Raw genomic sequence first — 115,343 nt, 5'->3', positions numbered from 1 at the left:
CTCGCTGTGGATTCACAGGACGACGCGGAACTCGGCACGGACACATCAGTCGGTCGGTGGATTCAGGTTCACGCTAACCCCGCCTGCTATCGGCACGCAGGAAGTTTGCGACCAGCTCGTTGAATTCTGCGGCTCGTTCGATCTGCGTCCAGTGCCCGCAGCGAGCGAAAATGTGCAGGTCCGCGTCCTGTAGCAGGTGCAGCATGGTCCAGGAGACCTCCGGCGGCACTACCTTGTCCTCCCTGCCGTGAATCAGCAACGAGGGCGTACGGATCGACCGTGTCTGCTCCTCGGTGATGCTCAGCTCATTACCTTTGTGCCGGGGGTCGAAGAACATCGCGCGGTAGGCGTCGAAGGTCTCCACACTCGCCGCGTAGCGGATGCGGACCAGTTCCTCCGTGATTATGGCCGGATCGACCGCAAAGTAGTCGAGCAGCAGCGCCCGCATGTTGTCGAGTGAGGGTTCGTAGGCGCGCAGTGCCTTCAGTCCGTCGGTCAGGGTCATGCCCACGCCCGGCGAGCCCATCAGGACCATGCGCGAGACCCGATCCGGATGACGGTCGGCGATGTCGAGTGAGATCCGTCCGCCCAGCGAATTGCCGACCAGCGAAACCCGGTCGAGTTCCAGCGCGTCCAGCAGGCCCAAGACATGGTCGCTCCACGTACTCAGCGAGTACACGACGTCGTCGGGACGCGACGTCTCCCCGTAGCCGACAATGTCCGGTGCAATGACCCGGAAGTGCTTGGCAAGCCCGGGAATTGTGTGCTGCCAGTTCGCGCGGCCCGAAACACCGGGACCGGACCCGTGAAGCAGTACAACGGGATCGCCGCTGCCGGCCTCGAGATAGAACGTGTCGATCGGCTCTGCGGTGAGGCCGGACACGGCCACGCGCCGGCCCTGGGCGATGTCAGTGGTTGTCATCAGAATTCCTATCTCGCCTGTTCGGCGGTCTCGCGGGTGTGGGTCCCCAAATTGCCGGAAGATTCGGCGAAGCATTTCATCGGTGTCGTCCGCGGAACTCGAGCTCAGGCCCGCAGTTCCGGGAACTGGTCGTCGCGCCACTCCTCTGCACCGGCGGTACCTGACTCCTCGCGTCCGCGCAGGTCTACGCGCCGGATCTTGCCGGAGATCGTCTTGGGCAGCTCGGCGAACTCCAGGCGGCGTAGGCGCTGGTATGGGGCGAGGTTCGCGCGGGCATGCCGGAGGATGGCGAGCGCCGTCTCGCGCGTCGGCTCGTGGCCTGGCGCGAGGCTGACATAGGCCTTGGGGACGGCCAGGCGGAGCCGGTCGGGTGCCGGCACGACCGCGGCCTCGGCGACCGCCGGATGCTCGATCAACACACTCTCGAGTTCGAACGGTGAGATCTTGTAGTCGCTGGCCTTGAACACGTCGTCGGTGCGCCCGACGTAGAAGATGTAACCGTCCGCGTCACGGCTGGCGACGTCGCCGGTGTGGTAGTAGCCACCCGCCATCGCCTCGGCGTTGCGTTCCGGATCGCCCTGGTAGCCGGTCATCAAGCTCATCGGCCGCCGTGCGAGATCGACACAGATTTCGCCCTCGCCGACGCCGTCGACCCGCGCCCCGGTCACCGGGTCGACCAGCACGATCGGCACGCCGGGCAGCGGCAGACCCATCGAGCCGGGTTTGACCGGCATCTCGGGTACATTTCCGATGGCCAGTGGTAGCTCCGTCTGGCCGAATCCGTCTCGGATCGTCAACCCCCACTGACGTCGGACCTGGTCCATCACTTCAGGATTGAGCGGTTCTCCCGCCGAGAGGAGCTCACGGAGCTCCCCGGGGCCACCGGAGAGGTCTGCTTTGATCAGCATCCGCCACACCGTCGGCGGAGCGCAGAACGTGGTCACCCCGGCCCGGCGAATCTGTGCGAGCAGCGAGGCGGGATCGAAGCGTGAGTAGTTGTAGACGAAGATCGTGGCCTCGGCGATCCACGGGGCGAAGAAGCAGCTCCAGGCGTGTTTTGCCCAGCCCGGCGAACTAATGTTCAAGTGCACGTCACCGGGTGCCGCCGCGATCCAGAACGACGTGGCGAGATGCCCGAGCGGATAGGACACTTGGGTGTGCTCGACGAGTTTCGGCCGACTGGTGGTGCCGGAAGTGAAATACAGGAGTTGCGGATCATGCGGGGCGGTGCCCGGATGTGCTGCCGGTGGCGCGTCCAGCGCGTACGCTCCCCTGAAGTTCACCCAGTCAGTGGGTACGGCAAGTTCGTCACCGACCGCGAAACGCGTGTATTCGCCCGGTATCTCGTCGAATTTGGCGGCGTCGGCGACGTTGGCGATCACGTGACGCGCACCACCGCGACCGATGCGGTCGGCGAGATCGGCGGGGCCGAGTGCGGTCGTCGTGGGCAGTATGACCGCACCCAGCTTCATGACCGCAAGCATCGCCTCCCACAGCTCGACTTGATTGTTCAGCATGAGGACGACGTGGTCCCCCTTTGCGACCCCGTTCCCGGCGAGGTGGGCGGCGACCTGGTCCGAGCGCCGTGCAAGTTCGTCGTAGGAATATTTCGCCTCGGATCCGTCTTCCTCCACGATCCACAGCGCCACCCGGGTGTTCCCTCGAGCGATTGCGTCAAACCAGTCCACGGCCCAGTTGAACCGTTCCCCGAGGTCCGGCCAGGTGAATTCGTCGACTGCCGCGCGGTAGTCGCGGCCGAGACTCAGTAACAGGTCTCGGGCAGCACGGTAGACCTCGGTCGCCCCGCGAGGGGCGGGGCGGTCGGCCGAATCGGGATTCTCGGTGACACGGGACGCGTCGTCGACGCGGGAGACGCCGGTCATGGCTTACCGTCTTTCTGGGCTCGCATCCGAAGATGTGGGAATGATAATTGTCCCCGCCGGAAGGCGAAGGGAGGCAGGGAATTTGTCAGCCATGCTGCTGCCGCCGTTCACACTGATCACGCGGCCTGTGACGAACCCGGACGCGGGGTTCAGCAGATCGGCGACGGCACCGGCGACTGGCTGGCCGGCTCGGACAGCTCACTACGAGTACACGGCAAATGCCTTGTTGGAGTTGAAAACATCGGTCACGACAAGATCCGACCACTCCCGGCGCAGGCCGAGTTCCTCGACCGCACCGAGCATGCAGAACCAGTTCAGGATCTCGTGCTGGCCTGCGTCGACGACTTCTGCGCTGGTGTAGTTGCGCATCAGCGCGAAGTCGTCTTCGAGCAGCGCCTTGTAGATGCGCATGTCGGCCTCGGTGTCCGGACGAATGTGCCACAACTTGTCCGCCAAGAATGCGTGCGACCAGCTCGAGGAGGCGACGAACGCCACCCGGAGATCGTGGTCGCGGAAATGCTGCGCGACCGCTCGACCCACTTGGAAACACCGTGCCGGTGTCGGGCCTGAGGGGTCGAGTACCTCCGACTCGATGTCGGCGAATCTCGCCAATCCGCCCTGTCGTGCGATGGCATGCTGCCCATAGCAATTGACGGTCATCGGGATGAACGGATAGGACATCTGTGCGCCGGCGTTGTCGTAGTCGAGGAACAGCTGCGTATTGAGGATGGCGTGCGGGAAATGTGCACCGGCACGCTTCTTGTACGAGTAGGCCATGTCGAATCCGCGCTCGATCAGGCCGTCGGCAAGTTGTTTCGCCCCCTTTGCGTCACCGTGCATCACGATCTCGAAGTCATCCGGTTTGCCCCAGAAGTTCGGGCTACCCCGCTCGTTCATCACCTCGAAGGCGGGTACGTCGAGATCGCCGTAGGCGAGAACACAGAACGGTGGGACCACCTCCTCGCGGAAGTTCTCGTACTGGTCGTCGCCCCACACCACGACCACGTCGGGGGCGAACTCGTCGATCGCCTGCCGGACCCGCGCCAGATCCGCGACCAGTTCCGCACGATGCGCACCGGCGGCGGCCGTGCCGCCGTCATCCGACCACTCGCGACGCATGCGGTCCGGCCAGTTGGCAGGGTCCTTCTCCTCGGCGGGGATGCCCGGGTCCGTGAGCGTCCATCGCAGGAGGCCTGCCATGTGCTCGTCGGTTCCCGCCAACAACGGGTAATGGGTGATGCCGCAGGCGAGGAACTCTCCCATGGGCCGTCCTTTCTGAGGTGACGCCTCGGGCGCCGTCACATGCGCCGGGCGGATCGCTCCCCCATCGTGTGACCCTCCGGTGCCGGACGCACAGCAAGTTCCAGTGTCCGGAACACGGAGTCAGTCGTCGAACGGAAAGAGATCTGCTCTGCCCTGGGAGAGCATCTGGGCGGTATCGCGGCTGATGCGGTGGGCGGTCAGTTTGACGGCATTGATCATCGACTCGCTTACCTGCTTCGACGTGTCGAACTGAACGGCGATCGCACCCATCGGCCTGCCCTTGATGAGGACGGGCGCGGCAATGTTGCCCAGGCCGAGGACCACGCCGTCCTTCTGGATCGCCGCCCCCGACACCCGCACGCGCTTCAATTCCTCATGGATCTGCACCGGATCCGTCACGGACCTGGGCGTCAGTCCGACGAGAGGACCCGCAAGCAGTTCGGTGAGCTCGTTCTCCGGGAGGTATGCCATCATCGCCCGGCCCATCGCGGACAGGTGTGCGGGGATTCGTGTTCCCACCTCGCCGATGGGCCGTTCGTGGTCTACGGCGAAGAGTGCCTGCAGCACGACGACCTCGTTGCCCCTGAGGACGCCGAAGTGCACCGATTCCTTCGACCACGCCTGCAACTGGGCCAGATGTGGCAACGCGACCTCGCGCATACCGTCCACCGGCATGGAGGAAACCAGCTGCAGCAGTCGGATGCCGAGGCGATACCCCGCACCGTGCTCCTCGATCACATCCAGCTCGCCCAACCGCTGCAGCAATCTGTGGACCGTCGACTTCGGTAAGCCTGTTTTGCGGCTGATCTGTGTCAGGGTCAGAACCCGATCACGTTCGTTGAACGCTCCGATGACCACGAACGCCTTCGCCAGAATGGAGGGAGGCGCGCCCTCCGCACCACCGACGTCGTGTTTGTCATCCGCCATGTGCATTATCCGGGCCTCCGCACTCTCCGCTCCACCGACCCATCGGAATCCCACTGTAACGGCGGTCACAACACGCCCGGTATTCAGGGTACGGGTTTCACCGGACGGTTCCAGCCTCTGGAACAGCCACGGCGGCGAGCGCTGTGAGGCCCCTAGCGTTCCGGAGGTCCGGCCTAACCGACGAGTGGGCACGGAGACGAATTTTCGGATGCACGCACAAGGAGGCCCTCGTGGTTCCACCCGGCACCATCGACGTGCATGCGCACCATTTCCCGCGTGACGCTCCTCCCACCGACGTCATGGCCGGGTTTCCGCGCGCACCTCGACTGGTTGTCGACTCGGCGGCGACAGGACGCCTGGTCCGCGGAACCGAGGATTTCCGCACCGTCCGGCGTGCCCTCTGGGATGTGCAGGCACGCCTGGAAGACATGGATCGTGCGGGCGTGGCGATTCAGGCAATTTCTCCCGTTCCCGTCACACTCGAATACGGAGCGCCGGCAGCACCGTTCGCCTCGTACTGCCGCTGGATCAACGAATCCGTTGCCCGCGCAGTACAAGACGGCGGCGGCAGGCTCGTCGGGGTGGGAACCGTTCCGCTCGGATCACCGCGAGAGTGCCTGTCCGAACTTCATCACCTGTCCGCCGATCTGGGATTGCGCGCCGTCGAGATCGGCACGCGAATCGATGGAATGGAATTGGACGATCCGGCATTGGAGTACTTCTTCGACGCTGCCGACAGCCTCGGACTCGCAGTGCTGGTTCATCCCGTGGACGGTGGTGGCGGCGCGGTCCGCCGTTCCGGATTCACCTACGACTTCGGACTGGGCATGACCTCGGATACCGCACTTGCCGCGACGGCTCTCGTCTTCGGCGGAGTTCTCGACCGCCATCGAGGACTCCGCGTCGCCTTGGTCCATGGCTGCGGCACTTTCCCCTGGGCGTACCCGAGACTGCGCCTCGGCGCACAGATTGCCGGTACGCACCTACCCGAGGAGTTGGACCACCTCGTATCGCGGCTCTACGCAGACACGTTGGTATTCGACCCGGCGCATCTGCCGGTACTGGTTCACCGCTTCGGTGTGGACAGGATCCTCCTCGGCAGCGACCATCCGTTCATCTCGGGCCAACCCGAAGCCGGATTGGCGGAGTTGCTCTCTGCCTCAGCTGATTTACCGCCCGGGACGGTACCGAGAATCCTCCGCGACAACGCACTCGAGTTCCTCGGACTGCCATCCGGAGAGCTCGTCACCGACCACTCGTCACCGACAAAGGAAGACCATTATGGCACTCACTGATGAAAACCTCGTCGACGTTCCCGGCATGGCCAGCCGATGGGTTCGCCTCGCGAACGGCGCCCGCGCACACTACATGACTGCCGGCACCTCGGGACCCGCAGTGGTCCTGCTCCACGGCGGCCTGCCCGGCTCCTCAGGGCTTGCGGGATGGCGTTTCCTGGCACCCTACCTCGCGGAAAACGGCTTCCGGGTGTACTGCCCCGACATGCCGGGCTTCGGTCTGTCGGACACGAGGGAGGAATACTGGCCGGACGGCATGGAAACCTTCGTCGATTTCATCGACCAGTTCGCCACCGCACTGTGCCTGGACCAGTTCCACCTCGCGGGCAACTCGATGGGTTGTATGAATACGGTCAACTACACGGTCGCCCACCCGGACAAGGTCAAGAGCTTCGTCCTCATCGCGGGAGATATCGGCGACGTGGTCCCGGAACACCTCACACCCCCGGCGGGCGAGTTCCGTCTCACGGCCTACGACGGCACCCGCGAGGGAATGCGCACGATGATGGAGGCGATCATCCATCGCGGTGAGGCGATCAGTGAAGATCTGATCGACATGCGTTACCTCTCTGCGAGGGACCGGATGGACGCGCACGCGAAGTTCTGGCCCAGTCTGTTGCAGTACCGCCGCATCACGGACTGGACGGACGAGAATCGCGCCGCCCGTCTGGTGACGAAGGGGCGTCTGGACCGGCTGACCACTCCCGGGCTCTACCTCTACGGCCGACAGGACATCCTGACGCCGGTCGAGTGGGGGTACGTCCAGGAGGATCACCTGCCCAATGTTCAGTTCTTCTACCCCGACGAGTGCGGGCACCAGGGTCAGACCGACCGTCCGGACCTGTTCAACCCGGTGTTCCTCGAGTTCTTCCGGGACGGGAAGGTCTCCGGCGACCTCGCGGACGCCGCCGGTGTCTCCGATCGCCGGCCCGAACTGCCGCTGGTCGATCGCTCCCTGGTCTCCGCCTGATTTTCCCACCGATGGCCGACTCCGGATCTCAGGATTCGGTGTCGGCCTTTCGGCGTTTCCCGCCCTCGCGAACCTAGGACGTGTTCGATGGCTCTACCGCAGACTGCTTCGACCGGCGAATCACCAAACCCCACGGCCGACACGCAGCGATCCGGTCGTCAGGACTGGACCTGGCTTGCGGTCTGCTCTGCGATGTTCGTGGTGGCGTGGGGTGGTAATCAGTTCACTCCGTTGCTGACCATGTACCGGACGGAACGCGGGTTCAGCGAACTCGCCGTGAATACCCTGCTGTTCGCGTACGTGGTCGGTTTGATTCCCTCTCTCCTGCTCTCGCATCGGCTCGCGGAGCGCTGCGGCATCCGGGGTCCCCTCGTCCTGGCCGTGCCATTGAGCGCACTGGGTTCGATTCTGGTCGCAGTCGGGTCGCACGACCCCGCGCTGATGTTCGCCGGACGAATGTCGACCGGCGTGGCGCTGGGTATCGGGATGGTGGTCGGTGGGCTGTCGCTCGACTCGCTGTCGACAGAGCCTGGCCGCGCTCCGCGAGCGTCGGCGATGAGCCTGACGAGTGGCTTCGCGATGGGTGCGGCCGCGTCGGGCGCCCTCGCCCAGTGGGCTCCCGCCCCGACCGTCGCGCCGTTCGTCCTGCACACGGCGCTCTGCGTCGTCGGCGCGGTGCTGATCGCAAGGTCCGCGCCGGGTCCAGCACGCACCCTGTCGCCACCGTCGGAGAGGATTCGAACGCCACTCCCCGTCGAATTCCACCTCCTCGTGATTCCTGCAGCCCCATGGATCTTCGGAGCACTGGGTATCGCGTACGCAATCCTCCCGTCCATCGTGGCTACGCAACTGGACGGCTTTTCCTCCGCATTCTCGGGGCTGCTGTGTCTGCTCAGCTTGGGACTGGGTTTCCTCGCGCAACGTTTCGTGGGGACCACGACTCGGCGATCGGGTTCGGCGCGGGTGATCGGCGTGGTGCTCGTCGTAGCGGGCACACTCGCGGCCGCCTGGGCAGCAGCTACCGAGTCGGTCTGGGTGGTGGTCGCCGCCGCATCCGTGCTGGGTATCGGCTACGGGCTGACGTTGGTCGGATGCTTGCGCGATTGCGAGCGATTGGCCCCGGCCGGCCGGTTGGGAACCATGACCGGCCGGGTCTACTGCCTCGGCTACCTGGGATTCGGACTGCCGACCGCGATCGCCTGGCTCCACGGTTCGTTCGCCATCGGCACGACGGCAACGTTGTTGTGTGTCGCCGCAGCGGCCCTTGCAACCAACTCGGCAGGAGCGGCCCTTCTGTCCATCACACGGCGGAGGCAGAACTAGCCTCCGACCTCGCGACGGGTGTTCCAGCGGCCGGAACCGCGCACACCCGGAAGGCGGCGGAAGATTACGTTCACCATTATGTCCATCCTGATCGTCGGCGCCTCTGTTGCAGGCACTCGAACAGCAATCGCTCTGCGACAGCGCGGTTTTACCGGGCCCATCACGCTCGTGGAGAGCGAGGAGCACTGGCCCTACGACAAACCGCCGCTGTCCAAGGACCTCCTGGCCGAGGGCCACACTCCGGACGTCCCGCGACTCCTGACACCCGAACTCGCGGCCGAACTCGACCTCGATGTCCGCCTGGGCGTGCACGTCACCGCTCTCGATGCGGCACGGCAGGTCGTGGTCACTCACACCGGCGAGGAAATCTCCTACGAGCGGTTGGTGATCGCGACCGGCGCCCGGGCCCGGACCCTGCCGGTGCCCTCGGGTCTGACCGGCGTGCACACGCTCCGAACGCTCGACGATTCGACCGCGCTGCGCGATGCACTCGCCGGCAAACCACGCGTAGCTGTGGTGGGTGCGGGTTTCATCGGTGCCGAATTCGCCTCCGCGGCGCGACTCCGCGGTCTCGACGTCACCGTCATCGAGGCGCTGGCCGTCCCGATGAGTCCGATCCTCGGTGACGACGTCGGACGCGAGGTCTCTTCGGTTCACGCGCTCAACGGCACCGAACTCGTCACCGAAGCACGTGTCGAGCGATTCCTCGGTAGCGCGCGCGTCGAAGGTGTTGCGCTCGCCGACGGAAGAGCGGTGCCCGCCGACCTCGTTGTCGTCGGGGTCGGTGCAACACCGAACACGCACTGGCTCGAGGGCAGCGGATTGCCCGTCGACCACGACGGCGTGCACTGCACCGAGCGCTACGAGATCCCCGGTTTCCCGTCGATCTTCGCCATCGGCGACCTCGCCGTTCGCCCGCATCCGCTGCTCGGCGTCCGGGCTCGGATCGAGCACTGGACCAGCGCGGGCGAGCAGGCCGATGCGGTTGCCTCGATTTTGACCGGCGCCGAACCGCCTGCACCGCAGCTTCCCTACGTGTGGTCGGACCAGTACGGCTCCCGCATCCAGATCGTCGGGAGGCCCTCGCTCGGCGAACTCGCTCATCGAGAGGGTTCGATGGCGGAGGGGCATTTCCGCGCCGTCTACGTCGACACCGACGACAACCCGATAGCCCAGGTCAGCGTCAACAACGCGAAAGCTGTCGCTGCGTTTCGCAAGATCTACCGGCGCGGTGGGAGTCTCACGGACCTCGTCGGCGAACAGACACCCGCCCGATAAGGAAGGCAACCATGCGTCACATTCAGCATTTCAAGGGTGGTCCGGACAAGATACTTCACATCGAGTCCGAGGGCTGCAAGATCAACGTGATCATCGGGACCCACGACCTGAGCAACGAGGTCTTCACGACCGTGGAAATCCTGCCTGCCGAGCCGGACGACGACGGCCGGAACTGGATGACGATCGGCCCGACTGCCGTGCTGGTGGTGCCCGCCACCGGTTCCGACCCCGACAGCTGGCTCTTCCGGGACCTGGCGACGTCCAAACCCGACGTCGCAGACCATCGCTAACTCACGCCGCCGCAGCCGCACTCATCAGAACGGATCACTCCATGACTGCAGAGCAATTCATCATCGACGACCGCGAGAGCAACCTCTTTCGGGTCAACCGTGAAGCTTTCACCTCCGAGGAGGTGTTGGACCGCGAGCGGAAGGAGATCTTCGGCAAGACGTGGCTCTATGTGGGACACGAGTCCGAGATCCCCGGCAAGAACGATTTCCAGACGCGCGACGTCGGCGGGCGTCCGGTGATCTTCAACCGCGACCGCCACGGTGACGTGCGGGTGCTGCTCAATACCTGTCTGCATCGCGGGTCCTCCGTCTGCAGGCACTCCTCGGGCAACGCCAAGATCTTCACGTGCTTCTATCACGGCTGGGCGTATCGGAACTCGGGCGAGTTGGTCAATGTTCCCGGCAACGAGGACTACAAGACCGAGCCGGCGACCGTGTACAAGGGTCTGCAGTCCCCGGCGCAGGTCGACTCCTATCGCGGGCTCTACTTCGTCAACTTCGACGCCGACGCGCCCGACCTGCTGACGTACCTCGGCGACGCCCGCTACTTCATCGACCTCGCGGCCGATCAGTCTCCCGAAGGCATCGCGATTCTGGAGGGCACCCACAAGTACTCACTGAAGGCGAACTGGAAGCTCCTCGTCGAGAACAGCATCGACGGATATCACGCGAAGTCCGTGCATCACACGTACTTCGAGATGATGATGGAACTGGGTGCCACGCCTCCGATGCTGGGCCAGGACACCGTCAACGGGGTCGGTCCCGCCGGCATGGGCACAGAGTTCCCCAACGGCCACGCCACCTTGATGTACCCGGCCAACGGCCTTCCCCTGGCCACAGACGGTGTCAAACGAACTCTCGCCGACTTGCGATCACAGGCCGAACAGAACTTCGGCGAAAACTACGCCAACGCCGCGTTCGGTCTTGCCCGGAATTCGGTGTTCTTTCCCAGCATGATCCTGATCGACCTCAGCTTCGGGTTGACGTTACGCACCTTCTACCCGGTGAGTCCCTCCGAAACCCTCGTCACCGGCTGGCAGATCATCCCCAAGGGTGTCGACGAAGAATTCGTCAAATACCGCATCAATAATGCACTCACCTTCTGGGGCCCGGCAGGACTGGCAACCCCCGACGACGTCGAGGCGCTCGAACAGGCTCAGAAGGGGTTCGGGGCACGCAACGAGATCGCCTGGTCCGACGTGTCCAAAGGTATGGGCAAGCCGGTACCGGCCGCCAACGACGAACTTCAAATGCGGTCGTGGTGGCGAGAATGGAACAGGCGCATCACCGGAGAACAACTCCCCACCGAGGGCACGCCTTTCGTTCCTTTCGACAAGCAAGGTGTCGACGCCTGACCTCGCTCGTTCACACCGAATAATCCACAATCCAGTCATCACAGAAGGACATCGGTATGACTTCCGTGTCAGCGACACCGTCCATCACCACTCGAAGCGCAGTAGAGGATTTCCTCTTCCACGAGGCCGCCCTGATCGATCGATGGCGGCTCGAGGAGTGGCTCGACCTGTTCACCCTGGACTGCACGTACGAGGTGCCGGCCACCGACCGGCCGGACGCCGATCCAGCTCTCACCTGGTCGCTCATCCATGACGGCCGCACGATGCTCGAGCAGCGCGTGATTCGCCTCAAGAAGCCGGAAGCACACGCCGAGTTTCCGCACTCACAGACCAGTCGGATCGTCGGTAACGTGCGCATTCTGAGCGAGTCCGACGAAAGCATCTCCGTCACCGCCAATTTCATCATCAACCGCGCCAAGGCCGGAAAGTTCGACACGTACGTGGGCCGCTACGACTACGACTTGGTACCGCAAGGTTCCTCCTTCCTGATCCGCCGCAAACGAGCTGTCCTGGCCCACGACATGCTCGATCCTCAAGGCAAGATCAGTTTCATCATCTGAACTGTCACCCGCACCGAATTCACGCATCACGAGAGGGCCGATCATGGCACCAGAAATATCAACCGCAGCACTGATCTTCGCGTGCAACGAGGACGATCTGGCTGACGGTGAAACCCTTCGGCTGGAGGCGGATGGCGGGATCGCCGTCTATCGCGTCGACGGCGAGTTCTACGCCACCTCCGATTCCTGCAGTCACGAGAAGTGGTCGCTGGGTGAAGAGGGCGAACTCGAGGGCCACGAGGTGCTCTGCACACTCCACATGGCCCGGTTCGACGTCCGCACCGGAGCACCCCTGTGCTTTCCCGCTGTGCTGGCGTTGAAGAAGTACCGCACGGTGGTGACCGGCGGCCGGGTGTACGTAGCACCGAACGAAGACTGAACACGATCGCGTCGAGCACCAGCGGAAGGTAGTACCACCACATGAACAGGTTCAAAGGCCGGACTGCGGTTGTCACCGGAGCCGGCAGCGGCATCGGCCGGGCCATCGCCGTCCGACTCGCAGACGAAGGAGCCGACCTCGTCCTCGGGGACCTCAGCGCGGACGCGGTCGAGGCGGTGGCAGAACATCTTCGGCCCGGTAGTGCGGCATCGGTGACCACCGTTGTCGGAGACCTGTCGCAACGCGAAGATGCCGCCGAACTCGTCCGGCGGACGGTCACCGAACGCGGCGCAATCGACGTCCTCGTGAACTGCGCGGGCGGTGGTGTCATTCTTCCCACGTTCGATCACACCGAGGAAACACTGCGGGCCACCGTCGACCGCAACCTGTGGACGACCCTGTACACCACCCTCGAAGCACTTCCCCACATGGTGGACGCCGGCTACGGCCGGATCGTCCACATCGGTGCAGAATCCGTGCGCAACGGTCTGTACCGGCACGCGATCTACAACGCTGCCAAGGGAGGAGTCCACGCCTTCGGGACCGGGCTCGCCCGCGAGTTCGCAGATTCCGGCATCACCGTCAACACTGTCGCCCCCGCCTGGGTCGAGACACCGGAGGCGGCGGCGAAGTTGGCGGCCGCAACCCCCGAAGTCAAGGAGGACATGGCGGTATTCGGGGCCCAGATGCGCAACCTCATTCCGATGAACCGCCCCGGAACTGTCGAGGAAGTCGCAGCCGCAGTCGCCTTCGTCGCTTCGGAGGAGGCGTCCTACGTCACCGGTCAGGTGATCAGCGTGAACGGTGGCAGCTCGATGCTGTAAGTTGCTGCGGATGCGTTATCGGCAGTCGTCGATGGCGGGCTCGCCGGCGAATCGTGCTGCGAGGAAGTCGATCGCACCCTGTGCACCGGAGATCAACGTGGTGTTGTGGCTCCCGCCCGGAGGTCGAACCACCTGAACGGTGCTGCCGGCAGCGCAGGCCCGGCGGACGTACTCGTCGGGGACCGCGACGGGTACCAGTTCGTCCCCGCTCGCGTGATAGCTGTAGATCGGTGCCCTCGTCCCGACTGCCGTGGGGCTGTTCTCGGCGAGGGCCTCCCGCAACGAAGGAACGTCGAAGGGCCGCGGGTCGACGGTGTAGTCGTGCAGCGACCGGAATGCGTGGTTCGCAATGAGTTCGACGGTGCAATCCGCACTACTCGCCTGCATGGCCGCCCGGCCTTCCGCGGTGAACAGCTCGCTCAGCCGATCCTCGGGATAGGCACGGTCGATTCCGATCAGGCCCCCGAAGGTGAGTCCGAACCCGTACCCGCCGTCGACGTTCCGCATGGCCGCTTCGAGGTCGGCGGGCAACCCGCCCAGAGCTATTCCGTCCATTCGCAGTTCAGGGGCATGTGCGGACTGAAGCTGAGCGGCCCACGCCGTGGCGAACGCACCGCCGGAATATCCCCACAATCCCGTGGGCGCGTCGGCGTCGAGTCCCGCCGGCGCGAAGTGCTTCGCGGCGCGGATGCCGTCGAGAACCGCATATCCCGACTGCGGACCGGCGAGGAATTCGGACTGCGGACCCTCGTAGTCGGCGGTGACGACCGCCCACCCGCGGGACAGCAGATACGCGATCATCACCGACTCGGTCGCGGCGTTCGAGGTCGCGGCGCCGAGCCCGGCGGTGAGAGCGTAGGACGGTGCGCACCGGGAGCCGAGGCTGTCCTCCGCGGTCTGATACGAGACGAGTGGACGGAGACCATTGCCTGTCCACGGAGTTCGCGGGACCAGAATCGTGGCCACGTCTGCGACCGGAGCCCGCTGGGAGTCGACGGACTTGTAGAGCACCTGCCAGGAATCGACCGGGAGCGGCACGCTCAACGCCGTCGCTGCCACCGGCCGTGACCGGAGGATCGTCCCCGCCGGCGCCGCCTCGTAGCCGGCCGGAGCTTGGTAGAACGCATCCTCGGCAGGAAGGGGAAGGTCGGCTGACGCCGTACCGGCTCCAACTACCAGGCTCGCACTCGCCGCTGTCACCACCGCAGCCAGAATCAACGACCATAGCCTCGCCCGCACAGGATGCTCCTCTCGTGTGGCAACCCATACGACCGGTATTCTGCCACTAAATACGGTCGAAGTGTAGATATTGTCCAACCAAAGCGGGATCGAGTCGACCGCACTGCAGGCCCGCACGCGCAAGCGCCACTCACCCCCTCCGAAGCGGGATCAAAACACCTCATCCGGGTGACGTACCAACCTCCACGATGCATGAGACTCGAGTCACAGCACTCGAGGACGTGGGCGCAATGCCCGGGCGTCTCGGCGCTGTTCAGCCCACACGAGAGAGAAGGTAGACCATGACGACGGTCGAATCCGCTGACACCGCAACAATTCCCGACGAAATAGCCCGGCAGATCGTTCTTCCCGAGGGACACAGCGACGACGCGAAGCTATACGAGGCCTACCGGTGGCTGCGCGAGAATCAGCCTCTCGCGCAGGCGCGAGTAGAGGGATACGACGCACTCTGGCTCGTCAGTAAGCACTCGGATCTGATGGAGATCGAACGGCAGCCGGAGATTTTCAGCGCAGGCGGCGGCGACAACAAGGGCTCGCACAACCCCATTCTCAGCAACCAGGCCGGGGACGAGTTCACCAAGAAACTCACCGGCGGAAGTCTTCGCATCCTGGACGCGTTGCCCTACCTCGACCCCCCGGAGCACACCACGATCAAGGACGTCGCCTTCGACTGGTTCCGGCCGGCCAACCTCAAGAAGTGGGAAGACCGCATCCGTGAGACCGCAAGGGAATCCGTTGCGCGCCTCGTCGCCGGAAGCCAAGATCTGGATGCCGTCCACGAGTTCGCGGTGTTCTTCCCCCTGCACGTCATCATGTCGCTTTTCGGCGTTCCCGTGGAAGACGAACCGCGCATGATGGCCCTGACCCAGGACCTCTTCGGTGTCGCTGACCCCGATGCGGCGCGCGAGGACGTCGAGGCACTGTCACCCGACGCTGCAGCACAGCAATGGGCCGCAGCGATTTCAGACTTCTACGCCTACTTCGATGTTCTCGTCGAAAGCAGGCGCGCTGAGCCGCGTGACGACCTGGCGACTCTCATCGCCGGCGCGAAGGACGCGAACGGTGAATACTTCGCGAAGACATTTGCGTACGGGTGGTTCGTCGCCATCGCCACCGCGGGGCACGACACCACGGCGAGTACGCTCGCGGGTTGCCTGCAGCAATTGGCCGCCCGCCCGGACATTCTCGATCGAGTGCGCGGCGATCTCAGCCTGGTTCCTCACCTGGTGAACGAGGCATTGCGCATCGTGTCTCCGGTCAAACAGTTCACCCGCGTCGCCCTTACCGACTACGAACTGCGTGGACGCACCATCAAGGCGGGCGACCGGCTGATGCTGCTGTTCCAGTCCGGCAACCGCGATGCCGAGGTCTTCGACAACCCCGACATCTTCGACATCGACCGCCGCCCGAACAAGCAGATCGCTTTCGGATACGGACCGCACATGTGCATCGGGCAGCATCTCGCGAAGCTCGAGATGAAGGTCATGCTCGAAGAGTTGCTCCCCAAGCTCCGACGTGTCGAGGTGACCGGTGCACCGAAGATGATCCAGACGAATTTCGTCGGCGGACTTCGACGCCTTCCCGTCCACCTCACTTTCGCCTGACCCGGTGATGCGCCGAGTCCGGAATGACGCTCGGCGCATCGCCTTCGAGCAAGAAAGCACTACGAAACCATGCCGAAAGTTACCTACCATCTGCCGGACGGCACGACCCGGCAGATCGACGTCGACCCCGGCGAAACGATCATGAATGCATCGCTTCGCAACAACCTCCCCGGCATCGTCGCCGAATGCGGCGGCAGTTGCGCCTGCGCAACCTGTCACGTCCATCTTCCGCAGGAGCACGCTCACCACTTCGCCGAGCCGACCGACGAGGAGGCGGATCTGATCGCCTATCTCGACGCAGCGGACGATGATTCCCGACTGTCCTGCCAGCTCGTCATCGGCAACAGCGACGACGAGATCCACGTCCGCGTCGCAGACAGCAGGTGAGGTTGTGTCGACGCTGCCGCGCGGGGATACCGCGATGAATGTCCGGCACTCCTTCTATCTCGTCGCCGGGACGGCGGCTCTGCTCCTGACCTGGCCGTTCGCGTTCGACTGGATGGGCGACGGGGGAAATATTCTCAACCCGGTCGAGTTCTTCGGTGACGGTATCGAGCCGGGCGGCACCGCGGCGTTCCTGAGCGTCGACATGTTGATCGCGTGGGTGGTCTTCATCGTATGGGTGCTCACGGATACTGTCCGAATCGGTATGGGGCGGAAGTGGGGCGTGGTCTTCGTGCTGCTGTCCTATATCGGCGTGTCCATGGCCTTCCCGTTCTATCTCGTGGTCCGCGAGCGATTCCTCGCGCAAGGCGATGTCAACCGACGGGAGACGGCGGCACCGGGCAGTCCGACGTCTGGTGCCGTACAAAGCTAGCTGACGAACCGAGGTCCCTACGTTGAGCAGTCGACGTAGGGACCTCGCACGTTGGTCTGCTCTACGACACCACCCTTCGCGCCTTCATCCCGTCGAATACCGGCGCGACTCGAACCACGTCACCCGTCGTAGGGGCGTGCACCATTTGACCGTTTCCGACGTAGATCGCGACGTGCCCGGGACCTGCGGGCCCCCAGTTCCCGAACAGCAGATCCCCTGGTCTGGCGTCTGCGATGGGAACCTCCACACCGACATTCCATTGCGTCTCGGAGGTCCGGGGCAGTGCCAGACCCGACGTCGCCGCATAGACGGCGTAGGACGTCAGCCCTGAGCAGTCGAACCCGCCCGCCGAGGGGCCGTTCACGTTCCCGCCGCCCCAGACGTACGGCAGACCGAGATAGCGGACAGCGGCTTCGACGATCTTGCCGCCGATTCCGTCAACCCCGCCCCCGAAGACTCCGAGAAGGGAGGCGTATCGCTGTTCGGATGCGCGGATCTTCGCGACATAGGGCTTTGTCTGATTCTCGTAATCCGGCGCACCCGAGGGCATACCGTGATTGAGTCGAACCGCGCCGGCGCCCGCGTTGTATGCGGCGATCGTGAGGTCGAGCGTGTCTCCGACCACCTCGCCCTGGGATTTCCATTGCTCGATCTGGCCGTACATGTCGCACAGCAGGTGCCCGGAGGCCATCACCGAGTCCGCGACGTCGAGGATGTCGGCCTTCCCGTCACCGTCGGCATCCTTGCCGTACCGCGCCCACGTGGCCGGCATGAACTGGCCGGGACCGCGCGCCCCGGATGGGGACGTCGGAGCGGTTGCGCCGTAGCGAAATCCGTTCTCCGCGGCGTACAGCGCAGCGAGAACGGGCGCCTTGACGCCATCGCAGATGGCGCCTGCCTTCTGGAACCACGGAACGAATACTGCGATGGAACCGATCGTCGACGACGCTGCGGCGGGATACTCGAGCACCGATGGCAACAGCCGCGGCGACGCGCCATCCGTCTCTCCCTGCATGAGTGCATCATCCGTCGTCTGCGACGACCACGGAACCGTGAAATGCGGCTCCGTCGCAACGGGGCCGGCGGACTGTGGATTCGCGGTGCCCTCAGGCCGGGGATCCCGGGGCGGCAACGGGTCCTGCGGGGATACCGGCGGGGGCACGGGCGGAAGATACGGCGCTATCACACCCTGGACGGCACCGGCGACATCGTCGACGATTCGACGAGCCGGGTCCCGGGTTTCCCGAGGCAGTCCCGCGATGGATTCGTCGATCTGCGCGCCCAGTGCGGGTGCGGCGTCCACGATCGATTGAACCTGTTGCGTTGCAATGCCTTGTGCGGGTTCCGGGAGATCGGCGGTATGCACGATGCCACCGAGTGCCGCGGCTACTCCGACGATGATCGCCGAAGGATCAACAGACATTCGTTTCCTCCTGATTGTGAGCCAGATCCATGTGACCCCAAGATGTGACTCGAGTCTCCCCCGTCCGCCTTCCCTGCCGCGTCGCACCAGAGGGTGGTTCCGATACTTCATCGGAGCTACGAACCACCCGGCAGCGAACAGGCCTCGCGCCTTCACCTCCCCCCACCGGGGGGGAGAAGGGGGAGATTGGAGCGAACTTGGCCTTCACCCCTGTCTTCCTGCCTTGTGACCTACCTAACATCACCCGTACGGAAGTGATGCCCCACAGCGGGCAAAGGCTCAAACACCCTGAATCTAGGAGCAATCGTGCAGATCAGCGCCGCCGTAGTCCACGAAGTCGCCGGCGACTTCGCCATCGAGACCGTGTCCTTGAGCGAACCCGCGGAATACGAAGTTCTCGTCGCGATCGCCGGCGTCGGTCTCTGCCACACCGACCTGGCCGTCAAGGAGGGACATCTCCCGTTCCCGCTCCCGGGTGTCTTCGGCCACGAAGGCAGCGGCACGGTCGTGAAGGTCGGATCCGGGGTCACCAAGGTCGCTGAAGGCGACAAGGTCGCGATCAGCTTCAACAGTTGCGGCCAGTGCGCCCACTGCGAGAAGGGTGAGCCTGCCTACTGCCATAACTTCATGGCCTACAACTTCGGCGGCGTGCGTCCGGACGGTAGTTCGGCGATTGCCGACGGTGACACTCAGCTCGGCAGCAACTTCTTCGGGCAGTCCTCGCTTGCGACGCACGCGATCGCCCACGAACGCAATGTCGTCAAGGTTGCGAACGATGCCCCGCTCGAACTCGTGGGCCCGCTCGGCTGTGGAATCCAGACCGGCGCCGGCGCGGTGCTGAACTCACTCGACGTCGAGCCGGGTTCGTCCTTGGTCGTCGTCGGAGCAGGCTCGGTCGGCCTGGCAGCCGTCCTTGCCGCTGTGGTACGCGAGGTCGGTGTGATCATCGTCGTCGAACCGCACGAGTCGCGCCGCGAACTCGCTCTCACACTGGGTGCGACACATGTCGTCGACCCAGCTAACGGCGCTCTTTCCGAGCAGATCCGGGCAATTGTGCCCGACGGCGTCGACTATGCCCTCGACACGACGGCCCTCCGCCCCGTGCTGGACCAGATCCTTCAGTCACTGGGTGTCCGAGGGTCCCTCGGCCTCATCGGCGTGCCCGCCGACCCGGCCGCCACACTCGAGATCGGAATGATGTCGACGCAACTGTTCGGTCTCACGATCCGCGGGATCGTCGAGGGGGATTCCGACCCCGATACGTTCATTCCGCACCTCCTCGACCTGCACCGTCAGGGCAAGTTCCCGTTCGACAAGTTGATCACGACGATGCCGTTCTCGCAGATCAATGAGGCTGTGGCCGTGCAGCATCGGGGTGAGGCGGTGAAGGTCGTCCTCGTGCACGAATGATGACCGACTCCGCTTACGTATCGGGTGCTCCGGAAGCAGCGAGAAAGGCTGTTCGATGTCAGTAGATCTGAAAACCCGCCCGCCGAGGGCGAGCGCTGTCAGGAAGGCCGTCCAGGTCGCGCCGACAGCTGTCGGTGCGTTCTACGCGACGTCGATGGAAACGTTCCGGTGCATGTTCAAGCGCCCCTTTCACGCTCGCGAGTTCGTTCAGCAGGCGTGGTTCATCGCCGGTGTCTCGATCATGCCGGCGCTGCTCATGGCGATTCCCTTCTGCATGATGTTCGTTTACCAGATCAACATCCTGCTGGCCGAGATCGGCGCTGTCGACCTCAGCGGTGCGGGCGCAGGTGTGGCAATCATCCGTGAAATCGGACCGGTGGTCACGGTTCTCGTCGTTGCAGGCGCCGGGTCTACCGCTATCTGCGCCGACCTGGGTTCCCGGACGATTCGCGAAGAGATCGACGCGATGAAGGTGCTGGGGATCGATCCGATTCAACGTCTGTGTGTGCCGAGGGTGCTGGCGTCGACACTGATCGGAATGTTTCTGAACGGTCTCGTCTCCGCCGTCGGCCTGGTGGGCGGATACGTCGCGACGGTGTACATGCAGGGTGCGTCGCCCGGCCAGTACGTCACGGCGATCTCGATCCTCACCAAACTGCCCGACTTCCTCGTCAGCGAGGTGAAAGCGGCGGTGTTCGGCATGCTCGCGGGGCTCGTCGCCTGCCATCTGGGACTCAACGCGAAGGGCGGACCCAAGGGCGTCGGAGACGCAGTGAACCAGACCGTCGTGTTCAGCTTTCTGCTTCTTTTCCTCGCCAACTCGGTTATCACGACTCTCGCGCTGCACTGACAGCGCTCCACCTCTAGCCGCGAAGACGGCTGTCAACGGGAGAATTCTGTGTCGAAAGCTACTCGGACCACCGGCGCGAGACCCAGGGTTGCAACGATCGCGCTGCGCGCGGTCGATGCACCGATCGGCCACATGGAGGAGATGGGCCGACAGCTCCACTTCTACAGTCACGCCATCACCGCGATTCCGCGCACCTTCCGGCGGTACCGGAAGGAAACGCTCCGGCTGCTGGCCGAGGTCAGCATGGGCACCGGCGCCCTCGCGGTGATCGGAGGAACGCTCGTCGTCATCTCACTGCTCACCACCGCGGTCGGCTATGAGGTCGGCCAGCAGGGTGCGACCTCGATGGGCCGCATCGGAATCGGCGCGCTGTCCGGCTTCATCTCGGCATTCTTCAATACGCGCGAGGCGATCCCCGTCATCGCCGGCATCGCGCTGACGGCGACGGTCGGCGCGGGATTCACGGCGCAACTCGGTGCGATGCGCGTGAGCGAGGAAATCGATGCCATGGAGACGATGTCGATTCCATCGCTGCCCTACCTGGTGACGACTCGCGTCACCGCCGGGGTCATCGCGGTGATTCCGCTGTACGCCGTGGCGTTGTTCGTCGGATACGTCGCCACCCAGCTGGTCACCGAGTACCTCGGAGAGGCGAGCGGAACATACCAGCACTATTTCAACGTCTTCCTCGTCCCGAGTGACGTCGCGTGGTCGATGGTGAAGGTCGTCGCGATGTCCGTGGTGGTGATGTGCGTGCACTGCTACCACGGCTACAACGCGAAGGGTGGGCCGGCAGGAGTCGGCGTCGCGGTCGGGCGTGCCGTGCGCACCTCCTTGATCGCGATCATGGTGATCGACCTTCTCGTCGGAATTGCCGTCTACGGTGGCTCCGCCGGTGCCGTGAAAGTGTCGGGCTGACATGGGTGGCCATATCGAAGAGCGGAGCCGCCTGGTCTATGTGCTCCTGGGTGTGTGCCTGGTGACGCTGATCGCGATCGCGACTGCCGTATCCGTCGGCACCTACCGCGGATCGTTCCACTCGTCCGTTCCGGTCACGCTGTACTCGGCGCGGTCGGGCCTGATGCTCGAACCCGGATCCGACGTCAAGATGCGAGATGTCGTCGTCGGCAGGGTGTCGCAGGTACGGATGGTGGACAACCAGGCCGAGATCACCATGGACATCGACGAGAGCCGGACTTCCGCGATACCCGAGAACATCACGGCCGTGATCGATCCGACCACGTTGTTCGGTCGCAAGTTCGTCACGCTCGTGCAACCGGAGCACCCCACGACGACCACCGTTTCGGCGGGATCCGTGGTTCAGGGCACCGCCGTGGCCACCGAGGTGAACGACCTCCTCGATTCGCTGGTGACGGTGCTGCGGACGGTGGAGCCGCAGAAGGTCAACGCGACGTTGAGTGCGCTGTCCACCTCGCTGCAGGGACGCGGGGACGAACTCGGTGACATGATGGTCGAACTCGACACCTACCTGTCCGAGTTCAACGGCAGCCTTCCCACGTTGCAGCGCGACCTGGTCAAGGGTGCGGAGGTCTCCGGCATCCTCGCCGATGCCGCTCCCGATCTGCTACGGACCGTCGACCACGTCAGCACCACCGGTGACACGGTGACCGAGCGGGAACAGCAGTTGAGCGCCTTCCTGCTCAGTTTCAGCGGCTTCGGCAACAGCGGGCGGAGCTTCTTCGAAGCCTCCGGTGTCCCGTTGGAAAAGTCGTTGGACGCGTTGGAACCGACGACGGCACTGCTTGCGCAGCAAGCCCCGATGTATCCGTGCTTCCTGGCGAGCCTGGATCAGACCAACAGGTACCTCGAGCGCACCGTCGGTGGTAGTGATCAGGCGGGCCTGAACATTCTCGGCACTCTGCTGATGGGTGATCCGCCGTACACGTACCCGGAGAATGCGCCGAAGAACGGTGCGGACGGCGAACCGCAGTGCTACGACCCTGCGCAGCCTCCCGGACATACCGATTTCAACGACGGCAGCAAGGCCTACCAGCCGGCGCACGGCGTCGAGGATCTGATCGGCAATCCGTTCGCGCAGTTCATGTTCGGAGGTGTTCGCTGATGACGAAGGCACCTGGCATCAAGTTGCTGATCTTCGTGCTGGTCACCTCGTTGACGGGGTTCGGTGTGGCGACGGTGGTGGGAAACATGCGCTTCGGTAGCACCCACACCTATCAAGCCGTGTTTTCGAATGCGTCCGGGCTGGGCAACGGCGAAGACGTCAAAGTCGGCGGTGTGCCGATGGGCAAGGTGCAGGGGGTGGAGCTGGCCTCGGACGGCACGGCGGTGGTGTCGTTCTCGCTCTCCACCGAACGTCCGCTGACGGCGGGGACCACGGCCCGGATCAAGTACAAGAACCTGATCGGTGACCGCTACGTCGAGCTGTCGAACGGGCCCGGAGCCATCGGAGCGCTCGACGGCCCGATCCCGCTCGAGCAGACCACGCCTGCGCTCGACCTCGACCAGGTCGTCAACGGCTTCCGACCTCTCCTGCAGGGTCTCGACCCGGATCAGACCAATCAACTGTCCGCCTCGCTGATCGAGGTACTGAACGGCCAGGAAGCGAGCATCGGGCGTCTGGTGACTCAAATCGGGACCTTGAGCAACACACTGGCGGACCGCGATCAGGCGATCGGTCAGGTGGTGAGCAATTTCGATGCGGTCGTCGGGACGGTAAACAATCGCGGTGACCAGTTCTCCGCGCTGATCGACCAATTGCAGCGGCTGGTCGCGGGACTCGACGGTGACCGTGATCTGATCACCAACTCCTTGGTGAACATCGACCGTGTCACCGACAGTCTCTCCAGTGTGCTCGACCAGAACCGGCCGGCGATCGCGCAGGACGTCGTCGCGCTGGGTGATCTCGCGAGCAACCTCAACGCGAATACCGACACGCTGAACATGGTGCTGTCCACGCTGCCCGAGAACTATCGACTCATCGGCCGCGTCGCGGGCTACGGCAGCTTCGTGAACTTCTTCGTCTGTGGTCTCGCCATCAAGTACGCGTCCGGCCCGGGTCCCGGCGGCGTCACACCGATGTTCAAGGCTCCCGCAGAAAGGTGCCAGTAATGGCTCAGAAGTCCTTCCTCGAGCGGGACTCGTTCCGCATGGGCTTGATCGGAACAGCCGTGTTGATCGGGATTCTGTTCCTCGCGCTCAACTTCAAGTCCATCCCCGGCATCAGCGGGGCAACCACGTACCATGCCGAGTTCGCCGACGCCAGCGGCCTCGCCGTGGGTGACACCACCCAGATCGCGGGCGTGAAGGTCGGTGAAGTGAAGAAGCTTTCGATCGGCGATGGACGCGTCGACGTGGAGTTCGATGTGGACAGCGGCGCGGTCGCGCTCGGTGAGGACACGACGGCCGCGATCAAGGTCGAAACCGCTCTCGGCCGGCGGTACGTGGAGATCACACCCGGACGTCACGGCGAGCTCGGTGACGACGCGACCATCCCCCTTGCCCAGACCAGCTCTGGATACGACATCACCCGCGCGCTCGAGGAAGTCACCGACAAGGTGTCGGAGACCGACACCGTCAACCTGTCCGGAGCGCTCGAGCAGGTCTCGTCGGTCGAGGACGAGCTTCCGCCGGATCTGCGGTCCTCCCTCGACGGTTTGTCCCGCCTGTCCGAGACGGTATCGAGCCGGGACGAGGAACTGCGTCGGTTGCTCGCCGGTGCGGCCGACGTGTCCAAGATCCTCGCGGATCGGGACGGCCAGGTCTCCGCGCTGTTCGGCCAGGGCCAGTCGCTCTTCGCCGCCCTGAACAACCGGGCGGACACCATCCATCGCGTCCTCGTGCAGTCCCGTCAGGTGGCCGATGCGCTCACCGGACTGTCCCGCGACAACTCGGCAACACTCGGACCCACTCTCGAACAATTGAAGACTCTGGTGGCCACATTGAACAGCAACTACGACAACATCAACGCCTCGCTGACCGGCCTCGAACGGTTCGCGACGCAGGTCGGCGAGGCGGTGGGCAGCGGACCGTTCTTCGGAGTGCTGCTCCACAACATCGTCCCGGCCAATCTCTCCGGGCAGCTTCCCGGAAGTTTCGGGGGGCCGCGCTGATGGCATCGGTACGGGAAATGGCACGGGCACTGCCGGCGAAACTGCTCGCCGTGGTGGTCGCGGTCGCCCTCGTCGGGCTGGTGACCGCCGCCTGGATCGAGAACCACTCCGTCAACCACGTCACGGCCTACTTCCGGAACACCACCGGCATGTACGTCGGAGACCGAGTGATGATTCTCGGTGTCGAGGTCGGCCGCATCACGACGATCGAACCGGACGGAGAGCGGGTCCGGGTGGAATTCGACTACGACAACGAGTACGACGTTCCCGCCGACGCGAAGGCCGCGGTCGTCGCGCCGACCTTGGTGACCGGCCGCTACATCCAGCTGGCACCGGCATACTCCGGCGGACCCACCCTGTCCGACGGTGACGAGATCCCCCTCGACCGGACCGCGGTCCCGGTCGAATTCGACGAGATCAAGAAGCAGGTGGTCAAGCTCGCCGAGGACGCCGGCCGCACCCCGGACCACCCGGACGGTTCGCTCAATCGCTTCGTGAGCAGCACCGCCCGGACCCTGGACGGGACGGGCACGGCGCTGCACGATTCCCTCACCCACCTCTCGGACGCCGCCACCACACTGAACGCGAGCGGCGAGGATCTGTTCGGCACTGTCGAAAACCTGCAGAAGTTCACGACCGCACTGGCCGCGAGCGACCAGCAGATTCGGGCGTTCAGCGGCGAACTCGCAAACGTGTCGGGGCTGCTCAACGCCAACCGCACCGAACTCGACGCGATGCTGAGCAGCATGCTGACGACCTTTCAGGAAGTCACGAAGTTCATCGAGGACAACCGTGGCGCGCTGGTCGACAATGTCGGGCAACTCAACGAGATCACACGGCTGCTCGTGGACCGCCAGGACACCCTGATGTCGATCCTGCACTCGGGGCCGACCGCGCTGTCGGACTTCTACAACATCTACGACGCCGACGCCAACTCGCTCACGGGTGCCCTCGCCGTGCCCGAGATGCCGGATCCCCGCTCGCTGATCTGCGCACTCTTGACCACGGTCGACGCGCCTGCGAATGAATGTGCGACGGCTGCAGGCGCTTTTGCCGCACCACTGGCCAATGCCGCCGTGCGACAGGCGACACCGGCAGCCGTCGTCAACCCGGCTGCGCCGGGAGGTACGCCGGGCGCGCCTGCACCGAACGATCCCGTCGCCTCCATCACCCAGAGTCTCCAGAACCTCATCCTTCCGGAGGGACCACGATGACGAACTCTATTCGGAGGTCAGCACTCACGGCGACCATGCTCGTCGGCGTCGTGGCCGCGGCGGCCGGGTGCCGATTCGACGGGATCAATTCGATCGGGCTGCCCGGCAACGCAGTCGGAGGTGACGCGCACGAGGTGACCGTCGAGTTGGCGGACATCCAGAATTTGGTGGGCAACTCACCGGTGAAGGCCGACAACGTCATCGTGGGAAACATCAGCCACATCGCGGGTGACAACTGGGGTGCGAAGTTGACGCTCGAACTCGACCCGGAGGCACAAATCCCTGCGAACGTCAGCGCCAAACTCGCCCAAACGAGTGTGCTCGGCTCCCAGTACCTCGAGCTCGCCGTGCCGCCCGGTGAGGACGCAGTGGGCAGGCTCGCCGACGGTGACGTGATTCCCCTCGATCGCACCAGTCAATATCCGTCGACCGAGGAGGTGCTCTCGGCGCTCGCCCTCGTCCTCAACGGAAGTGGGTTACAACAGATTCGCACCGTGACCTCCGAGCTCAACCGCGTTCTGGGTGGCCGGGAAGAATCGCTGCGCAGCCTGTTCGGCAACCTCGAGGAGTTCGTCGACGGAGTCGATCAGCAACGCGACGACATCGTCCGGGCGATCGACGGGCTCGATCGCCTCGGTGCGGAACTGGCCAGTCAGAATCAGACGATCGATCGAGGAATCACCTCGATCGAGCCGGCCATGCAGATCCTCGACGAACAGCAGAAGCAGCTCACCACGATGCTCGACGACGTGGGGCGTTTCGGTGAGGTCGCCACCCAGGTGCTCGAGAGCAGCCGCGACGATCTCGATGCGAATCTGCGGTCGCTGCAGCCGGTGCTCTCGCAGCTCGCTGCGGCCGGTGATCACCTACCGGAAGCGCTGAAGATCGCTGGAACCATACCGTTCCCGGTGACGACCACCCAGCGCGCCGTGCGGGGTGACTACATGAATCTCTTCCTCACCCTCGACGTCAGCGCCGAGACGGTCGGCGGCAAAGTTCTCGGCAGTATTCCACTCGACGAGCTGGCGGGACTGAACCCCGCCCGGCAAGCGGTAAATCCCCTGTTGGCACCCACTGGCGCAACAACGTCCGGCGGGCCTGCGGCGTCCGCACAGCAGAACGGAGCACCGCGCTGATGAGATCGAAACTCGTCCGCTTCCAACTCATCGTCTTCACCGTGGTGGCTGTTCTCGCCGTTGGCAACGCCGCGGTCAACTACCTCGGCCTCAAACGGGTGACCGGGATCGGGATGTACACGATCACGGCGGAGTTCGACCGCGCCGGAGGCCTCTACGTGAACTCCCTGGTGACCTATCGGGGTGTCGACGTCGGCGTCGTGAAATCGATCGACGTCGGTCCTGATCGAGCATCCGCAGAATTGCAACTCGATTCGGACTTCGCGATTCCGGCGAACAGCCGGGCCTTCGTCCGCAGCGTCTCGGCCATCGGCGAGCAATATCTGGACATGGTTCCGGCGTCGTCCGAAGGCCCCTTCCTCGCGGACGGTGACGTGATCACCAAGTCCAACACCGAAATCCCGGTGCCCGCCTCCGAGGTCGTCGACAAGGTGAACGTGCTCCTGTCCGAGTTGCCCAAGGACGACCTCCGAGTCACCGTCGACGAGGCGTACACCGCCTTCGACGGGGCGGGACCGGCCCTGTCTCGGCTCATCGACTCGTCCCGTCCCCTCATCGAACTTGCGCAGGCGAAGATCGGGACCACCCGGACCCTGCTCGACGACGCCGAACCGGTCCTCGATGCCGGTGTCGACTCTCGTGCCGACATCGCGAGTTTCTCCCGCGATCTGTCCTCGTTCTCCGAGCAGTTGGTCATGAGCGACGCGCAGGTCCGCGGTGTCCTCGACAACGGATCACAGTTCTTCGACACGGTCAGCGGCACCCTCGACGACGTCCGTCCCACCGTCCCGCTGCTGCTGGCGAACCTCCAGACCGTGGGTGAGGTCGCGCGCGTCAACCTCCCCGGTATTCGGCAGATTCTCGTGGTCTACCCGGCGGTGTCGGCGTCGATCAACTACATGCACCGAGGAGTCCAGGGTGACGACCGGGTCTACGGTCAGGGCGCGCTGGACGTCAAACTCGGCAACTCCGCGAACCCGCTCCCGTGCACCGAGGGGTACCAGGAAACGCAGCGCCGCGACCCCAGCGACCTCAGCGCGGTCCCGGCACCGGAGAATTCCTACTGCAAGCTCCCGCAGGCCGACCCCCGGGTCGCCCGAGGGGCACGAAACATCCCCTGCGCGACGAATCCCGCGGTGCGTACCGCCGAGATCGCGGACTGCCCAGGCGGCCTGCCGTCCACCTGGCCGGAAATGCTGGCCCGGCCCGGACAACCGTACTCGCCGCCGCCGTCGGACGCCGGCGCACCGAACGCGGGTCCGATCGCGAGCCAACCCGCTCACGATGTTCCCGAACCTCTGACCGTCGCACCGGCTTCGTGGTCGAACCCACAGGATCTCGCCGCCGGCGGCAACGGCACCACCAGTGTCCCGTACGACCCGGTCACCGGGAACTTTCGGGCCCCGAACGGCGATCTGTACTCGATCGCCAGCGTTTCTGCACCAAAGCTAGAGGAGGAATTGACATGGCAGGCACTACTGCTCAGGTAGAGGTTGAACCGGACCTCGATCAAACCGAGAACGATGCCGCGGCCGCGACAGCCGACTCCGAGGTGCATAAGGGTGCCCGGGGATTCATCGTGACGATGACAGCAATCGTGCTCGTAGCACTCGCCGCCCTGATCGTCGGCGGCGTCTCGTGGACGAACCTACGTGCCGAACAGAGCGCGCAGTCCCGAGACCAGCAGGTCCTCGAGACGGCCCGCCAGGTGGTGGTCAATCTGGTCACGCTGCGGCATCAGAGCGTGGACGAAGACATCCAGCGCGTCGCCGACGGCACCACCGGGCCGTTCCGGGACCAGTTCACCAGTGCATCGGGAAGTTTCGGTGACGTGCTCAACCAGGGCCAGGTGGAGTCGACCGGCGAAGTGAAGGAAGCCGGCCTCGTCGAAGCCGACGACGCGCATGCTGTCGTCCTCGCCGCCGTGACGTCCACGGTGAAGAACACCGAGGCACCCGACGGCGAGATCCGTGTCTACCGAATGAAGGTCTCTCTCGATTCGGTGGACGGCAATTGGCTCGTTTCAGATGTGGAGTTCGTAGCATGAGAAGCACACTCGCCCGGATACCCGAGGTAATCGCCTCCTGGTCCTTCGCGCGTCGGCGGGCGATTCGATACCTCGCCGTGCTCGTCGCCGGCGGGCTCGTCGCGACGGCCGTCGCCATCGCGCTCCAGGTTCACGATCACCGCCAGGTCGACACCGCGCAGGCACAGGCGCGCGACCGCGCCACCCAACTGCTCACCGACGTGTTGTCTTACGACTTCAACACCGTCGACGCGCACTTCGCGGACGTACTTCCCAGTCTCGGAGGCGATCTCCGCAGTCAGTTCGACAGTGTCGGCAAGGAGGTCATCATTCCGTCCGCGAAGCAGCGTCAGGTCGTCACCTCGGCGACCGTCGTCGATTCCTCCGTCGTCTCCGCGTCGGAAGACACGGTGACGCTGCTGTTCTTCGTCAACCAGTCGACCACCAGCACCGACAGCGCAGCACCGAAATTGGACGGAAGCCGAGTACGGGTCGCCATGACGGAACAGGAGGGTGCGTGGGTCATGACGGAGATGACCCCGGTCTGACCGCTTCCCCGAATCACAGTGATCAGTCGATGTTTTCGCAATCGTAGGAGGTAGTGGTGGGTGTCGAGGTATCCGTCGAGGGACTGACCAAGTCGTTCGGCTCGCAGAGAATCTGGCAGGACGTGTCGTTGACCCTCCCCGCCGGTGAGGTCAGTGCGTTACTCGGACCGTCCGGTACGGGTAAATCGGTGTTTCTGAAGTCGCTGATCGGACTGCTCCGTCCGGAGCAGGGCTCGATCGTGATCGACGGCACCAATATTTTGGAGTGCTCGAGCAAGGAGCTCTACGAGATCCGCAAACTGTTCGGTGTGCTGTTCCAGGACGGTGCGTTGTTCGGGTCGATGAATCTGTACGACAACGTGGCGTTCCCGCTACGCGAACACACCAAGAAATCCGAATCCGACGTCCGCAAGATCGTCATGGAGAAGATGGAACTCGTCGGTCTCCTCGGGGCCGAGGACAAACTGCCCGGAGAGATCTCCGGCGGTATGCGCAAACGTGCCGGGCTCGCCCGCGCCTTGGTGCTCGACCCGCAGATCATCCTGGTCGACGAGCCAGACTCCGGCCTCGACCCGGTTCGCACCACCTATATTTCCCAGACGCTGATCGACATCAACGCCGAAATCGACGCCACAATCCTGATCGTCTCGCACAACATCAACCTCGCACGCACGGTGCCCGACAACATCGGCATGCTCTTCCGTCGGAAACTGGTGATGTTCGGACCCCGCGAAGTGCTGCTCACCAGCGACCAGCCGGTGGTCAAACAATTCCTCAACGGCACCATGATCGGCCCGATCGGCATGTCCGAGGAAAAGGACGAAGCCACCATGGCCGCCGAGCAGGCGATGGTCGACGCCGGTCACCACGCCGGTGGTGTCGACGACGTCGAGGGCATCGTCCCGCAGATGAAGGCCACGCCCGGAATGCCGTTCCGGCAGGCCGTCGCCCGCCGCCAGGAACGCGTCCGGCACATCATGCACACCCTCCCCGAGAGCGCCCAGATCGCGATCCAGGAAAGCCTCGACGAGAGCCTCGGCTCCTACGACGACACCGAGGAATTCTCGCTCTACGAGGAGCCGCTCGAATCCGTGTGAGCCACCGTCGGAGTCCCCGACTCGGCAACAGAAGCACTGCAACCCAGATCTACGAGAGGAACCCGTCATGACGACGAACAACAACGCCTTCTTCATCGGAGGCGAATGGCATGCACCCACCTCGAGTGCCGTGATCACGGTGGTATCACCCAACGACGAACAGGTGGTAGGCCACACTCCCGACGGCACAGAAGCCGACATGGACGCCGCCGTCGATGCGGCGCGCCGGGCATTCGACGATCCGACCGGGTGGTCGCAGTGGGAGCCGGCGCGGCGAGCGCACGCCCTGAATCGCCTGGCGGATGCGCTCGACAAACGGGCATCCGAAATGGTCCAGGCGGTGAGCTCGCAGAACGGCATGCCCGTCGCCGTCGCCGAAAAGCTGGAATCGGTCTTTCCGCAGATTCTCCTCCGCTATTACGCCGGCCTGATCGAGAAGGACACCTTCGAGGAGACGCGGCCGGGTCTGCTCGGCGGATCGACTCTCGTGACCAAGACTCCGATCGGAGTCGTCGGCGCGATCGTCCCGTGGAACTTCCCGCAGGCGCTCGCCGCGTTCAAGTACGCACCGGCTCTCGCTGCCGGGTGCACGATCGTGCTCAAGCCGTCCCCCGAAACTGTCCTCGACAGTTACGTTCTCGCTGAGGCGATCGAGGAGGCAGACCTGCCGGCGGGTGTGATCAACATCGTGCCCGGCGGCCGCGAACTGGGTGCGTATCTGGTTTCGCATCCCCAGATCGACAAGGTGGCGTTCACCGGGTCGTCGGCTGCCGGCCGGAACATCGCCGAAGCCTGCGGCCGGCTCCTCCGGCCGGTCACACTGGAACTGGGCGGAAAATCGGCGGCGATCATTCTCGACGACGCGAATCTGGACCTCGCCACCGTCGGTGAACAACTGTTCGGCGCCACCATGCTGAACAACGGGCAGGTCTGCTACCTCGGCACCCGCATTCTGGCGCCGCAGTCGCGTTACCAGGAAGTGGTCGACACGTTCAGCGCTCTGGCAGGGTCGTTGACCGTGGGAAGCTCCCTCGACCCCGCCACGATGGTCGGACCGATGGCGAGCGCTCGTCAGCGCGAGCGGGTGGAGTCCTACATCGCGAAGGGCAAGGGTGACGGCGCCCGTATCACGGTCGGCGGTGGCCGCCCCGCGGACCTCGACAAGGGATGGTTCGTCGAACCGACGATCTTCGCGGACGTGGACAACAACTTCACCATCGCTCAGGAGGAGATCTTCGGCCCGGTACTCTCGATCATCTCGTACCGCGACGACGAGGACGCCGTCCGCATCGCGAACGACAGCGACTTCGGCCTCGGTGGCACCGTCTTCACATCTGATCACGATCACGGTGTAGCGGTGGCCCGGCGTATCCAGACCGGAACGATCGGTATCAACGGCTACCTTCCCGATCCGACGGCACCCTTCGGTGGTGTGAAAGCCAGTGGCCTCGGACGGGAACTGGGCCCGGAAGCCCTCTCCGCTTACCTCGCACCGAAGTCGATCTACTTGTGACGCTCGGGTGCGGGCGCGGCACAGTCGCCGCGCCCGCATCCTCCGCCGCCCACTCATCCCAACGGGATATTTACCTCACCCCGAGGAGTGAGAAGGCGTCCGTTTCATACCTTTTATTCCCTCCCGGTCGGCATCATGGTTTGACCGTTCACTCTGGCCTGCCTCCTGTCGAGGAGAGGCACCTGAAAGCAAGGATCCACGCATGGATGTCATGGAGCACGCGGGAGCCATCCTCCCCGAGGACCGCTACAGTGCGCGCACCCTCGAGGCGTTCCGATCGAACGGGTACTGGCGCGACGAGAGCCTTGCCCAACACGTGGACCACTGGGCGGCGCTCGATCCCGACTTCGTCGCTGTCACCGACGGCTACGGATCACTCACACGGGGCGAGTTGCGTTCGCAGGCGTACCGCCTCGCAGCCTCACTCAGAAGGCTCGGAGTCGAGCGCGGTGACCGCGTCCAGGTCCAGTTGCCGAACTGGAACGAATTCGTCGTCATCTATGTGGCAGTCGCCCGGATCGGTGCCGTGCTCGTCCCCACGATGCCGGTCTACCGGCACGACGAGGTCCGGTACGTTCTCGAGCATTCCGGTGCCAAGATCTCCTTCGTCACAGAGGAGTTTCGAAAGTTTCGGTACACCGACATGCTGGCCGAAGTCCGTCCGGAGGTTCCCGGACTCGAACACGTCGTCGTCGTGCGCGGGAAGGCGGGGGCCGATGAGATCGCGTTCGATTCACTGACTGCAGGCGAACTCGTCCCCGGTGACGACGAACTCGGTCCACCTCCGACGGCTGATGCCCCCCACGCCATCATCTATACCTCGGGGACCGAGTCGCGACCGAAAGGCTGCCAGCACACCTTCAACACGCTCTCGTTCACCGCCTACGGACTGGGCGGTCAGGTGATGGGACTGAGCCCTGACGACGTGGTGTTCATGCCCTCGCCCATCACCCATGCAACAGGCCTGGCTGTGGGCGTGGCGACACCGTTGATCCTCGGCAGCGGGATCCATCTTCTCGACGTGTGGGAGCCGAACGAGGGCCTTCGGCGTATCGCGGAGTTCAAGACCACGGTCAGCATGGCCGCGACGCCGTTCCTCCAGATGGCACTCGGGGCCATCGATGCCGGTGCCGACTACGACATCAGCTCGATGCGGCTCTGGGTCAGTGCCGGCGCACCGATTCCCGAAATTCTCCTGAGGGAATGGAAGGCGGCGCTGCCCGGCTGCACGTTGCTCCCGGTCTACGGCAGCAGCGAAGGGCTACTGGTGACGGCGGTGCGTGTCGACGACCCCGTCGAGAAGGTGCTCGCCTCCGACGGGCGCGCCTTCGACGGTGTCGATCTCGAGATTCGTGACGAGGAAGGCTCCATCGTCACGGCCGGCGAGGAAGGCCAGATCTTCTACGGAGGACCGGGGATCTTCCTCGGATACTGGCGCGACCCCGAGCGCACGGCTGCATCGGTCGACGATCGAGGGTTCCTCGCCTCAGGTGATCTGGGGCGCGTCGACGCAGACGGGTACCTGCGGGTCACCGGTCGGATCAAGGACCTGATCATCCGTGGTGGAATGAACATCTCGGCACGTGAGGTAGAAGAACACCTACTGTCGCATCCGCAGATAACGGGAGCGGCCGCAGTGTCCATGCCCGATCCGCGCCTCGGCGAAAAGGTGTGCGCCTTCATCGTCGTCGACGGCCCCGCTCCGACACTCGACGACCTGGCCGACTTCCTCCGGAACGAACGCAAAGCAATGATGCAGAAGATCCCCGAGAAGGTGGTCGTCGTCGACCAGCTTCCCACCACCGCCACCGGGAAGATCCAGAAGTTTGTACTCCGTCAGCAGGCCGCGACACTGGGCGACGAGTAGGACCACCCGGCACTGCTCAGTGCTCTCGACAGCGACCGGGGGCTGCGCAGCGACAGTGCGCAGCCCCTGCCGCTGGGTCCGGTCCTGCTGCTACTTCGTCACAACCTCCCTCCAAGGGCGTAAGTAAATCTCCCGTCGAGGTGACGTTTCGCGGGCCGGCAGAGGCGAGACTTGAATCACAGAGGCTCCCCTCCGATTGAGAACCCACTGACCTCGAAGGATGACGGAATGAGCAAGATTACCTACGTGCTGCCGGATGGAACCGAATCGACGATCGACGTCCCGCCGGGCCAGAGCATCATGGACGGATCGGTCCGCAACAATCTTCCCGGAATCGTCGCGGAGTGCGGGGGAAGCTGCTCGTGCGCAACGTGTCATGTCATTCTCGACGAGGACACCGTAAACCTCTTCGACGATGCCACCGACGAAGAGCGCGATCTACTCGAGTATCTCGAAGGGGTACAACCCCACTCACGTCTCTCGTGCCAGTTGATCGTCAACGGTCAGTGCGACGGTGTCCGGGTCGTCGTCCCGGACACCAATGGCTGATTCACGTCGTGCGGCGGGACGATGCATCGGAGTCCGTCATCTCGAGGTACCGGTAGATCGCCTCGGATCGGTTCATCGCTCCCAGCTTCCGCAGGATTTTCTTGACGTGCGATTTCACCGTGAAAACGCTGATTACCAGTACGTCCGCGATTTCCGTGTTGGACTTGCCGGCCGCCAGAAGATGGAATACTTCACGCTCCCGCCGGGTGAGTTCCTCCAGGCCAGGTGTGTTGTATTTCGGAAACAGGGGCGCGGGTGAGAGGGACGTCGCCCCCTCGCCGCGTGGCGTTCCGAAAGTGACGTCTGCAGTCGAGAGTCCTTCCGCATCGCGACTTTCCTGCTGCAGGTGCTCGACGATCAGCCGCTTCTGCTCTGTCAATCGTTCGGACACCAGCGCTCGTTCGAAGAGAGTTCCGAAACTGACGGCGAAAGCATCGAGTAGGTCTCGCTCGGCGGTGCTCAGCTTTCGGTCGTCGGTGCGGCCGGCGTGAATCAGGCCGATTACCCCGGTGGAGACGGCGATCGGGGCCACGGCATACCCCCCACTGCCGAAGAACGAAGCACCTGCAATGGCTGTGGAGTTCCCCGTCGAGGACTGCGGATTCGGCACCACAAGCACAGCGGCGCGCGTCTGAACCGCTTGTTCCTCCGGCGATCCGGGCGCGATCTCCGTGGTCGCGATTGAACCGACGTCAGGTTCATCACCCTTGTCGAACAGCGTGTCCATCACGGTCCAACCGTCACCGTGCACCTCGGAGAGCACTATCCGGGGAAGACCGGTCATCGCGGCCGCCTCGGCACACACCCTCCTGGTCAACCCGGCCACTGATTCGGCACCGCGAAGCCGACGAATGGCAGCCGCGAACTCCGCGGTAGTGACGACCGGCGACGAGGACCGTGCTCCGCGAAGACGGTGGCGGGCATCGCGGAGCTCGACGAGAAGCCTCCCGAAGGACACCCTACGGTCCACCGCGATCGCCGACAGTCCACGGAGTGCGGCTTCTGTGGCGTCGCCGAGCAGGGCGAGCACGAGACCCGGTGACAACTTGCGCGTCTCGATCGGAGCCTCCGGCCCGAGACCGAACTCGTCATGCAAACGAGCGAGGAGCGAGACGGCCGCCTTCATCGCTTCGACGTCGCCTCGCGACCCTGCCGAGCCCTGCGTCGGGGTCATCGCCGGTTCTGGTGCGAATAGAGCACGGCCGCCGCCGCTCGCGTCGGCACACGCAGCTTCTTGAGAATGTGTTTGACGTGCGACTTCACGGTGCCCTCGGAGATGACGAGTGTCTGCGCGATCTGGCTGTTGGTGGCGCCTGTCGCGATATGGGACAGGATTTCGCGCTCACGGAAAGTCAATGCCGCGTTGACCTCCACGGCGGATATCTCGGCGCCGGGGCTCCGAGAACTGTGCAACTGCTCGCTTGGTTGGGGTCTCAGGCCCAGCTCCGCCCTGTGCATGCGGTCGAGCACCGTGTCGGTGGCATCGAACGAAGCTGCGAGCCTGGATCTCTGCGCGCTGATCCGCTCCCGTAGCACCGCCTGCTCGTACACGAGCGCGAAGAACGTCGCGAACGCGTCCAGGCGATCTCGGTCGTCCGGATCGAGCGGGTCCCGCACGCCGGGACGATCGGCGTGAACGAGGCCGATCACCCTGCCTCTGGAGATGATGGGTGCGGCGACGTAGCTCGAGGAGCGTGATGCGAGAACGATCTCCTTCAACGTCCGCTCGTCGTGGGCGGGCGCCGGGACGAGTGCGGGCACTCGCCGGCGAACGAGTTCCGTCTCCAGCCGCGCATCGGACAACGGAAACTCTGCACGTTCTACATAGTCCGAGAAATCCAGCGGCGACCCGTCGAATTCCGGCTCGACGTGCAGTCGCTGCGGTTGCCACAGCGATCCGCTGATCGCGGAAATCATGGCACGCGCGAACGGGAGCGCAGAGCAGATCGCCGCCGGGGCCGACTGGATGATGTCGTCGGATGCGAGACCGCGCAGTCCGGCAGCAGCGTCGTGAACCGACCGCAATTCGGCGGCACGGCGGATCGCCGCGGTCTCGGCGTACTGCTCCTGGAGTTCCTCGATCCGGACCAGGAGGAAGCATGCCTCCTCGATGTCGGACTCGGGCAACAGCCCTTCGGTCAGCGCGTGCCCGAGTTGATCTCGCGTGGCGGCGAACGCTCCGAACACAGCATCCGGGCACGGTGCGCGGAAATCCGAACCGAGGATTTTCGCGGTGGCACGCATACACTCGAGCGCACTCTGCTCGAGCCCCTCGTCCCGCACTTCGACTGACTGTTCTGTCCGACTCATTGCGCTCCGTAGTTCGGTCGCGTGCGTCGCGCTGGACGCCGCACGGCAGACATTCCCACCGACTCCATCGTATGTGACTGGCATCACTAAACACGAGTCGCGCACCGGAGGCAAGCCGCGTAGAGTGCCCCCGCCCGCGGTGATACGAGGCCAACAATATTGGCGGAGTAAGAGTTCCGAGTTTCGATCGAGCTCACGCGCGAACGGTCGCCGCCCAGTCGCCCGACAACAGATCGATGTTATCATTTAAAAGGTACGACCGAAAGGATTTCGATGGACGCCGTGGTTTTGCGAGAGTTCGGGGAGCCGGATGTCTTGAGATTGGAGTCGGTCGCCGATCCCGTACCCGACCCGGGCTGGGTCACCGTCCGAGTGAAAGCCGCCGCGCTCAACTGGCACGACATCCTCGTCCGCCAGGGCAAGTACTCGTCACCACTTCCCCACGTGCTCGGGGCCGACGGCGCGGGAATCCGCACGGACACCGGCGAGGAAGTCCTCGTCCTCCCGTCGCTGTGGTGGGGCGATCGCGAAGCCGCCCCGAGCGCACGCTGGGAAATCCTCGGCGATCACCAACGAGGTACATACGCCGAACTGGTCCGGGTCCCGGAAGACTGCGTCGCCCCGAAGCCCCGCGGGCTCAGCTGGGAGCAGGCCGCCGCGCTCCCCCTCGTCGGACTCACGACGTATCGCGCCCTCTTCACCCGCGGCCGCCTCCGCGCCGGCGAGAATCTCCTCGTCCTGGGTGCAGGTGGCGGCGTCGCGACCATGGCTGTCATGCTGGCGTCCGCGGTGGGCGCGAATGTGACGGTCACGTCCTCGTCGGCAGCCAAGATCACACAGGCCCAGGAACTCGGCGCGGCCGACGGCGTGCTCTACACCGACCCCGAGTGGCCGCAAGCCGCACGCGGGCTGTCACCGGACGGACAGGGTTTCGATCTCGTCCTGGACTCCGTGGGGACGTGGGAACAGTCCATCGCGGCACTGCGACCGGGCGGCCGGTTGGTCGTGCTGGGTGCGTCGCGCAGCGAACTCGCCTCCCTCGACGTCCGGCCGTTCTATTTCGGCCAGTACGAACTGATCGGAACCACGATGGGCAGCCCGCAGGATTTCGCCGGCCTCCTCACCCTGCTGGACACCGAAACCGTTCCCCCGATGCCGATCAGCGCGGTGTTCCCGCTCGCCGAGGCGGCGGCCGCACACAAGCACCTCGAACAAGGCACCGGGTTCGGGAAGATCGTTCTCTCGCACGACTGACAGCGGTTCTCACGCACGGAGCGGGTGCGCGTGCGGTCTATCATCTACCGCGACGCCGTTCGGTGACGACGAGAGGACTCGCAGTGGCAAGTGAATTCCCGATGTCTGCCGACGACGATCAACCCGACGTGATCGACTGGATGCGCGCCGAATGGACGGAGCGGCGCGATTCTGCCGAACTGGAGTTCGTCACCACGATGGCGTTGCTGCGCACCCACCAATGGGTGGTCCGCGCCATGGATCAGGAGTTGCGTTCACTTCGGCTGTCGCGCAACGCGTATCTGATCCTGACCTCGCTACAACTCTCGGAGGGCCGAACTCGCCCGCTCGGTAAGTTGAGCAAGTACCTCATGGTCCATCCCACCACGGTCTCGATGGCGGTCGATCAACTCGTGAAGGCAGGCCTCGTCGAACGGCGCGCGCACACGACGGATCGCCGCACGGTTCTCGCCACGCTCACACCGGCCGGTTTGGACTTGGTCGAGGACGCCAACAACCGACTCGCAGGAGTCCGCTTCGGCCTGGCCTCGGTCGACACCGAGACACTCGAATCCCTTGTCGAACAACTGCAACTCGTGCGTCGTGCCGTCGGCGACGTCGAGACCGGGCACTGACACCCGCTTCCTCCATTCCCGGCCTGCTACGACGACCCGGTGCACACCTCTTGCCTCAGGTGCTTTGGCGACCTACTATTCAAACCTAGAATACTTCTGACGGGCCGCGGTACCGAGCGTCCTGCCACTCACGGCGCGCCGCGCGCCCATTCCGTCATTCCCCGCCGAGCAACGCACAGGAGCACACTCCATGGTTTCATTTGCATTCACCGACGAGCAGGAAGAGTTTCGGAAGACACTCGAAGCGTTCAGTGATCGAGTTCTCCTCCCGGGTTACCGCGACCGCGCGGCATCAACCGCATTCCCCTTCGACATCCTGAAGAGGATCGGCGACCTGGGTCTGTTGGGCATCGGCCTGCCCGAGCAATACGGCGGAACCGGCACCGAAGATCCGGTTCTGCTCGGAATCGCCACCGAGACCTTGGCATACGGCGACGTGAACATGGCATCGGCGCCCGTCCAGATCGGGCTTGTCGCCTCGCAACTGGTGCTGTGCCGGGACGAGATTCAAGAGCGCTACCTTCCTCCCCTCATCAGCGGTGAGCAGACCATCGCCATTGCCCTGACCGAACCCGGGTCGGGGTCCGACGCGAGTGCACTGACCACCACGGCAACGGCTGTCGAGGGCGGCTGGCGTCTCAACGGCGAGAAGACTGCGATTTCCTGGGCGATGAACGCCACCGCGGCACTCGTCTACGCACGCGAACCCGGATCGAGCCGCGCACGGGGTGTCAGTTGTTTCGTCGTTCCACTCGACGCGGAAGGCGTCAGCGTCAGCCACATGCCGGGCATGGGCTGCCTGCCCTTGGGCTGGGGCAGCATCCACCTGTCCGACGTCTTCATCCCCGAATCACATCTCGTCGGCGAACTCGGCAAGGGATTCCATTCGGTCATGGACCACTTCGACTTCAGCCGAGCCGCTCTCGGGCTGATGTGCCTGGGCGCCGCAAAGCAGAGCCTGGAGGAAGCCGCCGCGTACGCCCAGCAGCGGGAGACGTTCGGACAGCCACTCTCCGAGCACCAGGGGCTCGCGTTCCAGTTCGCCGAACACGCAACCTATCTGGAAGGTGCACGCTGGATCTGCTATCGGGCGTTGTGGTTGCGTGAGACGTCCCAGCCGCACACCGCCCTCGCCTCGATGAGCAAGTGGTGGCCGCCCGTGGTTGCGAAGAACGCCATCGAGTTCGCGATGCGCGTGCACGGAAATCTCGGGTACTCCACGGAATCACCTCTGCAGCAGCGTTACCGCGATGTCACCGCCTATCTCGTGGCGGACGGGACAGCCGAGATCCAGAAGCGCATCATCGCCAAGGACATCTTCGCCCGCGGCACCGTGTCACTCTGACCCACACCACCCGAAACGGAGTTCACCCATGGGAACCCATGAAATTGCGCCACCGAAGGATCTGGCGGACAGCGGCGCGCTCGTCGTCGGGGGTACGGCTGGGATCGGTCTCGCGACCGCAGTCGGCCTCGCCCACGCCGGCACGCCGCGCATCATGGTCGTCGGACGCAGCACAGAGCGCGGACACGCTGCTGCCGAGCGCATCTCGTCCGTCAATTCCGATTGCGAGGTGACCTTCCTGCCGGCCGACGCGACCACCGTCGACGGTGCCGCACACATCGCGTCCGAAGCCGAGCGAATTCTGGGCGGCGTGGACATCCTGGTCTCCACGACGGCCGCCGACACAAGGCCGGAACTCTTCGCGAACATTCCCACCGGCGACATCGCGCGCATCTTCGACCAGCTCGCACTGCCGTGTATGTACCTCGCGAGCGAGATCGTCCCGCACATGACGGCACGGAAGGGCGGCGTGATCATCAACGTCGCCTCAGATGCCGCCAAGACCGCCACACCGGGCGAGTCCGTGATCGGTGCCGCGAAGGCGGCCATCGTCATGTTCACCCGAACCCTGGCGATCGAAGCCAAACGCAGCGGAATCCGGGTGAACGTCCTGACGCCGTCACTCGTCAACGGAACAGGGTCGACCGAACGCATCACCGCCGACGGATTCAGCGCCAAACTGTTCGCCAAGGCCGCATCACAGGCACACCTCGGCGTTCCCGAATCCGAAGACCTCGCCGCGCTGGCGGTCTTCCTCGCCTCCCCGGCCGCGCGCCGGCTCACCGGACAGGCCATCAGTGTCAACGGCGGGATCTCCGCAGCCTGAGTCGGACCTGCCTCGGCGAGGCCCGGGCGCCACGAAAGGCGTGAACGGCGGCAGTCCGATGCTGTGACCACGGCACGCCACCGTCCGGCCTTGCCATCCGCGGGGTGAGAAGTTTATGGTCAGTCCATTCGCACGAGAGGAGATCAGGGTGTCGATCAGAGTGGGACTATCGGTCACAGATGCGCTCCTCGTCCCGAAACCTGCTGATCGGCGACTGCTCCTCGATTCCGCCGCGGAGGCTGGTCTCGACCACATCACGGTCGGCGATCACATCAGCTTCCACGGCGGAACCGGGTTCGACGGCATGGTGTCGGCGACGTCGGTGCTGTCGACCCACGACACGTTGTCGGTGGTCATCGGCGTGTACCTGCTCGGACTGCGGCACCCGATGCTCGCCGCCCGTCAGATCGCGACGCTGTCGCAGATCGCGCCCGGCCGATTGGTCCTCGGCGCCGGTGTCGGTGGTGAGGACCGCTCCGAGATCTCGAACAGCGGGGTCGACCCCAGCACCCGCGGCCGTCGCCTCGACGAGACCCTCGAGGTGCTGCGCGCCGTTCTCACCGGCGAGGAAGTAACCCATCACGGTGAGTTCTTCGCCCTGGACCGGGCCCGCATCCTGCCTGCGCCGCAGCCTGCGGTGCCCATCCTCATCGGCGGGCGGGGCGAATCCGCCATCCGCCGCACCGCCCGCTACGGCGACGGCTGGCTCGGCATCTTCTGCACTCCGCGCCGGTTCGCCGAGACCCGTACCGCCATTCTCGATGCGGCAGCGAAGGAAGACCGGGCACCCGACTCGTTCGGCGTCAACGTCTGGTGCGGGCTCGACAAGGACGCCGCGGTCGCGGACCGGCTCGTCGGCGAGAAGATGCAGGCGTTGTATCAGTTGCCGCGCGACAAGTTCCGTCATCTTGCCCCCGCCGGAACACCCGAGCAGGTGGCCGAGTGGCTGAACTCGTTCGTCGAGGCAGGTGCGGACAACATCACGCTGGTACCGGCAACCGCGTCGATGGAGGCGGCCATCGAGCACGCGGCGTCCGTCCGCACACTTCTGCTCGCCCATCACGGCTGACCATGGCCCGGTAGAGACGGAAGCGAGGACCACGATGTCCACCTCCGACGCCGATACCGGCCGTAAGCAGCTGCCGCTCAGCGTGTTCGACGAACTTCTCGACGATGCCGCGGTCGCGGTCGACTGCCTGTCCGCGATCGTCCGGGTCTGCTCGGAGGCCACCGGCAAGGCGGTGACCCTGTTCGATCGCCAGGGACACGTCGTCGCGTCCACCCGCCCGGAGGCCGGCAGGCAGACCACCTTCCCGCCGTTACGCGACATCGTGCGCGGGCACACCACGACCACCCCGCCCAGTGCGGACCCGGTGCTGCTGCCCGCCGAACTCGGCACCGGGTTGTCGCGCCGGAAGATCCTCAGCGCCGTCGTCGAACGCGGAGAGCACCTCGGGTGGCTCGTCGTGGACGAACAGCCGACGCCGTTCCATCCCACGGACGAGTACGTGACGTTGCGCTGCGCCCGCCGCATCGGAGCGCAATTCCTCACCCAGCGCCGCATTACCCGAGTCGCGTGGAACGCGAGGTCGAACCTCGCCCGGCAACTCGTCCGGGGTTCCGGCGCCTGGAAAGATCTCGCGGCCGGCGCCGAGTACCTCGGTGTGAACGTCTACGCACGCCGCGCTCTGGTGTACGTGCGCGATTCCGAGGGTGCACCCGAGGATCTCGACCGTTCCCTCGCCGAGTACACCGAACGCGCACTCGGCCTGGAGGTGCTGTCGACCCGGGGTTCCGAGGGGATCCTCCTGCTGATCGAGGCGCCCGCGGGGGCGGCGTCCCCCGCCGTCGTCGGGCGCATCACGTCGACCCTCGAGGCCGCGGCCGCCGAATTGAGCCCGGCGAGCGGCCTGATCGCCGGGGTGTCGTCGGTGTACGAACCCGATTCGTTCGCCCGGGCGTACCGGGAGGCGCGGGAGGTCGTGCGCTGCATCGACCGCTTCACTCACGGAACGCGGCACCGCGTCCTCGCCGTCGACGACCTGGGACCGGCCCGGCTCTTCCTCGCGAACGGCGAGGTCTCGGCGATCCGGCACTTCATCGACGACATGCTCGGCCCGCTCCTCGACGACGACGCGGCAGCCGCGACCGAACTGATTCGCACGCTGGCCGTCTGGTTCGAGCAGAATCGCGGAATGCGCCGCACCGCCGCCCGGTTGGGTGTGCACGAGAACACCGTCCGCCTCCGGCTGTCGCGGGTTCACACCCTCACGGGACTCGACGTCACCGGAGACGCGTCCCATCAACTGAGCATCCAGACCGCACTTCTCGTCCTCCGGTTGCGCGACCACCCGGCCTTCCACCTCGAAAGCCGTTGCGCCGAAGCGCGGGACGACAACACCGTGCGCGCAGACGCGCTCCCGGACGAACGGAGATCCGCATGACCGACCCGCGCCGCCGCAAGGCACTCGTGACGGGCGCCGCACGCGACGGCAGTATCGGCAAGGCCATCGTGGCCCGGCTCGAGGCCGACGGGATGGACGTCGTCACCCTCGACCGTGCACCCGGGTGCACCTACCAGGCCGACATCGCCTCCGACGAGTTGCCGGACCTCGACGACATCGACGTCTACGTGGCCAACGCCGGGCTGACGACGATGTTCGGCGCCGCACACAGCATGTCGATCGACAAGTGGCGGAAGGATCTCGACGTCAATCTCACCGGGACGTTCCGGGTGCTTCAGCAGTGCCTGCCGGGGATGCGCGAACGACGGTACGGGCGTGTCGTCGTCATCTCCAGCACCGCAGGCACGCAGGGCATGCCGGCGCAGGTCTCCTACAGCACCACGAAGGCCGGCCTGCTCGGTCTGGTCAAGACAGTCGCGGCCGAGAACGTCTCCCTCGGCATCACCGCCAACGCGGTCCTGCCCGGGATGACCGCGAGTTCCGGGATTCTGTCGATGCCACAGGACATCCAGGACGCGTGGCTCGCGTCGATGCCCAACGGATTCGTCGACCCGGCCGACATCGCGGACGCCGTCGCGTTCTTCGCCTCCCCCACCGCGCGCAGTGTCACCGGCCAGTTCCTCACCGTCGACGGCGGCGACGGCCTCAACACCCGCTCGGTCACCTCCTCGATGGTACAGCGCTGATCGCGGCGTTCAGTTCACCAGCACGCCGCCGTCGACAGGAAGGCTCACCCCGGTCAGATATGCGGATGCGTCGCTCGCCAGGAACACCACCACCGCCGCGATGTCCTCGGGATCGCCGATCCGGCCGAGCGGTATCCGCGCGTCGATGATCTTTCGCTTGTAGTTCTCGCTGTAGTGCGCTGTCGCCTCGGACGGAAACACCCCCGGCAGAATGGCATTGACACGGATACCGCTCGGCCCGAGTTGAGCGGCGAGGTCGCGGGTCAATCCGAGAACGGCAGCCTTGCTCGCGCTGTACGCGGCGGCGGGCATCTTCGCCGTCGTGAGAGCCATGACGCTGGAGACATTCACGATCGAACTTCCCCGGCCCATCACCCGCGCGCACGCCTGGATCATCCAGTAGGAGCCGTGCAGGTTGACGTCGACGACGGACCGGAAGTGGTCGGGCGGGTCCTGCGTCACGTGATGGTATTCGCCGCCGGTGCCCGCGTTGTTGACGAGGACATCCACCCTCCCGAACGCCTCGACGGCGGCCTCGACCAGGCGATTACATTGGTCCGCCTCTGTCACGTCGGTATGCGCCGCGACCACGCGGGGGTTGTACTTTCGCACCTGTTCCGCGGTCGCCGCGAGTTTGTCGCCGCGCCGGGCGCCGAGGACGACGTTCGCGCCCGCCTGAGCCAGCGCGAGCGCGTACGCCACTCCGAGTCCGGACGACGCCCCGGTCACGATCGCCACCTTGCCGTGCAAGGAGAATCGCTCCAGCATGTTTCGGTGGTGAGAGGTATTCGACATAGGCAAGCTCTACCACGCACTCCGTGGGAGCCGAAGCATGCACCGGGGAGCCGCTGTGGGTTTCTTCAGCGGCGATCGCGCCCGTGCTTGCGGCACCGGCGGACCGGACCGATCGTGGATTCGTGACGGAATTCGACGTGAGCACTCTGACCGCCCGCGCGACCGAGGCGGCCGGTCGCCGATGGCCGGGATCTGCGATATCGGCGCCCTCGGCACTGCCGGGTGGCGTGTCGAGCCTGACCTACCGAGCGGTTCTCAGCCGCCCCGGCCTGCCCGACGCGGGCATCGTCCTCAAGATGGCACCCCCCGGACTGGAACCGGTCCGCAACCGCGACGTCCTCCGGCAGGCGCGGATCATCCGTCTCCTCGGCGCGGCGCCCGGCGTCCGGGTGCCGGCGATCCTCTTCGAGGAGAACGGAACACCAGAACGGCCACCGTTCTTCGGCATGACCCTCGTCGACGGACAGTCCTACGAACCGCTCCTCGACGAAGCCGACTCTCCTCCTTCCCCCGACACGGTTGCCGTCCGCGCCCTCCGAGCCGCCGGGATGCTCGCGCGGATGCAGAACCTCGACCCCGGCGCGCTGGGAGTCGGGGACGAACCGGTCGTCACCGTCGCGGAGGAACTTGCGCGCTGGCAGCGCTTGCTCGACACCGTCGACGACGACATCGCGCCTCGTCACGCCGAACTGCACGCCGCGCTGGCGGACCGCATCCCGGCGCCGGTCGCTCCCGCACTGCTCCACGGTGACTACCGACTCGCGAACATGCTGTTCGCCGGCGAAAACCTCGCCGCGATCATCGACTGGGAGATCTGGTCCGTCGGCGACCCCCGCACCGACCTGGCGTGGTTGCTGATGCACACCGACCCGGTCCACCGGTTCCGGCGCTCGCGGTCGGCGGCCGACGTTGCGGCGGGCACCGGGATGCCGTCGCGCGGCGAACTCCTGGCGGCCTATAGCGCCGAGCGTGACGGTCCGATTCCCGACCTGGACTGGTTCCTGGCCTACTGCCACTACAAGACGGCGTCGACGATCTCGGTATTCGTCAAACGCAACCGGCGGCGCGCCGACCCCGACGCCTCCCTGATCGTCGCAGCCGACAGCCTCGCCGAGGTGGTCGAGCGGGGCCTCACCGTCCTCGGAGCACCGGTGGCACCTCAGGCGTGACACCGTCAGGTACTACCTCCGTGACACCGCTCGGTACCACCTCCGTGACACCGCTCGGTACCACCTCGACCACGACCTTCCCGATCGCGGCGCGGTCGTCGAGCGTACGCAGTGCGGTCGCCGCCTGGTCGAGCGGGAACGTGGCCCCGACGTGCGGCCGTATCCGTCCTTCGGCGGCCAGCGTCTCGACGGCGTCCCGGACCATCCGCAGCGTGCCGGGGTACTCGGTTTCCATGTTGTCCATGGTGATTCCCGTGACGGTGAGATTGCGGTGGAGCAGGCGGTTGACCTTGACGGTGGGAATCGAGCCGCCGGTGAATCCGACGACGACGAGTCGCCCGCCCTGACGCAGCGCACGGAGCGAGTCGGTGAACCGGTCGCCGCCCACCGGGTCGATCACCACGTGCACGCCGCGCCCGTCGGTGAGGTCGCGCACCTCGTCGAGCCACGGCCCGTCCGACCGCACTACCGCGTGCGCGCCGTGCCGGCGCGCGACCTCTTCCTTGCGGTCGCTGGACACGACCGCGATCGCCTTCACCCCGAACGTGTCCGCGAGGTCGAGCGCCGCGGTGCCCACCCCACCCGCCGCGCCGTGGACGAGCACGTACTCGCCCGGCCGGGCCTGCGCCCGGTGCAGCGCGTACCAGGACGTCGCGTAGTTCATGTAGAGCGCCGCGCCTTCGACGAACGACATCGACGGCGGGATCTTCACCGTGTAGTCGGGTAGCGCCAGGGCTCGCTCGGCGAGCGCACCGTGCCACACGATTCCGCCGACCCGGTCACCCGGCCGGAAGTCGGTGCCGGCCGGCGCCTCGACCACGACACCCGCGAACTCGCTGCCACATACGTAAGGTGTGGGCACGCCGTTCTGGTATTTCCCCCAGGTCTGCAGGGGGTCGATGAACGACAGGCCGGCGGCGTGCACGTCGACGAGTAGTCGCTGACCGTCCGCCCGGGGGTGGGCGCCCTGCGGTTCTGGCACCTCTGCCAACGTCACGCCCTCCGGGCCGGTCAGTTCCTCGACGACGACTGCACGCATGAACGTCACTCTCCTCGTGTTCAGTGGAAGTAGGCCACGACCGCGTCTGCGACGCAGGCGGGTTTGTCGTGTCCCTCGATCTGGAAGGTCTGCCGGATCGTGAACCGGTATCCGCCGTCGATCGGCCGCGCATCCTGCAGTCGCGCCGTCATGCGGATCCGCGAACCGACCCGGACGGGGTTCAGGAACCGCACCGTGTCGAACCCGTAGTTGAGCCCCAGCGAATGCCCGTTCATCTCGAAGATCTCGTAGAGAAACCTCGGCCCGAGCGAGAGTGTGTACATTCCGTGGGCGATCGTGCCGCCGAATCCGGCCTCCCGTCCCCGCTCGGGGTCGACGTGGATCCGCTCGAAGTCCTCGGTGTCGTGCGCGAACGCGGTGATGCGGTCCTGGGTCACGGCGTACCAGGCCGTCGTCCCGAGGTCGGTGCCGATCCGCCCGACCAACTCGTCGATCCCGTTCAGCTTCAGCATGGCCGCATGCAACCACGCCGACCACGCGCACCCCAGGAACCGTCGATCCGGCACTGGAGAAATCAACAGTGCGGCGCGGCAGCCTCGTGGCCGTGGGTGCCGCCGCTCCCTACCGTCCGATACATCAGGAAACCGAAGCGGAGGACGCCCCATGGACTGGACCATTCCCGACGATGTGCAGCAGTTCGTCACCGACCTCGACGCGTTCATCGATCGCGAGATCACCCCGCTCGAGGCCAAGCACCCGCAGTTCTTCGACCACCGCCGGGAGTACGCCCGCACGGACTGGGAACGGGACGGGTTCCCCAAGCAGGATTGGCGTGAGTTGCTGCTCGAGGCGCGGCGCCGATCCGACGCCGCCGGGTTCTTCCGGTTCCCGTTGCCCCGGGCGCTCGGCGGCAACGACGGGAGCAACCTCGCGATGGCCGTCGTGCGCGAGCACCTCCTCACCCGGGGCTCGGGTCTGCACTTCCCGCACGCCGACGAGGCCTCGGTGGTCGCGAACCTCCCCCTCGCGCTCGTGTTGCACGAATACGGCACCGCTGAGCAGCGGGAGCGGTACCTCGAACCGCTGATCCGCGGCGACATCGAGATCGCGTTCGGTCTCACCGAGCCTGGGCACGGCAGCGACGCGACGTACCTGGAGACGACGGCCCGCCGCGACGGTGACGACTGGATCATCAACGGGGCGAAGCGCTTCAACAGTCTCGTCGACTGCTCCGAGGTCGACCTCGTGTTCGCGCGCACGTCGGGGCAGGCCGGTAAGGCGGACGGGATCACCGCGTTCCTGGTGCCGACGGATGCGCCCGGGTTCTCCGTGCCGTTCAACCACTGGACGTTCAACATGCCCAGCGACCATTCGGAAGTCCATCTCGACGACGTGCGGGTCCCGGCGGGCGCAGTGGTCGGCGAGGTCGGCCGCGGTCTCGACTGCGCGCAGCTGTTCGTCCACGAGAATCGCATCCGGCAGGCGGCGTCGTCGCTCGGCGCCGCGCAGTACTGCATCGACGAGAGTGTCCGGTACGCGCAGGAGCGGGTCGTCTTCGGTAAGCCGCTGCACGAACACCAGGGCATCCAGTGGCAGCTGGTGGAACTGCAGACCGACGCCGAGCTGATCCGCAACACCATCTACAAGACCGCGGCCATGATGGACGAACTCGGGAAGACGGCCGTCTCCGACAAGGTCGCGATGGTGAACCTGCGCAGCAATCAGCTCGCGTGCCGCGCGGCCGACCGTGCGATCCAGATCCACGGCGGCGTCGGTTACACCCGCCACAAGCAGTTCGAGCACATCTACCGCCACCATCGGCGGTACCGCATCACCGAGGGCACCGACGAGCTCCAGCTGCGTCGCATCGCGAGCAGGATGTTCGATTTCGGATCAACGAGAGGACCGGCTGGGGGAACCACATAGCGGTTTTTGGTCTGTCCTTTGCATTTGGACTGTCCATATGCTTCCATGCTGTGACGAGCGCCACTCACGTGGCTCGCCCGCACCCCACGTCCACTGTTCGACCATCGACATCGATCGACAGGAGCTCCCATGAGCACAGCGTCCACGCGGCACCTGAACCGCTGGTGGTACGTCGTCACAGGCTTTTTGACTCTGCTGTTCGGCACGACGGCGGTCAACGTTCTGTTCAACATCCTGGGCAAGCCCATGACCCAGGAGTTCGGCTGGGAACGAAGCGTCATCAGCAACGGTCTGTCCATCGAAACGGTGCTGGTGGGCATCAGCATCGTCATCCTGGGCTTCCTCATCGACCGGTACGGGCCCAAGATCCCCTCGGTTCCGATGTCGCTGGCGTTCGGAATCGGCCTGATGCTGATGTCCGTACTCCCGAACAATCAACTCGCCTTCTACCTGCTCTGTGTGGTGATCGGCGCCGGAGCGGGCGCCGTGAACCCGGTCGCGCACTCGACCGTGGTGAGTGCGTGGTTCCAGGACCGTCGCGGCATGGCGCTGGGCATCCTCATGGCGGGCCTCGGCTCGTGCGGTGTGCTGATGCCGTATCTGGCCAACTGGATGCTCGGCATCGGCGGATGGCGCCTGGCTTTCCTGGTCATCGGCGCCCTGTGCACGGTCATCCCGGCCGCCGTCTACGCCTTCGTCACCCGCATGCCTGCCGAACACGAGGCCGAGCGCATAGCCGCGCGTCAGCAGGGCCGGATGGCCGGGGAATCGCTGCTCACCGTGGCGAGAAAGTACCGGCAGTTCTGGCTGCTCTCCATCGCCATCTTCTTCGTCTCGTCGGCCACGTTCGGGCTGATGTCGCAGATCGTCCCCATGACCACCGACAAGGGCATCAGCCAGGGCACCGCCGTCTCGATCCTGTCCGTCCTCAGCCTGGCGTCGGTTTCCGCCCGTCTGCTGGTCGGCTACCTGTTGGACCGGTTCTACGCGCCCGCCATCGGCTCGATCATCTTCGCGTTGTGCGCGGTCGGCGTCTTCCTGATGATCACGTCGACGCAGGTAGGAATGCTGTTCCTCGGCGCCGTCCTGATCGGCCTCGGCCTGGGGTCGGAAGGCGATCTCGCCGCATACATGGTGAGCCGGTACTTCCCCAAGCACTCCTACGGTCGGGTGCTGGGATTCATCTACTTCCTGTACGCGCAGGGGTCGGCGTTCGGCATCTTCCTGCTCGGGCAGGTCTACGGCGCCACCGGTTCCTACAGTGCCGGCGCGCTTCCGATCATCGTCCTGGTCGCCATCGCCATCGCGTGCCTGCTGATGATGGGTTCCTACCGCTTCACGCTGGACCACCGCGAAATCGGCGCCGACAATGAGACCGTAGAACAGAAGGAGCACGTATGACCGACGGATTCCACGACGCCCTGGTAACCGGGGCCGCCGCTGACATGCCGGAGAGATTCTTCGACCGGTTCATGTTCAACCTTCATCCGGACGGCAATACCGCGCCGTCGGTGATCCTCGGCGCCGGGGTCTATCCACCGCGGAACGTCGTGGACGGTTTCGTCGTCCTCACCACGGAGACCGAGCAGCGCAACCTGCGCTTCTCCACCGAGCACGACGCGACCGACGCCGCCTCCGTCGGGCCGCTGAAGTGGGAGACGCTCGAGGACAACACGGCCTGGCGAATCCAGCTGGGTGAGAACAAAACCGGACTCGAACTGGACCTGGTCTGGCGCGCCCGGGCCCCGTATTGGCTCGGATCGGTGGATGTGGAGAACACCGACGGAAACGTCACGTCGTTCGACCATCTCTTCCAGCCCGGCCGCTACGAAGGCACTCTCACCCTCGACGGGACCACCACCGACGTCGGCGGGTGGTACGGCCTGCGGGACCGCTCCCGCGGGGTACGCACCATGTCCGGTGGACAGGGCCTGCACATCTGGTACCAGGCGCAGTTCCCCGACCGCACGTTCGGATTCCTTCTCGTCGAGGACCGTCGAGGTGGCCGAATTCTGCTGGAAGGCGCCGTCATGCACGACGACGGCCGACTCGACGACATCACCGACGTCCGGCACGACCTGGCGTTCGCCGCGGGCAACGACCTCACCGGCGGGACGGTCGAGGTCGTGACGGCCGGCGGCGAGACCTACCGCATCGGTGCGGACGCCTCCGCCGGCGGTGGTTACATGGCGGGCGGTGGCTACGGCGGACACCACGGCAAGGTCCGTGGCCGCGATTTCGAAGAGTTCGACGTCTATCCGCTCGACGGATCCGTGGGGCCGACGACCCTCGACTCGGCCCTGACCGACCGGTGCTGCACGTTCGAGTGGAACGGGCAGACCGGCTACGGAATCTTCGAGTTCGCCCTGTCGCGGTCGTCGTCCTACACGTACCGCTCCAGCATCGCGACCTAGCCCGAAGCCGACTCTGCCCCTGCATCTACCGATAGATGCAGGGGCAGAGTGCTATTCGCAGTGCGCTATTGCCGGAAAGCGTCCAGTCCCTCGCTGGCCATCCGCACCATGTGGTCGGCCAGCCCGGCGGTGCGGGTCACCTTGGCGGGCCAGTACGCGATCGAGAAGATCATGCCCAGGCAGGACTGGGTTGCCACCGAAACCTCCGCCGGTGACGCGGCGGGAATCGACCGCGCCACCGCGGCCTCCCACCCCTGGACGTACTGCTTGCGCCTGCGGTTGATCGCCTTCCGCCACGGATCGACCAGCGACCGGTCTTCACGCTGGCTGACGTTCACGAGATGGCGGTGCCGGGCAGCATAGAGCGCGTGGTGGCGGATCATCCGCTGGAGATCGAGCTCCGCGTCCTCGTGCACCGGTTCGGTGGCGCCGATCAACTCGTCCATCGCCTCGTCGAACAGGGTGGCCAAAATCTCGTCCTTGCCCGAGAAATGACGATAGATGGCAGGACCGCTCAGACCGGCACGGGAGCCCAGTTCATCGACACTCGTCCCGTGAAAGCCTTTTTCGTAGAACAGCTCTGCGGCGGTGTCGAGGATCTTCCTGTTCCGGTCCACACCTGCATCCTAGCACTCGTTGTTAACGATCGTTATTATGAGCCGATGACGTCACCAGCCGGAATCCCCTCATACCTCCAGGTGGTTGCACTGCCCCGCGAATGCGGGCCCGTGCTCATTCCGTCCGCCTACGAGGACGAGAACGGCCATATGAACATCCGCCACTACTTCGACCTCGAGGCGCAGGCGATCGCGGAAGTGTTCGACCGGATGGGCATCACCGACGACTACCGCAGCACCCGCGGCCAGGGGTTCTTCACCGCGGAGCATCACATCCGCTACTACGCCGAAGTCCACGTCGGCGACCGCGTGTCGGTGCACGCGCAGATCGTCGAACGCTCGGACAAGGTAGTCCACGCGATGGCGTTTCTCGTCGACGACACGACCGAACGCCTCGCGAGCACCCTCGAGGTCACCGCGACCCACGTCGACCTCACCAGCCGCCGAGTGGTCCCGTTCGCGGCCGACGTCGCGGACGCCGTCGACCGGGAACTGGCCGGCATCGACGTCGACTGGCCGGCCCCGGTGTGCGGCGCGATGGGCGTCCGCGCCAGGGCCGCGCGGTGACGGCGTCGGACCGAGCTCCGATCATCCATTGACGCGCACCTTCTCGGTTCTCGCACTCGCTACGGGTGCCGACAGGGGGTGCGTGAGCACAGAAGCAGCGCGTCTGTGACCATCGTGCACCCAATTATGTTCGTGACCAATCGAATTCAGCAGGTAAGCACGTCCTGAAGCCCGGGAGCCCACTGCGGCTCGTCCCACGGGCTCCGTGCGAGTCAATTTTCGCCGATTCCCACTTTTTGCAGAGACACGCGAATCCATCACCGCAGGTACAGGCGTTTTTCGCCCCCGCTCTTGAAAACGCTCGTTATCAGCGCTACCTTTGTCATAAGGTAAGACCAAAAGAACTTCGCGGGCGGCTCACGCTCCGCGGGCGACACGAAAGGACCAACAGGTCGATGAGTGACTTCACGAGTGACTTCACGGATGTGACGTACGAGGTCGAGAACGGACTCGCCTGGATCACGATCAACCGGCCCGAGCGGTACAACGCGTTCCGTGCGCGGACGGTCGACGAGTTGGTGAAGTCGTTCAAGAAGGCATGGGGCAGCTCCGAGGTCGGGGCGATCGCGCTCACCGGCGCCGGGGAGAAGGCGTTCTGCTCGGGTGGCGACCAGAAGCAGCGGATGGAGACCGGCGACTACGGCCCGTCCGACAGTGGTCTGTTCGAGGTCGAGGCTCTGCACCGCGTGCTCCGCGACGTGCCCAAGCCCGTGATCGCCGCGGTCAACGGTGTCGCGGTCGGTGGCGGCCACGTGCTGCACCTGCTGTGCGATCTGTCCATCGCCGTCGACCACGCGATCTTCGGGCAGAACGGGCCGCGTGTGGGATCGTTCGACGCCGGCCTCGGCACCGGCTACCTGGCACGGGCCATCGGCGAGAAGCGCGCACGTGAGATCTGGTTCCTGTGCCGCCGCTACAGCGCTGAGCAGGCCCTCGACTGGGGTCTGGTCAACAAGGTGGTGCCCGGTGACCAGTTGCGGGCAGAGGTCCGGGCATGGGCCGACGAGATCCTGCAGCTCTCGCCGACGGCGCTGAAGGTACTCAAGCAGTCGCTCAACGCCGACACCGAGCACTTCATCGCACAGGGCAACATGGCCTACTCGACGCTCAAGCTGTTCGGTGAGTCCGCCGAGGCCATCGAGGGAATCAGCGCGTTCAACGAGAAGCGCAAGCCCGACTTCTCCAAGTTCCGCGGGGCCTGACCGTCCGGGGAGGCGGGGCGTACGCGCCTCGCCTCCCGCCGGCCGCGCCGATCGAAACCCTCCCCCTCACGCGAGAGAGCAGCCGCAGCTATGCGTTTCACCCGAGAGCAACAGGAGTTCGCGGTTGCCGTCCGCGAGTTCTGCGCCGCCGAATGCAAGACCCTCCAGCAACGGGACGCGCTGACCGAGGGCGGCACACTGGCGAACAGCCCCCTCATCCTCGAGAAGTTCGCGGGTCTCGGCTGGCTCGCCGTCTCGCCGCCGGAGGAGTTCGGCGGGGGCGGGGCCGGAATGGTCGAGGAATGCATCTTCCTGGAGGAATCCGCCCGCGGCCTCGCACCCATCACCGCCTACTCCACCGGTCTCACCGCCGCGCAGACCTATCTTCGCTACGGCACCGACGAGCAGAAGCGCACCATCGTCGGCAACATGGCCGCCGGCAAACTCGAGGCGATCGCCCTCAGCGAGCCTGGCGCGGGCTCTGATCTCGGTGGCGTCCGGATCAAGGCGGAACTGGTCGACGACCACTACGTCATCAACGGGCAGAAGACGTGGATCTCCGCGGCCCACGTCGCCGAGCACATCCTGCTCCTGGCCCGGACCGACTCCTCCGGCAACAAGCACCAGGGCCTGACCCTGTTCATGGTGCCTGCCGACGCCCCGGGCCTCGAGATCCACGAAATCCAGACCATGGAAGCCCGGACCTGCAACGACCTGTACTTCACCGACGTCGCGGTCCCGGCGAGCGCAGTCGTCGGCACACCGAACCAGGCGTGGCGCCACCTCATGCGCGGACTGAGCGTCGAACGCCTCATCATCGCGACGATGGCACTGGGCGGCGCCCAGCGTTCGCTCGACGACCTGATCGCGTTCGTCACCGAGCGTGAACAGTTCGGCCAGAAGATCAGCAGCTTCCAGGCCATCCGGCACCGGATCGCGGACCTCGCCACGGACATCGCCTTCGCGAAGTCCTTCGTGTACGAGGTCGCCGAGCGGATCGACGCGGGCGAGGAAGACAACCTCAACCGCGAGGGCTCGATGGCCAAGCTGAGATGTACCGAGATCGCGAAGAAGACCGCACTCGAGGCGATGCAGATGATGGGCGGCTACGGCTACACCCGCGAGTACGGCATGGAGGAGCAGGTTCGCCGTTCTCTGGCACCACCGATCTACGGCGGTACCAACGAGATTCAGCGTGAGATCATCAGCAAGAGCCTGGGCCTGTAGCCCTCGTTCCCCATCGTAAGGACCATCGCATGACCACCACTCCCTTCACCTCCGACGCCCTCGCGGGCAAGCGCGTCCTCATCACCGGCGGGGGCACCGGACTCGGCCGCGGTGTCGCGCGCCACCTCGTCGACCACGGCGCCGAAGTCCACCTGTGGGGCCGCCGTCCCGCCGTACTCGAGGAAGCCGCGGCGGAGGCGTCCGTCTCCCGGCCGGGTTCGGTCCACTGGCAGACCGTCGATGTGCGCAAGGCAGATCTCGTGTCGGCCGCAATGGACGAGATCTGGACGCTCCACGGTCCGCTCACCGGCGTGATCAACAACGCTGCCGCGAACTTCATCGCCCCCACCGAATCACTCAGCCCGCGTGCCTTCGAAGCCGTCACCTCCACGGTGATGAACGGGTCGTTCAATACCACTCACGCCGCGGGCCGCCGCTGGATCGAAGGCGGGACCAAGGGCGTCGTTCTGTCGACGCTCACCACCTGGGTCTGGAGCGGATCCGCGTTCGTCGTCCCGTCCGCGATGGCGAAGGCCGCCGTGCACTCGATGACGATGTCGCTCGCCGTCGAATGGGCGCGCTACGGGATCCGCCTCAACGCCCTGGCCCCGGGACCCATCCCGACGGACTACGCGTGGGAGATGCTCAACCCGACCGAAAAGAGTGCCGTCGGCGCGACCCAGGCCGACCAGGTGCCGATGGGCCGGATGGGCACGATGGAGGAACTGGCCAACCTCACCATCTTCCTGCTGTCGGATGCCTGCGATTACCTCACCGGCCAGACCATCGCCATGGACGGCGGCCAGATGCTCGCCGGCCCCGGCACTTTCGCCGGCCTGACATCGATGAGCAACGAGGACTGGGCCACCGCCCGGGAAAAGAGCAAGGCCGCCAGCGAAGCCGCCAAGTCGCAGCGCGGAGTCTGACCCCCTCACAGACCGGGCCTGCCAGTCGGTGACGACAAGTCCCGGCCGGCAGGCCTTTCTCATGCGCGCTCGTAGTCCGCGCCGTATCCGCCGGAAGAGACATGACAACCGATAATCTCCAGGCACTTCCGTTCATCTCGGCGGGTGCCGAAGCACTGTTCCGTGTGGCTCCCGTCATCGGCGACGCCACTCACGGCAAGTCTCGGATGCAGACCGGACGGTGGATGTCCGACGAACGCGGCCTGCCGTGCCGTGGCGCTCTCGGCGTCCTGATGGACGACGTCACGGGATACCCGATCGCCGCCCGCATCCCGGCCGGACATTGGGCCGTCACGACGGAACTTCACCTCGACTTCGCACGCAGCCCGGCGGTCGACGGTTCGATCCTCCATGCGGAGAGCAGCGTCGTCTCATCCGACGCGGATGGCGGCCTGGCAACCGGCCGGGTCGTCGACGAGTCCGGGCGGGTGGTGGCCATCGCCAGCGCTCGGCTCCGGTTCGTCGCCGCGGAGATAACGACCGGAATTGCGGACGACTACGTGCCACCCATCGTACCGAGCGCGTCCTCGATCATCGAACTGCTCGGTGCCCACCACCGGCGGGACAATGCCGCCGCAGGGCTGGAACTGGAAGCCGCCGAATCGCACTGCAATCCGCTCGGCAACGTTCACGGCGGTATCCTCCTGTGCGCCTCCGAGATCGCCGGTCTCTCCGCGGTGACACCGGAGCCCGAGTTCCAGACGACCTCGATCGCCATGGCGTTCGTGCGCCCATGCCCGGGGACCGAGCCGCTCACCTTCGCTCCCCGGGTCATTTACCGTGGCCGCAGCTTCGCCGTCGTCCAGGTCGCCGCGCGCAATCGAGCCGGAAAGACCTGCACCACAGCGACGGTCACGTGCCATCGTGTCTAGTTTGCGCACGAAACAAGAGCGGTGCAGAGCCGACGTGTCCTGACTCAACGACACCATCTGCCATCCGATCCGAGACATTGCCAGAGCGTCTGACGCCAGTGCAGGGCTTCTTCCGTCAACTCGAGGCGGGGCGTGTTCGAGGATTCCGATATTTCAGTGAGAGCGGTCACCGTCATTGCGTGAGAAACCGCAGTTCAGCGCATCCGCCAGCTGACACGTCGGGCGGGCGCCGTCGACGACGGTGAGTGCCGATAGCCGGGCAGGGTCGTGTTCTGCCAGAATGTATTGGATGTGCGCTTCTCGTCCGTCCGTGTCTGTCGTCCCCGAAGCGGTCGAGATGCAGCACGGGAGTGCTCGGATCGTCCTCCTGCGCATCCTCGGTGACCTCGTACACCCGACGAGCAAACCAGTGCCGACTACGGCGTTGCTGACGGTTCTTTCAGATGCGGGCTTCGGCACACACGCAGCGCGTCAAGCTATCTCACGGTGCGCGCGGATGGGCGTGCTGACCGGAGAAAAGGACGGACGGAGTACCCGATGGTTGCTGACTCAGGCGGGCAAAGACCTCGTCATCGACGGTAATGATCGAGCCCGGCAGCTCGGTACGCAGCCGGGACAGTGGAATGGTCGCTGGCTCATGTTGGCCGTTTCCGTGCCGCATGAACGCAGAGTGATACGGCAGAAGCTGTACCGGACTTTGAGCTGGGTGGGGTGTGGTACGCCGGTGCCGGGAATATGGATCACAGCTCACTCGGACAGGCGAGGGCGAATCTCTACAGCGCTTCAACGATTCGGGCTCGATCAGACAGCGGTGTCGTTCATTGGCGAGGCGAGCGGAATCGGATTGTCGGACGCCCAGCTTGTAAGCCAAGCCTGGGATCTCGACGCGGTGAGTAGAAGCTACAGGGCGGCAACAAGCCTCTTCGATGCCGCTCCTGAACCCGTATCCGGCGCCGATGCGGTCCGGTTGCTCTTGCACGTTGACGAGGTCTTGCAGAAGCTGGTTGCCGAGGATCCATGGCTTCCCTCTGAGCTGTGCCCGGACTGGACAGGGCGACAAGACGCGACACGACTGCTTTCATATCGTGACTCATTGCTCGTGCCTGCGCGCACGTACTGGGACACCTTGCTCCGCCGCTAACCCGACATTTGACTTCGACGGCGACCCCTCAGAGCCGCAATCGTCGCCGCCCTGATCGAGTACTTCCATGAACTACGGGCGGACCCCGCGTTGCTCTCCCGGCTCGAGGACGAGGACTGTTCGGAAGCTGGAGCCCTGGACGCACGCTGGCCGAGGTCAAGAATTGCGGTACCCAGATCGGCAGCATCGGCGGGGACATGACTTCGCCGGCGCTCGTAGCCGCACCCCTCGACAGGCGCCGTACTCAACGCAGCGGTTGCGCCGATGCGGGCCTGACTCCTCTCCGAACTCCGAGTACCCGCCGACAAGCATCCCACTATTGAGCCGGTCGTTCACCCGGCGGTCCACCTGGAGCGCCGGCCCGAGGAACCGCACCGCCCGGGCCGTCAGGGTATTGACAGACCATCCTCGGTATCTATTATTAGACCAAAATCACGTTCAAAACACTTTCAGTGTCTGAGATCCACCGAAGCCAGTCGCCGGGCCACCACGCGCCAACTCGCCAGCGATCACCATTTCTGAGCTACAAGAAACTCCCACGGAAGCGGCAAATAGGACTCTGTGAACCTGCCGATGCGTTGAAGCCGAATCTCGCGCTTCGTCCTTCGGCGCATCACCCAATTCGCCTCGCGACCTCGAGTAAGGACATCAAGCAATGGATTTTGCACTTTCGGAAGCACAGCAGGCACTTGTAGACGCCGCAAAGAGGTTCTCTCGCACCGAACTGGCACCCTTCTACCGCCGCCGCGAACAGGATGGCCGACTTGACCGGGATGTTCTGCAGCGAATGGGTGAACTCGGCTTCTTCGGGGTCGAACTCGCCGAGGAATATGGTGGGCTCGAACTCGACGCTGTCACGGCTGGACTCGTTCTCGAAGCGCTGTGTGCGGACGACATGAACTTCGGATACGTGGCGGTCACGGTGTCGCTCCTCGGCCAGATTCTGCAGAAGCACGGAATACCCGACGCGGTGCGGCCGTGGATCACAGGCATGGTGTCCGGCAGGTTGTTACCGGCCATCGCACTCACAGAGCCGCGAGGCGGCTCGGACGCAGCGCATCTCACTCTCAGCGCTCGACGCGACGGTGACCACTATGTCCTGAACGGCGAGAAGACATCTATCAGCATGGCGACGCAGGCCGACTTTTGCGTCCTGTTCGCTCGCACCGGCACGAAGGAAGCCGCCGCGAAGGGCATCAGCGCTTTCCTCGTCCCCTTGGATAACTCCAACATCAAGAAGACAGGATTCGACGACCACGGCACCATCAGCGTGGGGCGCGGATCATTGTTCTTCGACGACGTGCTGGTACCCGCCGAATACCTCCTCGGCGAGGCGAACAAGGGGTTCGTCCAAGTCATGCAAGGTTTCGACTACAGTCGCGCCCTACTCGGAATCCTATGCCTCGCCGTCGCCCGCCGCTCGCTCGACGACGCCTGGGAGCATGCCCGCACCAGGGAAGCGTTCGGCAAACCGCTTGCGTCGTTCCAAGGCGTGACGTTCCCGCTCGCCGAGGCCGAAACCCATCTTCTCGGTGCCCGTCTGGTGTGCCTCTACACCCTGTGGTTGAAGGATCAGGCACTGCCGCACACCGCGGAGGCGGCAATGTGCAAATGGTGGGGGCCCAAGCTGGCCTACGACATCGTCAACACCTGCCTCCTGACGCACGGTCATGGCGGCTACTCGAAGGAACTGCCCCTTGAACAGCGGATGCGCGATCTGCTGGGACTCCAGATCGGTGACGGCACAGCACAAATCATGAAGATTCTCATCGCTCGATCACACGTCGGCCATCTGGCCGCGTGATGCTCACCTACCATTCACCGAGAAGGACACGACACATGCTCGATACCGAATCCTGCTCCGTCGAGATCATCGACGGCATCGGCCACATCACATTGAACCAGCCGGCACGCGGTAACCCCTTCGACCTATGCTTCAACACCGAACTCAGCCTTATCGCCACCGAGATGGACGAGAACCCCGAGGTCCGGTGTGTACTACTCGATGCCAATGGAAAGTACTTCAGCGTGGGCGCCGACCTGAAGACGATGACTCGCGATCAAGCAGAACTCCCTCGCTTCATCAAGAACGCGACAGCGGGCCTACACATGGCCCTGTCTCGGTTCGCGCGAATGGACGCACCGCTGGTCGTAGCGGTACACGCCCTGGCCGTCGGCGGGTCCGTGGCGCTGTCGGCGGCCGCTGATTTTTGCATTGCGGCTCGATCGGCGAAATTCTATGCCGCCTACACCGGTATCGGACTGGTACCGGACGGCGGCGGAACAACCTTCATTCCGCATCGCGTCGGAGTTCGACGAGCGATGGAACTCCTGATGAGAAATGAAACATGGACCTCCGAACAGGCCTGCGAATACGGATTGATCAACTATGTCGTCGACGACGACCGATTGACCGATGAGGCATGGGCGCTTGCCCGGGAGCTCGCTTGCGGTCCCACACTGGCGTTCGGTGAGATCAAGAACCTACTCCAGTCCACTTGGGAGCAGCCGATCGAGGCGCAGATGGAACGAGAAGCACGCGCGATGGTACGCGTGACGAAATCTGAAGACGGGTGGAACGCCGTGCAGTCCGTGCTGTCGAAGCAGAAGCCGGCCTTCCACGGACGCTGACCAATTCGTCCCGTCGAGCCAGTTCCTTCCAACGGCAGGACCGTACGGACCATCTCATGTCGGGAAGGAGCTAAACGTAGTGAGATCCGCCTGATCACCACATGAATCTCTCCAATCAGGCTGCAGCTGTGCCCCCAACTGACCCATTTCATAACGAGAGGCTCTCAGATGAAAGCTGAATCTATGGACTCGAGGCCGATCGACCCAGTATTGCGGGATGCCGATCACGAACAGCGTGACCGCGCCAAGAAAGCCGCTATTGCCGGCGGTGTTGGAACACTGATCGAGTACTACGACTTCAGCCTGTACGGCTACTTGGCTATCATCATGGCGCCGTTGTTCTTCCACGCGGAAAGCGCGGCAACTTCGCTCCTGTCCGCGCTGGCAGTCTTCGGGACCGCGTATCTCATGCGACCACTCGGTGGACTCGCTTTCGGCTACATCGGCGACAAGTTCGGCCGACGGCGTGCGCTGCTCGGAACGTTGATGTGCATGGGCATCGGCAGCGTTGCGATGGGACTGCTGCCGACATACGAGCAGGCCGGGGTCTGGGCGGTGGTCCTTCTCGTTACCATCCGCCTGCTCCAGGGCTTCTCGGCGGGTGGTGAGGTCGGTGGATCAGCGACTCTTATATCTGAGTCCGCCCCGAGCCACCTCAAGGCCACGTACGCGGCCTTCACACCCCTCGGCTCGACGCTGGGTTTCGGCCTTGCCGCGGCCTCCGCAGGTGCAGTGTCTCTGATCGCCACGGACGAGCAAATGAACTCGTGGGGATGGCGCCTCCCGTTTCTGCTGGCCCTGCCGCTGATGCTGGTATGCCTGTGGGCGCGGCGGCGGGTGGATGAGACCTACCTACCCGATGAAACGGCGGTGCGCGACAGGCCGTTGCTGACACTGTTCCGCACGCACAGCCGCGCAGTGACCCAGGCCGTCGGGTTGTCCTTGGCGATCAACGGAACTGCGTACATCTGTCTGACATATATGAGTATCCACTTGACCAAGACGCTCGGTTACGACCGCACCGCCGTCTACTGGATTTCCTGCCTCGTACTGGTTATCAGCGCCCTCGGGATGCTCGTCGGCGGGCGTCTCGGAGACCGATTCGGTCGAGTACGAATTACTGCTGTCAGTCTTGTGTTCATCTCAGCTATCGCCTATCCGGCAATGGCAGCGATGAATCTGAACTTACTGACTGCAGCGATCCTCTATCTGCTGATGATGCTCAGCACCGTGGGTATCCAGGTGGGTGTCCTGACCCTGATGCCGTTGCTGTTCGATCAGAATGTTCGGTTCACCGGCGTCGCCACGTCCTACAACGTCGGCGTCATCATCGCCGGAGGAAGCGCGCCGCTCATCGCGGTGTCGCTGGTGGAGTGGACCGGCGACGATCGGGCGCCGGCCTACTTCGTGATAGTCACAGCAGCGATCGGCTTGCTGTCCCTTTTCTCCGTAACCAGAAAATCCGCTGTCAGCGACCGGCATTCGGCGACCTGAAGAACGTCCGGCGGGAACCGATGACGAGCATGTCAACTGCGATGACGGTCGAGCGCTCCATAACCGTTCCATCAGCCCCTTCTTCGCGAACAGAGAGGTAAGTAGATGTCCCCAACAATGGCTGGCGACGATCATGGGACCGTCGAGGCCCGATATGGCGCGGAAGCAGCGACGCACTTCCGGAATCAGGGATTTTGGGCCGATGACTCGTTGAGCTCGTGGGTTGATCGATGGGCGCGCGAACGGCCGGGATCACGGGCTGTCTCCGACGGTGTCCGTGAGTTGACTTTCGCTCAGCTGAGCAACCAATCTGCACGACTGGCGATCCGCCTGCTCGAACTCGGCATCCACGCCGGCGACCGAGTCGCCATACAGCTGCCCAACTGGGTGGAGTTTGTCATGGCCTACGCGGCGATCAACCGCGTCGGCGCAATCCTCGTTCCGATCATGCCGGTCTATCGCCACACCGAAGTGCTACACATCCTACAATCGGCGGAACCGAAAGTGGTTTTGACCACCGGAAACTTCCGCGGATTTGATCATGCGGCAATGTTTCGCGAACTGCGTGGCGAAGCACCCAGCGTATCCCGGTTGATAATCGCACGATCCAAAGTCGTCGACTCCTCCTTCGAAGAGAGAATCGACGACACGGTGGCAGAGGGTCAATCCGCAACAGCCTTGGCAGCGCAACTGGGGCCATATCCACATTCCGATCAAGGTCATGCGATCATCTACAGTTCCGGCACCGAATCGACCGCCAAAGGGTGCTTACACACCTGGAACACGGCCGCGTTTACTGCAAGATTCCTCGCTCGTGATGTCTTCCGACTCACCGCGGTTGACACAATGTTCATGCCTTCGCCTCTTGCGCACACAACGGGCATCGAGATCGGAATCCTGGCTCCTTTGATTGCGGGTGCACAGATCCACCTTCTCGATGTCTGGGATCCTGAAATCGCACTTGCCAGGATTCAGCAGTTCGCGTGCACTGCCGCCGCGTCAGCGACGCCTTTCGTGCGAATGGTCCTCGATACACCGTCTTCCCGTCGGCATGACCTGTCCACGATGCGGGTTTGGCTATGTGCCGGGGCTCCGATCCCGACCACTCTCGCCATGGAGTTTGCGGAGGTCTTCAATCAGGGCACGCTGCTGCCGTTGTACGGGTGTACCGAGGTCGGTGTGGCGACGGTGTGCCATCCGGACGATGACCTCGAGACCATCTCGACTTCTGATGGAAGAGTCTTGGCCCGGGGTGTCGATATCAAACTCATCGATCACGTCGGTGAGCGAGTCGGTGCAGGTCAAGAAGGTGAAATTTGCTACCGAGGGCCGGGAGCAATGTTGAGCTACTGGCGCGACCATGAAAACACCCGCGCTGCTATCGACGACGAAGGTTGGCACCACTGTGGGGATCTCGGGCGAGTGGACGCAGACGGCTACCTGCGAGTCACCGGTCGTCTGAAAGACATAATCATCCGGGGAGGCCAGAACCTCAGTGCCCGAGAGATCGAAGAGCACCTCCTCACGCATCCCGCAATCAAGGACGTCGCCGTGGTCCCGTACCCCGACGAGCGCCTCGGAGAGAAAGTGTGCGCGTTCATAACCGTTCAGGATGGGACACCGCTGTCAGTCTCGGATATTCGTTCGTTTCTGACGAATAAGAGAAAGGTCGCGATACAGAAAGTCCCAGAGAAAGTACTTACGATCGACGAGCTACCTCGGACTGCCAGCGGCAAAGTGCAGAAATTCGTTCTGCGCAAACAAGCTACTTCAACTGTCCGATGAGGTTGGAACAATCGACAACGTACAAGCATGGGGTGATACCCACCAAGGACGCAGCCACGGTCATGCTGGTACGCGAGCGCAGTTCGAGCGTTGAAGTGTTCTTGCTGCGACGGGTGAAAGGCATGCCTTTCGCCGGAGGAGCAACAGTGTTTCCCGGCGGTGGCGTCGACCCTACGGACGCACATTCCCGGGGCACCTGGGCCGGCCCGTCAGACACATGGTGGGCCGATCGGCTCCGAACGACCCCGACTACGGCCAGGGTACTCGTGATGGCGGCCGTCCGAGAGACATTCGAGGAGTGCGGTGTCCTGCTCGCCGGTCCGACTCCGGACACCCTCGTCGACAACACTTCTCAATATTCACACATGCGAAAGGCGCTCGAGAGTAAGCAATTGACCTTCGGTGACTTTCTCGAACGCGAGAGCTTGGTCGTCCGGACGGATCTCCTGCGACCCTGGTCGCATTGGATAACGCCGATCGGAGAGAAGCGCCGATACGACACCCGATTCTTTGTCGCAGCGGTACCGGAGGGGCAAGTTGCAGACGGCGCGACAACTGAGGCGGAGGCGGTGCTCTGGCAGACCCCGAAAGACGCCATCAATCAATGGTGCGCCGGCGGAAGCATGCTGATGCCGCCGACGTGGAGTCAGCTGACCACCCTGAGCGAATACCGAACTGTTGCCGAGATCCTTGAAGTCACGCCGGAAATTCCGGCGATTCTGCCTCAGATAATCGTGGACGGCGTGCGGATGCGCGTCGAGTTTCCCGGGCAGGAAGGCTATTTCGGAAGCGGCGGGCCACTACCGTGGTAGCACGCCACACGACTCGCACAGTTGGCGATGGACAGCGAATAGTGCGCCGCGACTCGTGCAATGAGTCCCGATCATGTTTACAGGTTTCAGCATGAGTGGATAGTGGCTGCAGCCTCCAACATGCCGTCGATCTCAACGATCTTGGCCCTTGGGCGTCCCTCGCTCTGCCCTATGGTCTGTTCGAACTTGTCTATTCTCTGCCAACCTGCGTAGTCGATCGCATCCGGCTTTCGTTCTTGCACGAGATCGAAGATTGAGCGACTGCTGCGTGTTGGAGGCGTCAGCCGTCCGTTAGTGTGGTCGTCGAGTAGACACGTGACCGTTTCGATCGAGCAGTGCTTGTTCGTACCGATGACGCCGGAAGGACCACGTTTGATCCACCCGGTCACGTACACACCCACCTGAGTTTCTCCCGTACCCGGATCCACAACCTGCCCTTTGTGGTTCGGGATGATTCCGCGTTCGACGTCGAAGGGAAGGCCGGGCATCGGGCGGCCTCGATAGCCGACCGATCGTACAACGAGTCCGCATTCGAGTACCTCTGTGATCTTCGTCGGACCGATGGCAGATTGACCGTTGTCATCAGCCAGCATCTCATTGCGCCGCAATCGTATACCTCGAACGCGATCGTCACCGAGGATCTCCTCTGGGGAGGCCAGGTATCGCAGCACTATCCGACGTGTGGCACCGCCTGCGGGTCGTAACGCGAGTTCTTCGGCAACTTGCGTCTTCAGGGTTGTCGGCGAACAAGCTGTCTGATCGATCTCGTTCTGGAGGAATTCGGCTTCTACCGCGGGACAATCGAGGGCTAGCTCGACCTCGGTTCTCAACCCGGCCAGTCCTAACAACTCGGGTGTCGTGTAAGCGGCGTGCGCCGGATCACGGCGGCCTACCACGACGACCTCTCGAATGCCGCTGCCTGCCAGCGCTGACAAGGCGTGTCCAGCGATATCCGTACGGGCCAATTCCCGTACATCGCGTGTGAGGATCCGCGCGATATCCAGCGCCACATTACCGTTTCCAAGTATCACCGCCCGCTCGGTGGACAGGTCGAAGGTATGGCCGGCGTGATCGGGATGGCCGTTGTACCACCCGACCAGATCGGTTGCCGACACGCTTCCCGGCAGGTCCGCCCCAGGAATGCCCAGTCGCTTGTCTGCGGGCGCACCTACCGCGTAGATGACCGCATGATGGTGGGCTAGCAGTTCGTCGTGCGTAAGGTGCGTCCCGATCTCTACGCCGAGGTGGAAGAACACCCCCGGTCGACTAGCCATTCGCTCGAATGTCTTTGTCGCAGACTTGGTGTGCTGATGGTCCGGCGCAACTCCATAGCGAACCAGGCCCCACGGCGTGGGCAGACGGTCGAAGATGTGGACCTCGACGTCGAGACCCGGTGTCGTCGTCAACTCGTCGGCTGCATAGCAGGCGCTCGGCCCGGACCCCACAATGGCCACTCTCAGCGGGCCTACCGATGACACGTTGTGGTCGGATCGCTCGCGCGCGACTCTTTCGCGCCTGTATTGCGTTCGTGTCGAGTCATCGAAGTAGCGCGCGTTGAGTTCCGCGTACCTGGCGGTCGCGGGGGTCAGGACCGAATCCGGGACGATCGCGTCCACCGGGCAGACGTCGACATCCGTGCATGCCCCGCAGTCGATACAGGTGGCAGGATCGATGTAGAGCATTTCTGCGCGGGCATAATCAGGCTCGTCAGGGGTTGGGTGGATGCAGTTGACTGGGCAGACGCTCACACAGGTCGCATCGTTACAACACTGCTGGGTGATCACGTGCGGCATTGAGCATCGATCCCTTCGATCGAGACGGGAATGTTCGTCATTCGTGGCTGCCCGGTGTATCGATCGAACTTGTCGGAGGTGGACACGAGGCGGCTGGGGCTGCTGCCGACTGCCCACACTTCCTCGTCGCCATCAGTGGGTCCGTAACCGAATGCCATCGACACCAACCCGGTTCGTAATGCCGGATCCTTCATTGCTACAGCGGTGATGGATGACAGATCCGAGCTGATTCGAACGAGCGTGCCGTCGGACAAACCCAGCTCGGTCATATCGTCGGGGTGCATGAACGCCGGGTTGTAGGGGACGCCACGGTGGGTTCGATCGATGTTGCAGGAGGAGTTGTAGACGTGAAGGTGTCGTCGGCACAGGAGTCGGTAGGGACGGTCCGGCCGAAGCGGCTCGACTACGCGGGTATGTTCTGTCAGCTGGGCGAGCATCAGGCCGTTGCCGATGTCGAGGCGATCGAGCACTTCGGGGTCGCCTGCCTGCACCGTTAGGAGATCGGTCGTTCGTGTCATTCCGTCAGGATGCGATTTGACTTTCGATAGGGGGATTGCGGAACCCTCGGACAGGATTTCGAGAAGTTCGTCGGTCGTCAGGTCGTCGTCGATCGGCCGGGACGGGGACGAAGGGCATCCGAATGGGTTTACCTCGACCGGATACCCGAGTCGTTTCATGAGCCCGTGGAAGAACCGCCACTCTTCGATGACATCGGACCCTTCGGGGCGCTCGACAACGGCAGACGAATACTGTGCGTACGCTTGCCCGATCCCGTAGCCCGTTCCCCTCGCCGCCAGCGCATCGAGAAACACGGTCGACGAGGGCGCCTCTAGCGGCATCGTCGGTGCGATCACGTAATCGGCCAAACGGGCCGACGCGGAATACCACGGGTCGATCTGCACGAACAGTTCCAGGGATTCGAGCGCCTCGACTGTCCGCCGCTGATCTGGGAACGCTACGGCCGGATTGCCTCCCCAGCTGATCAGTGCACGCACCTGTCCCTCCCCCGGGGTGAGAATCTCCTCCGGCAGCGTTGCAGTCGGCATCCCTGCCCGGGTCTTACGCAATCCGCGGACCCGCACTTCACCCTGCAATGCCCAATCGCGATCCGGAGATTTGGCCTCGGCTACGGGCACGTAGGAGGGGAGCAACGTGGGTGAGGCGGAAACGGTCTCGCCCGCGCGCAGCCAGCGTCCGCACAGGGTCTCGAGAACTAGCACCAGGTACTCGACCAGAGTGCCCTCGCCCGCCATATTCGGCCCGGTTCCCGCCATGGTGTACCCACGCTTCGCAGTGGCGTAGCAGCGAGTGGCGGCGACGAGGTCCGCACCGGCTATCCCCGCCCGCTGCGCCACCTCGTAGGGGTCGAACCCGTGCACCGCGGCGGCCAACTCCGAAAGTCCGTGCACGTGTCTTGCCACGAAGTCCCGATCGAACAAACCCTCGTCGATGACGATCCTGATCATGGCCGCCAGAATCGCAACGTCGTGCCCAGGAGCCGCCTGCAGGTACCAATCGGCGTGCTGTGCCACATCGGTCCGGCGTGGATCGACGACGATGAGTTTGCAACCCCTGGCAAGTGTGTCCAGGAGCCATCGTTTGGGCGAGCCCGCCGGAAAGCCCGTGCAGGTAACCATCGGGTTGATCCCGATCAGCAGTATGGCCTCCGGTGCGTCGAAACCTTGGGACGGAGCGGACCAATACCCGAGGAGGGACTGCGCGACCTGCTTTCCGCCCTTGTCGATAGTGTTCGGGTCGAACCTCATATCGGAGCCGAGGGCATCGAACAGGGCGTTGTGCAGTGGCGCCGCCGTCGGCGCGGTCGTGATATGCGCCATCGTCCCTGCATAACTGGCGATTGCCCGCGGCCCGTACCGGTCGCGGATGTCCGCAAGTTTGGCGGCGATCTCGTCCATTGCCTGCTCGACGGGGAGACGAGCATGGCCGGCAGGTGTCCGCACCAGCGAATGCACGAGACGATCGGCGTGGCGGAGGTATTCGTGCTGCGACCGTCCTTTGACACAGGTGTATCCGCCGTACACCTGATTGCGACTGTTCCCGTGGATCGCGGTCGCGACTCCGTCCTCGACGTCGACAAGTATCGAACAGTGATTGATGCAGATCCTGCAGAAAGAGTTTCGCGTGTGCTTCACGGGTCTCCGTTCATGGACGGTCGATGCGGCAGCGGCGGACCATCGCCGGTTTGCTCGCCTCGAGTGGATCAGTGCCGAGTACGGATGTCCGAGTCGAACTCGTAGTTCGCCAACCGCTCCCGCAGCACCCGGGCGCCTTCCAGTACTTCGCCGGCCTCGTCGGCGAGATCGACGACGACGAGCGGGCGCAGGCCGGTGTTGTCGACCCGGACTTCGTAGGCAACGCTGTCCGGGAGGACGGCCCTGACTTGGGCGTGTACTTCGCGTTCGGTGGCAAGCATCCGAAGTACTGGTTTGGCGAGCTTCCCGACCGGAGTCAGCGGAAGTTGATCGAGCACGATCACCTCGACCGGTGTCGCTGCTCGTTCCTGGACGTGTTCTCGGCAGAAGGCCAGCAGTTCACCCGGCTCCACTGTGGCGCCCTCTTCGAGTTGGACGAACGCCACCGGAAGCTCACCTTTGGCCGCATCCGGCCGGCCGACCGCGGCGACGAGGTGGACCGCGGGATGGCGGTCGAGTGCGTACTCGATCTCGCTGGGGTCGATGTTGTGGCCGCCCCGGATGATGAGGTCCTTCGCACGCCCGGACACCCAGACGTACCCGTCTTCGTCGACGGCGCCGAGATCGCCCGTGTTCGCCCATGCCTGACCGTCCGGCATTCCCACCACGAAGAAGTCCTTGTTCAGTTCTTCGTTGAGATACCCCTGGCTGACGATCGGGCCGCCGATCACGAGCGTCCCGCGCTCGCCCGGCGGGCACTGACGAACGAACCGCCCATCGTCGTCGAGTTCGATCGCGCGGACCTGGCAGAACGGAAGCGGTGTGCCTGCCGAGCCGATCCGAGGTGCCGATCCGTCGTTCAGGTGCCCGGTCACCGTTCCGTGCACCTCGGTCATTCCCCAGTTCTCGCGCAGCCAGATGCCGAACCGCTCGTGGAAGGCGCGGACGAGTTCGGTCGGCACGGCGCTGCCGCCGACGTGGAAGTCCTCGATGCAATGATCCTTCCGTGAACCGCCGGGCAGGCTGAGCAACGCCTGGGCGGTCGTCGGCGTGGCGAGTAGGGACGTGACCCGATAGTGGCGAGCGATGTCCCAGAACTTCTCGACCACCGCGCGGTTTCGGTATCCCTCCGACGTCATTGTCAGCAGGGTCTGTCCGTACAGCAGCGACCGCAAACCGAGCGAGACACTGCCCCCGCAGTGGAAGTTCGGCATGCCGTGGGCCACCACGCCGTCCGGCCGCGGTCCCATCAGAGCACCGACGTTCCAGGTGACGGTCAATTGACCGAATTGGGACATGCGAACCAGCTTCGGCGTTCCGGTGGTGCCACCGGTCGGCATCAGGACAGCGTCGCGATGCGGATCGAGGTCGCGATCGAAAGTCAGCCCGGACCCTGCGTAGCTATCCATGGCGGTGAGCAGATCGTGCGGACCGTCCGGGGCGTCGACGAAGAAGACCGACTGCAGGGTGGGCACGGCTTCGAGGATCGCGTCGACGTCCCCACCACATTTCTCGTCGACTGTCCCGCGCACGGTGACCAGGGTGGTACAGCGGGCGTCGTTCATGATGCGCACGAGCGAGGAGAGCTCGAGGAAGGGGTTGAGTGGAACCGCGATCCCGGACGTCGCCGCTCCCCAGATCGCGACCAGGCCCTCCGGCAGCATCGGCAGCATCACCGCGACCACGCTGGGCGAGTCGCCGGCGCGGTCGTGGAAAAGACTGGCCGCGCGTTCGATCGATCCGATCAGTTCGCGGTAGGTGACGACACGCGCCGGGACGAGGAAGTCGGGCGGTTCGATCGTCACGATCGCGTTCTTGTCCGGATGCTCGGCCGCAGCCGCGGCGAGCGCGTCGTAGAACGTCGCGCCGGTACGCAAGTCATCGGGCGAGAACGTCGTCTCGATGGACGTGATGTCGTCCCGGTTTGCGATTCTCCGCCGCAGTATTCGTGGCGGCGTGGGGTCGACGCGAGACTGCGGATGCGCTGGGGCGGGCGAGTGCACCATCCGTGCGGGCCTTTCTCGAGGGTTCTGACAGGGAGATCGATGCGCCGACACCGTCACGCGACCGAGATGCCGCCGTTCACGCTGACCACCTGTCCGGTGATGTTGGCGGCGAGGGGTGAGGCGAGGAAGAGGATCGTGTTCGCGAGATCCTCGGGTTCGGTGAGCCCGAGATGCGCCTGATTCTTGATCTTCTCGAAGATCTTCTGACTGAACTCGATGTTCATCGCCCTGTCGTATGATCCCGTGTTCGCGATGAGGGACGGCGTGATCGTGTTCACCCGGACGCCGTAGCGCTTGGCCTCGACCGCCAGGGTGCGGGAGAAGGTCACGATGGCGGCCATGGCGGCTCCGATGACACATTCACCGGGCGTCGGGACCTTCGCGGCGTCGGATGCGATGTTGATGATCACACCGTGCCCGCTCTCCCGCATGAGTGTGACGGCAGCGCGGCTGGTGAGGATCGGTCCGAGTGCCTGCTGCACCAGCATCGTCGAGATCTCTGCGATGTCCGTGTCGTGAAACAGTGTCGGCTGGTAGACAGCGACCGTCGAGTTCACGAGCACGTCCAGTCCGCCCATGGTCCGCGCAGCTTCGCGGACGACCTCGTCGGCGGCTCGGGGGTCGTTGGCATCGGCCGGCAGGAAGTGAACGTCGGACTCCGGGCACAGCGCGCGGACCCGGTCGATCGCCTCTTTCCCTCTCGTCTCGTTGCGGCCGACGAGGGTGATGTGCCGGGCGCCGCATTGCGCGAATGAGATGGCGGTGGTGAGGCCGACACCCGAGGTGCCCCCGACCACCAGGATCTTCGATGTACTGAAGTCGAATCCGTCGGCCGGATTCGGTCGGCCGGCTGCGCCGGAGTTGGCAGTGCTGCTCATGTGGTGCTCCGTTTCTCGTACGGGACGAAATCGGTTCCGTACTTTTCTCGCATGATGATGATCTTCTGGATTTGGGCTGTGCCGTCGGCGATCTCGACGGACATGACGTCTCGGAGGCGTTGCTCGAAGGGCAGTTCCTGTGAGTAGCCGTAGTTGCCGTGCAGGAGCAGGCATTCCTTGACCGCTGCACTCGCGACCAGGGGTCCGTACCACTTGGCCATCGCGGCCTCTGCGGTGTGCGGCAGGTTCAGGGTGCGCTTCTCGAGGGCCGAATAGCAGATCAGCCGGGCCGCCTCGAGCTTCGTGAGATGTTCGGCCATCGGAAAGGACACGCCTTCGAACTTGGCCAGCTTTGCACCGAAGGCTGTGCGCTGTCGCACGTACTCGGCCGTCTCGTCCAGCGACACCTGCGCTGCACCGATTCCCGTGAGAGCGAGGAGCGGCCGTGTGAAGTCGAATCCGTTGAGGACGCGAGAGAATGCACGACCCTCGACCCCGATCAGATTGTCGGCCGGAATCTCCACCCCGTCCAGATGCAGGACTCCACGACCGAGAATGCCCCAGCCGGTGTCTGGAACAACCGATTTGGCGATGCCGGCACTGTCGAGCGGAACCAGGAAGGCCGATACGCCGACATCGTCGCCGTCACGGATGGTGCGTGCCGCGACGATGATCGCCTCGGCGTTGCTCAGCATGGTCACCGACGTCTTCTCTCCGGAGATGACATACCCGTCGTCGGTGGCACGCGCGGTGGTGGTGATGTTCGCCGCGTCGGACCCCGTTTCGGGCTCGGTCAGTCCGAAAGCCACGAACGTCTCGCCGGCGACCAGGCGCGGGAGCCACTCCTTCACCAGCGTCTCGGACCCGTGATGGCGGATCAGTGTGCCCATCAGCATCACCGGGATCGCGATGTTGGCGACATTGAAGTCCGCGTAGGCGAGTTCCTCCACCGCGAGACCGGCGGCGACGAAATCCTCCCGGTCGAGCGGGTTGTACTCGTCGCCCGCGAGCAGACCGTAGATTCCGAGGTCCGCGATCTCGCGATGCAGGTCCCAGGGAAAGGTCGAGGACTTCGCACGGGCAAGGTACCCGGGTGCGACTCGCTTGGCCGCGAAGGCGCTCACCGCGTCGCGGATTTTCGAGCGGTCGGGATCGACGACTGGGGTCATGAGATGGCCTTGTCATCCGAGTCGACGAGACGAGATGCGGGTGCAGGTTCGACGTGCGGCAGTGCGGTCGCCGACCGGGACCCGCGGACCAGCGTGTACGCGCTGACCGCGCCGACCAGGCAGATCACCATGCAGATGCCGGGGATGGACCACACGCCCCAACTCGACCCCTGGAGCGCGACCGCGACCAGGGGTGCGAACCCGCCGAGCACGCCGGCGAGCTGGATCCCGAAGGATCCTGCGGTGTAACGGACCTCCGCCGGAAGGCTTTCGGCGACAAATGCCGGGAAGACACCGTTGATCATGGCGTGGCCGCAGCCCGTGGTGACGATCATGGTGACGAATATGAGCGCGAGGTTACCCGTCGTCAATGCTCCGAAATAGACGATCAGCGTCACTCCCTCGATCACCAACCCGCCGGCGACGAGCTTGGTGCGCCCGATGCGGTCGGACAGCGCACCCCACACGGGGTTCATGACGACGACCAGGAGTGTGGCGGCGGTGATGAGCCAGAGCATCGTCGTACGGTCGATGCCGACCGTCTTGACCGCGTAGCTCAGGCTGTAGACGGTCAGGATGTACCAGCAGGCGAACACTCCGCCCATGACGAGGGTGATTCCGAGAATTGTCTTGGGGTACCGGACCAGAGCCTGCCGCACAGGGTTACGAGTTTTCGCACTGTCCGCGACGTGCTTGAAGTCGGGGGTTTCCTCGATTCCGTTCCGGATGATCAGCCCGACGACGACGATGGCCGCACTGAGCAGGAACGGCACTCGCCAGCCCCAGGTCATGAGCGCATCTTCAGGCATCAGGGTCACCAGCGCGAATACGGCGGTAGCGAGGACGGTTCCGCCTTGGGCGCCCGCCGTCGAGAAGCTTCCGTAGAACCCCCGCTTGTTCGGCGGGGCGTGTTCGACGGCGATCAGCACGGCGCCTCCCTGCTCGCCCCCGATGGCAATGCCCTGGACCAGCCTCAGGACGAGAAGCATGATCGGCGCCAGCGCACCGACAGTTGCGTACGTCGGCAACACGCCGATCAGCACTGTCGCGCCACCCATCATGGCGATGGTGATCATGAGTGCGGATCGGCGACCGAAGCTGTCGCCGATGTAGCCGAATATCAAACCGCCGATCGGGCGCACCAGATAGCCGGTGGCGAACGTCGCGAACGACATAATCAACGCGACTTGTGCACTGACGTCGCGGAAGAAGACGTCACCGAAGACCAGTGCCGCCGCCGTCCCGTAGATCACCAGGTCGTAGAACTCGATGACGGTGCCGAGAAATGCGGCCAGTGCAGCACGTCGAGACGTTCTTCGCGACGACGCCGATTCGACGCGGGGAGGGTCGGCGATGGGTGATTCCATGTCTGCTCCTGATTGAGAGGATCGGATGGTCGCCGACGCGAAAGCCGCAGGAAGAGGTACACCCAACCGCTTTCGGTCTAATGGAATGACCATAAATTTGGAGACAAGTGGCCCGGGCACGATTTTTACTCTCGTCTCACGTAGGACGTGCTGTGACCCGTCCCACAAGGGCATCATGCCGACAATTTATACAAAAATCAACACCCTGATGCAGATTCTGTACAAACCCACGTCGTTCCGAATTCCGGCCCGGGGATTAAGGCGCGGCCACCGGTCAATCCGGCGCGCACTCCTGCACGATCTTCGCCCACCGTGCATGGGCGATCGGCGCCCACTGCTCACGGCGCCGGCGGATCGTTTCCGCGCCTTCGCGACCGATCCACTCCGGCAGCAACAGCTCGGGAAGAAACGGATCCCGCCGCATCAGGCGCTGCTGAACGTTGAGCAGCCGGAGGTATGTCAGCAATACGTCGTCCTCATCCGACGGATCTGCCAGGTCCACGAGCTGGGCAAGCAGCAACTCGTACGATTCGGCGATACCGGTGAGGTCCCAGGCATTGCGGACGATCTCTCGGTCGGTCATGCCCGTAGCCTGCACCGGACCGATCACGGCGAGCGACGACGCTTCGAGCCCCAGCGACTTCACCAGCTCGCTCAGGTCATCTTTCCGGTCCGCATGGGGCGTCGCCCACACACTCGACAGCGGATTGCCCATTCCCAGCCAGGACAGACCACCGTATAGCCGCTTTCGCGTCGTGCGGAGCTGGTTGGGCACCGTGACGAACAACAGCAGCCACCGGCCGTCCCACGACGGCGGACCCGCGAGGTAGGCGTTCGATCGCCGAATACCGTTGGACACGAGATCCAGCCCCCTGCCCGCGAGGCGCCAGTGCACCGCCCGTCCGCGCCGTTCGCGCTCGAGCCATTCGGCCGCAGCGGCACGCGCGAGCAATTGACGACCGGCGTGCTCCTCGATCCCGAGGCCGCCGAGCACTCGGAGCAGTGCCGTCGTCCACGCCTCCTCCGTCGACGGATGCATGAGCTCACCGACGACCGTGAGGAGGAGGGATCGAGCACTCGGCGGGGGAAGGTTGACGTCGAACACACCTCGAATTGTCGCAGGCTCGGCAGGCGCTGCTCCGCGGCACTCGCCGCCGGTCCCAAAGTTATACATTTCTGACCACATGGAGTTGATTATTGTCTAATTTGGGTCTACAAAGAAGAGACCGGTCCGCCACGTGGCCGATTCACATCCCCAATCACCCTGGGCTGGCCCCACCACCCCTGGGTTTGGGCGCGAAGGAGGCAGGTGCCGTGCCGGAGACATTGACGACCGCACTGACCAGACTCGGCGACATTGCTGCCGACCCGGAGACCTACGTCGTTCAGTGGAAAGAGCGGACCGGCGGCAAAGTCGTCGGAGCATTCCCCATGAACTTTCCGGCCGAGATCGCCCACGCCGCCGGCGCGTTGCCGGTGATCATCCAGGAGAACCGCGAACCCGACAGCATGGGGCGAAACCTGTTGGCCGAGTTCTATTGCGGTTACACCAGGAACATCGCGGACCAGGCAGCCAAGGGCAGGCTCGACATCTACGACAGCTTCTTCCTGTCCGACCACTGCATCCAGCTGCTGGGAGCGGTGGATGTGGTGCGCGACGAATACGCCGACACACCGCTGCACTTCGAACAATTCGCCAGCTCGCTCGGTGACGCCTGGGCCCCGGACGTCGTCGACACGAAGATTCGCGCCTTCATCGACGAGATGGCGACCTTCACCGGTGAACCCTTTTCCGCACAGTCACTCTCGTGCAGCATCACGCTGTTCAACGAGAACCGCCGGCTTCTCCGTCACATCTTTGCAGCACGCAGATCCGGCAGCGCGCAGTTCACCTCGACCGAAATGCAGGCACTGGTGAAGTCGAGCATGGTGATGGACAAGGCCGAGCACACCGCGCTGCTTCGGCAGATCGTCGAAGGACTCGAGGCGGTTCCCCGCGACCATCGGATTCGGCTGCACCTGTCCGGGCATTTCTGCCACGCCCCGAATCCTCAACTGCTGAGCGCCGTGGAGGAATGCGGGGCGGTGGTGGTCGACGACGACCTCTACCACGGCGCCCGCTACATCTCGACCGACGTCGACGAAGACATCGACCCGGTCGCCGCACTCGGCCGCTGGTACCTGCAGCGCGACGTCAATCTCCCCTGCCCCACCCGTGTCAAACACGACACGGATTGGGAGGACACACTGATCCGCTCCGTCCAGACGAGTGGCGCTCACGGGGTCATCGTGCTGATGGCCAAGTTCTGCGAGCCTCACATGCTCTACTACCCGCAACTCCGAAAACGGCTCACGGAGCAGAGCATCCCTCATCTACTCCTCGAAACCGAACACGACGGGGTTCCGGTGGAATCGGTCCGAACCCGTGTCGAGGCGCTGCTCGAACGCATCCGGCGCACCCAGCTCGTCACGTCGTGAAATCCGAACCCTCGACCCACCAGGAAGTGATCAGATGAGCACTGCCGTCACCGACAACACCAACCGACTGAGCATCACCAAGACCGGCGGCAAGATGGTCGCCGACTACTGGGACAACATCTTCACCGCCCGCGAACGTGGCCAAAAAGTCGTCTGGTACAACGGTTCTGCCGTCAACCCCTTCTTTCAGGCCGCGGGTCTCGCCTGGTGCCACGGTGAGGCCTTCTCCGCCCGGCTCGCCGCCCAGCACCTCGAGCGCCCCGCCCAGCTGGCCGCCGAAGAGGCGGGCTACATCGGAGAACTCTGCTCGTATTCGCGTACCCATCTCGGATGCGCCGTTCTCACCAGAGAAAGCGGCCACGCCAACGGCACCGGTGTCGTCGGCCTGCCCGCGCAGCAGGAGTTGGCCAGCCGGTTGCCGGCACCCGATTTCTTCGTCAATGCCTATGCCGGCTGCAGTACCGGACAGCAATGGGACGACATCTCCTTCCGGGTCTTCGGCAAGGAAGTGCCGATCTTCAACGTATCGCTGCCCTATCTGGCGGCCGGCAAGCCCGGCGCGGGTTACCTGGTGGGCGAGGAATGGGAGCAGGCGTCGCGCTATGTGTCCGACCAACTGCTCGAACTCGTGTCATTCATCGAGTCCATGACCGGACAACCGTTCGACTGGGACGCCCTCCAGCAGAACATGGCGTACATCAAGCGCGCATCCGAACTCCGCCGCGAAGCCATGGCACTGTGTGCGCAAGCGCCCACCCCGGCGACGTTCTTCGACTGGATCGCGAGCATCGCACACATCAACTTCCTTCCGGCCAGCCAGGAACTGGTGGACTACTTCGCGGCGGTCAAGGCCGAGATCGAACAACGAATCGCCGAAGGCGTTCCCGCAGTGCGCAATGAGCGCTACCGCGTCTACTTCGACGGATTCATGAACTGGAACAAGCTGGGCTTCCTTGCCCGCAAGTTCGCCGATCACGACGTGGCGGTCATTGCCGGCCGGTACACCCATCAGGCGTTCTGGCAGGAACCCCATCTGATCGACCCGGAGAATCCGCTGCTCGGCATGGCGCAGCACTACCTGCTGTGCCCGACGAACCACGGAACGAAGACCATCAAACAACTGGTGCTGCGGGACTGCGAACAATACGGAGTGGACGGCATCGTGTTCCACTCCACCCGAACCTGCCGGGCGTTCACCAATCCTCAACAGCTGGTCGCCAAGGCGGCGCAGCGTGAGCTCGGCATCCCCTCGATCTTCTTCGAAGGCGATGTCGCCGATGCCTCCTTCTACAAGGACGAGATCCTCGAAAGTCGGCTGGTTGCAATGCTCGAGGGTATCGATGTCCGCCGCAGCCGTACCGGCAACACGTCAGTCTGACACGGACACAACCAGAACGGAGTCGCGCAGGTGACCGCTTTCTACATGGGTGTCGATCTCGGGTCGACCACGGCCAAGACGGTGATCGTCGACCGACACGGATCGATCCTGGCGTCGGATGTGGTCCAGATGGGCGCGGTCAGCCGCGCCGGGCTGTCCCGATCGATGGCCGGTGCTCTGACGGCAGCGTGCCTGGACGAATCCGCCATCACCGCGACCATCGCGACCGGATACGGTCGACGCATGGTCCCCGGAGTCGGACGGACCTTCACCGAAATCACCTGTCACGCGCGCGGTGTTGCCGCACTGTGCCCCGGCACCCGCCTGGTCGTCGACATCGGCGGGCAGGACAGCAAGGCGATCGTCATCGACGACGAGGGCCTCGTCGAGAACTTCTCGATGAACGATCGCTGCGCCAGCGGCACCGGACGCTTCTTCGAGGTGCTCGCCAGAGCGATCGAGTGCGAGATCGCCGAGCTGGCCGATCTCGCACTCGCCGGCGACAAGGACCTCGAGGTCAGCAGCATGTGCGCCACCTTCGCCGAAACCGAGATCATCTCCCTCCTTGCCCGTGGCGAGCGGCGCGAGGACATCGCCGCGTCAGTACACCGCGCAGTGTCGGCCCGAACACTGGGGCTGGTCTCCCACGTCGGCAAGCACACTCCCGTCGTGATGACCGGCGGTGTAGCACGGAACGCCGCAGCCGTGCACTTCCTCGAAGTCACACTGGGCGCACCTGTCACGGTTCCCGCTACACCGCAGATCACCGGCGCGTACGGCGCCGCACTGATCGCGCGTGACAGCGTCGAGAGCAGTCCGCAACTGCAGAACAGCACTGACGACGACCTGCCGACGGCCAGACGACCCGGATCAACTCCAGACTGCACAACCTGCGGGTCAGCGCACGATGCCGTCGCCGGCGCACCGAACGGTCGAACGACGATTCCGCTTCTCCCGCGCTGATCTTCTGATCAGGCGCCGGTGCCGCTCATCGCACGCAACTCGTGCTTGAGCACCTTTCCGGTCGTGTTCCGCGGGAGAACGTCGATGATGCGTAATTCGAGAGGAAGCTTGTACCGGGCCAATTCGCCGCCGGCGAAGTCCCGGAGTTCCTCCAGGTCGAGATCCGCCCCCTGTGCGAGCACCACCACCGCCACCACACGTTCTCCCCAGCGATCGTCGGGGGCACCGACCACTGCAACCTCGGCGATAGCCGGGTGGCCGTACAGCACGCTCTCGACTTCCGCGGGGTACACGTTCTCGCCACCGCTGATGATCATGTCCTTCAGCCGGTCCGCGATGTAGTAGTAGCCGTCCTCATCCTGATAGGCCACGTCGCCGGTGCGGAACCAACCATCAGCACCCAGCGCCGCGGCCGTCGCCTCGGGCAGGTTCCAGTACCCCGGGGACACTGTGCCGCCGCGCACGCACAGTTCGCCGTGCACACCAGGCGTGGTGAGAGTGTTCCCCTCGAAGTCGATCAACCGCACCTCGTTGAGCATGCCGGCGGTGCCACAGGAGCCGAGTTTCTCCAGGGCACGGTCTGTCCCCAGGAACGTCGCCCCTGTGGCGGCCTCGGTCAGACCCCAGCACTGGCTCACGGGAATCCCGCGTGCCCCATACAACCGCAGCATCGGTTCCGGGACGGGCGCCGCGCCCGCGACGATGATGCGGACGCTGGACAAGTCCGCGGTGTCGAAACGCTCGTGCTTGCTCGCGAACAACATCATGGCCGGGACCATGAACAGCGAGGTCACCCGGTAGCGCTCGATGTCGTCGAGTAGCGACCCGGCGTCGAAATGTTCGTGGACGACGACGTGGCCCCCTGCCATGAGTGTCGGAAGAGTCATGACGCACATGCCGCCGGAATGGAAGAGCGGCGCCGACGTGAGTGCGACGTGATCGGCGTTGTAGTTCACCGCCAGCATCCAGTTGACGTTGCTGGTCCACACATTTCGGTGTGTGAGTATGGCACCCTTCGGTCGCCCCGTCGTTCCCGACGTGTACAGAATCAGGGCCGGCGAATCCACATCGACGGCGGCCTCCTCGACATGGGCGTGATGAAGTGCCAGAAGGTCGTCGACGCCGTCCCAACCGTCAGCACCTTCGCCGATTCGTAGATAGCGCCGCACGCCGAGATCGCCGCGAACCTCGTCGACGGGGGCGGTATGCGCGTCGTCGGCGATCAGCAGGCAAGCGTCGCTGTCATGAATGTTCTGCGCAAGTTCACTTCCCGTGAACCGGAAGTTGAGAGGCACGAAGATCGCGCCCAGCCGTGCCGTCGCGAAGAGCGCCACGAGGAAGCGGGTGTGGTTGAAGCCCACGTAGGCGACACGGTCACCGGAGCGGATCTCACACCCGTACAGCACATCCGCGAAGGATTCGACCTCTCGCTGCAGCGTCGCGAACGACAGGGTCTCACCGGCGAACGTCAACGCCGATCGATCTCCGTCGCGCTCGGCGCGCCGACGCAGCCACGTGGCCAGTCCCATCGGGTTCATCAATACTCCATTCGACATCGAAGACCGGATGCGATTCCCGCCGGTTGGTGGACGAGGTTGCCCGCGGCTCAGGCGGAGACGGTTTTCAATCCCGCCGTCCGGTGTGCGGCGTCGAGGAAGGAGCGCACCAATGCCTCGTCGCGGTAGTACTGGTCGCCGACTCCGGCGACGGCGCGGCGCCGCCCGTATTCGTACAGCACCGCCAGCTTCCACAGGGCCAGCGCCGTGTACCAGTTCAGGTTCGACAGGTCGGCGCCGGTGGCCGCCGCGTACCGCTGAGCCAGTTCGTCCCGGGTCGGGTATCCCTCCTCGAGCACGGCGGTACCGAGGTCCTCGGTCGGTGTGCGCTCCTCCCCCTCGACGGGATACGACGCGAGGAAGTAACCGAGATCGAACAACGGGTCACCGATCGTCGCGAGCTCCCAGTCCAGCACTGCGGCAATACGTCCCGGCGAGTCGGGAGCGAGGATGACGTTGCCGATGCGGTAGTCGTTGTGGATGATCGCCGCACCCGATTCGGCGGGCACATTGGCCCCGAGCCACGCGTCGATGTCCGCGAACTCCGGCGGCGGTGTCCCGTCCTCGGCCGCGACCAGCCTGCCCATGCGGCGCAGGTGGCGTTCGTTGAATCCTTCCGGTCGGCCCAGGTCGCCCAGGCCGGCGGCCTGCCAGTCCACCGCGTGCAGTGCGGCGAGCGTGTCGATCAACGCCTCCCCGATCCGGCGTCGGTCCGCCGGCGAACTCAGCGCAGGCGGGGTCTCGGTAGTGACCACCGGCCCGGCGACGTAGTCCATCACGTAGAACGGGACATCGAGCACGTCGCCGGTCTGACCGACGGCGAGGACGTCCGCCACCGGCACGCCGCTCCCGGCGAGGCCGCCGACGAGACGGGCCTCCCGCAGCATGTCGTGGGCGCCCGGTGGAATCGGCGGAGGAGGCGGGCGGCGGACGATCACCTGACGGACCCCGTCGGACACGAGGAAAGTCAGGTTGGAATGTCCGTCGCCGATCCCCGCGGTCGTGAGCGGACCCTCGGTGATCCCGCGATCGCGCAGGAACGACTCCAGCGCACCGAGCGTGTCGGGCGTCCATTCCCAGGTCATGCGCTCGCCTCCATCCATGTCGTCATCATTCGATCCTTACTGGCCGGTAAAGCGCGGCGCCCGCTTCTCCTTGAACGCCGACAGCGCCTCAGGCATGTCGGCGCACCGGGTGAGCAGCGCCTGCCCCCGGTTCTCCAACTCCAGTGCCGCCGCATACGACGTCACTTCCTGGTTCCGCTGCAGCGCACGCTTCGACATCCGGACGCCGCCCGGCGAATTCGATGCGATCGCCTCGGCCACCGCGACAGCCTCGTCGAACAGGTCCTCGCTCGGCACCACCCGGTTCGCCAATCCGATCCGGGCGGCCTCCTCGGCGCCGACGAAACGCGCCGTGTAGGCGATCTCCGCGGCCCGGCCGGGTCCGACCAGCCTGGTGAGCTGCCACGACGTGCCGAGCTCGCCTACGGACAGTCCGACCTTGACGAACGCCGCATTGAACTTCGCGGTGGGCGCCACGAGCCGGATGTCGCAGGCGAGCGCCAGCGACAGACCGCCACCGGACGCGGCACCGTGAATTGCGGCGATCACCGGGAACGGCAGGTGGTGCAGCGCCGCCAGGCCACCGGTCGCGGTCTCCTGGAACCTGAGGAACTCACGCACACCCATTTCGGTGATCACGCGGATTTCGTCCAGGTCGAACCCCGCGCAGAACACGCGATCGCCCGCACCGCGGATGATCAGCGCCCGCGCGTCCGTGTCGCGCAACGCGTATGCGACGGTGTTGAACTCCTCGAACATCTTCACGACCATCGAGTTCATCCGCTCGGGCCGATTGATCGTGAGGACGACGATCTTGCCCTCCAGCACCTCGAGGGTGAGGGTCTCCAGCTGTGGCGGCGCGTAATTGTTCAGCACCGCCGTATTCTCCCGCGTATCCGTCTGCGTCATCTGGATCACCGTCCCGTGAACTGGGGGCTGCGCTTTTCCTTGAACGCGGCCAGGGCTTCGGGCATGTCGTCGCCGCGAGTGAGCAGAGCCTGCCCGCGATTCTCGAGCTCGAGCGCGGCGGCGTACGACGACACTTCCATGTTCGCATGGAGCGCACGCTTCGACATCTGCACACCGGCAGGCGAATTCGCACTGATGAGGCGCGCCATCGCCAAAGCCTCGTCGAGCAGCGACTCGGCCGGAACGACCGCGTTCAGCAATCCGAGGGACTCGGCCTCCACGGCCTCGATGAAGCGACCGGTGTAGGCGAATTCGGCTGCGCGTGCCGGACCGATGAGGCGGGGCAGGTGCCACGACGCACCCAGGTCGCCTGCGGACAGGCCGATCCGCACGAACGCCGCGTTGAACCGTGCCGTCGGCGAACCGATCCGGATGTCGGCGGCGAGGGACAGGGACAGTCCGCCGCCCGCGGCCGCACCGTTGACCGCCGCGATCACGGGAACGCGAATGCTGCGGATCGTCGAGAGGGCGCGCGCAGCCAGTTCCTGCTGGTCCAGCATGCCCATCGGCGTCATCGACGACAAACCTTCGGCGTCGTCGAGGTCGAATCCGCCGCAGAACGCCTTGCCTGCGCCGGTGAGGATCACGACGCGGAGGTCGTGTTCGTGATCCAGTTGCAGCGCAACCTTCTCCAGTTCGATGAACATGGTGTTCGTCATCGAGTTCATTCGTTCGGGGCGATTCAACGTCACGACGGCGATGCCGGGTTCCGGCCGGTCGAGCGTGAACGTTTCCCATGTCGTGGGCTCGGTCACGAGGTCACTCCTTCTCATTTCGGCGATCCCAGGTGGTCGCCGCAAGTTTTTTCGTGGTGGTCAGGTCTCCGCGACGGCCTCGCGTATGGCCCCCGAGGCCAGCCAGTCGGCGGCGCGGCCGGGGTCGATCTCCCAGTCGGTCAGGATCTCGGTGGTGTGTTCGCCCGGCAGCGGCGGACGGCGATCTACTGCGGCCGCGGTGCGGCTGAATCGCGGCGCCGGCGCGGGTTGGAAGAGACCGTCGACGTCGACGAATGCCTTTCGTGCGACGTGGTGCGGGTGTGCCGGCGCCTCGTCGACGTCGAGGACGGGCGATATGCAGGGCGTGAGTCCCTCTCCCGCCGCGAGCCAGTCTGCGAGCGTGCGGCCGCGAACGGCGTCCGCGAAGATCTTCTTCATCTGCGGCCATTGCGAGCGGTCGTTCTGCTCCGGGAGGTCGTCCGGGAGATCGAGCAGCGCAACGAGGTCGGCGTAGAAGTGCGGTTCCATCGCTCCGACGGCCAGCCACTTTCCGTCTGCGGTCTCGTAGGCGTCGTAGTACGGCGCGCCGCTGTCGACGATGTTGGTGCCGCGCTCCGGGTTCCACGTCCCGGTCTGTGCGAACCCGAAGAAGGGTGTCGCGAGGAGTGCGGCCCCCTCGACCATCGAGGCGTCGACCACCTGCCCGAGTCCCGACCGCTGCCGTTCGAACAGCGCCGACAGCAACCCGAACGCGAGGAGCATTCCCCCGCCACCGAAGTCGCCGACCAGGCTGAGCGGCGGCGTTGGCGGCTGGCCCTGCCGTCCGATCAATGACAGGGCGCCGCTGAGCGCGACGTAGTTGATGTCGTGGCCGACGTGCTGAGCGAGCGGTCCGTCCTGACCGAAACCGGTCATGCGTCCGTAGATCAGCCCGGGATTACGTGCGGCGCAGTCGTCCGGCCCGATGCCGAGTCGCTCGGCTACTCCGGGCCGGAATCCCTCGATCAAGATGTCGGCGTCCGCCGCGAGCGAGAGCACCACCGCGGCGCCGTCCGGATGTTTGAGGTCGACTGCGAGTGAGCGGCGACCGCGATGCAGCAATTCGGTGCGGAAGTCGGCGTTCGGACCGACCAGCCCCGGATCGGCGGCGCGGTCCAGGCGAATCACGTCGGCGCCGAGGTCGGCGAGGAGCATGGCACAGAACGGGCCGGGCCCGATCGAGCCGATCTCGACCACCTTCAGGCCCGACAACGGCCCGGTGAACGAGCGTGTCGCGGTGTCCGGCACCATCTACTCGCCTCCCGTCCGTTTTTGGTCTGATAATAATACCTTGAAATCGTTCGGTGTGGAATCCCTCCGCCGTCGCGGCCCGGCTTGCGCACTGACGACCAGTACGACAGAGAGCAGCACGACCGCTCCCCCGATGACGAGAACCGGTGTGACGGGCTCGGACAGGACGACCGATCCGAGTGCCACGGCCACCACCGGATTCACATACGTATGGGTGGCCACCAGCGGCAACGGTGCGTGATGCAGCAGCCACGCGTATGCGGTGAATCCGACGATCGAGCCGACGACCACGAGGTACCCGAACGCGCCCCACGCGCGGAGTCCGATCTCGCCGCGTAACCGCTCCCCTGTCGCAACCGACGCGAGCGTCATGGCGGCACCGGCAGCCAGAAGCTGATACGTCGCACTGACATACACGTCGCGGGGCAGCCAGATTCGGGGCTTGATCCACGACCCGAACGACCACGACACACTGGACAACACGACGACCGCCACGCCGACGAGAGGGAGTCCCGAGTGCTCACCACCGTGCGGCAGCACCAGGACCGCGAGGCCGATCAGCCCCACACCGACGCCGGCCAATTCGAGGACCCGTGGACGGTCGCCGGACAGCGTGCGGTAGATGCAGATCCACAGCGGCACCATGGCCACGAGGAGCGCCGTCACCCCGGAGGGCACGCCGTGCAGCTGGCCGACCGAGGTCAGGCCGTTTCCGCAGGCGAGCAGCAGCACACCCAGGAACGAAGCGCCTGCCATTTCCCGCCCAGTGAGGTGCAGCCGCCGCCAGCCACCGCGAAAGGCCAGGAAGGCGGCCATCAACAGTGCGGCAAGGAGGAAACGTGCAGCCATCGAGCCGAGAGGAGGGGCCTCGTCGATCACCAGACGGATCGCGAGATAGATCGATCCCCAGATCACATAGACGAGGAAGAGGGCCAGCGTGATCGCACCCCTCCCGGCACGCCCCGACGTCATGGCGCTCAGGAGAATCGCGGAGCGCGCTTCTCGAGGAAGGCGGTGATGCCCTCCTTTGCCTCTCCGTTCTCGAACAGGTCCTGCTCCTGGGCGACCTCGAACCGGAAGCCCTCCTCGAGCGGGGTGTCGAACGACGCGTCGACCGTGCGGATGACGGCGCGCTGCGCGGGCAGCGACATCGTGCACAGCTCGGCCGCGAGCGCCTGCGCTGTGTCCGTGGCGGTGCCCGCGTCGACAAGCCGGTCGATCAGGCCGATCGCATGCGCCTCGGCCGCGAGGACCTGACGGGCACTCAGCATGATGTCCAGGGCGCGGCCACGGCCCACGAGACGCGGAAGGCGCTGCGTGCCACCGGCTCCGGGGATGAGGCCGAGCTTGACCTCGGGCAGCCCGAACTTCGCGTCCGCCCCGCCGACCCGCAGGGTGCAGGCCATTGCCAGTTCGAGGCCGCCGCCGAGCGCGAGGCCGTCCACCGCGGCGATCGAGATGCGGTCCGCGGACGCGAGTCGGTCGAGCGCCCCACGGAGTCGATCCCCGTACGCGGTGAACGACTCCGCGTCCACGGACGACATGTGCTTGATGTCCGCGCCGGCCGCGAAGAAGCCCGGAATGTCGGAGCGGACGACGATCACCTTCACCGATCCGTCGGCGTCGGCTGCGTCGAGTGCCGCATTCAGGCCGTCGATGATCGGCAGCCCGAGCGCGTTCGCCGGCCTGCGTTGCAGCGCGATCGTCATGACGCCGGCGTCGACGTCGCTCCACGCGACTGCGGGCGTTGCGGTTTCCGACATGCACACCATCCTTCTCGGTCCAGTCCCACGTGAGTGGCAATGTGCACGCGGGCACACCGCGCCACTCACCTGAGGTATTGCGCCAATCATACTAATTGTTGGACCGAAATGGAAGATCAGGGCCGACGCGGGAACTTCTCGAACTCGGGGCGCCGCTTCGCCTTGTACGCCTCGCGCCCCTCCTTCGCCTCCTCCGTCGAGTAGAACAGCAGATTCGCGTCGTGGGCGAGCTGCTGGATGCCGGCCATCCCGTCCTCCGCGGCGTTGAAGCTCGCCTTCATGAGCCGCAGCGCGAACGGCGACAGCTGGAGCATCTCGCGGCACCACTGCACGGTTTCCCGTTCCAGATCGGCGAGCGGGACGACGGTGTTGACCAGCCCCATCTCCCGCGCCTGCTCTGCGTCGTACTGACGGCACAGGAACCAGATCTCCTTGGCCTTCTTCACCCCGACGAGTTCGGCGAGCAATCCCGCACCGTAGCCACCGTCGAACGACCCGACCTTCGGGCCGACCTGGCCGAACCGGGCGTTGTCCGCGGCGATGGACAGGTCGCAGACCAGGTGCAGAATGTGGCCGCCACCGATCGCGTAGCCGGCGACCATGGCCACGACCGGCTTCGGCAGCCGCCGGATCTGGATCTGCAGGTCGGTGACATGGAAACGGCCGACACTGCCCGACTTCCCCGGTTCGGTGAGGTAGCCGGTATCCCCGCGCACCCGCTGATCGCCACCCGAACAGAACGCGTCGGGACCCTCACCCGTCAGCACGATGACGCCGACCGAGGAGTCCTCGCGAGCATCGACCAGGGCCTCGGAGATTTCCATCAGCGTCTGCGGACGGAACGCGTTGCGCACCTCCGGCCGGCAGATCGTGATCTTCGCGATCCCGTCGCCGCTGTGCTCGTATCGGATGTCCTCGAACTCACCTACTGTCGTCCAGGACACGAAATCCGTTGTATCACCGTTGTTCGTCATGAAGCGATCATAGGCACACCTGCAAACGATCGTTATCGGCCGAGCCCGCAAACGACGAAGGTGCGGCCCGGAGAACGGGCCGCACCTTCGGAATCGCCGTGGATCAGGACATCGTCAGGCCACCGCTGACGGACAGGGTCTGTCCGGTGACGAATTCTGCTGCATCGGAGGCGAAGTACGCCACCGCCGCACCGATGTCGGTTGCCTGGCCGAGCCGCTTCATCGGCACGGCGCGGGTCATGCCGCCGATCACCTTGTCGGCGTCCTGGCCGGAGCTGTCCGCGAACTTACGCAGTGCCGGAGTGTCGGTCGGTCCGGGGCACACGGTGTTCGCGGTGACACCCTTGGTCGCGATTTCACGGGCGAGGGTCTTGGTGAAGGCGATGATGCCGCCCTTGGCACCCGAGTAGACGGCCTCGAGCGACGATCCGACGCGCCCGGCGTCCGAACCGATGTTGATGACCCGGCCGAAGCCGCGCTCGACCATGCCCGGGACGGTCGCCTGGATGACCCGCAGCTGGCCCTTGAAGTTGATGTCGAGGATCCGGTCCCAGAACGCCTCGTCGGTCTTCAGGAACGGCATGAAGTCGTCCCAGCCGGCGTTGTTGACGACGATCTCGACGGGGCCGAACTGCTCGGCGACCTGCTTCACCGCGGCCTGCACGGACGCGGTGTCGGTGACGTCGACGGGCACGGCGATCGCCTGGCCGCCGGCGTCGCGGATACCGGCGGCGGTCTCCTCGGCGACCTCCAGGTTGAGGTCGGCCACCGCGACGCGGAAGCCCGCTGCCCCGAGGGCGTCGGAAATGCCCTTGCCGATGCCCTGTGCACCGCCGGTTACGAATGCGACTCGATTACTCATGTTCTTCTCCGTGTTGTGGTGTTCGTGGTGGAAAGCGGTCAGCGCGGGCTCGCGGCCCATTCGATGGGGCCCGCGACGATCGAGTGACTGGTGAGCTTGCGGCCGAGCACCGTCTGGGCTTCGCGCGCGGCCTCGATGACCCGCGGAAGATCGAGACCGGTCTCGACGCCCATCTCGTGGAACATACTCACCAGATCCTCGGTGGCGATATTGCCCGTCGAGCCCGCCGGAACGGGGCAGCCGCCCAGCTCCCCGAAGCTCGATTCGAAGCTCGCGCAACCTGCTTCGAGTGCAGCGTACGCGTTGGCCAGGCCCTGACCACGCGTGTTGTGGAAGTGTGCGGTCACTTCGACGCCGGGCAGCCGGTCGAGCGCCGCGGCGAAGAATTCCGACGCGTACGCCGGGTTGCACATGCCCGTGGTGTCGCCGAATCCGATCTCGGTGGCGCCGGCCTCGGCGAACCGTTCGGCCAGGTCGAGCACGCGTCCCAGGTCGACCTTGCCCTCGAACGGGCAGCCGAACGACGTCGCGATCACCGCGGCGCAGTCGAGGCCCTCGGCGACGATCCGCTTGGCCATGACGTCGTTGTCGGCCATCGTCTCGTCGACCGTGCGGTTGACGTTCTTCTTGTTGTGGGTCTCCGACGCGCTCACGAAGATCGCGACCTCGTGGAACTTGTCGCGCACCTTCAGTGCGTTGTCCAGCCCCTTGCTGTTGGGGACGAGCACCATCAGCTTGGTGTCGTCGGGCACCTCGATGCGATCGAGTACCTCCACCCCGTCCGCCAGTTGGGGGATCACGTCCGGCCGCACGAAGCTGGCGACCTCGATCCGGGTGAACCCCGCCCGTCCCAGAGCGTTGATCAACCGCACCTTGTCGTCGGTCGGGATGTGCTCCGGTTCGTTCTGGAAGCCGTCACGCGGTCCGACCTCCCGGATCTGGACCCGCTGCGGACGTGCCATGGCGTTGACTCCTTTCCCCTCACTCCGTTGCGGACGCAAGGTCGTACTCCTCGAGATCGAATTCCAGCCTTTCGCGGTGCTCGGGTGCCGCCACGGCGATCATGCGCCGCGCACGCTCCCCGAGGGAACATCCGCGCAGTGCCGCGGCACCGTGTTCGGTGACCACGAAATCCACGTCGGCGCGGGCGGTGGTGACCGCGCCGTATTCCAAAGCAGTCTTGATCGTCGACTCCCCACGCGAATCCGCGCGCATCGCGATGATCGAGCGGCCCCCGGTCATCGCCGCGGCCCGGGAGAAATCCACCTGGCCCCCCACGGCACCGGCGTACGTCGTGTTGCGCAGTTCCGCGCCGACCTGCCCGGTCAGGTCCACCTCGATCGCCGAGTTGATCGACACGAACGATCGCAGCTGCGAGAGAACCTGCGGCGCATGGGTGTAGCTCGCCGGGCGGAAGGCCACCGGAAGGCCCGGCAGCCGGTCGTACAGTGCCGCCGTTCCGAGCGCGGCGCCCGTCACGTGCAACCCCGGGTCGATCTCCTTGCGTGCCCCGGTCAGGACGCCCCGGTCGATCAGGCGGAGCGCCGCGTCGGAGATCATGCCGGAATGCATCCCGAGGTCCTTGTGACCCTCGAGGGCGGTGAGGACGGCGGACGGCAGCGTCCCGACGCCGATCTGGATCGTGTCTCCGTCCGCCACGAGATCCGCGACGTTCCGCGCGATCGCCAGTTCCACCGCGGCGGGCTCACGGTCCGGCGCCTCGAGCAACGGGCGGTCGGTTTCCATCACCGCGGCGAACCGCGACAACGGAATTCGTGGTGCACCCAGTGTGACGGGCATGCGCCGGTTGATCTCCGCGATGAGAACCGGTGTGTGGTCGAGGGCGTCCGCGATGTAGTCGACACCGACCCCGAGCGAGCAGTTCCCGGCCGAGTCGGGCGGTGACACCTGCACGAACCCGACGTCACACGGCAGCCGCCGTTCGGCGAACAGCCGCGGCAGCGCCCCGTAGTGGCAGGGCACGACCTCGAGGCGCGCGAGGCGGCGGAGTTCGCCGAGGCCACCGTAGGAGACGACGGAGAGTTCGTCGGGCAACTCGCTCGTCAACCGCCGATTCCAGGTCAGTCCCACGAACGCCCGGACCGGACCGATCGACGAAACCTGGTCGAGCAGGGCGTGGACGAGCGGGGTGGGTTCCGCGCTCGTCTGGCTCCACCAGATTCCGTCGCCGGGCCGGATGTGGGGCGTGAGGTCGATCATCAGCCGATCCGCTGGATCAGGGTCGCCGTTCCCAGGCCGCCGCCGCAGCACATGGTCACCAGACCGATTTCGGCGTCACGCCGCTCGAGTTCCGCGACGATGGTGGCGATGAGACGGGCACCGGTCGCGCCGACGGGGTGACCGAGCGCGATCGCACCGCCGTTGACGTTGACCCGGTCCATGTCGGGCTTCAGTTCCCGCTCCCAGGCCAGGACGACCGAGCTGAATGCCTCGTTGACCTCGAAGAGATCGATGTCGTTCATGCTCATTCCGTTGCGGTCGAGCAACTTCCGGGTGGCCGGGATCGGACCGGTCAGCATGATGATCGGGTCCACCCCGACGGTGGTCTGATCGAGGATCCGCGCCCGGGCCCGCAGTCCGTGCGCGTCGACGGCCTCGCGGGAGGCGAGCAGCACACCGGCCGCCCCGTCCGAGATCGGCGACGAACTGCCCGCCGTGATCCGGCCGTTCTCCCGGAATGCCGTCTTCAGCCCGGCCAGGCTGTCGAGGCTCGTTCCGGGGCGGATGGTCTGGTCGGTGGACCGGGTCTCACCGGCGAGGTCGAGGGGGATCATCTCGGCGTCGAAACGACCCGCCTCGATGGCCTCGGTCGCCAGACGATGGGAGCGGACGGCGAACTCGTCCATCTCCTGCCGGGTGATCTCCCACCGGTCCGCGATGAGTTCGGCGCTCTCGCCCTGGTTCACGAAGTCGTACCGGTCGCGCAGCGCTTCCGGCCACGGGTCGCCGTACAGTTCGGAGATCTTGGCCGGTGAGTTCATCGGCACGTGGCCCATGTGTTCGACACCGCCTGCCACGACGACGTCGTGGGTGCCGGAGCCGACCAGGGCGGCGCCCATCTCGACAGCCGTCTGGGCGGACCCGCAGCGGCGGTCCAGGACGACGGCCGGGACCTCCGGCGGGTAGCCGGCCTGCAACCAGGCGTTGCGGCCGATGTTGCGGGACTGCTCGCCGAACGGTGCCGTGCACCCGATCACGAGGTCCTCGACCGTCGCCGGAGCGAGCCCGCTGCGGCGGATCAGGTCCGTGTAGACCGCGCCGAGCATGTCGTTGGGATGGGTGTCGCGGAACCAGCCGCGGTCGGGGTGCGACTTGCCCATGGGGGTACGCGCTGCTTCCGCGATGATCACCTCGCGGGCGGAACGCTGGAAGGGGTTGCGCTTCTCGGCCATCAGATCACCGTCCCGCCGTCGACGGGCAGCACCTGGCCCGTGATGTACGCCGCGCCGTCGGACGCGAAGAACACGAAGCTGGACGAAATCTCGTCCGGTTCCGCCCAGCGGCCCAACGGGATCCGTGCGAGCGTCTTGGCGGCGAGCTTTTCGTTGCTCCGGATGTTCTCCGTCATCTTGGTGGCGGCGAGCGGCGCGAGCGCGTTGACCGTCACCTGCTTCTTCGCGAGTTCACGCGCCAGCGACTTCGTCAGACCGATGATGCCCGCCTTCGCGGCACCGTAGTTGGCCTGCCCGATGGTGCCCACCAGGCCGGCCGCGGACGTCACGTTGATGATCCGCCCACTGCCGTCGGTGGGCAGGTACGGGAGGACGGCCTTGCTGCAGACGAAACTGCCGACGAGGTGAATGTCGACGATGCGGCGGAAGTCCTCTTCTTCGAGGTTCGGGAACATTGCGGGCGCGATGGCGCCGGCGTTGTTGACCAGGATGTTGAGCGTGCCGCCGTTCAGGGCGGCAGCCTGTTCCGCCGCCGCGGCGGCCGCCTCGCCGTCGCGGACGTCGAGGGCCGCGGACTTCGCCGAACCGCCGGCCGCGGTGATCTCCGCGGCCACGGCCGCAGCGGCGTCGCCGTCGACGTCGGTGACGAGCACGGCAGCGCCTGCTCGCGCGTAGGCCTGGGCGACCGAGGCACCGATGCCGCTGCCGGCACCGGTCACGAGGGCGGATTTTCCGGTGAGTTCGAACATCAGTAGCTCCTGGGAAGGCCGAGGACGTGCTCGCCGAGGTAGTTGAGAACCATCTCCTGGCTGAGCGGGGCGATCTTGGTCAGGCGGGCTTCGCGGAAGTACCGGGCCACGTGGTACTCCTCCGAGTAGCCCATGCCGCCGTGGGTCTGCAGGGCGCGGTCCGCGGCCTGGAAACCGGCGTCGGCGCAGAGGTATTTGGCCATGTTCGCCTCGCGGGCGCAGGGCTTCCCGTTGTCGTAGAGCCACGTCGCCTTGCGGAGGACGAGTTCCGCGGCGTCGAGTCGGGCGAGCGAATCGGCGAGCGGGAACTGCAGTCCCTGGTTCATGCCGATGGGACGGCCGAACACTTCACGTTCGTTGGCGTACTGGACGCCGCGGCGCAGGGCGGCCCGGCCGATGCCGAGGGCCTCCGAGGCGACGAGCATCCGCTCCGGGTTGAGGCCGTCGAGGATGTACCTGAAGCCCTTGCCTTCTTCGCCGACGCGGTCCTCGACGGGAATCTCGAGGTTGTCGATGAACAATTCGTTCGACGTGACCGCGTTGCGCCCCATCTTCTTGATCGGGCGGATGTCGACCTTCGAGCGGTCCAGGTCGGTGAGGAAGAGTGTCAGACCGTCCGTCTTCTTCTTCGCGTCCTCGAACTTCGTGGTGCGAGTGAGAAGGAGAATCTTCTCCGACTCCATCGCCTTCGAGATCCAGACCTTGCGGCCGTTGACGATGTACTTGTCACCCTCGCGTCGCGCGAACGTGGTGATCTTGGTGGTGTCGAGGCCGGCACCGGGCTCGGTGACACCGAAGCAGACGTGCAGGTCGCCGTCGACGATCCGCGGGAGCGTGCGCTGCTTGAGTTCCTCGGAGCCGTGCACGATCACCGGGTGCATCCCGAAGATCGACAGGTGCATCGAACTCGCACCGTTCATGCCGGCGCCGGACGCGGCGACCTCCTCCAGCAGGATCGAGGCCTCGGTGATGCCCATACCGTGCCCGCCGTAGGCCTCCGGCGTGGTGATGCCCAGCCAGCCGCCCTTGGCGAACGCGTCGTAGAACTCGGTGGGGAATTCGTGCGCGCCGTCCTTCTCCACCCAGTACTGCTCGTCGAACTTGCCCGCGAGCTCTCGCACCGCATCTCGGATCGTCGCCTGATCCTCGGTCAGATCAAAGTCCACAGCACGTCCCGTCGTCGTTGGTTCCGTTTGGACTTAAATTACTAAAGGACAGACCAAAAAGTCAACGGTCGATCATCCAGCGGCAGGGAGCAGGGGAAGATCGCGCGCCAGGCGCTCGTTCCACACGCCCGGTCCGCCGAACAGCTTCTCGTCGAGCTTGGCGCGCTTGTAGTACAGGTGCAGGTCGTGTTCCCACGTGTAGCCGATCGCACCGTGCATCACGAGAGCGCTGTCGGCTGCCTGCACCGCATTGCGCGGCACCTGCGCCTTGGCGACCGCGGCATGGATCGCACGGTCGTCGAGGCCGAGATCGACCGACGCCGCGGCGTAGTAGGCAATGGAACGCCCCGCCTCGACGGAGACGAGAATGCCTGCCGCAGCGTGCTTCACGGCCTGGAACGACCCGATCGGGACACCGAACTGCTGACGCTGCTTGCTGTAATCCACCGCGAGCCGCAGCATGCGATCCATCGCCCCGAGCGAGTCGGCGGCCACGAGCACGGCCGCCCGCAGCCCCGCATCCTCGAGCGCGGTGGCCGCGTCGACGTCGAGGCGCTGTCCCGTAGCGCTGTCGAACCGGACGTCAGCGGCCGCGCGGGAGGGGTCGAGGAGGCGCCGCGGTTCGACCGCGACGCCGGGGTCGTCGACGCGGACAAGGTACAGAGCGGCGGTACCGTCGGCGCCCACGGCCGGGACGACCAGCAGTTTCGCCCGTTCGGCGCCGAGCACCGTCGCGACACGTCCGGTCAGTGCGCCGGCCTCGTCGACCCGCACCGAGTCGGCGAGACCGAACGGACGGGTCGCGTCGACGGCAACCGCGGCGAACCCGCCCCCGGCCAGCACGTCGGTGGCGACGTCCTCGGGCAGCATGGGTGCCGCGAGAACCGACGCGGTCCAGGCACTCGACGGAGCGGCGTACCGGCCCAGCGCCTCGGCAGTCAATGCCAGTTCGAGCAGACCACCGCCCTGACCACCGATCTTCTCGTCGAGACCGGCGGAAAACCAGCCCTCCTCGACGAACTTCTGCTCGAATTCGGCAGGATCTCCCGATTCACCCCACTTGCGGACGTTCGCCGGAGCGGCGAACCGTCCGAGCCAGCCGTCGAGGGCTTCGGTGAACATTTCCTGCTCTTCTGACAGTTCCCAGCGCATACAACTGGTCCTCTCGATGAGACGAAGAATAGGCTGCAAGACGAGTGCAGCGAGAACCTAATGGTATATTAGGTCTGACCGTTAGACCAGAGAGGGCGGGGAGTCATGCCACCAGCCGTGCCGAACACCACCCGGAACGGACGTTCCTCCATTCAGTTGGCACCGATGGAGGTACCGAAGGCGTCGGACGTCCTTGCCAACGAACTGCGCGAACGCATTCTCAGCGGGGACTACGTCGAGGGCACACCGCTGCCACCGGAGCGTGAACTCGTCGTCCAGACGAAGATGAGCCGCACCACGGTGCGCGAGGCCCTCCGCATCCTCGAGGTGCAGGGCCTCGTCCGCATCAAGGCGGGCCGGGCCGGTGGCGCCTTCGTTCAACGTCCGGGTGAGCAGTCGATGGCAGACACGGTGGCACTGCTCATCCGTGGCCGTCAGATCCGCCTCGCCGCACTGCTCGAGACCCGCGAGGCGATCGAACCGTTCTGCGCACAACTCGCCGCCCGCCATCGCACCGACGAGGATCTCGCCCGCCTGGACGCCGCCAACGACGACATTGCCGGAGCAGGCGACAATCTCGACGACTTCCTTCAGGCGAACATCGACTGGCACGTCGCCGTCGCGAGCGCCAGCCACAACGAACTGTTGTCGGGTCTCATGATCTCGCTCTCGCGGGCCATCTACGCCGCAACCGAGAACGAGGGCTTCATCGACGACAAGGTCCGTGAGATCACCGTCAAGGCGCACCGCTCGGTGACCAGGGCAATTCGCGAGAAGGACTCCGAAGCCGCGGTACGACGCATGAGCAGGCACGTCCACTCGTACGCCGAGTCGATCAAGGACTTCGAGAAGCGCACCGACATTCCCCTCGACGAATAGCTTCTCCGTTTCCGGCTCGACGACGAAGGCCCCACACCGCGCGGTGTGGGGCCTTCGTCGTACTCACGATGCCGCGTTGCCTGCCCCCGCCACGACTGCGCGGATCTCGTCGACGGCCTCCGGGTTCTCGGCACCCGACAGGTCCCCGGGATCGATGTCGAGCGCGGCGGCCCGCACCGCTCGGCGCAGGATCTTCGCCGACCGGGTCTTCGGCAGTCGCGACACCCGGTGAACAGCGCTCGGCGCGAACGGTTTCCCGAGTTCCGCGGCAACGCTGGCGACGAGTTCGGCCGAGATGTCCGTCGTGTCGGCGTCTGCGCGGGGAACCCAGAACGCCCAGACCGCCTCGCCCTTCTTCGGGTCGGGGACACCGACCGCCGCCGCCTCGGACACTGCCGGGTGCGCGGTCAGTACGGCCTCGACCTCCGCCGGGGCGAGACGCTTTCCCGCCACGTTCATGACGTCGTCCGATCGGCCGCGGATGTACCACTGACCGTCGTCGTCGACGAGGGCGTAGTCGCCGTGCCGCCACATGCCGGGGAACGTGGACCAATACGCCTCCAGGTAGCGTTCCTCGTCCTTCCACACCCCGCGCGTCATCGACGGCCACGGCTGCCTGCACACGAGTTCGCCCTGTTCGCCGCGCAGGGAGCGTCCCGCGTCGTCGACGACGTCGACGTCCATACCCAGGGACGGACCGCCCAGCGAGCAGCTGCGGATCGGCTCCACCGGATACGGGGCGAGGAACGAGCCGCCGACCTCGGTGCCGCCGGAGAAGTTGATGATCGGCACCCGGCCGCCGAACACGTCCCGTGCGAGCCACTCGTACGAGTCCGGGTCCCACGGCTCGCCGGTGGACCCGATCGTGTGCACCGAGGACAGGTCGTACCGTGCCGCGACGTCCGTGTCCCGTCCGCGCAGGGTACGGATCAGCGTCGGTGAGACACCGAGCATCGTCACCCGGTGACGCTGCGCGAGCTGCCACAACCTGTCGGTGTCCGGCACGTCGGGCGAACCTTCGTACAGCACCAGGGTTCCGCCGTTGGCGTGGGTACCGATGATCGACAGCGGGCCCATGATCCAGCCCATGTCGGTGATCCAGCAGAACACGCCGCCGGGCTTCAGGTCGAACGAGTACGCGACCTCGCTGGCCGTCTTCACGAGGAAACCGGCGTGCGTGTGGACCGCGCCCTTCGGCTTGCCGGTCGTACCGGACGTGTATGCCAGCGCGAACGGCTCACCCGCATCCATCGCCTCCACCGGGCCCGGATCACCGGCGTTGCCGAGGAGCTTGCCCCAGGAGATGTCGCGGTCGGTGGAATCGACCGGGACTCCGATGTTCTCGACCACGACGACCGACTGCACCGTCGGGCACGAGGCCAGCGCGTCGTCGAGGGCCGGTTTCATCGTGACGGACTTGCGTCGGCGGACCGTTCCGTCCGCAACGATCACCACCTTGGCGTCCGCGTCCTGGATGCGGGACGCGATCGCGCTCGGAGCGAACCCGGAGAACAACGGAACCAGCACCGCACCGAGCCGCGCAACGGCATATACCGACACGACCGCCTCGGGGATCATCGGCAGGTACAGGGCGACGGCGTCGCCCTTGCCGACGCCGAGTTCCCGCAGTCCGGCCGCAGCCCGCTCGACGTCCGCCGCAAGTTCGCGATACGAGAGGCTGCGGACCGTGCCGTCCTCGGCCTCGTGCGCGACGGCCGTCCGGTCCGCGACCGCGGGATCGGCGAGCCACCGCTCCAGGCACGCGTCGACGACGTTGGACGTGCCTCCGACGAACCACTCCGGGTACTCGATTCCGCGTGAGGTGTCGAGCACCTCGCGGTACGGCGACCGGAACGGCAGCTCGAGGTCGCGGACCACGGCGTCCCAGTACCACCGCACGTCGGCGACGGAGCGGGTGCGGAGTTCACCCAGGCCCGAGAGACCGTGGGCGCGGGCGAGCCGGGTGACGTTGGCGTTCTCGACGTACTCGTCGGTGGGGCGCCAGGTGTAGTCGGACACGGTCAGCTCCTCGGCATTTCGAGCATGCGCTCGGCGACGATGTTGCGCTGGATGAAGGTGGAACCGCCGGCGATGGCGGTGCCGCGGGCCTGATATGCGAGCCGTTGCCACCGCGCAGTCTTCTGCTGCTCGTCGTCGAGGGCGAATTGCCCGCCCACCGGTTCGAGGGACAGCCGGAAGTCGGCGAGTTCCTCGACGAGGGGGCAGAAGAACAGCTTGCCGATGGACGTGACCGGCCCCGGCGGGCCGTCGTTGGCCGCGAGGGTGATGACGCGCTGGCCGATGAGGTAGTGCACGAGGGCCCGCCCGTAGAGATCGGCGACCTTCTGCCGGATCACCGGGTCCTCGCCGAGGGGGCGACCCGCGTCGTCGGTCATTCCGGCGATGTCGGAGACGATGTCGTCGACGGCACGCTTGGTGTTGACGCGGCCCGTCGCGATCGCCACCCGCTCGTAGGCGAGCGTGCCCATCGCGACCTTCCAGCCGCCGTCGACCTCGCCGACGACGAGGTCGTCGGGGATGAACACGTCGTCGAGGAACACCTCGTTGAACTCCGCCTCGCCGAGCATGTGCGCGAGCGGTCGCACGGTGATTCCCTCACTGTCCATCGGGACGAGGAAGTACGTGATGCCCTTGTGTCGCGGACCACCACCGGTGCGGGCGAGCAGGATGGCGTGGGCGGCGATGTGCGCGCGGCTGGTCCAGATCTTCTGCCCGTTGACCTTCCAGCCCCCGTCCACCTTGGTGGCCTTGGTGCGGAGGGAGGCGAGGTCGGACCCGGCATCCGGCTCCGAGAACAGCTGGCACCAGATCTCTTCACCGGTCAGGATCGGGCGAAGGAACCGTTCCTTCTGCGCGGGTGTCCCGAAGTCGATGATTGTGGGGCCGGCGAAATCCTCACCGATGGTGTTGAGGCGCTCAGGTGCGCCCACCCGGTCCATCTCTTCAGTGAAGATGGCCTTGCGGATCGGGTCGGCCGCCTGGCCGCCGTACTCCTTCGGCCACGACATCCCGCCGTAGCCGGCGTCGAAGAGCAGCCGCTGCCACTGCTGCCAGAACGGCACCTTGTCGACCAGATCGACCGGTTCCGGCCACGGCAGCGTCGGGACCGCTTTTTCGGCCCACTCCCGGACTTCTGCGCGGAATGTGGCCTCGTCTGGGGAATCAGCGAGCTCCATTGCACCCTCCTCACGAATTTAGGCTCAATGATACTATAGGTCAGTCCAAAAAGGAGGCCTGGATGTCCGACCTACTCCCCGCCGGCGTCGTCGATCGCGTCGAATACGACGTCGAACGCGGCAAGATCCGCGAATTCACGCGCGCCACATTCACCACCGATCCCGTCCACACGGATCCGGCCGCCGCGCGCGACGCCGGCTTCCCCGATGCGCCGGCCACTCTCACGCACACGGTCGTGGCCGGACACCAGCGCGACCAGCGCGCATTCGTCGACTCGTTGGGCCTGGCCCTCGCGCGGGTGGTGGTCGGTTCGGTCACGTGGACGTACCTGCGACCGCTCACCGCCGGCGACCACGTGGTGGGCACCCGCCGCGTCGTGGCCGACGAGCAGCGAGAGGGCAAGCGCGGCGGGACGATGCGTGTCGTGACCCTCGAGACCGAGTACGTCGATGCCGACGGTGAAGCCGTGGTCCGGCTCGAGGAAGTCCTGATCGAACGAGGAGAGCAGCGATGAGAACACCGGCCAAGGTACGCGTCGGCGATTCCCCGGACCCCCGGGTGGTCGGCCCGGTCACCCAGACCGACATCGTGCGGTTCGCCGGGGCGGGAGGCGATTTCAACCCGCTGCACCACGACCCCGCATTCGTGGCCACGTCTGGTTTTCCGGGCGTCATCGCGATGGGCCAGATGCAGGCCGGAATCTTGGCCGGCTGGCTGTCCGACACGTTCGGTGTCGAGCATGTGCGCTCCTTCGGCGTCCGGTTCGTCGCTCCGGTCTTCCTCGGCGACACGCTGACCCTGGGCGGCACGGTGGTGTCGATCGACGAGACCGATGGCGAGTCGCTCGCAACGCTCGATCTCGTCGCCTCCGGAGACAAGGGCCCGGTGGTCACCGGATCGGCGACGGTCGTGGTGGCCTCGACCTGATCACCCTTCTCGAACAATACGAAAGGGGGCGAAGCCGATCGGCTTCGCCCCCTTTCCCGTTCGATCAGCTCACGGCCTGCGCCCGTTCCCGGTCGGCCTCGATCTTCGCCGCGATCTGGGCACGCAGCACGTTCTTCTGGATCTTGCCCGTGGCTGTCGTCGGCAGCGCTTCGACGATCTCCAGCCGCTCCGGAACCTTCTGAATCGCCACACCCTGCTCGAGCAGGTAGGTCTTGATCTTCTCGAGCGTGATGTCGCCGTACCCGGGCGAGGCGACGAGGTACAGGCACACCGCCTCTCCGAGTCGCTCGTCCGGCATCGCGACCGCCGCGACAGCGCGGACCGCGGGGTGCGCTGCGAGGAGGTCTTCGACCTGACGCACACTGATGTTCATGCCGCCGCGGATCACGATGTCCTTGGTGCGGCCGGTGACGCGCACGTAGCCGTCCTCGTCCATCCGGCCGAGATCCCCGGAGAGGGAGTATCCGTCGGGAGTGAACAGCTTGGCCGTCTCCTCGGGGTTGTGGAGATATCCGAGCATGTGCATGGCGCCCTTGTACGCGATGTCACCTTCCTCACCACGCGGAACCTCGTTACCGAGTTCGTCGACGATCTTCACCGACTGCATCGGCAGCGGACGACCGTCCGAGGTGAGCGACCGCTCGGGCTCGTCGTCGACCGTGCACATGGCGGTCGTGACATTCTCCGAGCGGCCGTACAGGCTGAGTACCTGCAGGCCGGGGAACAGGTCGGCCGCCTTTGTGACGATGCTGGCGGGGATCGGGGCGCCGGCCGCCACCCACAACCGCATGCTGCCGATGTCGTGCACGGCGGGGTCGTAGGCGTCCATCAGCATCTGCAGGAACGTCGTGGCACTCACCGCGATCGTGCAGCCGCGTTCCTTGATCTGTTCCATGCCGCGGGCCGGTTCCCACACCTCGATCAGATGCGACCCGGCCCCGTGCATGAGCGGCAGGATGATGCTGGTGACCAGGCCGGTGGTGTGCGTGATCGGCGAGGGTCCGAATTGCACGTCGTCGGGGGTGTAGGCGAACCCCTTGGCCAGCAGGCGAGATCCGCAGGCCATCGTGTTGAACGTGTGAATGCAGCCCTTGGGACGGGACGTGGTGCCGCTGCTGTAGACGATGACGAACGGCTCGTCCGGACCGACGCCGGGCCCGAGTTCGGCGATCGCCTCGTCGGGGCCGATGTCCGCGAACAGCGACTCGAACGAGACCGACCGGTTCGGGAGTTCGCCACTGCCGCGGACGACGACGACATCCTCGAGCGACTCGACGGCGCCGAGGATGCTCGTGTACATCTCGGCGTAATCGAACTTCTTGAAGTTCTGCGGCGTAATCGCCAGCCGCACACCGGCGTTACCGAGGATGTACTCGACGTCGTCGCGGCGGTAGATCGGCATGATCGGCACCAGGACGGCACCCAGTCGCGACAACGCGACGGAAATGACCGCGAATTCGATCCAGTTCGGAACCTGCACCGACACGCGGTCGCCGGCGGCGATGCCGTGACGCCGAAGGCCCACCGCAAGACTCAGCGCCTTGTCACGCAACTGCCGGAAGGTGATGTCACCGCTGGTGTCGTCGGTCAGGAAGACACGGTCGCCCCGCTCGGCGACCTGAACCTCGAGCAAGTCGAAGAAGGTGTCGCGGTGCCACTGCCCGGTGGCATAGAACTCTCGGATCTGTTCGTCCGAATAGCGATCGGTGACCGATGCGAACGCCATGGGAAGCCTTCCTCTGTGCGCAGATGTGGAGAGGGAAATAGAAACTCCGTGTTGGCCCTCACAATATAATGGTTAGACCGAAACTGCAACGAGTTCCCCGAACGGCGATCACCGCATGCTCCATACGGGAGAACGCTTTTCGCGAAACGCGGTGACGCCCTCGACGATATCCTCGGTCGTGAACGCGAGAGCGAGCTGGGACTGCAGTGCCGTGAGTGCATCCGGCAGCGACATGTCCCGGGTGTTGTTGATCGCCTCCTTGCCCAGACGCATGAGCAGCGGCGATTTGCCGGCGAGCCGCCGCGCCCACGCCCGGACCTCCGCCTCGAAGTCGTCGTCCGGGATCACCCGGTTCACGAGTCCCAGTTCGAGCGCCTCCGCGGCCGTGATGAGCTCGCCGTACATCATCAGCTCGTTGGCCTTCAGTCGCCCGACGTTCCGATAGATGAGGGCAGAGATCATGAACGGGAAGACACCGACGTTGATCTCCGGGCACCCGAACCGGACCGACTCCTTGGCGAGTACGAAATCGCACGCCAGCGCGAGACCGAACGCACCGGCCAGCACGTCGCCTCCTGCCGCACAGATCACCGGCTTCCCGAGACCGCCGATGAGCTGATACAGCCGCGGGAAGCGATCCAGACCGGCATATTTGACGATCGTGGGCGTCTCGCTCGCGAACGCCTTGAGGTCGCCGCCCGCCGAGAAGATCTTCTCGTGCGAGGACGCGAGCACGACGACCCGCACGTCGTCGTCTCCACGCGCACGTTCGAGTGCGGCGAGCAGCTCGTCGAGTACGTCGTCGGACAGCGCGTTGCGGGTTTCGGGGCGATCGAGAGTGAGGACGGCGATGTGCTCGTCGACGTCGTATCGCACAGGGTGCGCCATAATGCCGATCCTTTCAATTTTGGTCTTACCATTCGACCCTAGTACGACGACGGCATCCAGGACAAGAACCCGTTCGCATCTCTTTTCGCGGACTGCGTGACGTAATTGGACTGACCATATACATTAGAGTGAGGCCGCTGACGGTGCGCGAAAACGTCCCGAGCGACACCTCCTATACTGTGCGTTACGTCACAGGAATAGGCGACGGTGTCGTTGTCATCCGTGCGGCGGCCGCGGCGCGAGGAGTGGTGAGTGGTCATTTCGACGAGTTCGTTCGAGCTTGCCGAGCAGGCAGTCGCAGAGTTGCAGGAGCTTCTCGGAAGCGAACCGAACCTGATCCGGCTGGCAGACGGCGAGCCCGACCTGACGGTGATCCGTGCGTTCGCGGCCCGGAAGCTGCGTGAAGGTGTCGCCTCCCCCGAGCACACCCTGCGTCTCGCCGAACTCGTGACGCGACTCGACGCCGCGAGCCGCGACGACATCGCCCGCCGACTGCGCGTGCACAGTGCCCAGTTCGAGGCATTGCAGCGGGTCGTACGTGCGCTCGACACCGGCTCGGACCGCATCGCCGAACTCGTGACACAGGAACTCTGCACGAGCCTGGGGTACGGCAAGGCAATGTTCTCCGTGGTCCGCGGTTCCACCTGGTCTCCCGTAGCGCTGGCGGTCAACCCCGAACTGACGGGGGACTTCCACGAACTAGCCACGGCCATCGACGGACGCGAGATCTCGCTGCGCGACGCCCCCCGCGAGGCCGAACTCGTCCGGCGCCGCCGGCCCTACGCTGTGGACGCCGCCGACACCTACCGGCACACATACCGCCCACTCATCGATCTGTCGCGGCCCGCCGGATACATCGCGGTTCCCATCGTCGTCGACGCCCGCGCGGTGGCGATGATCCACGTCGACCGTCAGAGCGACAGCCTGTCCGACACCGACGTCCACATCGTCGGAGTGCTGGCGGGCGCGTGCGCCTCGTCGAAAGAACGCGCCGACCTGCGTCGGCAGATCCATACTCGCAACGAGCAGGTCGACGCCGAGATCCAGCGGCTCACGCAGGCACTGCGACACCTCGAGCAGCCCCTGACGATGCCGGAACTCGCCACGTTCGACCTCCCCCACGCCGGCGCGCAGAGTGGGGAGGACACGTCGCAGGCACCCGTCGTGCCGCGCGCGCACACCTTGACCGCTCGCGAGCGCGAGGTGCTCACGCTGATGGCAACGGGGGCGACCAACGCGGCCATCTCCCGTCGCCTGTGCATTTCCGACGGCACCGTCAAGTCCCATGTCCAGCGGATCTTCAAGAAACTCGGCGTCTCGACGCGGGCCGAGGTGGCGGCGCTGTGCGCCAACGCCAAGACGGTGTCCGGTGGCTGACGCGCCACACCCCGACGAGATCACCACGGACACCGAACTCGATCGCGCCATCGCTGAAGTCCTGACCGAGATGAGGGTGGCCGACCCGGCACGATCGACCGAACTCGGGAGACGCCTCGTCGACCTCCTCGACCGCAGAAACGCCGCCGACGCGAATCGGACTGCCGACATCGGCACGGTCGCGGCGGGCATCGATCGCGCGGTCCGCGCATTGGACGACGCCTCCTCGAGCGCGGAACTGATGCGCCGCGCGTGCGAACGCGTCGCGGAATTGTGCTCTGCGAAAAGGGTTGTCCTGTCCCGCCTCGACGGAGACCGGATCATTCCCGTGACCTGGTTCAGCGCAGACCCCGGCACGATGCCGTCACCGCCGGCCGAATTCGACATCGTGGACGGTTCACCGGAGGCCGAGGCGCTCGCGACGAATACGGTCAGCGTCGGCCCCGACGTCCCCGTCGCACTGCAGGAACTGCTTGGCCTAAACGGTTTCACCACCGCTCCGGTCGTGGTCGGCGGCGCCGCCGCCGCGCTCGTGCACGTCAGCTCCCCCTTGGACGACACTCGCCGTCGCGCACTGGGGGTATTCGTCGAAGTTCTCGGCGGGTGCTTCGAGCGAGTCGGCCTGGAATCGCGACGTGAACGTCAGAACGCGCTTCTGCACGACAGCGCCCGGCGATGGGCCGGCGACACCGAAGTCGACACGGCGCCTCCCCGCGGCGTGTCCGAACTTGCCCCGGCGCAGACCGACCCCGACGCCGCCGAGCAGCCCCTGCTCGACCCCCTGACCGACCGTGAAGCCGACGTCGCTCGATTGGTTCTCACCGGGGCGTCGAACTCGGCTATCGCCGAGGAACTGGTCATCACCGTAGACACGGTGAAATCCCACGTGAAACGCATCCTCCGGAAAACCGGCGCCACCAACCGCGCCGAACTGATCGCGAGGTATCAGTCCGGCACCCGGTGACGCGCGGGTGGAAACCCCCTCAGGCGTCCGTGGACGGCACGGTCACGGTGACGGTACCCACGTCAGGCGTGAGCACGAGCTGGCAGGCGAGACGCGAGCACGGCTGGACACCGTCGATGAACTCGAGGAGGTCCTGTTCCTCCAGCGTCGGCTCCCCGAACGCACCACTGGAATCGTCGTCCAGGTACACGTGGCAGGTGGCGCAGGAGCAGCTACCGCCGCATTCGGCGACGATGCCGGGGAGGTTGTTGCGAACCGACCCGTCCATCACGCTCTGGCCGGCGGGAACATCGACGGACGACGTCGAGCCGTCCGGGAGCTGGTACACGACGGTGGGCATGGCGATCTCCTTCTGGTTGACCGGTGAACATCTGCGCGGCCGTCATGCCGAAGCGAAAGGGTCCGGCCGCGTTCTCGGTACCGAAAATTGTGTCGCCGGTCACTGGCCGGGCACATCACCACTTCGGGTGATTACCCCCCTCCCGTGGGGTGAATCTTGCCCCGCCGACCGCGACATGCGCCGGGGTGACCCGCCACACATCCCCCGTTAGGTGGACAACTTTCGATCAATGGTGTGATGCCCCTCACTCCTGCGGCTGACAGGCTGGAGTCACTCCAGTCGGCGAGGGCGCCGCGACGTTCGGCGCCGCACCTCACTGAACCACGAAGGGGAATTTGATGAGCACCACAGAGCAGGTCACGGAACTGATTCCGGACGCCGTCGCCCGACAGATCGTTCTGCCCGAGGGACACCGGGACAACGACGCACTGTTCGACGCCTACCGCTGGCTGCGCGAGAACAATCCCCTCGGCCGTGCCGTGGTGGAGGGGTACGACCCCATCTGGCTGGTGAGCAAGCACGCCGACATCATGGAGATCGAGCGTCAGCCCGACATCTTCACCAGTGCGGGCGCCGAGGACAAGGGATCCGTCAACCCGATCCTGGCGAACCAGGCCGGCGACGCGTTCACCAAGAGCATCAACAACGGCAGCCTCCGCATTCTCGAGACTCTCACCTACCTCGACCCGCCGGAGCACACCGCGATCAAGGACATCGCGCTGGACTGGTTCCGGCCCACCAACCTCGCCCAGTGGGAGGCGACCATCCGCGACCTCGCGAAGGCCTCCGTCGCCCGGCTACTGAAGACGGACGGCCGGATCGACTTCGTGAAGGACTTCGCCCTCAACTACCCCCTGCACGTCATCATGAGCCTGTTCGGGGTGCCGGAATCGGACGAGCCCCGCATGATGTCTCTGACTCAGGAGTTCTTCGGCACGGCCGACCCCGATGCCGCGCGCGACGACGTCGAACCCCTCACCCCGGACGCCGCCGCGAAGCAGTGGGTGGCCACGATTCAGGACTTCTACGCCTACTTCGAACGGCTACTGCAGGACCGGCGGGCCAACCCCCGCGACGATCTCGCGACGATCATCTCGGTGGCACGCGACGAGAGCGGCGAGTACTACCCGAACGAAGTGGCCTACGGCTACTTCATCGCCATCGCCACCGCGGGTCACGACACCACCTCCAGCACCCTCGCCGGCGGCATGCTCGAACTCGGCCGCAACCCGGAACTCCTCGCGAAGGCCAAGGCTGATTTGGCGCTCGCCCCCCACATCGTCAACGAATCGCTGCGCTGGGCCTCCCCGGTGAAGCACTTCATGCGTCAGGCGACGCAGGACTACACGCTGCGCGGCCGCGACATCAAGAAGGGCGACCGCTTCATGCTGCTGTACCAGTCGGGCAACCGCGACGCGGACGTCATCCCGGACCCCGACACCTTCGACATCACCCGCAGGCCCAACAAGCACATCGCCTTCGGCTATGGCCCGCACATGTGCATCGGCCAGCACCTGGCGAAGCTCGAACTGCGGATCATGTTCGAGGAACTGCTCCCCCACATCGAGTCGCTCGAACTCGTCGACGACACGAAGATGATCCAGACCAATTTCGTCGGCGGGCTCAAGAACATGCCCGTCCAGATCGAGTTCACCCGGTAACACCATGGTCACGTCACATGCGTCACCCACCGTGGTGATCGTCGGGGCCGGGCATGCCGGCGGCACTCTCGCCGGCATGCTGCGGCAGCAGAAGTTCGACGGTCGCATCGTCCTGTGCGGGGACGAAACCCATCCGCCCTATCACCGCCCGCCGTTGTCGAAGAAGTACGCCGACGACGAGTTCGTACAGTGGCTCAAGCCGGAATCGTTCTACGCCGACAACCAGATCGACACGCTGCTCGGTGATCCGGTCACCCGCATCGACCGGGACGCGCGTACCGCGACGACGGCGTCCGGAACGGTGCTGGAGTACACGACACTCGTGCTCGCGACGGGTGCCGCTCCACGGACGCTCTCCCTCCCGGGAAGCGAGCTCGAGGGTGTGCTCAGCCTGCGCACCCTCGCCGACGCCACGACGCTCCGTGAGGCCGTGCACACCGGATCGGCGCTGGCGATCATCGGCGGTGGGTACGTGGGACTCGAGGTCGCGGCCTCGGCCCGCGCCCGCGGATGCGACGTCACGGTGATCGAACGGGAGGACCGGGTGCTGGCCCGGGTGGCGAGCCGGGAACTCTCGGCGGCGCTGACCGAATTCCACCGGAACCGCGGAACTCGCATCCTCACCGGGGCCGAGGTCCGCGGAATCACCGGCGCCGACGGCCGCGTGGCCGCGGTAGAACTCGGTGACGGAACCGAGATCGCCTGCGACCTCGTCCTGGTCGGGGTCGGTGCCATCCCCAACGACGCGCTGGCGCGCGAGTCCGGCCTCGAGTGCCTCGCCGGAATCGTGGTCGACGGGTCTGCCCACACGAGCGATCCGCATGTTCTCGCGATCGGGGACGTGACCTATCGACTGCACGACACGCTCGGGAAGATGGTGCGGCTGGAAAGCATTCCGAGTGCGGTCGAGCAGGCGAAGCAGGCGGCGGCGGTCATCATGGGAGCCCCCCTCCCACCGCACGAGGTGCCGTGGTTCTGGTCGGATCAGTTCGACCTGAAGATGAAGATGGCGGGGATGATCGGGCCGGACACGCAGGCGATCCTGCGCGGCGACGCCTCCGACACCTCGTTCGCACTGTTCCACCTCGACAGCGACGGGATACCGGTGGCCGTCGAGACCGTGAATGCCGCAGGCGAATTCATGGCCGGCAAGAAGTTCATCGGGAATCGCACCAAAGTCGACCGCACTGCCCTCGCCGATCCCGCGACGCCGTTGCGGGAAGCCGCTCTCTGAGCATTCGATCCACGCCGGTCCTTCCCGGACCGGCCCCCACAGACATGGAGTCATTGACGATGGAAGCACTCGCAGCAGTCGCGAGAGAACCCCACACCGAGTTCTCGCTCGAAACGATCACCATCGACGGACCGAAGGCCGGCGAGGTACTCGTCGAAATCGAAGCGGTCGGCATCTGCCACACCGACCTCGCCGCACGCGACGGCGCCCTCCCGACCGCGCTGCCCGCCGTCCTCGGCCACGAAGGCTGCGGCTTCGTCCGCGCAGTCGGCGACGGCGTCACGAAGGTCGCCGCCGGCGACCGCGTCGCCATCACGTTCAACAGTTGCGGAACCTGCCCCTCCTGCACCACCGGGGCACCGTCCTACTGTCACCAGTTCATGCACCTCGCCTACGACGGAGTCCGCGAAGACGGCACCGGTCCGCTGTCGACCACGGACGGCGAATCCCTGACCGGCCTGTTCTTCGGACAGTCCTCGTTCGCCACCTACAGCCTCGCGTTCGAACGCAACGTCGTGAAGGTTCCCGCCGACGTTCCCGCAGAACTCCTCGCACCGCTCGGCTGCGGCATCCAGACCGGCGCAGGCGCCGTCATGCGCTCCCTCGACTGCCGACCCGGATCCGCGATCCTCGTCGCCGGTGCCGGATCCGTCGGGCTGGCCGCCGTCATGGGCGCCGTCGTCCAGGGCTGCACCACGATCATCGCCGTCGAACCGCACCAGTCGCGGCGCGACCTCGCCCTCGAACTCGGCGCCACCCATGTCATCGACCCCGGGGCCGGGCCGCTCGCCGAGCAGGTCCGCGCGATCATCCCCGCCGGCGTCGACTACGCGATCGACACCTCCGGCATCCCGGCCGTCATCGAATCGCTCGTCGGCTCCATGACCTTCCACGGCAAGATCGGCCTCATCGGCGTGCCCGCCGACCCCGCAGCCTCGGTGCCGCTCAACATCATCAACTCCCTCGCCATGGGGCTGACGATCACCGGAATCATCGAGGGCGACAGCGTCCCCGACGAGTTCATCCCCGAACTCGTCGAGCTGTACAAGGCCGGGAAGTTCCCGCTCGACAAGCTCGTCACCACCTTCCCCTTCGCGAAGATCAACGACGCGATCGACGCCCAGCACCGCGGCGAAGTCCTCAAACCCGTGCTCCTGCACGACTGACGACCCCATTTTCCGAACCTTTCCGATAAGGACACCCCGATGACGATCGACTACCCCGATCTCTACATCCGCGGCGGATGGACCCGGCCCGCCGGCGACTCGACGATCCCGGTCATCTCCCCCACCACCGAGCAGCGCATCGGCTCCGTGCCGGAGGGCACCGAAACCGACATCGACGACGCCGTCGACGCCGCCCGCGCCGCACTCACCCAGTGGGGGTCGTGGACTGCGGCTCAGCGCGCCGAGGTACTGAACCGGTTCGCCGACGAACTCGAGTCCCGCGCCGAGGACACCTCCACCCGGGTCAGCAGCCAGAACGGCATGCCCATCACCCTCGCCCGGCAGTTCGAGGGCGGGTTCCCACCGGTCCTGCTGCGCTACTACGCCGACATGGCGGCGAACCAGGAAGACGAGATCCGGCCCGGCATGCTCGGCGGATCCACACTCGTCACCCGCTCCCCGATCGGCGTCGTCGGCGCCATCGTCCCGTGGAATGTGCCGCAGGCCATCACATTCCTCAAACTCGCCCCCGCCCTCGCCGCCGGTTGCACCGTCGTCCTCAAACCGTCCCCCGAAACCGTTCTCGACGCGTTCCTGATGGCCGAAGCCGCCATCGCCGCCGGACTCCCCGCCGGCGTGGTCAACATCGTCCCCGGTGGACGCGACCTCGGCGCGTATCTCGTGGCCCACCCCGGAATCGACAAGGTCTCCTTCACCGGCTCCACCGGTGCCGGACGCGCCATCGGCCGCACCTGCGGCGAACTGCTGCGCCCCGTCACCCTCGAACTCGGAGGAAAGTCCGCCGCCGTCGTCCTCGACGACGCCGACCTCGCCGCAAACATCGAGTCGTTCTACGCCGCCACCCTGCTCAACAACGGGCAGATCTGCTGGCTCGGCACCCGCGTCCTCGCGCCCCGCTCACGCTACGACGAGATCGTCGACACCATCACCGACCTCGCCAAGGGCCTGTCGGTCGGTGACCCGCTGTCCGACACCACCCAGATGGGACCGCTCGTCTCGTCCCGGCAACGCGACCGCGTGGAGGGATACATCGAGAAGGGCCGCTCGGACGGCGGACGCGTCACCACGGGCGGCCGCAGGCCCGCCGACGCCGAACACGGATGGTTCGTCGAACCCACCATCTTCGCCGACGTCGAGACCGGCCACACGATCGCACAGGAAGAAATCTTCGGACCCGTCCTGTCGGTCATCCCCTACACCGACGAGGCCGAAGCCATCACGATCGCCAACCACTCCGACTACGGACTCGGCGGCTCCATCTGGACCGCGGACCCCGAACGCGGCGCACAATTCGCCCGCAACGTCGCCAGCGGAACGGTCGGGATCAACGGCTACTCGAACGACCCCACGGCCCCCTTCGGCGGCATCAAGAACAGCGGCCTCGGCCGCGAGCTCGGACCCGAGGGCCTCGCGAGCTACCAGCAGCTCAAGAGCATCTACCTCGACGTTCGATGACCCCCTGGGTGCGGCCGTGCGACACCACGCACGGCCGCACCCACACCCAAACGAAAGAACGGAAGACGCCGGTGACCAACGAAGAACTCGCCATGCTCGAATTCGCGGTCAAATGGGCACCCTTCGGCGGCGGCGACGAACACATCCTGCCCGAATTCGGCGTGTTTCCGAACGTGTTCTACCGCCGCCTGCAACGTCTCCTCCGCCACCACCCCACCGTCAACGACAGCGTCCGGCTACGGCTCGACGAACTGTGCACGACGAAACTCACGCCCGCACGCCCCGGCAGGCGCAAGTCGCACGCGCGTGCGCGTGCGGTGCACTAGCGACATCACCCTCGACCGTCACCGCTCTGTGGGTTGAGCCGGCGCACTGGACATCGACCACCACGGTCACAGACCGAGGAGTGTGATGCTCTCCTCGCGCATGTCGACCTTGCGGATCTTGCCGGTGAAATCTTGTAGTGAGCGAGTTTGCCGGTCGCGAACCCGCGGACGGTGTCGGCGTCGAGCGGGGTGCGCCCGGGTTTCATCCGGATCCATGCGCAGAGCTCTTCGCCGTAGCGGTCATCGGGCATCACCCACCGTGCCAAGACCGCGCAGGGGAATTTCTATCGGCACTTCACCGACCTGGACGACGTGTTCCTCGCCGCCATGCACACCGGGCTGCAGGAGTTGTCGGAGGCCACCAGCCGCAAGACGCCCACCAGCGGGGAACTCGAAGCTCTGCCGGAAGTCGACGCTGGGATCGACGCCCCCTACTCCTGCCGCGAAGGCGAATGCGGATCCTGCGCCTGCACCCTCCTGGAGGGGACGGTCGATCCCGGAGTCATCGACGCCCTCGATCCCGACGACTACATCCTCGGCTGCCCGGCGAAGCCGACCAGCCCGACACTGAGGGTCGAATTCTGACCCTCCGATCGCCGCGGAACGAACCTCTACCAGAACACTTCGATATCTCGGCGTGCCCTGATGTGCTCGCGTTCGGTACGCGCCCGAGTGCTGCGCCGACTGCCCGTAGGAGGCAACTATGCCCACGCTCATGCTCCACGCCGTCATCGCATTGCTCCGCCTCCTTCACGGAGGCAGGTTGACGATCAGCTTCCGCGAGATGGTCCAGGAGATCGCGTACGTCCGGGCCCAGATGCGTTGGCTCCAGATGTGCACCTTCGAGTCGGCGCAACCGGGCCACACTGTGCCCTCGTCGCATCCGCCAACGGTGCCTGACCGAAGTGACGAGGAAGAGCGTGCGGGAGCAGCCTTTTAGAGCCGGGACTGCTCGTGGCGAGAGGCATGGTCGGTGCCGTCGTAAGCGATCTCGACGTTGTTCCCTCCGCCCAGTCGGCGACTCGGCAAACTTACGCGCGGTCAGGTGCGGCGAGTAGTTGTCGCACACGATCGCCGGCTGAACGTCCGTCGGGTACAGGCTCCTGGCGCACCATGCGCGGAAGCGGCGCCCAATCGGAGGCGAAGGCGCGGCGGGTGCCCGCCGAGTGTGACGCCTCGAGCGCCCCGGCGATGTGGGCCACCGTCTGTTCCGACAACTCGGGGCCGCGCCCCACCCACGGTCGGGACTCACTCCTGCCGGTACGCCGGCGGTCGGTCACCGACATCACCGGTGCCACGCCGGTGTCAGTGGCGAGAGCGGGACTGTTCGTCGGTGTGCATCGCCAGGACGGCAGCGAACGCGGTGATCAGCAAACCCAGTAGGAGCAGCACATTCATCGTGTTCCCTCTCGTGACGTCAGCGCGCACCCGTCCGGCTGACTGGTCGACGGTCGTCGGCGAACATGGCCTCGATCCTCGCTTTGATCTCCGCGGTGCTCATCGCGCCGCTGCGCCGCACCGGCGGCCGCGAGGTGATCGAAGACGCCGGAATCATCGAGGCGGTGGTCATGCGCGCCCTACCTTTCATCGTGTCCGCGGACCCGGCACACCAGGTTGGTGTGCACCACCGTCACAGTGATGTGATCCGCTTCACATTTTCTGCCTCCAATGTTGTACATCACTCACACCGTTGACGCCAACTCTTCCCTGCCGCAGCACGGTTGACGCTCTCCGCGACTCCGGGCCGCGGCGTGGTCGCGGGCGGCACGGCCGCACAACCATGGCAACTTGTCGGTTATCGCGATGCGCTAGTAAATAGGGCGTGACTACTGATCAGGTGTTCGGTGGGGAACCGCAGCGGGTGGGCAGCTTCCGGTTCCTCCTCGACGGGCAGCGGTGGGAATGGTCCGATGCCGTCGCCCGGATGCACGGCTACCAACCCGGCGAAATCGTCCCCACCACCGCTTTGCTGCTCTCCCACAAGCATCCCGAGGACCACCCGCACGTCGCGCGGGTTCTGGACCGGATGATCAACGCGGCCGAGCCGTTCAGCAGCAAACACCGCATCGTCGACACCGCCGGCCAGGTCCACCAGGTCGTCGTCGTGGGTGACCGACTGTGCGACGACACCGGGGCCGTGATCGGGACGACCGGGTTCTACATCGACCTCACCGACTCCAACCGCGACGAGGTGAAGGAGTCCGTCGACGAGGCGGTCGCCGAACTCGCGCAGTCCCGGGCGATCATCGAGCAGGCCAAGGGTGCGCTGATGCTGGTCTACGGCATCCCGCCGACCGGGCATTCGACATCCTCATCTGGCGCTCCCAAGAGACCAACACCCGGCTCCGCATCCTCGCGGAACTGCTCGTCGCCGGATTCGGCCAGTGCGACACCGGCGCGAGTCTGCGCACCCAGTTCGATCACCTGCTGCTCACCGCCCACGAGGGCGCCCGGCATCCGGCGTAGGTCCTAGTCCGGGGGCGGTCAGTCCCGAGGACCGAAACGCCGGGTCGAGCACACGTGCATCAGGCACCCTGTCGTGTCAGCCGCCATCCACGATGGGCGTCTGTGTAACCGGCGGCCGCACCGAGTACAGCACTTCGCGAACGGCCGCCGTGCTGTGACCGGGCAATAGGTGAACACACCCGACCCCATCCACGACTCCATGGCCATCCATCCAGAGCCGTGCGTCGGCGCGTGTTGCCTCAGTTTGTCGGTGAACCATTCGCCGATAATTGCGTGCTTTTCGGCGGTGTGATTATAGATGCAGTGGTCCCCGTCAGACCATTCGCGCCAGGTCTTGTCCACGCTGGCCGCAGCGTCATAGAGGGCCCAAGCGTTTTCGACCAGGAAGACCTGATCGGGTGTGCCGTGGAGTACGAGCAGCGGACAACGAAGCCGCTCGAGTTCGGTGGGGCCGATCGTTGCATCTTCCATCGCTCGCATCGCCTCACCCGGATCATCGATCCCATAGACGGCTTGAAGTTTGGTTTCGAAGCGTGGGTACCGCTCGGGAAGCTCCACCGGCCGGACGGTGCCGCCGTTGACGCAGCACGCCCATATTCAGGGATCCGCCGCAGCGGTGGCCGCAGCAAGAGAACCACCCATGCTGTTGCCCCACACCCGATTTGATTAGACACGCGAGGATCAGCCAGCAGATAGTCCACGACAACCGAGAACGCTTCGGCCGGATTCGAGCCCATGTGCAGTCCTCCGAAGATCCGGGTTTCGCCCTGTCCGGGACCGTCGACGAGCAGGCAGGAAAGTCCACGGACCAGCAGTTGTTCGGCTCCTTTGGCATATTCCTCGCGCCAGCCATCGAAGCCACCGGTCACGATGACCACTGGCGGAGGCTCGATGACGTTGGACGGCATGAGTAGCCAGCCGCTCAATGCGGAACCTTCGAACGGGATCTGGACGTGCTCCCACCTCGGAGTCGCGAGGCGGCCGGCGGCGCCGAAGGTGTCGATCAGCTTCCGATACATTCGGCGCTTCTGTGTGTCCGTGTCGGCGAGCGGGACCTGCCCGGCTCGATAACACGCCGACGCGAACAGGTACCACTGGTGCGCGGTGTGGGTATGCCCGTCGGCTAGTGCCCGCTTCGCGCGGTCGCGGTCCTCCGGGGTACATCGGGCTCGTATCGCGCCGGGACAGGCACAATTCACTCGTATCTACCTTCGAACGCCTCGTGATCGAGGTCGCCAACGAAGTCCGCTCACATCGAGTTGTGTAACTCAGGAAGTGAGACAGGCGAAGAAGTCGACAGCGAGACCGTGAACTCGTCGACCCGGGACGATAACGAAGCCAGCGGTGGATCGCTCGACAGACGGGTACCGTCGGGTCCCCCCGAGCCGGCCGAGTACGTCATTCTCGCCCCGACCAACCTCGAAGACAACCGGTTCGCCGCTGACCAACAGGTCGGCCTCCAAGACGCGAAAGGTCAACGACTTTGTGACGCGCTCCCAGCGCTGAGAGAGTTGTCACTTGCGGGGCACTTCCGGTCCGATCGAGAATCCCGCAACATTGGCACACCGCGGACGTGTACGCATGCGGTCCAACCTCGATGCTCGATCACCTCGAGGCGGTGGCCGCCAACCAAACAATCGTGGAAGCACTCGACGAAGCCGGCGTTGCGACTGCGACGTCTTGCCTCGAAGGCACATGTGGAACATGCGAAACCCGAGTACTCGAAGGGTGCCCCTCTCACCGCGACGCGGTGTTATCAGCCGTCGAGCGCCAAGAGACCGCTCATCAACTTCGCATTTGTGCTATCCGACTTCACACTCAGTCGATGACAGTGACCTGACCCACTGAATAGTCTCGTCAGTGACGCCAGTCGCCCAGGCACTCGCGGTCCGGCTGCCCCCACCAAAGGTGAGCGCAGACGCTCAACGCGATACACCAGCCCGGGACAACTGCCACCGATCGAAAAACCAGCCCCCATCCGGGTACCCACCCCGAGGAGAACACCATGGCCTACGTCGAAGGTTCCCACCACGTCACCCTCTCCGTCGGATCGGCGCAAGAAGAC

The 115,343-nt window shown here is 65.2% G+C and carries 104 protein-coding genes and 3 pseudogenes; 66 read left to right on the top strand and 41 right to left on the bottom strand.

The window, feature by feature from the left end:
• Positions 1-73: 73 nt before the first annotated feature.
• From CA951_RS32695 to CA951_RS32680, 4 genes are all read right to left on the bottom strand, one after another.
• Positions 74-922 carry an alpha/beta fold hydrolase gene (locus CA951_RS32695; RefSeq protein WP_087560819.1) on the bottom strand — a complete coding sequence of 283 codons (849 nt, stop codon included), beginning with the start codon at positions 920-922 and terminating at the stop codon, positions 74-76.
• Between the two features lie 104 nt (positions 923-1,026).
• Positions 1,027-2,805, bottom strand: a complete 1,779-nt coding sequence (locus tag CA951_RS32690; RefSeq protein WP_087560818.1) for an AMP-binding protein — start codon at positions 2,803-2,805, stop codon at positions 1,027-1,029.
• 201 nt (positions 2,806-3,006) lie between these two features.
• The gene (locus CA951_RS32685) at positions 3,007-4,068 is read right to left on the bottom strand and encodes an extradiol ring-cleavage dioxygenase (RefSeq protein ID WP_087560817.1); all 1,062 of its coding nucleotides are present in this window, start codon (positions 4,066-4,068) and stop codon (positions 3,007-3,009) included.
• Between the two features lie 120 nt (positions 4,069-4,188).
• Positions 4,189-4,995 carry an IclR family transcriptional regulator gene (locus CA951_RS32680; RefSeq protein WP_236581436.1) on the bottom strand — a complete coding sequence of 269 codons (807 nt, stop codon included), beginning with the start codon at positions 4,993-4,995 and terminating at the stop codon, positions 4,189-4,191.
• A gap of 230 nt (positions 4,996-5,225) precedes the next feature.
• Between CA951_RS32680 and CA951_RS32675 the strand changes: the two genes are divergently transcribed.
• The 9 genes from CA951_RS32675 (at position 5,226) to CA951_RS32635 (ending at position 13,269) form a co-directional block, all read left to right on the top strand.
• Positions 5,226-6,290, top strand: coding sequence for an amidohydrolase family protein (locus tag CA951_RS32675; protein WP_087560816.1), 1,065 nt, complete (start codon positions 5,226-5,228; stop codon positions 6,288-6,290).
• Positions 6,277-7,260 (top strand): alpha/beta fold hydrolase, encoded by a 984-nt coding sequence (locus CA951_RS32670; RefSeq protein WP_087560815.1) that lies wholly within the window; start codon positions 6,277-6,279, stop codon positions 7,258-7,260. The genes CA951_RS32675 and CA951_RS32670 overlap by 14 nt, the downstream gene beginning before the upstream one ends.
• 87 nt (positions 7,261-7,347) lie before the next feature.
• Complete coding sequence (locus CA951_RS32665) at positions 7,348-8,583, top strand: MFS transporter (protein ID WP_087560814.1); 1,236 nt, start codon at positions 7,348-7,350, stop codon at positions 8,581-8,583.
• A 78-nt stretch (positions 8,584-8,661) separates the two neighbouring features.
• On the top strand, positions 8,662-9,861 hold the full coding sequence (locus CA951_RS32660; protein ID WP_087560813.1) for an NAD(P)/FAD-dependent oxidoreductase: 1,200 nt from the start codon (positions 8,662-8,664) through the stop codon (positions 9,859-9,861).
• An 11-nt stretch (positions 9,862-9,872) separates the two neighbouring features.
• Positions 9,873-10,151: a hypothetical protein gene (locus tag CA951_RS32655; protein ID WP_087560812.1), complete on the top strand. Its 279-nt coding sequence runs from the start codon at positions 9,873-9,875 to the stop codon at positions 10,149-10,151.
• Positions 10,152-10,192: 41 nt separating this feature from the next.
• A complete protein-coding gene (locus tag CA951_RS32650; RefSeq protein WP_087560811.1) occupies positions 10,193-11,506 on the top strand; it encodes a Rieske 2Fe-2S domain-containing protein in 1,314 nt (437 codons plus the stop codon).
• A gap of 56 nt (positions 11,507-11,562) precedes the next feature.
• A complete protein-coding gene (locus CA951_RS32645) occupies positions 11,563-12,066 on the top strand; it encodes an aromatic-ring-hydroxylating dioxygenase subunit beta (RefSeq protein WP_087560810.1) in 504 nt (167 codons plus the stop codon).
• A 43-nt stretch (positions 12,067-12,109) separates the two neighbouring features.
• Positions 12,110-12,445 (top strand): non-heme iron oxygenase ferredoxin subunit, encoded by a 336-nt coding sequence (locus CA951_RS32640; protein WP_087560809.1) that lies wholly within the window; start codon positions 12,110-12,112, stop codon positions 12,443-12,445.
• A gap of 41 nt (positions 12,446-12,486) precedes the next feature.
• On the top strand, positions 12,487-13,269 hold the full coding sequence (locus CA951_RS32635; protein ID WP_087560808.1) for an SDR family NAD(P)-dependent oxidoreductase: 783 nt from the start codon (positions 12,487-12,489) through the stop codon (positions 13,267-13,269).
• 15 nt (positions 13,270-13,284) lie between these two features.
• Here the strand turns inward: CA951_RS32635 and CA951_RS32630 are convergent, their stop codons facing one another.
• On the bottom strand, positions 13,285-14,508 hold the full coding sequence (locus CA951_RS32630; protein ID WP_087560807.1) for a lipase family protein: 1,224 nt from the start codon (positions 14,506-14,508) through the stop codon (positions 13,285-13,287).
• A 281-nt stretch (positions 14,509-14,789) separates the two neighbouring features.
• On the opposite strand from CA951_RS32630, the gene CA951_RS32625 reads away from it, so the two are divergent.
• The 3 genes from CA951_RS32625 (at position 14,790) to CA951_RS32615 (ending at position 16,929) form a co-directional block, all read left to right on the top strand.
• Complete coding sequence (locus CA951_RS32625; protein ID WP_087560806.1) at positions 14,790-16,112, top strand: cytochrome P450; 1,323 nt, start codon at positions 14,790-14,792, stop codon at positions 16,110-16,112.
• Between the two features lie 69 nt (positions 16,113-16,181).
• Positions 16,182-16,499, top strand: coding sequence for a 2Fe-2S iron-sulfur cluster-binding protein (locus tag CA951_RS32620; protein ID WP_087560805.1), 318 nt, complete (start codon positions 16,182-16,184; stop codon positions 16,497-16,499).
• Between the two features lie 4 nt (positions 16,500-16,503).
• Complete coding sequence (locus CA951_RS32615; RefSeq protein WP_256974187.1) at positions 16,504-16,929, top strand: DUF2834 domain-containing protein; 426 nt, start codon at positions 16,504-16,506, stop codon at positions 16,927-16,929.
• 61 nt (positions 16,930-16,990) lie between these two features.
• Here CA951_RS32615 and CA951_RS32610 read toward each other — a convergent pair whose 3' ends face one another.
• Complete coding sequence (locus CA951_RS32610; protein WP_087560804.1) at positions 16,991-18,352, bottom strand: bifunctional lytic transglycosylase/C40 family peptidase; 1,362 nt, start codon at positions 18,350-18,352, stop codon at positions 16,991-16,993.
• A gap of 306 nt (positions 18,353-18,658) precedes the next feature.
• On the opposite strand from CA951_RS32610, the gene CA951_RS32605 reads away from it, so the two are divergent.
• The 15 genes from CA951_RS32605 to CA951_RS32535 all read left to right on the top strand — a co-directional run bounded on the left by CA951_RS32605 (position 18,659) and on the right by CA951_RS32535 (position 34,653).
• The gene (locus CA951_RS32605; protein ID WP_087560803.1) at positions 18,659-19,762 is read left to right on the top strand and encodes an NAD(P)-dependent alcohol dehydrogenase; all 1,104 of its coding nucleotides are present in this window, start codon (positions 18,659-18,661) and stop codon (positions 19,760-19,762) included.
• Positions 19,763-19,817: 55 nt separating this feature from the next.
• Positions 19,818-20,612, top strand: coding sequence for an ABC transporter permease (locus CA951_RS32600; RefSeq protein WP_087560802.1), 795 nt, complete (start codon positions 19,818-19,820; stop codon positions 20,610-20,612).
• 132 nt (positions 20,613-20,744) lie between these two features.
• Positions 20,745-21,530, top strand: coding sequence for an ABC transporter permease (locus CA951_RS32595; RefSeq protein WP_236581460.1), 786 nt, complete (start codon positions 20,745-20,747; stop codon positions 21,528-21,530).
• Between the two features lies 1 nt (position 21,531).
• The gene (locus CA951_RS32590; RefSeq protein WP_087560800.1) at positions 21,532-22,695 is read left to right on the top strand and encodes an MCE family protein; all 1,164 of its coding nucleotides are present in this window, start codon (positions 21,532-21,534) and stop codon (positions 22,693-22,695) included.
• On the top strand, positions 22,695-23,702 hold the full coding sequence (locus CA951_RS32585; RefSeq protein ID WP_087560799.1) for an MCE family protein: 1,008 nt from the start codon (positions 22,695-22,697) through the stop codon (positions 23,700-23,702). Before CA951_RS32590 ends, CA951_RS32585 begins: the two co-directional genes overlap by 1 nt.
• Positions 23,702-24,703 carry an MCE family protein gene (locus CA951_RS32580; RefSeq protein WP_087560798.1) on the top strand — a complete coding sequence of 334 codons (1,002 nt, stop codon included), beginning with the start codon at positions 23,702-23,704 and terminating at the stop codon, positions 24,701-24,703. Before CA951_RS32585 ends, CA951_RS32580 begins: the two co-directional genes overlap by 1 nt.
• A 17-nt stretch (positions 24,704-24,720) precedes the next feature.
• Positions 24,721-25,917, top strand: a complete 1,197-nt coding sequence (locus tag CA951_RS32575; protein WP_256974186.1) for an MCE family protein — start codon at positions 24,721-24,723, stop codon at positions 25,915-25,917.
• Positions 25,914-27,053 (top strand): MCE family protein, encoded by a 1,140-nt coding sequence (locus tag CA951_RS32570; protein ID WP_087560796.1) that lies wholly within the window; start codon positions 25,914-25,916, stop codon positions 27,051-27,053. The genes CA951_RS32575 and CA951_RS32570 overlap by 4 nt, the downstream gene beginning before the upstream one ends.
• Positions 27,053-28,543, top strand: a complete 1,491-nt coding sequence (locus CA951_RS32565; protein WP_087560795.1) for an MCE family protein — start codon at positions 27,053-27,055, stop codon at positions 28,541-28,543. The genes CA951_RS32570 and CA951_RS32565 overlap by 1 nt, the downstream gene beginning before the upstream one ends.
• Positions 28,519-29,100: a hypothetical protein gene (locus tag CA951_RS32560; RefSeq protein ID WP_087560794.1), complete on the top strand. Its 582-nt coding sequence runs from the start codon at positions 28,519-28,521 to the stop codon at positions 29,098-29,100. Before CA951_RS32565 ends, CA951_RS32560 begins: the two co-directional genes overlap by 25 nt.
• Complete coding sequence (locus CA951_RS32555) at positions 29,097-29,627, top strand: hypothetical protein (RefSeq protein WP_087560793.1); 531 nt, start codon at positions 29,097-29,099, stop codon at positions 29,625-29,627. The genes CA951_RS32560 and CA951_RS32555 overlap by 4 nt, the downstream gene beginning before the upstream one ends.
• Before the next feature lie 56 nt (positions 29,628-29,683).
• Positions 29,684-30,724 carry an ABC transporter ATP-binding protein gene (locus CA951_RS32550; protein ID WP_179220393.1) on the top strand — a complete coding sequence of 347 codons (1,041 nt, stop codon included), beginning with the start codon at positions 29,684-29,686 and terminating at the stop codon, positions 30,722-30,724.
• Positions 30,725-30,791: 67 nt separating this feature from the next.
• The gene (locus CA951_RS32545; RefSeq protein ID WP_087560791.1) at positions 30,792-32,237 is read left to right on the top strand and encodes an aldehyde dehydrogenase; all 1,446 of its coding nucleotides are present in this window, start codon (positions 30,792-30,794) and stop codon (positions 32,235-32,237) included.
• Positions 32,238-32,439: 202 nt separating this feature from the next.
• Positions 32,440-34,104: an AMP-binding protein gene (locus CA951_RS32540; RefSeq protein ID WP_087560790.1), complete on the top strand. Its 1,665-nt coding sequence runs from the start codon at positions 32,440-32,442 to the stop codon at positions 34,102-34,104.
• Positions 34,105-34,332: 228 nt separating this feature from the next.
• Entirely contained in the window at positions 34,333-34,653 is a 321-nt protein-coding gene (locus CA951_RS32535) for a 2Fe-2S iron-sulfur cluster-binding protein (RefSeq protein WP_087560789.1), read from the top strand.
• Between the two features lies 1 nt (position 34,654).
• On the opposite strand, the gene CA951_RS44970 is transcribed toward CA951_RS32535, so the two are convergent.
• Positions 34,655-35,437, bottom strand: a complete 783-nt coding sequence (locus CA951_RS44970) for a LuxR C-terminal-related transcriptional regulator (protein WP_306300870.1) — start codon at positions 35,435-35,437, stop codon at positions 34,655-34,657.
• A 386-nt stretch (positions 35,438-35,823) separates the two neighbouring features.
• The gene (locus CA951_RS32525) at positions 35,824-36,963 is read right to left on the bottom strand and encodes a LuxR C-terminal-related transcriptional regulator (protein WP_087560787.1); all 1,140 of its coding nucleotides are present in this window, start codon (positions 36,961-36,963) and stop codon (positions 35,824-35,826) included.
• Between the two features lie 273 nt (positions 36,964-37,236).
• Here CA951_RS32525 and CA951_RS32520 point away from each other — a divergent pair, with 273 nt between their 5' ends.
• From CA951_RS32520 to CA951_RS32490, 7 genes are all read left to right on the top strand, one after another.
• Positions 37,237-38,217, top strand: a complete 981-nt coding sequence (locus tag CA951_RS32520) for a zinc-binding dehydrogenase (RefSeq protein ID WP_087560786.1) — start codon at positions 37,237-37,239, stop codon at positions 38,215-38,217.
• A gap of 83 nt (positions 38,218-38,300) precedes the next feature.
• Positions 38,301-38,831: a MarR family winged helix-turn-helix transcriptional regulator gene (locus CA951_RS32515; protein ID WP_087560785.1), complete on the top strand. Its 531-nt coding sequence runs from the start codon at positions 38,301-38,303 to the stop codon at positions 38,829-38,831.
• Positions 38,832-39,021: 190 nt separating this feature from the next.
• Positions 39,022-40,176: an acyl-CoA dehydrogenase family protein gene (locus tag CA951_RS32510; protein WP_087560784.1), complete on the top strand. Its 1,155-nt coding sequence runs from the start codon at positions 39,022-39,024 to the stop codon at positions 40,174-40,176.
• Between the two features lie 28 nt (positions 40,177-40,204).
• Positions 40,205-41,002 (top strand): SDR family NAD(P)-dependent oxidoreductase, encoded by a 798-nt coding sequence (locus CA951_RS32505; protein WP_087560783.1) that lies wholly within the window; start codon positions 40,205-40,207, stop codon positions 41,000-41,002.
• Positions 41,003-41,150: 148 nt separating this feature from the next.
• Complete coding sequence (locus tag CA951_RS32500; RefSeq protein WP_087560782.1) at positions 41,151-42,071, top strand: LLM class flavin-dependent oxidoreductase; 921 nt, start codon at positions 41,151-41,153, stop codon at positions 42,069-42,071.
• A gap of 34 nt (positions 42,072-42,105) precedes the next feature.
• Entirely contained in the window at positions 42,106-43,446 is a 1,341-nt protein-coding gene (locus CA951_RS32495) for a CdaR family transcriptional regulator (protein WP_087560781.1), read from the top strand.
• On the top strand, positions 43,443-44,153 hold the full coding sequence (locus tag CA951_RS32490; RefSeq protein ID WP_087560780.1) for an SDR family NAD(P)-dependent oxidoreductase: 711 nt from the start codon (positions 43,443-43,445) through the stop codon (positions 44,151-44,153). Before CA951_RS32495 ends, CA951_RS32490 begins: the two co-directional genes overlap by 4 nt.
• A gap of 9 nt (positions 44,154-44,162) precedes the next feature.
• Here the strand turns inward: CA951_RS32490 and CA951_RS32485 are convergent, their stop codons facing one another.
• Entirely contained in the window at positions 44,163-44,948 is a 786-nt protein-coding gene (locus tag CA951_RS32485) for an SDR family NAD(P)-dependent oxidoreductase (protein ID WP_087560779.1), read from the bottom strand.
• A gap of 122 nt (positions 44,949-45,070) precedes the next feature.
• Here CA951_RS32485 and CA951_RS32480 point away from each other — a divergent pair, with 122 nt between their 5' ends.
• Complete coding sequence (locus CA951_RS32480; protein WP_087560827.1) at positions 45,071-46,117, top strand: phosphotransferase family protein; 1,047 nt, start codon at positions 45,071-45,073, stop codon at positions 46,115-46,117.
• Here the strand turns inward: CA951_RS32480 and CA951_RS32475 are convergent.
• Positions 46,080-47,156 carry an NADPH:quinone oxidoreductase family protein gene (locus CA951_RS32475; protein WP_087560826.1) on the bottom strand — a complete coding sequence of 359 codons (1,077 nt, stop codon included), beginning with the start codon at positions 47,154-47,156 and terminating at the stop codon, positions 46,080-46,082. The two genes, CA951_RS32480 and CA951_RS32475, sit on opposite strands and share 38 nt — an antisense overlap.
• A gap of 20 nt (positions 47,157-47,176) precedes the next feature.
• The gene (locus CA951_RS32470) at positions 47,177-47,629 is read right to left on the bottom strand and encodes a MaoC family dehydratase (RefSeq protein ID WP_087560825.1); all 453 of its coding nucleotides are present in this window, start codon (positions 47,627-47,629) and stop codon (positions 47,177-47,179) included.
• Positions 47,630-47,780: 151 nt separating this feature from the next.
• Here CA951_RS32470 and CA951_RS32465 point away from each other — a divergent pair, with 151 nt between their 5' ends.
• From CA951_RS32465 to CA951_RS32455, 3 genes are all read left to right on the top strand, one after another.
• Positions 47,781-49,043 (top strand): acyl-CoA dehydrogenase family protein, encoded by a 1,263-nt coding sequence (locus CA951_RS32465; RefSeq protein ID WP_087560778.1) that lies wholly within the window; start codon positions 47,781-47,783, stop codon positions 49,041-49,043.
• 129 nt (positions 49,044-49,172) lie between these two features.
• Positions 49,173-50,444 (top strand): MFS transporter, encoded by a 1,272-nt coding sequence (locus CA951_RS32460; protein ID WP_087560777.1) that lies wholly within the window; start codon positions 49,173-49,175, stop codon positions 50,442-50,444.
• Positions 50,441-51,457, top strand: a complete 1,017-nt coding sequence (locus CA951_RS32455) for a hypothetical protein (RefSeq protein WP_087560776.1) — start codon at positions 50,441-50,443, stop codon at positions 51,455-51,457. The genes CA951_RS32460 and CA951_RS32455 overlap by 4 nt, the downstream gene beginning before the upstream one ends.
• Before the next feature lie 65 nt (positions 51,458-51,522).
• On the opposite strand, the gene CA951_RS32450 is transcribed toward CA951_RS32455, so the two are convergent.
• The gene (locus CA951_RS32450) at positions 51,523-52,074 is read right to left on the bottom strand and encodes a TetR/AcrR family transcriptional regulator (RefSeq protein ID WP_087560775.1); all 552 of its coding nucleotides are present in this window, start codon (positions 52,072-52,074) and stop codon (positions 51,523-51,525) included.
• 45 nt (positions 52,075-52,119) lie between these two features.
• Between CA951_RS32450 and CA951_RS32445 the strand changes: the two genes are divergently transcribed.
• The 11 genes from CA951_RS32445 to CA951_RS32395 all read left to right on the top strand — a co-directional run bounded on the left by CA951_RS32445 (position 52,120) and on the right by CA951_RS32395 (position 64,770).
• Positions 52,120-52,641, top strand: coding sequence for a thioesterase family protein (locus CA951_RS32445; protein WP_087560774.1), 522 nt, complete (start codon positions 52,120-52,122; stop codon positions 52,639-52,641).
• Between the two features lie 395 nt (positions 52,642-53,036).
• Positions 53,037-53,843, top strand: a complete 807-nt coding sequence (locus tag CA951_RS32440; protein ID WP_087560773.1) for an enoyl-CoA hydratase-related protein — start codon at positions 53,037-53,039, stop codon at positions 53,841-53,843.
• A 90-nt stretch (positions 53,844-53,933) separates the two neighbouring features.
• Entirely contained in the window at positions 53,934-55,070 is a 1,137-nt protein-coding gene (locus CA951_RS32435; RefSeq protein WP_087560772.1) for an acyl-CoA dehydrogenase family protein, read from the top strand.
• Positions 55,071-55,099: 29 nt separating this feature from the next.
• Entirely contained in the window at positions 55,100-55,996 is an 897-nt protein-coding gene (locus CA951_RS32430) for an SDR family oxidoreductase (protein WP_087560771.1), read from the top strand.
• Between the two features lie 101 nt (positions 55,997-56,097).
• A complete protein-coding gene (locus tag CA951_RS32425; RefSeq protein WP_087560770.1) occupies positions 56,098-56,907 on the top strand; it encodes a PaaI family thioesterase in 810 nt (269 codons plus the stop codon).
• 310 nt (positions 56,908-57,217) lie between these two features.
• Positions 57,218-58,048, top strand: a complete 831-nt coding sequence (locus tag CA951_RS32420; RefSeq protein WP_179220392.1) for a PaaX family transcriptional regulator C-terminal domain-containing protein — start codon at positions 57,218-57,220, stop codon at positions 58,046-58,048.
• Between the two features lie 655 nt (positions 58,049-58,703).
• Positions 58,704-59,852 carry an acyl-CoA dehydrogenase family protein gene (locus CA951_RS32415; RefSeq protein WP_087560768.1) on the top strand — a complete coding sequence of 383 codons (1,149 nt, stop codon included), beginning with the start codon at positions 58,704-58,706 and terminating at the stop codon, positions 59,850-59,852.
• A 35-nt stretch (positions 59,853-59,887) separates the two neighbouring features.
• Entirely contained in the window at positions 59,888-60,679 is a 792-nt protein-coding gene (locus CA951_RS32410; protein ID WP_087560767.1) for an enoyl-CoA hydratase/isomerase family protein, read from the top strand.
• Between the two features lie 168 nt (positions 60,680-60,847).
• Positions 60,848-62,173, top strand: coding sequence for an MFS transporter (locus CA951_RS32405; protein ID WP_256974184.1), 1,326 nt, complete (start codon positions 60,848-60,850; stop codon positions 62,171-62,173).
• Between the two features lie 105 nt (positions 62,174-62,278).
• Complete coding sequence (locus tag CA951_RS32400) at positions 62,279-63,958, top strand: AMP-binding protein (protein WP_218780545.1); 1,680 nt, start codon at positions 62,279-62,281, stop codon at positions 63,956-63,958.
• Positions 63,955-64,770, top strand: coding sequence for an NUDIX domain-containing protein (locus tag CA951_RS32395; RefSeq protein WP_087560764.1), 816 nt, complete (start codon positions 63,955-63,957; stop codon positions 64,768-64,770). Before CA951_RS32400 ends, CA951_RS32395 begins: the two co-directional genes overlap by 4 nt.
• Before the next feature lie 86 nt (positions 64,771-64,856).
• Here CA951_RS32395 and CA951_RS32390 read toward each other — a convergent pair whose 3' ends face one another.
• The 7 genes from CA951_RS32390 to CA951_RS32360 all read right to left on the bottom strand — a co-directional run bounded on the left by CA951_RS32390 (position 64,857) and on the right by CA951_RS32360 (position 75,241).
• On the bottom strand, positions 64,857-66,563 hold the full coding sequence (locus CA951_RS32390; RefSeq protein WP_087560763.1) for a ferredoxin: 1,707 nt from the start codon (positions 66,561-66,563) through the stop codon (positions 64,857-64,859).
• Positions 66,551-68,716, bottom strand: coding sequence for a molybdopterin-dependent oxidoreductase (locus tag CA951_RS32385; RefSeq protein ID WP_087560762.1), 2,166 nt, complete (start codon positions 68,714-68,716; stop codon positions 66,551-66,553). Before CA951_RS32385 ends, CA951_RS32390 begins: the two co-directional genes overlap by 13 nt.
• A gap of 68 nt (positions 68,717-68,784) precedes the next feature.
• Entirely contained in the window at positions 68,785-70,722 is a 1,938-nt protein-coding gene (locus CA951_RS32380) for an AMP-binding protein (RefSeq protein WP_087560761.1), read from the bottom strand.
• Between the two features lie 53 nt (positions 70,723-70,775).
• Positions 70,776-71,600 (bottom strand): SDR family NAD(P)-dependent oxidoreductase, encoded by an 825-nt coding sequence (locus tag CA951_RS32375; RefSeq protein ID WP_087560760.1) that lies wholly within the window; start codon positions 71,598-71,600, stop codon positions 70,776-70,778.
• Positions 71,597-72,769, bottom strand: coding sequence for an acyl-CoA dehydrogenase family protein (locus tag CA951_RS32370; protein ID WP_087560759.1), 1,173 nt, complete (start codon positions 72,767-72,769; stop codon positions 71,597-71,599). The genes CA951_RS32375 and CA951_RS32370 overlap by 4 nt, the downstream gene beginning before the upstream one ends.
• Entirely contained in the window at positions 72,766-74,136 is a 1,371-nt protein-coding gene (locus CA951_RS32365; protein WP_087560758.1) for an MFS transporter, read from the bottom strand. Before CA951_RS32365 ends, CA951_RS32370 begins: the two co-directional genes overlap by 4 nt.
• Before the next feature lie 274 nt (positions 74,137-74,410).
• Positions 74,411-75,241, bottom strand: coding sequence for a PaaX family transcriptional regulator C-terminal domain-containing protein (locus CA951_RS32360; RefSeq protein ID WP_256974183.1), 831 nt, complete (start codon positions 75,239-75,241; stop codon positions 74,411-74,413).
• Between the two features lie 209 nt (positions 75,242-75,450).
• Between CA951_RS32360 and CA951_RS32355 the strand changes: the two genes are divergently transcribed.
• The 3 genes from CA951_RS32355 to CA951_RS32345 are packed head-to-tail and all read left to right on the top strand — an operon-like array spanning position 75,451 to position 78,955.
• Positions 75,451-76,614, top strand: a complete 1,164-nt coding sequence (locus CA951_RS32355) for a 2-hydroxyacyl-CoA dehydratase subunit D (RefSeq protein ID WP_256974182.1) — start codon at positions 75,451-75,453, stop codon at positions 76,612-76,614.
• 34 nt (positions 76,615-76,648) lie between these two features.
• Positions 76,649-77,992, top strand: a complete 1,344-nt coding sequence (locus tag CA951_RS32350) for a 2-hydroxyacyl-CoA dehydratase subunit D (protein ID WP_087560756.1) — start codon at positions 76,649-76,651, stop codon at positions 77,990-77,992.
• A gap of 30 nt (positions 77,993-78,022) precedes the next feature.
• Complete coding sequence (locus CA951_RS32345) at positions 78,023-78,955, top strand: acyl-CoA dehydratase activase (protein ID WP_087560755.1); 933 nt, start codon at positions 78,023-78,025, stop codon at positions 78,953-78,955.
• A gap of 8 nt (positions 78,956-78,963) precedes the next feature.
• On the opposite strand, the gene CA951_RS32340 is transcribed toward CA951_RS32345, so the two are convergent.
• The 15 genes from CA951_RS32340 to CA951_RS32270 form a co-directional block, all read right to left on the bottom strand.
• Positions 78,964-80,493, bottom strand: coding sequence for a long-chain fatty acid--CoA ligase (locus tag CA951_RS32340; RefSeq protein ID WP_087560754.1), 1,530 nt, complete (start codon positions 80,491-80,493; stop codon positions 78,964-78,966).
• 68 nt (positions 80,494-80,561) lie between these two features.
• Entirely contained in the window at positions 80,562-81,596 is a 1,035-nt protein-coding gene (locus CA951_RS32335; protein ID WP_087560753.1) for a phosphotransferase family protein, read from the bottom strand.
• Between the two features lie 36 nt (positions 81,597-81,632).
• A complete protein-coding gene (locus CA951_RS32330; RefSeq protein ID WP_087560823.1) occupies positions 81,633-82,484 on the bottom strand; it encodes an enoyl-CoA hydratase/isomerase family protein in 852 nt (283 codons plus the stop codon).
• Between the two features lie 5 nt (positions 82,485-82,489).
• On the bottom strand, positions 82,490-83,299 hold the full coding sequence (locus tag CA951_RS32325; RefSeq protein WP_087560752.1) for an enoyl-CoA hydratase/isomerase family protein: 810 nt from the start codon (positions 83,297-83,299) through the stop codon (positions 82,490-82,492).
• Positions 83,300-83,359: 60 nt separating this feature from the next.
• Positions 83,360-84,550 (bottom strand): CaiB/BaiF CoA-transferase family protein, encoded by a 1,191-nt coding sequence (locus CA951_RS32320; protein ID WP_087560751.1) that lies wholly within the window; start codon positions 84,548-84,550, stop codon positions 83,360-83,362.
• Complete coding sequence (locus CA951_RS32315; protein WP_087560750.1) at positions 84,551-85,522, bottom strand: EamA family transporter; 972 nt, start codon at positions 85,520-85,522, stop codon at positions 84,551-84,553.
• Between the two features lie 5 nt (positions 85,523-85,527).
• Entirely contained in the window at positions 85,528-86,313 is a 786-nt protein-coding gene (locus CA951_RS32310) for an enoyl-CoA hydratase-related protein (RefSeq protein WP_087560822.1), read from the bottom strand.
• Positions 86,314-86,429: 116 nt separating this feature from the next.
• A complete protein-coding gene (menB, locus tag CA951_RS32305) occupies positions 86,430-87,287 on the bottom strand; it encodes a 1,4-dihydroxy-2-naphthoyl-CoA synthase (RefSeq protein ID WP_087560749.1) in 858 nt (285 codons plus the stop codon).
• Between the two features lie 103 nt (positions 87,288-87,390).
• Entirely contained in the window at positions 87,391-88,149 is a 759-nt protein-coding gene (locus CA951_RS32300) for an SDR family NAD(P)-dependent oxidoreductase (protein WP_087560821.1), read from the bottom strand.
• 38 nt (positions 88,150-88,187) lie between these two features.
• Entirely contained in the window at positions 88,188-89,111 is a 924-nt protein-coding gene (locus CA951_RS32295; RefSeq protein WP_087560748.1) for a hydroxymethylglutaryl-CoA lyase, read from the bottom strand.
• Between the two features lie 19 nt (positions 89,112-89,130).
• On the bottom strand, positions 89,131-90,369 hold the full coding sequence (locus tag CA951_RS32290; protein WP_087560747.1) for an acetyl-CoA hydrolase/transferase family protein: 1,239 nt from the start codon (positions 90,367-90,369) through the stop codon (positions 89,131-89,133).
• Positions 90,369-91,562, bottom strand: coding sequence for a thiolase family protein (locus CA951_RS32285; RefSeq protein ID WP_087560746.1), 1,194 nt, complete (start codon positions 91,560-91,562; stop codon positions 90,369-90,371). Before CA951_RS32285 ends, CA951_RS32290 begins: the two co-directional genes overlap by 1 nt.
• Positions 91,562-92,311, bottom strand: coding sequence for an SDR family NAD(P)-dependent oxidoreductase (locus CA951_RS32280; RefSeq protein WP_087560745.1), 750 nt, complete (start codon positions 92,309-92,311; stop codon positions 91,562-91,564). The genes CA951_RS32285 and CA951_RS32280 overlap by 1 nt, the downstream gene beginning before the upstream one ends.
• Complete coding sequence (locus CA951_RS32275; RefSeq protein WP_087560744.1) at positions 92,311-93,477, bottom strand: acyl-CoA dehydrogenase family protein; 1,167 nt, start codon at positions 93,475-93,477, stop codon at positions 92,311-92,313. The genes CA951_RS32280 and CA951_RS32275 overlap by 1 nt, the downstream gene beginning before the upstream one ends.
• 72 nt (positions 93,478-93,549) lie before the next feature.
• Complete coding sequence (locus tag CA951_RS32270; RefSeq protein ID WP_087560743.1) at positions 93,550-94,629, bottom strand: acyl-CoA dehydrogenase family protein; 1,080 nt, start codon at positions 94,627-94,629, stop codon at positions 93,550-93,552.
• Positions 94,630-94,746: 117 nt separating this feature from the next.
• On the opposite strand from CA951_RS32270, the gene CA951_RS32265 reads away from it, so the two are divergent.
• A complete protein-coding gene (locus tag CA951_RS32265; protein WP_179220395.1) occupies positions 94,747-95,508 on the top strand; it encodes a FadR/GntR family transcriptional regulator in 762 nt (253 codons plus the stop codon).
• A 63-nt stretch (positions 95,509-95,571) separates the two neighbouring features.
• Here CA951_RS32265 and CA951_RS32260 read toward each other — a convergent pair whose 3' ends face one another.
• Positions 95,572-97,527, bottom strand: a complete 1,956-nt coding sequence (locus CA951_RS32260; protein WP_087560741.1) for an AMP-binding protein — start codon at positions 97,525-97,527, stop codon at positions 95,572-95,574.
• A 2-nt stretch (positions 97,528-97,529) separates the two neighbouring features.
• Positions 97,530-98,705, bottom strand: coding sequence for an acyl-CoA dehydrogenase family protein (locus CA951_RS32255; RefSeq protein WP_087560740.1), 1,176 nt, complete (start codon positions 98,703-98,705; stop codon positions 97,530-97,532).
• A gap of 62 nt (positions 98,706-98,767) precedes the next feature.
• Here CA951_RS32255 and CA951_RS32250 point away from each other — a divergent pair, with 62 nt between their 5' ends.
• Together CA951_RS32250 and CA951_RS32245 are read left to right on the top strand one after the other, a co-directional pair.
• Entirely contained in the window at positions 98,768-99,220 is a 453-nt protein-coding gene (locus CA951_RS32250) for a MaoC family dehydratase N-terminal domain-containing protein (RefSeq protein WP_087560739.1), read from the top strand.
• Positions 99,217-99,633, top strand: a complete 417-nt coding sequence (locus CA951_RS32245; RefSeq protein ID WP_087560738.1) for a MaoC/PaaZ C-terminal domain-containing protein — start codon at positions 99,217-99,219, stop codon at positions 99,631-99,633. Before CA951_RS32250 ends, CA951_RS32245 begins: the two co-directional genes overlap by 4 nt.
• A gap of 64 nt (positions 99,634-99,697) precedes the next feature.
• On the opposite strand, the gene CA951_RS32240 is transcribed toward CA951_RS32245, so the two are convergent.
• On the bottom strand, positions 99,698-101,380 hold the full coding sequence (locus tag CA951_RS32240) for an AMP-binding protein (RefSeq protein WP_087560737.1): 1,683 nt from the start codon (positions 101,378-101,380) through the stop codon (positions 99,698-99,700).
• Between the two features lie 108 nt (positions 101,381-101,488).
• Complete coding sequence (locus tag CA951_RS32235) at positions 101,489-102,268, bottom strand: enoyl-CoA hydratase/isomerase family protein (protein ID WP_087560736.1); 780 nt, start codon at positions 102,266-102,268, stop codon at positions 101,489-101,491.
• A gap of 252 nt (positions 102,269-102,520) precedes the next feature.
• On the opposite strand from CA951_RS32235, the gene CA951_RS32230 reads away from it, so the two are divergent.
• Together CA951_RS32230 and CA951_RS32225 are read left to right on the top strand one after the other, a co-directional pair.
• Entirely contained in the window at positions 102,521-103,645 is a 1,125-nt protein-coding gene (locus tag CA951_RS32230; RefSeq protein WP_087560735.1) for a helix-turn-helix transcriptional regulator, read from the top strand.
• Entirely contained in the window at positions 103,638-104,609 is a 972-nt protein-coding gene (locus CA951_RS32225) for a LuxR family transcriptional regulator (RefSeq protein WP_256974181.1), read from the top strand. The genes CA951_RS32230 and CA951_RS32225 overlap by 8 nt, the downstream gene beginning before the upstream one ends.
• Positions 104,610-104,628: 19 nt before the next feature.
• Here the strand turns inward: CA951_RS32225 and CA951_RS32220 are convergent, their stop codons facing one another.
• Positions 104,629-104,949, bottom strand: a complete 321-nt coding sequence (locus tag CA951_RS32220; RefSeq protein WP_087560733.1) for a 2Fe-2S iron-sulfur cluster-binding protein — start codon at positions 104,947-104,949, stop codon at positions 104,629-104,631.
• Positions 104,950-105,287: 338 nt separating this feature from the next.
• Here CA951_RS32220 and CA951_RS32215 point away from each other — a divergent pair, with 338 nt between their 5' ends.
• From CA951_RS32215 to CA951_RS32195, 5 genes are all read left to right on the top strand, one after another.
• Complete coding sequence (locus CA951_RS32215; RefSeq protein ID WP_087560732.1) at positions 105,288-106,610, top strand: cytochrome P450; 1,323 nt, start codon at positions 105,288-105,290, stop codon at positions 106,608-106,610.
• Positions 106,611-106,614: 4 nt separating this feature from the next.
• Positions 106,615-107,844, top strand: a complete 1,230-nt coding sequence (locus tag CA951_RS32210; protein ID WP_087560731.1) for an NAD(P)/FAD-dependent oxidoreductase — start codon at positions 106,615-106,617, stop codon at positions 107,842-107,844.
• A 59-nt stretch (positions 107,845-107,903) separates the two neighbouring features.
• On the top strand, positions 107,904-109,010 hold the full coding sequence (locus CA951_RS32205) for an NAD(P)-dependent alcohol dehydrogenase (RefSeq protein WP_087560730.1): 1,107 nt from the start codon (positions 107,904-107,906) through the stop codon (positions 109,008-109,010).
• Between the two features lie 39 nt (positions 109,011-109,049).
• Entirely contained in the window at positions 109,050-110,486 is a 1,437-nt protein-coding gene (locus CA951_RS32200) for an aldehyde dehydrogenase (RefSeq protein WP_087560729.1), read from the top strand.
• 71 nt (positions 110,487-110,557) lie between these two features.
• The gene (locus tag CA951_RS32195) at positions 110,558-110,812 is read left to right on the top strand and encodes a hypothetical protein (RefSeq protein ID WP_087560820.1); all 255 of its coding nucleotides are present in this window, start codon (positions 110,558-110,560) and stop codon (positions 110,810-110,812) included.
• A gap of 66 nt (positions 110,813-110,878) precedes the next feature.
• Here the strand turns inward: CA951_RS32195 and CA951_RS44605 are convergent.
• A pseudogene (locus tag CA951_RS44605) lies at positions 110,879-111,063 on the bottom strand (AMP-binding protein); the annotation flags it as partial.
• 91 nt (positions 111,064-111,154) lie between these two features.
• Between CA951_RS44605 and CA951_RS32185 the strand changes: the two are divergent.
• The 3 genes and pseudogenes from CA951_RS32185 to CA951_RS32170 all read left to right on the top strand — a co-directional run.
• A pseudogene (locus CA951_RS32185) lies at positions 111,155-111,397 on the top strand (2Fe-2S iron-sulfur cluster-binding protein); the annotation flags it as partial.
• 878 nt (positions 111,398-112,275) lie between these two features.
• Positions 112,276-112,506: a hypothetical protein gene (locus tag CA951_RS43605; RefSeq protein ID WP_179220391.1), complete on the top strand. Its 231-nt coding sequence runs from the start codon at positions 112,276-112,278 to the stop codon at positions 112,504-112,506.
• A gap of 128 nt (positions 112,507-112,634) precedes the next feature.
• A pseudogene (locus CA951_RS32170) lies at positions 112,635-113,278 on the top strand (PAS and ANTAR domain-containing protein).
• 18 nt (positions 113,279-113,296) lie between these two features.
• Here CA951_RS32170 and CA951_RS43600 read toward each other — a convergent pair.
• Positions 113,297-113,836, bottom strand: a complete 540-nt coding sequence (locus tag CA951_RS43600) for a S9 family peptidase (RefSeq protein WP_179220390.1) — start codon at positions 113,834-113,836, stop codon at positions 113,297-113,299.
• Between the two features lie 1,039 nt (positions 113,837-114,875).
• Between CA951_RS43600 and CA951_RS45245 the strand changes: the two genes are divergently transcribed.
• Positions 114,876-115,118 carry a 2Fe-2S iron-sulfur cluster binding domain-containing protein gene (locus CA951_RS45245; RefSeq protein WP_087560725.1) on the top strand — a complete coding sequence of 81 codons (243 nt, stop codon included), beginning with the start codon at positions 114,876-114,878 and terminating at the stop codon, positions 115,116-115,118.
• Positions 115,119-115,343 lie beyond the last annotated feature (225 nt).

The sequence above is a fragment of the Rhodococcus sp. NCIMB 12038 genome, from assembly GCF_002165735.1.
Lineage (GTDB): Bacteria > Actinomycetota > Actinomycetes > Mycobacteriales > Mycobacteriaceae > Rhodococcus_F.
This window is presented reverse-complemented; position numbering and strand designations above follow the sequence as displayed.

Excerpts from the sequence above, each read along its gene's own strand:
- CA951_RS32695 (WP_087560819.1), bottom strand. The coding sequence starts at position 922 with ATGACAACCACTGACATCGCCCAGGGCCGGCGCGTGGCCGTGTCCGGC.
- CA951_RS32690 (WP_087560818.1), bottom strand. The coding sequence starts at position 2,805 with ATGACCGGCGTCTCCCGCGTCGACGACGCGTCCCGTGTCACCGAGAAT.
- CA951_RS32685 (WP_087560817.1), bottom strand. The coding sequence starts at position 4,068 with ATGGGAGAGTTCCTCGCCTGCGGCATCACCCATTACCCGTTGTTGGCG.
- CA951_RS32680 (WP_236581436.1), bottom strand. The coding sequence starts at position 4,995 with ATGGCGGATGACAAACACGACGTCGGTGGTGCGGAGGGCGCGCCTCCC.
- CA951_RS32670 (WP_087560815.1), top strand. The coding sequence starts at position 6,277 with ATGGCACTCACTGATGAAAACCTCGTCGACGTTCCCGGCATGGCCAGC.
- CA951_RS32665 (WP_087560814.1), top strand. The coding sequence starts at position 7,348 with ATGGCTCTACCGCAGACTGCTTCGACCGGCGAATCACCAAACCCCACG.
- CA951_RS32660 (WP_087560813.1), top strand. The coding sequence starts at position 8,662 with ATGTCCATCCTGATCGTCGGCGCCTCTGTTGCAGGCACTCGAACAGCA.
- CA951_RS32655 (WP_087560812.1), top strand. The coding sequence starts at position 9,873 with ATGCGTCACATTCAGCATTTCAAGGGTGGTCCGGACAAGATACTTCAC.
- CA951_RS32650 (WP_087560811.1), top strand. The coding sequence starts at position 10,193 with ATGACTGCAGAGCAATTCATCATCGACGACCGCGAGAGCAACCTCTTT.
- CA951_RS32645 (WP_087560810.1), top strand. The coding sequence starts at position 11,563 with ATGACTTCCGTGTCAGCGACACCGTCCATCACCACTCGAAGCGCAGTA.
- CA951_RS32640 (WP_087560809.1), top strand. The coding sequence starts at position 12,110 with ATGGCACCAGAAATATCAACCGCAGCACTGATCTTCGCGTGCAACGAG.
- CA951_RS32635 (WP_087560808.1), top strand. The coding sequence starts at position 12,487 with ATGAACAGGTTCAAAGGCCGGACTGCGGTTGTCACCGGAGCCGGCAGC.
- CA951_RS32625 (WP_087560806.1), top strand. The coding sequence starts at position 14,790 with ATGACGACGGTCGAATCCGCTGACACCGCAACAATTCCCGACGAAATA.
- CA951_RS32620 (WP_087560805.1), top strand. The coding sequence starts at position 16,182 with ATGCCGAAAGTTACCTACCATCTGCCGGACGGCACGACCCGGCAGATC.
- CA951_RS32610 (WP_087560804.1), bottom strand. The coding sequence starts at position 18,352 with ATGTCTGTTGATCCTTCGGCGATCATCGTCGGAGTAGCCGCGGCACTC.
- CA951_RS32600 (WP_087560802.1), top strand. The coding sequence starts at position 19,818 with ATGTCAGTAGATCTGAAAACCCGCCCGCCGAGGGCGAGCGCTGTCAGG.
- CA951_RS32595 (WP_236581460.1), top strand. The coding sequence starts at position 20,745 with ATGGAGGAGATGGGCCGACAGCTCCACTTCTACAGTCACGCCATCACC.
- CA951_RS32590 (WP_087560800.1), top strand. The coding sequence starts at position 21,532 with ATGGGTGGCCATATCGAAGAGCGGAGCCGCCTGGTCTATGTGCTCCTG.
- CA951_RS32585 (WP_087560799.1), top strand. The coding sequence starts at position 22,695 with ATGACGAAGGCACCTGGCATCAAGTTGCTGATCTTCGTGCTGGTCACC.
- CA951_RS32580 (WP_087560798.1), top strand. The coding sequence starts at position 23,702 with ATGGCTCAGAAGTCCTTCCTCGAGCGGGACTCGTTCCGCATGGGCTTG.
- CA951_RS32575 (WP_256974186.1), top strand. The coding sequence starts at position 24,721 with ATGGCACGGGCACTGCCGGCGAAACTGCTCGCCGTGGTGGTCGCGGTC.
- CA951_RS32570 (WP_087560796.1), top strand. The coding sequence starts at position 25,914 with ATGACGAACTCTATTCGGAGGTCAGCACTCACGGCGACCATGCTCGTC.
- CA951_RS32565 (WP_087560795.1), top strand. The coding sequence starts at position 27,053 with ATGAGATCGAAACTCGTCCGCTTCCAACTCATCGTCTTCACCGTGGTG.
- CA951_RS32560 (WP_087560794.1), top strand. The coding sequence starts at position 28,519 with ATGGCAGGCACTACTGCTCAGGTAGAGGTTGAACCGGACCTCGATCAA.
- CA951_RS32555 (WP_087560793.1), top strand. The coding sequence starts at position 29,097 with ATGAGAAGCACACTCGCCCGGATACCCGAGGTAATCGCCTCCTGGTCC.
- CA951_RS32545 (WP_087560791.1), top strand. The coding sequence starts at position 30,792 with ATGACGACGAACAACAACGCCTTCTTCATCGGAGGCGAATGGCATGCA.
- CA951_RS32540 (WP_087560790.1), top strand. The coding sequence starts at position 32,440 with ATGGATGTCATGGAGCACGCGGGAGCCATCCTCCCCGAGGACCGCTAC.
- CA951_RS32535 (WP_087560789.1), top strand. The coding sequence starts at position 34,333 with ATGAGCAAGATTACCTACGTGCTGCCGGATGGAACCGAATCGACGATC.
- CA951_RS44970 (WP_306300870.1), bottom strand. The coding sequence starts at position 35,437 with ATGACCGGTCTTCCCCGGATAGTGCTCTCCGAGGTGCACGGTGACGGT.
- CA951_RS32525 (WP_087560787.1), bottom strand. The coding sequence starts at position 36,963 with ATGAGTCGGACAGAACAGTCAGTCGAAGTGCGGGACGAGGGGCTCGAG.
- CA951_RS32520 (WP_087560786.1), top strand. The coding sequence starts at position 37,237 with ATGGACGCCGTGGTTTTGCGAGAGTTCGGGGAGCCGGATGTCTTGAGA.
- CA951_RS32510 (WP_087560784.1), top strand. The coding sequence starts at position 39,022 with ATGGTTTCATTTGCATTCACCGACGAGCAGGAAGAGTTTCGGAAGACA.
- CA951_RS32505 (WP_087560783.1), top strand. The coding sequence starts at position 40,205 with ATGGGAACCCATGAAATTGCGCCACCGAAGGATCTGGCGGACAGCGGC.
- CA951_RS32495 (WP_087560781.1), top strand. The coding sequence starts at position 42,106 with ATGTCCACCTCCGACGCCGATACCGGCCGTAAGCAGCTGCCGCTCAGC.
- CA951_RS32490 (WP_087560780.1), top strand. The coding sequence starts at position 43,443 with ATGACCGACCCGCGCCGCCGCAAGGCACTCGTGACGGGCGCCGCACGC.
- CA951_RS32485 (WP_087560779.1), bottom strand. The coding sequence starts at position 44,948 with ATGTCGAATACCTCTCACCACCGAAACATGCTGGAGCGATTCTCCTTG.
- CA951_RS32475 (WP_087560826.1), bottom strand. The coding sequence starts at position 47,156 with ATGCGTGCAGTCGTCGTCGAGGAACTGACCGGCCCGGAGGGCGTGACG.
- CA951_RS32470 (WP_087560825.1), bottom strand. The coding sequence starts at position 47,629 with ATGCTGAAGCTGAACGGGATCGACGAGTTGGTCGGGCGGATCGGCACC.
- CA951_RS32465 (WP_087560778.1), top strand. The coding sequence starts at position 47,781 with ATGGACTGGACCATTCCCGACGATGTGCAGCAGTTCGTCACCGACCTC.
- CA951_RS32460 (WP_087560777.1), top strand. The coding sequence starts at position 49,173 with ATGAGCACAGCGTCCACGCGGCACCTGAACCGCTGGTGGTACGTCGTC.
- CA951_RS32455 (WP_087560776.1), top strand. The coding sequence starts at position 50,441 with ATGACCGACGGATTCCACGACGCCCTGGTAACCGGGGCCGCCGCTGAC.
- CA951_RS32445 (WP_087560774.1), top strand. The coding sequence starts at position 52,120 with ATGACGTCACCAGCCGGAATCCCCTCATACCTCCAGGTGGTTGCACTG.
- CA951_RS32440 (WP_087560773.1), top strand. The coding sequence starts at position 53,037 with ATGAGTGACTTCACGAGTGACTTCACGGATGTGACGTACGAGGTCGAG.
- CA951_RS32435 (WP_087560772.1), top strand. The coding sequence starts at position 53,934 with ATGCGTTTCACCCGAGAGCAACAGGAGTTCGCGGTTGCCGTCCGCGAG.
- CA951_RS32430 (WP_087560771.1), top strand. The coding sequence starts at position 55,100 with ATGACCACCACTCCCTTCACCTCCGACGCCCTCGCGGGCAAGCGCGTC.
- CA951_RS32425 (WP_087560770.1), top strand. The coding sequence starts at position 56,098 with ATGACAACCGATAATCTCCAGGCACTTCCGTTCATCTCGGCGGGTGCC.
- CA951_RS32415 (WP_087560768.1), top strand. The coding sequence starts at position 58,704 with ATGGATTTTGCACTTTCGGAAGCACAGCAGGCACTTGTAGACGCCGCA.
- CA951_RS32410 (WP_087560767.1), top strand. The coding sequence starts at position 59,888 with ATGCTCGATACCGAATCCTGCTCCGTCGAGATCATCGACGGCATCGGC.
- CA951_RS32405 (WP_256974184.1), top strand. The coding sequence starts at position 60,848 with ATGAAAGCTGAATCTATGGACTCGAGGCCGATCGACCCAGTATTGCGG.
- CA951_RS32400 (WP_218780545.1), top strand. The coding sequence starts at position 62,279 with ATGTCCCCAACAATGGCTGGCGACGATCATGGGACCGTCGAGGCCCGA.
- CA951_RS32395 (WP_087560764.1), top strand. The coding sequence starts at position 63,955 with ATGAGGTTGGAACAATCGACAACGTACAAGCATGGGGTGATACCCACC.
- CA951_RS32390 (WP_087560763.1), bottom strand. The coding sequence starts at position 66,563 with ATGCCGCACGTGATCACCCAGCAGTGTTGTAACGATGCGACCTGTGTG.
- CA951_RS32380 (WP_087560761.1), bottom strand. The coding sequence starts at position 70,722 with ATGGTGCACTCGCCCGCCCCAGCGCATCCGCAGTCTCGCGTCGACCCC.
- CA951_RS32375 (WP_087560760.1), bottom strand. The coding sequence starts at position 71,600 with ATGAGCAGCACTGCCAACTCCGGCGCAGCCGGCCGACCGAATCCGGCC.
- CA951_RS32370 (WP_087560759.1), bottom strand. The coding sequence starts at position 72,769 with ATGACCCCAGTCGTCGATCCCGACCGCTCGAAAATCCGCGACGCGGTG.
- CA951_RS32365 (WP_087560758.1), bottom strand. The coding sequence starts at position 74,136 with ATGGAATCACCCATCGCCGACCCTCCCCGCGTCGAATCGGCGTCGTCG.
- CA951_RS32350 (WP_087560756.1), top strand. The coding sequence starts at position 76,649 with ATGAGCACTGCCGTCACCGACAACACCAACCGACTGAGCATCACCAAG.
- CA951_RS32340 (WP_087560754.1), bottom strand. The coding sequence starts at position 80,493 with ATGAACCCGATGGGACTGGCCACGTGGCTGCGTCGGCGCGCCGAGCGC.
- CA951_RS32335 (WP_087560753.1), bottom strand. The coding sequence starts at position 81,596 with ATGACCTGGGAATGGACGCCCGACACGCTCGGTGCGCTGGAGTCGTTC.
- CA951_RS32330 (WP_087560823.1), bottom strand. The coding sequence starts at position 82,484 with ATGACGCAGACGGATACGCGGGAGAATACGGCGGTGCTGAACAATTAC.
- CA951_RS32320 (WP_087560751.1), bottom strand. The coding sequence starts at position 84,550 with ATGGTGCCGGACACCGCGACACGCTCGTTCACCGGGCCGTTGTCGGGC.
- CA951_RS32315 (WP_087560750.1), bottom strand. The coding sequence starts at position 85,522 with ATGACGTCGGGGCGTGCCGGGAGGGGTGCGATCACGCTGGCCCTCTTC.
- CA951_RS32310 (WP_087560822.1), bottom strand. The coding sequence starts at position 86,313 with ATGTCGGAAACCGCAACGCCCGCAGTCGCGTGGAGCGACGTCGACGCC.
- menB (WP_087560749.1), bottom strand. The coding sequence starts at position 87,287 with ATGACGAACAACGGTGATACAACGGATTTCGTGTCCTGGACGACAGTA.
- CA951_RS32300 (WP_087560821.1), bottom strand. The coding sequence starts at position 88,149 with ATGAGTAATCGAGTCGCATTCGTAACCGGCGGTGCACAGGGCATCGGC.
- CA951_RS32295 (WP_087560748.1), bottom strand. The coding sequence starts at position 89,111 with ATGGCACGTCCGCAGCGGGTCCAGATCCGGGAGGTCGGACCGCGTGAC.
- CA951_RS32290 (WP_087560747.1), bottom strand. The coding sequence starts at position 90,369 with ATGATCGACCTCACGCCCCACATCCGGCCCGGCGACGGAATCTGGTGG.
- CA951_RS32285 (WP_087560746.1), bottom strand. The coding sequence starts at position 91,562 with ATGGCCGAGAAGCGCAACCCCTTCCAGCGTTCCGCCCGCGAGGTGATC.
- CA951_RS32280 (WP_087560745.1), bottom strand. The coding sequence starts at position 92,311 with ATGTTCGAACTCACCGGAAAATCCGCCCTCGTGACCGGTGCCGGCAGC.
- CA951_RS32270 (WP_087560743.1), bottom strand. The coding sequence starts at position 94,629 with ATGCGCTGGGAACTGTCAGAAGAGCAGGAAATGTTCACCGAAGCCCTC.
- CA951_RS32255 (WP_087560740.1), bottom strand. The coding sequence starts at position 98,705 with ATGGAGCTCGCTGATTCCCCAGACGAGGCCACATTCCGCGCAGAAGTC.
- CA951_RS32250 (WP_087560739.1), top strand. The coding sequence starts at position 98,768 with ATGTCCGACCTACTCCCCGCCGGCGTCGTCGATCGCGTCGAATACGAC.
- CA951_RS32245 (WP_087560738.1), top strand. The coding sequence starts at position 99,217 with ATGAGAACACCGGCCAAGGTACGCGTCGGCGATTCCCCGGACCCCCGG.
- CA951_RS32240 (WP_087560737.1), bottom strand. The coding sequence starts at position 101,380 with ATGGCGTTCGCATCGGTCACCGATCGCTATTCGGACGAACAGATCCGA.
- CA951_RS32235 (WP_087560736.1), bottom strand. The coding sequence starts at position 102,268 with ATGGCGCACCCTGTGCGATACGACGTCGACGAGCACATCGCCGTCCTC.
- CA951_RS32220 (WP_087560733.1), bottom strand. The coding sequence starts at position 104,949 with ATGCCCACCGTCGTGTACCAGCTCCCGGACGGCTCGACGTCGTCCGTC.
- CA951_RS32215 (WP_087560732.1), top strand. The coding sequence starts at position 105,288 with ATGAGCACCACAGAGCAGGTCACGGAACTGATTCCGGACGCCGTCGCC.
- CA951_RS32210 (WP_087560731.1), top strand. The coding sequence starts at position 106,615 with ATGGTCACGTCACATGCGTCACCCACCGTGGTGATCGTCGGGGCCGGG.
- CA951_RS32205 (WP_087560730.1), top strand. The coding sequence starts at position 107,904 with ATGGAAGCACTCGCAGCAGTCGCGAGAGAACCCCACACCGAGTTCTCG.
- CA951_RS32200 (WP_087560729.1), top strand. The coding sequence starts at position 109,050 with ATGACGATCGACTACCCCGATCTCTACATCCGCGGCGGATGGACCCGG.
- CA951_RS43605 (WP_179220391.1), top strand. The coding sequence starts at position 112,276 with ATGGCCTCGATCCTCGCTTTGATCTCCGCGGTGCTCATCGCGCCGCTG.
- CA951_RS45245 (WP_087560725.1), top strand. The coding sequence starts at position 114,876 with ATGCTCGATCACCTCGAGGCGGTGGCCGCCAACCAAACAATCGTGGAA.